Genomic DNA, 113,330 nt, shown 5'->3' on the forward strand with positions numbered 1-113,330 from the left:
GGTCAGGCCGCGCTCCTTGATGAAATGCTTGATGCGACCGCGCAGCACGGCGCGCAGCTGCGGTTCGAGCTGCCCCATCGGCTCGTCCAGGAGATGCAGGTCGGCCTCGCGGATCAGCGCCCGGCCAAGGCTGGCGCGTTGCTGCTGGCCGCCGGAGATGGAGCTCGGATAACGCTCCAGTATGTCCTCGATCTCGAGCAGCTTGGCGATGCTGGCGACCTTGGCGTCGACCTCGCTCTTGGGCAGCCTTGCCGCCTTCAGCGCGAAGGCCATGTTCTCGCGCACGGTGAGCGGCGGGTAGAGCGAGTAGCCTTCGAAGGCCATCGCCACATTGCGCTTGACCGGCGACAAGGTGTGCACCTGACGACCGCCGACAGAGATGGTGCCGCGTGATACTTCCTCGAAGCCGGCGATCATGCGCAGCGTCGAAGTCTTGCCGCAGCCGGAAGAGCCAAGCAGCGCCACGATCTCGCCCTTGGCGATTTCCATGGTCAGGCTCTTGACGGCGTGCACGCCGCGGTCGATCGGGCCATAGAACTTGTCGACGCCTGAAATGGTGAGTGCGCTCTGGCTCATGCCGCTTCTCCATTGCGCAAACTGACGACGTTTTTCGAACCGATGCGGTCGCCGCTGGCATGATCGAACAACAAGGCGCTCTTGCCATCGACGGCGATATGGGCCTTGCCCTCGCTGCGGCCCGGCGTTCCGGCCGGGCGCGAGACCAGGATCTCGCGGCCGCGCACGGTGCGCACCAGCGTGACGATCTTTTCGTTGAGTGGCGTCTCGGCCTCGACCGTCACCGGAATGGCGCCCGGGATGCCCTCCTCGACGAAGCTCAGCGCTTCGGGCCGCAGGCCGATCACACAGTCGCGGCCGACCGCCGTGTCGTAGGCACCGGCGAGATGGACCTGGACATTGGACAGGCCGACATAGATGCCCTTGGCGTCACGCGAAGGCTTGACGTCTAGCAGGTTGATGGTCGGGTCGCCGAACAGCCGCGCGATCTCGATGTTGGCCGGCTCGCGATAGATTTGCTCGGGCGTGCCGAGCTGCCGGATGACGCCTTGCGACATCACCGCGATGCGGTCACCAAGCGCCATGGCTTCCTTGTAGTCCTGGGTGACGTAGACGACGGTGGCGCCGCGATCGGCAAGCAGGCGCGGCAGTTCGAGCCGCATCTCGAAACGCAGCTTGGCATCGACATTGCGCAAGGGATCGTCGAGCAGCAGAAGCGGCGGCGAGCCGACCAGCGCACGGGCGAGTGCCGTGCGCTGTTTCTGGCCATTGGAGAGCGCGCGCGGCTTGTGGGAGAGCACATGGGCGATCTTCAACAGCTTGGCGACGCTCTCGACGCCGGCCTTGATCGCGCCCTGCGAGGACCGCTTGGCCTCCAGCGGCGTGGCGATGTTGTCGAACGCGGTCATATGCGGAAACAGCGCGAAATTCTGGAACGCCATGCCAATGCCGCGGAACTCCGCATCGACATCGGTCATGTCGTCGCCGCCAATGAATATCTTGCCCTCATCCGGGTCGATGACGCCGGCAACAAGCCGCAGCAGCACCGTCTTGCCGGCGCCGGACGGTCCGAACAGCACAAGGGTTTCGCCATCGGCCACGGTCAACGACAGATTGTCGAGGACGGTCTGGCTCTTGTAGCGCTTGACGATGTTTCTGAGTTCGAGACTGGCCATGTCTATCCTTTCACCGCGCCGAGCGAGAGGCCTTCGACCAGATAGCGCTGTGCATAGAGGGCGAGCGCCAGTGTCGGCGTGATCGAGAGCACGATGGCTGCCGAAATCTGGCCGTACTGTATGCCCGAGGAGGTGATGAAGGCGAGCGCGCCGACCGTCACCGGCTGCTTGTCGGCCGAGGCCAGCACCAGCGCGAAGACGAAATTGTTCCAGGCGAAGATGAAGGCGAGCAGGCCGGCGGCGGCGATGCCGGGGCCGGCGAGCGGCAGCGCGATCTTACGGAAGGTGGCGAACCAGGAATGGCCGCCGATGCGGTAGGCGTATTCGATGTCGGCGGGGATATCTTCGAAATAGCCGCGCACGATCCACAGGATCAGCGGCAGGCAGATCAGCTGGTAGACCCAGATCAGGCCGATATAGGTGTTGGCGAGCCCGAGCTTCTGGAAATAGAGGGTGAGCGGCAACAGCACCAGGAGCGCCGGCGCGAACTTGAACGACAGCAGCGTGAAGGCGATGTCCTCCGAGCCGCGGAACTTGTGCCGCGCGAAGGCGTATGCCGCCGGGACGCCGAGCAGCAGCGAGACCGCCACCGAGGTCACCGACAGGAACACCGAATTCCAGAGGTTGCGCATGAAGGCGATGTCGAGCGTGCCGGCGGCGGTCATCAGCTTGCCGGTGATCAGCGCCGTGTAGTTGGCGAGCGTCGGCTCGAAGATCAGCTGCGGGGGAATGCGCAGGATCGTCTCGTTGGTCTGGAACGACATCATGAATATCCAGACGATCGGGAACATGAAGAAGATCACCACCAGCGTCAGTGCCACGCCGCGCAGGATGCGTTCGAGCAAGGAGGTGTGTTCCATGTCAGCCTCCTATGCCTGACCACGGGCGCGTTCGCGCAGCCGCAGCCAGTTCTTGATGAAGATGTTGGAGAGGAAATAGGTGATCGCCCACAGGATGATCATCAGCGCCGCCGAGCGGCCGACATTGGTCGACTGGAAGAAGTTGAGGTAGGCCTCGACCTGGAAGACGGTCAGCGTGTCGCCAGGCCCTCCTTGCGTCATGGCGTAGATGATATCGAACTGCTGGATGGAATCGAGCAGGCGAAACAGCGTCGCGGTCAGGATATAGGGCGTCAGCATCGGCAGCGTAATGCGGAAGAAGACGAAACTCCTCGGCACGCCGTCGAGTGCCGCCGCTTCGAAGGGCTGCGTCGGCAGGCTGCGCAGGCCGGCGAGTAGCAGGATCATGATGAAGGGTGTGTAGACCCAGATGTCGACGAGCACGACGGTAAACAGCGCCGTCGACGGCGACGAGGCCCAGCGGAAATCCTGCAGCCCGATCAGGCTGGCGAGATAGCTCAGCACACCGAAGCCGGGATTGGTCATCAGCTTCCACATCAGCGCGGCAAGTGCGGGCGCCGTCATCAGCGGCATCAACAGCATGATCGAGATGAAATTGTTCAGCGTCGAGCGCTTCTGCAGCAGCAGGGCGATGGCGAGACCGAGAAGCAGTTCCAGCACGACGGTGGTGCCGGCATAGAGCAGCGACACCTTGAGCGTGTTCCAGAATTTTGGATCGGTGAAGAAGGAGATGTAGTTGTCGCCCCAGTTGAACTGCCGCGCCCAGGGCTGGCTCAACCGATAGCGCTGGAAGGAATAGACGACCGAGGTCAGGAATGGGATGAGAATGCCGATGCAGACGAGCAGAGCCGGCAGGCTGAGCACATAGGGCAGCACCCGCTTGCTGATCCTGAAGCCGGATGGCTTGGGCCTTTGCGATACCACCGCAGTCATCGAGCTGCTCCGTTGTTGCTGTCGCTTTGCCCTGCCGGCCGCCCAAGGGAGCAAGGCGACCGGTCGGGCGAAATAGCGGTCACCTTCCGGCACCGCATCGCAAACGTGAAAAGGTATGACGAGGGCCGGCCCGTCAAGCAGGCCGGCCCTCGTTGCGACTTAACCGAGGCCGGCTTCCTTGAGCTGGCCGTTGATGCTCTCGGCGAGCTTGTCGAGACCCTCGTCGACCGGCACTTCCTTGGCCACCATCTTCTGCAGCGTCGCCGCCCATTCGGTGGTGAGGTCGAAGAACAGCGGTTGCGCCGTGAACTTGATCGAGGCGCCCGGCGCCGAGGCGTCGAACATCTCGACATAACCGGGATAGCTCTTGTTCAACTTGTCACGGAACCCCTGGTCCTTCCAGACCGACTGGCGGACAGGATTGACGAAGTCCATCTTGGTGGCGCCGAACAACCCATGCTCCGGGCCCGAGGCCCATTGCATGAAGTACCAGGTGGCGTCCTTGTCTTTGGAGAAATTGGACATTGCCAGCGACCAGATCCAGATGTTGGGTGTCGCCGCCTTGGCTGCCGGATTGGCCTTGAAGTTCGCGAAAGCGAGCTTGCCGGCCATCTTGTTGTCGCCGCCATTCATGAAGTAGCCGAGGATGTCGGCGTCGAAGATCATCGCCGAGGCGCCGGCGCCGAGATCGGTACCGACCTGATACCAGGTGTAGGTCGACCAGTCCTTTGGACCGCTCTCCTGGATCATCTGCACCCACTGCTTGTGGAAAGCCTTGGATCCGGCGGTGTTCATCGCGGCCGACAGTTTGCCGTCGGCCGAGACGTTGAGGTCCTTCTGGTCGAAATTGGCATAGGCCGAGAGGAAGCCCGGATGGATCGTCGCCCAGGAGCGCGAGCCACGCACGCCGATGCCGTAGACACCGCCACCGACATCCTTGGTGAGCTTGGCCGCCGCGGCAACCATCTCGTCCATGCTGCCGGGAATGGTGACACCGGCCTTGTCGAACATCGCCTTGTTGTAGGTGATGTTGTTCTGTTCAAAGCCCCACGGAATGCACCACTGCTTGGCGTCGTCCGAACCCAGCGCGCCGCCCGGCTTGCCGTTCCAGGCACAGGAGTTCTTGACGCCGGGCAGGAAGTCGTCCCAGGCGTATTTCGGGTTGGTCTTGGCCGGATCCTTGATCCATTCGTTGAGGTCGGTGATCCAGCCGGCCGGGCCGTAAGTCCAGGTCATGTAGGCGCCGGTCATGAAGGCATCGTATTCGGACGAGCTTGCCGAAAGTGCTGCCGTGACCTTGTCGAAATAGACGTCTTCAGGAAACACGTCATAGACGACTTCCATGCCGGTCAGTTTCTTGAAGTTCTCGAGGTCGGCAATCATGGCATCGGCATAGGGATGCTTGTTGAGCAGGAGCTTGATGGTCTTGCCCTTGTGCGCCTGCCAGTCGAAATCCGCGGCAAGCGCGCGGGTCTGCCCCAGATTGAGCAGTGTACCGGCGGTGCCGGCGGCAAGGCCCATGGCACCCAGGCCCTTGATCAGCCCGCGACGGTCGACTTGTCCGCGCAGGAAGGCGTCAATGAGGTCTTTCTCTTTCTCATGCATTTCGTCTTCTCCTCCACAGGGTAGTTTCAACTAAAACTGATACCGGCTACCCGACCGGCGTCTCTTCCACGAGCGATCGCGCCGTCCGCTCGTCGGTTATCAGGCCCTTGAGATAGCGCCCCTCCAGCACCGACTTGATGGCGCGAACCTTGATCTTGCCGCCGGCGACGGCGACAATCCGGCGGCTGGCAATGTCCTCGCGCGTCAAGGCCAGCGCCCGGTCGGAAACGGTCGTCGCCACCGCCTTGCCGGCCTCGTCGAAGAAATGGCCGAGCAATTCGCCGACGCCGCCATTGTGGCGGATCTCCTCCATCTCGCCCTTCTCGATCATGCCGGTGGCAACCAGCGACGCCTCGCGTTCGGCGGTGCCGATGCCGGCGAACAAAAGGTCAGCGGATCGCGCCAGATCGAAAACCTCGCTGATGCCTTTTTGCCCAAGCAGGACGGTGCGGTCCTCCGCCGTGTTGGCGAACATCGGCACCGGCATGACATAGGCTTCGGCGCCGGTGCGTTCGGCGAGGCGATGAATGACATCATGCGGGTTGGCCGAGAATTTCCGCGTCAGGCCGCCAAGCAGCGAGACGAAGCGGATCTTGTCGGTCGAGGTGCGCGGCAGATACTCCACGCAGGCGGCAAGCGTGCGGCCATGGCCGACGCCGATCAGCGCCTCTTCGCCGCGCTCGATCTCGCGCTTGAGGAATTGCGCGCCGGCAATGCCGAGCGCCTTGAGCGGCAGATCCTCGGAATCGAAGTCCGGAACCACCTCGCAATAGTCGAGGCCGTAGCGGCGGGACAGTTCGTCTTCAAGCTCGACGCATTCCGACACTTCGCCGTCGATATAGACCTTCACCAGCCCTTCCTGGTTGGCCTTGGTGATGAGGCGGTGGGCCTTGAGGCTGGTCAGGCCCAGCCGCTTGGCGACCTCGGACTGGGTCAGGCCGCCGGCATAGTGAAGCCACGCGGCACGCGTCGCCATGCTGGTTTCATCGTCGCGCAGGAGACCGTTGCCGAACCCTACCATTTCCACCCTTTGATATTTTTATCAGTTGATGCAAAATTTTTCACAAGCCTCGACTAGAGTCAAGCGACCGATGGCGCAAATCACGACATGACGGCCGAAGCGGGCTTTGGCCGGCCGTCTGGCAATGTTCAGTGAGTGGGATACCAACAAGCCCCTCCGGGGTGCGTTTCAGCACTGCGGGCTTTTCAAGCTTGCCTTTGGGTTGCCGCTTTTGATCACGCCAGGCGCGTGGGTGAACGCGCCTTACGCGTCGGCCGCCAGACTGTCGGCCTCGGCGCGAACCAGCTTGATGTCGGCGCCTGCCGCCCATGCGCCGACATCTTCCCGTCGCAGGGCCGCCGCCATCATGTCGGGAAACAGACCCGGCGTGCAGGCGAAGACCGGAATGCCGAGCGCTGCCACCGACCCCGCCATCTTCGGGTCATAGCCCGGCCTGCCCTGGTCGGTCAGCGCCAGAAGCACCACGACATTGACGCCGGAGCGGACAAGTGCTGCCAGCCGCTGCAGCGATTCCTGGCCGTTGCCGCCTTCATAAAGGTCGGTGATCAGCACCATATGCGACTTGGTCGGCCGCTCGATGCGGTCGGCGCAATAGGCGACAGCCTGGTTGATGTCAGTGCCGCCGCCGAGTTGCACGCCGAACAGGACCTCGACCGGATCGCTGAGCTCCTCGGTCAGGTCGACGATCGCCGTATCGAAACAGACAAGCTTGGTCCGCACCACCGGCAAGGAAGTCATCACCGCGGCGAAGATCGAGGCGTAGATCACCGAACTTGCCATCGAGCCCGACTGGTCGACGCACAGCACCACCTCATCCAGATCGACCAGCCTTCGCTGCTTGCGCATGAAGCCGACCAGCTTCTCCGGCACGATCGTTTTGTGCTCGGCCTGGTAATGGCGAAGGTTGGCCGAGATGGTGCGCGGCCAGTCGATGTCGCGCTGGCGCGGGCGATTGGTGCGTTGCGACCGGTCGAGCGCGCCACGGATCGCCTCGGCGGTCTTCTGCTCCAGCCGCTGCATCAGCTTGGCGACGATATCGGCGATGATGCTGCGGGCAATATCCTTGGTCTTGGCCGGCATGACCGAGCGCAACGAGATCAGGTCGGCGACGAGATTGACGTCGGCCTCGATCGCGTTGAGGAATTCCGGCTCCATCAGCATCTGCTTCAGATTGAGCCGCTCGAAGGCATCCTTCTGGACGATTTGGACGACCTGCGCGGGAAAGAACGACCTGATGTCGCCCATCCATTGCGCCACTTTCGGCGCCGAGCGGCCGAGCCCGCCGCGCCGTTTGCGCGGGTCGGCTGCCGCATCGCCTGCGCCATCGCCGTAAAGCGCATCGAGCGCCGCCGACAGCCGCTTGTCGGTGTCGGACAGCGCCGACGAGGTTTCGTCATCGGCACCGATCGCCAGGCGCCAGCGGCGCTCCCGTCCGTCGCCGGCCGGCTCGGTTTCGCTGATGTCGGCCTCGTCATCCATTACCGTCCCCACTCATCAGCAGAGGTCCAAGCCGTTCCAGATGCCGGCGCCAGGCCTCGTCACCGTTGGGCGTCGGCGTCAGCCCGGCCGGCAGGCGCCTGGCGCGGCCAAGGACCGCTTCGATCAGCCGCCGCCGCTCCATCGAGTCGAGATGCGAAAAGACCCGGCGCAGCAGCGGCAAGTGCGCGATGAAGGCGTCTTCGTCGAGCGATTTGAGCCAGGCATCGACCGCTCCGCGCAGGCCTTCGTCATAGATCAGCCGCTGACCGGCTGTACTGAAGAAGCCCTCGAAAAACCCTGCGGCCTCGGCGACCGGCGTTCCCGGCGACAGGCGCCGCGCGATCAGGCCCGCTGCGGCTTCAGCGGACAAATCGCCGGCTTCGTAAAGCAAATGCGCGGCACAGCCCGCGACCAGCGCCGTCGATCGCGATCCGTCGAGCACGGCCGCCAGTCCATTGCGCCAGGCGTCCAGAACGTCCTGTTCCGGCTCGACCAGCTTGATCGCCTCATCCGCCTTGCGCATCGCGCCGACCAGCGCCGAGGAAGCCTGGGCATCGAGGTCGCGGGCGGCATAGGCAAGGGCAATGCCGCCTTCGACGATCAGCCGTTCCAGCAAACCGGACAAGCGGGCCGTTTCGGTCTTGCGGGCTTCGCCGTAGCGGATGATGTCGGCGAGCGGCGGCACCGATGCCAGGATTTCCAGGCATTCGCTGCTGCGCGCCGCGCGTTCCTCCAGTGCCGCCAAACCGGCGGACGAGGCCTCCGACAAATTGGCCGTGATGGCGCCCTGAACCAGCGCCGCCAGTGCGTCGAGCGATGTCGTGGCACCGATCATCTGGATCAGCCGGCCATTTGCGGCCTTTTCGATGGTCGGCCCATGGACCAGGTTATCGACCAGACGAACGGCGTATTCTGGCTCCCATGACAGCGTCCAGCGCTCGCGAAACGTGCCGCGGCTGCGGCCGCTGTCGGTCAGCTTGCCCCAATGCACGCCAAGCACGTTCAGCCGGTGCAGCAAGGTCGAGCGGAACAGCCCGCTTTCGCTGCGCAGGTCGACCGACAATTCGCGCGCCAGCGCCTCGGGCTTCAACCGCGCCGCCTTCTGGTTGCGCTGCAGATCCTCGATCAGCGGCGCCAGCGGGGTATCGGGTGGAATTTCACCGACATCGGCGCCCAGAAGCAGTTCGGCTTCGACCAGCGCCCACAGCACCGCTTCGCCGTTGAACAAAGCGGCGATCGCGGCATCGCGCAATTCCTCGAATCCGGGCTTTGGCCGCTCGCGAATCGCAGCCAGCGCGCGGGCCAGCCTCTCGGCTTCGATCAGCGAGGCGGTCGAGACCATGTGCCCCTTCCCCCGCAGCACCGCCGCGATCATGGCGAGCCACAGGGTGGCGGCGTCGTGCCGGCCCCGCGTGCGCCACAGATGCTTGCACCAGCCGGGCGCGACGACACCGGCGCCGTAACCGAAGCCGAGCGCCAGGCGCGGGCCCGTCCATGGCGCCCAGGTCATCGTGCTCTTGCGCCGGGCAAGCCCCTTGAGGAGCGCCTGATCCTCCTTCTGCGGACGCGTCGCCTGCAGCGCCGGCACATGGAAGGCGCCGCAGACGACAGCGATCGGCCCGTCAAATTCCTTGCGCGCGGCGGCGATTTCAAGCCGCATATGGGCTTCGCGTTTCGCCTCGAATTCGGCAAGCGGACCTTCGCCTTCGCGCAGCGTCGTCATCGCGTCGGCTATGGCGGCAAAGATCGGACCGGGCTCAGGGTTCTGCTCGATAATATCAGCCCACCAGCTCTCGCCATCCTCATAGCCGGCGGCCTGTGCCAGCGTGCCGATCGGGTCGCGCAGATGCGGTGCCATCTCGGTCTCGACCTTGGCTTCCGTTCCATCGGCGTCGGCTTTTTCCGCAGCCTCAACCGGTGCGACCCGCGCCGAAGACGGCAGATCGATGAACCGGACAGTCGCTTTGTTGGCGACGGCCCACAGCGTCGCCTGATACTCCGGCGAGAACTCGGCAAAGGGCCAGAAGCTCGTCGAGGCCGGATCGTCTTCGGGATAGCACAGCAGCGCCACCGGCGGCTGCATTTCGGGGCGGGCGAGCAATGGCAGCAGGGCCGAAGCGTCAGCCGGCCCTTCGATCAGCACGGCGACCGGTTTCAGTTCCAGCAACGCCTGCACCAGGCTGTCGGCGGAGCCGGGCCCGTGATGGCGTATGCCGAAATAGGAAGCGTCGCCCAGCGCCATGGCGTCAGATCGCTGCGTTCAAGGCCGCGTAATAGCCGGCATAATCGGGCCGCTTCTTGAGCACGGTCTCCAGATATTCTTCCAGCACCAGCTTGTCCTGCACGGGATCTTTCACGATCGCGCCAACGAGGCTGGCGGCAAGGCCTTCTGCGCCGAGCTTGCCGCTGTCGAACCAGGCCGCCTGGCTGAGGCCGCCGACCATGGTGGCGATCGCCTCGGCCGTAGACAGCGACCCGGACGGGGTCTTCAACGTTACCTTGCCATCCGCCGTCGCGCCGGAGCGCAACTCGCGGAAAATGGTCAGCACCCGGGCGATCTCCTCGCCGACATTCTTCGGCACCGGCAGGTCGAGACCGCCAGCCATCTCGCCGACGCGCTTGGAGACGATCGCTACTTCCTCCGCCATGTCTTCGGGCAGAGGCAGCACGACGACGTTGAAGCGGCGCTTCAGCGCCGACGACAATTCGTTGACGCCCTTGTCGCGGTTGTTGGCGGTGGCGATGATGTTGAAGCCGCGCCGCGCGTAGATCGAGGTGTTGAGTTCGGGGATCGGCATCATCTTTTCGGAGAGTACGGTGATCAGCGTGTCCTGCACGTCCGAGCCCATGCGCGTCAGTTCCTCGAGGCGGCAGAGCTTGCCGTCCTGCATGGCGCGGTAGAGCGGTGTCGGCACCAATGCTTCCTGGCTCGGGCCTTTGGCCAGAAGCTGCGCGTAGTTCCAGCCATAGCGGATCTGGTTCTCGTCGGTGCCGGCCGTGCATTGCACGATCAGCGTCGAGTCGCCCATGATGGCGGCGGCGAGATGTTCTGATACCCAGGATTTGGCGGTGCCGGGAACGCCGAGCAGCAACAACGCGCGGTCTGTGGCGAGCGTCGCCACGGCGGTTTCCATCAACCGGCGGCGGCCGACATATTTGGGCGTTATCAGCGTGCCGTCGTCAGCCTTTCCGCCGAGGAGATAGGTCAGCACCGCCTTTGGCGAAAGGCTCCAGCCGGCGGGCCTTTGCCGGTCGTCATTGCGCGCGAGCGCCTGCAACTCGGCGGCGTAGGCCTGCTCGACCGGAAGACGGATGGCTGCGTTCATTTGCTGTTCTCCGGATTGATCATGTGTTGGTTCAAGGGCCGGCCAGGGATGCGTTGAGGCGCAGAAGACCAAGCGACGGCGCTGCCGGCGCCATGCCGGCCGCGCCGACATCGCCGATCAATTTTTCCGCCGCCGCGGCGGTGGCGAGAAAGCCTAGCGTTTCCAGAAGCTGGTCGACGCCGCGTTTCACGGCGTCATCGTTACCCGCGACAGCGGCGCGCAGCGCCGGCAGCGTTTTGCCGTTTGTCAGATCGGCCCAGTCCAGCCAGCCTGCCTCGACGCCCTCGGCGAGGCTGAGCGCGCCAAGATACTGCTTGTCCTTCAGGATCAGCCTGATCAGGACACGCTGCCGGCGACTGTCCAGACGCGGCATCAAATGGAGGACGAAAAGCGCCGGCTTGCCGCCTTCAGCGACAAGCGTGTCGGCCATGTGCGTGACCGCGGCGTCACTGCCCGACGCGGCGACCATGCGGGCGACAAGGATATCGACATTGTTGTCGGCGCCGAACTGCCACGCGCCGATGAAATCAGACTCAGACACACCAAAACGCGCAGCAAGGTCGACCAGGTTGCAGGTTTCGAACAGTTCGGAGCGGCGTCGTTCCTGTGCCGGGGATTTCAGCTTTGCCGGCGCGTAGGTGGTGCGCCGGCGGATGAAGCCGGATTTGCCTTCGGTGATGAAGGCGGCGAGCTCGGCTATCGGGTCTTCCGGCCCGCTGTCACCTGGCTGGCCATGCTGCCCCAACCTTGCCAGCAGTCGACCGGCGAGTTCACGCACCTTGCCGGAGCGATCGGCGGACAGGCTTTTCAGGAAGGGCACGTCATCGGCGCCCAGGCCGAAGTGCATGAGTGCGATGAGCGTAAGCCTGATCTCCGCCGGTTCGTTTGATCCCTTGGTCTCGATCAGTTGGCGGGCCACAGCCGGCGCGGTACGGCGCATATCGGCCAGTGCCGTGCGGCGCGCTGCGGGGTAGAAATCGTCCCAGTTCTGCGCCGTCAGATGCTCACGTCTCGTGTGTTTTTCGCCATCCACGCCAGCCCGCCAATCGATCCAGGGTGCATAGACATCCGGGCTGGTCTGATCCGACGCTGCCGGCATCCAGTCCATCGGGTGCAGCACGAAACCACGGCTGGCGACGAGGCCCACCACACGCGACTTGGCTCTTGCGTCGGCGGCGTGTTTCAGCGCTGCTCGCAAAAGCGGCCGCAGCCGCTCAGGCAGCATGGGCAAGGCAAGCTCGGGCAGCGGCGGGCGACGCTTCAGCGTCTTTGGTGCTGCCGGCCGCAAGGCAATTTCGAGGGCTTGCGCGGCGATCGCCAGCAGCCGGCGCTCACGCTCTTCGGGGTTGGCACCGGCGGCGATGTCCTTCCAGGCGGCCGGGGCAAGGTCAAAGCTGGTTCCGCCGGTGATCCAACAATCGCGCATGGTCGCCAGACCCGTCTGCTCGATCTCGTTCACGACAGATCAAGCCTCCCGAAGCCGCTCTGCGCCGCCAGCAGATGAAGCCGGCTGCCGCTCCAGAGCGCTACCGTCGCCGCGAGGTCGAGACCAAGCAGCGTTGGGCTGACGGTATCGGCGATCGGCAAGGCGATGCCGTGCGGATCACCGGCGGACTGCCACCAGGCGTCGCCGCTATCATCCAGCAGGATCGCGCCGGGCGGCAGCATGACCGGACTATCGGTGAGCCAGGGAGCCGTGTCCTGGTGGGCGACATGGGCCGCGAGCGGATCGGCTGCGTCAAAGCCGAAATCCGGCCATTGCCCTGACGAGACATCGCCCTTGCGCTCCACCACCAGCGCCCGCAGCGGCTGGCGTGCCGGATAAAAGACCAGCCTTGCATCGAAGCGATCGCCCGGCGTGAACGCGTTGGACCGGCGGCCGGCAGAGGCCGGAAAATAGTCGAGAAGCAGGGCGAATCGCGGACTGGCGCTCTTCAGATCGAGCAGCCAGGTCGAATGGCTGACAAGACCGTCGCGGCGCGTCTCGATCTTCTCGCCAAGCACTTCCCAGACGCTTTCGACATGGAGTGCGTCGGGATTGCCGAGCACCTGCTCGCGGCCTTCAGAGGTCGATACAAGCCGCTTCAGTTCGGCGTCGTCAGGTGTCGATCGCCAGGCCTTGGCCAGCAGCACGAGCTTGCCGAGTTCGCGGATCGCGGCATCCGGGCGCTCTTCGCTGCGCAGCCCCATCAGCCGCGACGGAATCTCGTCGATGCGACCGGCAAGTGCCGTCGCCTTCATGTCGACCAGCCGTGCGGCAATGCGGCGGCAACGGTCGCTGCTGTTGTCGACAAAGCCGGCAAGGCCGAGCCGCAACTGATCCGATATCCATTGATCGAGCTCGTCCAGTGCCGCCGAAACCGAGGATCGCGTATCCTGGGCGCGCTTGCGCTGCGCGGCCTCGCGGCGCTCGACCGTGGCGGCGTCCTCGACAGCAACGCTTTCGTCGTCAAGCGAGACCTCGCCAATGCTCTTGCCAGCCGCGCCCGGCGCCGGTGCGGCCGGCTGTGAGGCGGTCTTCCGGCGACGCCCGAGCCAATCATTCACCCATTCCGGCGTCGAGGCGGTGGCGGTGAAACTCGCTGGTGTGGTGGCGGCGATCCACATCAGCGCCAATGTGTGCTTGCAGGGAAATTTTCGTGACGGACAGGTGCATTTGTAGCCGTGGTCGCCGGTGTCGACGACGACGCGATAGGGATTGGAGCCGGAGCCCTGGCATTCTCCCCAGATGAGCGCCAGCTGTTCGTTCTTTTCGAGCCGGGGCCAGTTCGATTGCTTGGTCAACTTGGAAGCGGAGCTCAACGACGCCTGATCAGGCGCGAGCGCTTCGATGGTTTTCAAGTCAAATTCCAAGCCGCGCCTCTCGTCGCTCGAACGAACGCCCACTGCCAGTATAGATGGCCTGATGTGACGGATTCTTGTAGCAGCAGAGGGATAGAGGTCGATACAGCGGGCCGCATTAATTTACGCCAACCAGTCCGATCCCGAGGCAATTCATGCTGCTGCTTAACGATCTATCACGGCGGAAGCATATCTTGGCAAGAATGCGCGGGCAGGTCCTATTGGAGCGTCCGCAATGGCGACTGGGCGGCGCGGTCGTGCGCGACGCCGACACCGGCATCCTCCGCGCCGATCGCACGGTCGAGACCGGTCGCCACCACCGAGACCCTGAAGCGGCCTTCCATGCTCTTGTCGAAGATCGCGCCGACGATGATGTCGGCGTCCTCATAGACCTCCTCGCGGATGCGGGTGGCGGCCTCGTCGACCTCGAACAGGGTCATGTCCCTGCCGCCCGATATCGAGACCAGCACGCCCTTGGCGCCTTTCATCGACACTTCGTCGAGCAGCGGATTGGCGATCGCGGCTTCCGCCGCCTTCATCGCCCGGCTTTCGCCAGACGCCTCGCCGGTTCCCATCATGGCGCGGCCCATGCCGCGCATGACCGATTTGACGTCGGCGAAGTCGAGATTGATCAGGCCTTCCTTGACGATCAGGTCGGTGATGCAGCTGACGCCGGAATAGAGCACCCGGTCGGCGATGACGAAGGCGTCGGCGAAGGTGGTCTTGGCGTCGGCGATGCGGAACAGATTCTGGTTCGGAATGACGATGACCGTGTCGGCGGCTTCGCGCAGCCGATCGATGCCCTCTTCGGCCATCTGCATGCGGCGCCTGCCCTCGAAGGTGAAAGGCTTGGTGACGACACCCACCGTCAGGATGCCGGCTTTGCGCGCGGCCTGGGCGATGATCGGCGCAGCGCCGGTGCCGGTGCCGCCGCCCATGCCGGCGGTGACGAAGCACATATGCGTGCCGGCCAGATGATCCATGATCTCGTCGAGCGATTCCTCGGCGGCAGCCCGGCCGATCTCGGGCAGCGAGCCGGCGCCCAGCCCTTCGGTGACGTGCGCGCCGAGCTGGATCAGCCGCGTCGCCTTCGACATGGTCAGCGCCTGGGCATCGGTGTTGGCGGCAATGAATTCGGTTCCCTGAAGCTGCTCCGTGATCATGTTGTTGATGGCGTTGCCGCCACCGCCGCCGACGCCGATAACGGTGATCTTGGGTCTCATCTCGGAGATTTCCGGCTTCTTGAACTCGGCCATGCCTGCTTCTCCTTCGCCAATTGCGCGCGCTTCACGACCCATAAGCAAACTGCCTGCTGGACATTGCAATCGAGCGGCATGACGCGAATCAGTCCGTTCGGATGGGTGCCCCAAAAAGCCAGAGAGCGGCCGGACGTGCAAGTGCGCGAAAGGTCAAGATTTGTGATGAAGAGGTAGAGCTCGTGCGACCGGCTGTCCGGTCCCGGGCGATCGCGCGCGATCCGGCGGCTTTCAGGACGCCTTGCGCTCGGGAACCTGACTGGTCGCCCGCTCCAGGATCGGCATCATCAGCGCGAACAGCTCCGCCTGCGATGACAGGCTGCATTTGTTGTAAAGCTGCTTGCGAAAGACCTTCACCGTCTGCGGGCTGACCCCGAGGTTCAAGCCGATCGAAGGCGAGGAGTGGCCCTGCAGGATGAGCAGCGCCACTTCGGCCTGGCGCTTGCTCAACAGCACATTGTGATGCGTGCACATCGCCGCGATCAGGCTGTCGGTGATCGACATCGAGCGCGGGGCGACCGCGGGCGGCGCTTCGGACGCGACCCAGTGGGCGCGCAGCAGCGACATGATCGCCGGCTCATGCGCGCGCAGGCATTGCTCGGCCTTGGCCGCGAAGGTCTGGCCGGATGAACCATCCTTGCCCATCGAGATGGTGATGGTGGCGTTCTCGCCGATCGGCAGCACCACCGAGATCTCGTCGGTGATGCCGATCCGGCCGTAATACCATTTGAAATAGCGGCTGCGGCGAAACTGATCCGGCGCCACGTCGAGAAGACGATAGAGCCCAGGCGCGCCGCGCCGCAGATGGAAATGATAGATCGGATCAAGCAGATAGGCCGCCGGCAGATATTGCTCGGCGAGATAGCGAAACACGTCCGGGCCGTAGATCTTCTTGTAGAGCACGTTGGGCACTGCGGTGCCCGAGAAAACAATGACGATGACGTTGTCGTAGCTGAGGCAGCGCCGCAGATACTCGGTAACAGCCGGATAGAACTCGCGCTTGCCGATCGCGTCGATGGTCAGCGCGAGGCCTTCAAAAACGGACTTTGTCACCAATCATACCCCGATGGGGGTATATACCCCCAAGAAACGATGCTCGTAGTGTAAATCAAAAAAGAAAGGGGTACGAGAGATTTGTCCAGTTTGCCATCAAAGAGAGCGTACAGGCCGGGATCGCGGCGCGGACTTTTGCCGCGATGAAACGTCCCGTCGATCATGGCGCCATGGCCGTTTCGGGCTACACGGTGCCCTGGCACACAGCGACTGGTACGCCCGTCGCGCTTCATGTCTCGTCGTCGCGGCCGGTGCGCACTGTGCGGATCGTGCGCCTCGACACGCCCACGGCCGAATTCATGGACTGGCATGTCGAACCGACCGGGACTGCCGCATCGCATCGCGACTTCGATCATGGGTCCTTCCCTAGGTTCGCGGCGACGGAACTGGCCAAGGCTACCGAAATCAGAGGCGTTTCCTTCGAAGTGTATTTGACCCGCAATGACGGCGCTCGCGTGCTCTTCGAGTGTGGAAATTTGCGCCTTGGGTTGCAGGACGGACGGCTGACGTCAGGCCATGACGGCAAGCCGCAGGAAATCGGCGAGACCTTGCCGGCGAACACCTGGCTCACGGTCGAGATTTCGTTCGATGGCGGCGGGACAGTCCTGAAGATCGGCTCCGACGACCTGTTGTCGCCGTTTCGCCTGCAGCGCCAATTCGATCGGCCCTGGTCCCTGTCCGGCGACATGGTCTTCGGTGCCAGCGCGGCAAACGATGTCAGATCGCTGAACGCCAAGTTTGCGGCGATCGCACTGCAAACCGCAGCGGGACGCATCGCCTGGACTTTCCCCACCTTGCTGCCGAGCGGTCCGATCGCCTCGACAGGCGGAGATGGCGTCCTCTTGCTGGACATCATCAACCAGCCGGCGTTCTGCATGACCTCGCGCCGCTGGGACGGGTCGAGCTTCGACCCCCGTTTGGTGCCGTCGCATTACGACGCGGTGCATTGCCATGACGACGACATGGGCGCGTTGCAGTGGCCCGCTTCCTACCATTTGCAGGTCCCCGCCGAAGCCTCTGCCGGCATCTATGCCTTCGAAATCGGTCATGACGAAGGATCGGAGCGCATCGTCTTCTTTGTCACCTCGACGGCACGCCGGGCGCCGTTGCTGTTCCTGGTGCCGACGGCCACCTATCTCGCCTATGCGGATGAATTCCTGCCGGCGCATCTCTATGAATGGATGTGCGAAGATCGTGGCCATCGCTTCGCCATCGATAACAATCTGAAGTCGCTCTACGACTATCACAGCGACCTCAGCGGCGTGTCCATCTCTTCCACCAGGAAGCCGAAGGCGACGCTGCGCGACGACTACAATTATCCCCTGTGCGGCTGCCCGCACAATCTGCCCGTCGACCTGCATTTTCTGCGCTTCTGCCACAATAACGGCATCGCCTTCGATCTCATCACCGACCGCGACCTGCATGAGCGCGGCGTAGCCGGCTTGCAGGGCTACCAGGCGGTCATTACCGGCAGCCATCCAGAATACATGTCGGTCGAGATGGAGCATGCGCTGCGCCAGTTCGCGGCGACGGGCGGCAGCATCGCCTATCTCGGCGGCAATGGCTTTGCCGGCAAGGTGGCGTTCCAGGATGATCTGATGGAACTGCGCCGTTCGCCACTCGAGGCCGGCCGCACCTGGGACGGACCGATCGCCGAACAATCGCTGTCGATCACCAACCAGCCGGGCGGCCATCTGCGCGCCAGCGGGCGCGGCGAATTCTCGCTGACCGGCGTCGCCATCTCGCTGATGGGTTTTGACGGTGCGCGACCTTTTACGCGCACGCCGGAAAGCCACGAGGTTTCCGCAGCTTGGCTGTTCGACGGCGTCGCCAACGAAACCTTCGGCGGCGAGGGCATCGTGCTTGGCGGTGCGGCCGGCTACGAAGTCGATGCCACCGACCCGCATCTCGGCACCTCTCCCGATACTACAGTCATTGCCCGCGCAACCGGCTTTCCGGACAGCTTCGTCCACGACGCGACGCGCTGGTATGAGGGCGGCGCGGAGGAACGCGCATCGCGGCGTTGCGCGGAGATGACGCTGCGCCATCTGCCATCAGGCGGCTTGATCTTCTCGGCAAGTTCGGTCGCCTGGTGCGGCGCCTTGCCGACCGGCGACGCCATGAACGACGTCGGCAGGATCACCAAGAATTTGCTGACGCATCTGGCGTCGGCAAAGAGCCGGCCGGCCCGGGATCGACAGCAACAGAGCGGGAGCCAACCCGCCGCCGGACCGGCTTAGACGCATAAAGACAGTTCAACATCACGCTTCGGGAACAAGGACCAGGATCATGGGATTGAGAAAACATTTCGTCGGGGCGGTCGCCCTGTTGGCACTCGCCACCGCACTGCCGTTCGCGGCACAGCCGGCAAAAGCACAGGACCTGCCGGTCGAGCCCGGCGTGTTCAAGCTCGCAATATCGCCCTGGCTCGGCTACGGCATGTGGTATATCGCGCAGGAAAAGGGCTTCTTCAAAGCCAACGGGCTGGAAGGCGTCGAGCTGACCAATTTCGTTGAAGACAAGGACATGGGCGCTGCGGTTGCCGCCGGCCAGGTCGACGGCGACAACGAATCCATCCAGCAGCTGCTGGCCAAGGTGCAGGCCGGCATTCCGGTCAAGGGCGTGCTGCTGCTCGATGCCAGCACCAAGGCCGATGCCATCCTCGTCAACAGCGACATCAAGACGGTGGCCGACCTCAAGGGCAAGCAGGTTGCCTTCGAACGCGGCTCGACCAGCGACCTGCTGCTGAACTATGTGCTGCAGAAGAACGGCATGACCATCGACGACGTCAACGTCCTGCCGATGCCGGCGGCAAGCGCCGGTACCGCGATCATTTCCGGCACCGTGCCGGCGGCCGTCACCTATGAGCCCTATATTTCGGCGGCCATCGGCGCCGACAAGAACATCAAGGTGCTGGCCGAGGCCGGCGAGGCGCCGGGCCTGATCAGCGACGTGCTTTCCGTGCCGGAAGAGACGCTGAAGAAGAAGCCGGGCCAGGTGCAGGCCATGCTGAAGAGCTGGGACCAGGCGCTGGAATATTATCGCGCCCACACCGAGGAAGGCCGCGCCATCATCGCCAAGGGCGTCGGCGCCGAGCCGGCGGACCTCGCCACGGCCTTCGACGGCGTGTCGTACTATTCGGTCAGCGAAAGCCAGAAGGCACTGAACGGCGTGTTCAAGTCCGACACTTATCCCGGCATCGTCAAGGCGGCGATCGCGGCCAAGCTGATCGACAAGGACATCGCCTACGACGCGGCCATCGACTCGAGCGTGGCGCATTCCAAGTAGTCGCCCGCGAACCGGGAGGCAGGCCATCGCGGCTCTGCCTCCCCGTCGCAATGGCGGGAAGAAACCCAGACATGACCAGTACCGACGTTCAAGTCGCCTTGACGTTCGATTTCGATGGCTATTCGACATGGATCGGCAGCCATCGGGCGACGTCGCCAAGCATGCTTTCGCGCGGCGAGTTCGATCCGATCGGCGCGCGCCGCATTCTCAAGGTGCTGGAGCAGGCCGGCATCCCGGCAACCTTCTTCGTGCCCGGCCATTCGGCGCTCGCCTTCCCGCCGGTCGTGCGCGCCTTTCGCGATGGCGGCCACGAGATCGGCCATCATGGCTGGGTTCATGAGAACCCGGTGATGCTGACGCGCGCGGAGGAGCGCACCGTCCTGCAGAGGGGCCTGGAGGCGCTGGACAAGGTCGCGGGCGTCAGGCCATCCGGTTACCGCTCGCCGGCCTGGGACAACAGCCCGTCCACCGTCGAACTGCTGCTCGAATTCGGCTTCGAATATGAAAGCTCGATGATGGGCAACGACCACGAGCCCTATTGGTGCCGGATCGGCGACGCGTGGTCGACGTCGGAAGAATTCCGCTTCGGCCTGCCGGTCGATCTCGTCGAAATGCCCGTCGCCTGGCATCTCGACGACTTTCCGCAATTCGAATTCCTGGCGACCGACAAGGGCTACCTGCCCGGCGGCCGCGCCCCCTCGACAGTGCTGGAGATCTGGAAGGCCGAGTTCGACTTCCTCTATCAGCGGATCGGCAACGGCGTGATGGTGGTGACCATGCATCCGCAGATCATGGGCCGCGGCCACCGCCTGCTGATGCTCGAGGAATTCATCCGCCACGTCGCCGCGCATGAACGCGCCGGCTTCACGACATGCCAGGACTATGTGCGGCAGTGGCGGAAGGGCCGTTCGCCGTCTCTGCCCGCTGATGCCGGTGACAACAGGCTGAGCAGATGAAAACGGCAATCGTCACCGGTGCCGCCGGCGGGATCGGCGGAGCAATCGCGACGCTGTTCGCGTCGACAGGTGCGACCGTGATCGCACTCGACCGGTCGTTCACCGGCGTGAGCGAACAGGCCACCGGCGCCGGCCAGATCCTGTCGGCCTCCTTCGATGTCGCAAGCGAGGCCGACTGGGCAAGGATTTCGGACATGGTTGCCCAGCGGTTCGGCCCTATCGATGCGCTGGTCAACAACGCCGCCATCTTCAATCCGGTGCCGTTCCTGGAAGAAAGTGTCGCCGGTTTCCAGGCCGTCACCGACGTCAACCAGCTTGGCACATTCCTTGGCATGCGCACTGCTGCGGCGCTGATGCCGGCGCAGGGCGGCTCGATCGTCAATGTCTGCTCGACCGGCGGCTTGAGAGGCTTCAGCGGCGCTTTCGCCTATTCGACCTCGAAATGGGCGATCCGTGGCATGACCAAGGTCGCGGCGCGCGAACTTGCCGGCCGCAACATCCGTGTCAACGCAGTGCATCCGGGTCTGGTCGATACGCCGATGCTTGGCGAGAACACGGCCGAGAACCTGGCTGCGATGACCGCCTCTGTGCCGCTCAACCGGTTGGCCAGGCCGCAGGAGATCGCGCATCTGGTGGCGTTCCTGGTGTCGCCCGGCAGCGATTACATCACCGGGTCCGAATTCACGATCGACGGCGGGCAGACGATCTAGATACCGCCCAGAAAGGGGCTGGCGATGGAAAAGCGATTTCAAGGGAGGACGGCCGTGGTGACGGGTGCCGGTAACGGTATCGGCCTGGCCACGGCCAGGAGACTGCAGGCTGAAGGCGCCGAGGTGCTTTCGGTCGACTGGAACGCGGACTATCTGGCGGACTGCACGGAACCGAAACTGACGATCGATCTCGCCGAGGACGATGCCCCGGCCCGGATCGTCGCGGTCGCCAAGGCGCAATTCGGGACCGTCGATGTCCTGATCAACAATGCCGGCGTCGCCGGGCCGAAGGCGCTTGCCGACAGCAGCGACGAATTGATCGACCATGTCATGGGGATCAACGTACGCGTGGCGATGCGGCTGACCCGCGACATGCTTCCGCATCTGGCGAGGCCGGGCGGCTGTATCGTCAATGTCTGTTCGGTGTTTGGCGAAGTCGGCTTTCCCAACACCGCCCCCTATGCTGCGTCCAAGGGAGCACTGTCGCAGCTGACGCGCCAGTTGGCCGCCGACCTGTCGGCCGACGGGATCCGCGTCAACGCCGTGGCGCCCGGCGTCATCAACACGCCGATCGTTGCCGAACGCATCGCGTCGGACGCCTGGTACCGGCGCGCCATGATCGAAACCACGCCGATCCGGCGTGTCGGCACGGCAGAGGATGTCGCCGGCGGCATCCTGTTCCTGTGCGGCCCCGACGCCCAGTTCATCACCGGCCATATCCTGAACATCGACGGCGGCTGGCTGGCCGCGCGCGTCGCCCCATGAGGGGCAGCCGAGAGCACGAAGGAAAGAGAATGTCACCTGTTGCAATCCACGACCTGGCCACGATGTCGTCCGAGGCGCGCACGCGCCTGCTGGAGCGGACCGAGGCCGATCTCACCGACACGATCCGCAAGGTCGAGCCGATCATCGCCGCTGTCCGAACCAGAGGTGACAATGCTCTGGTCGAGCTTGCCGCCCGGTTTGACGGCGTGACGCTGGAGCGTACGGCGCTGAAAGTATCCGCAAGCCAGATCGCAAGTGCCGAGAAGGAACTCGATGCCGAAATCGTCGCGGCGATCCGGCTCTCGGTGGCGCAGGTCAGGCGTTTCCATGAGGCGCAAATGCCCGACAATCTCTGGCTGAGCGAGGCAACTGAAGGCGCGCTGATCGGCGACCGCTGGACGTCGATCGATTCCGTCGCCTGCTACGTGCCACGCGGCAAGGGGTTCTTCCCGTCGAGCGCGATCATGACCGCGGTGCCCGCCAAGGTGGCCGGCGTGGCAAGGGTGGTGATCGTGACACCGCCGGGACCGGACGGCTCGGCCGACGCCGCCACGCGCTTCATCGCTTCGCTGATCGGCATCGAGGACATCTATCTCTGCGGCGGCGCCCAGGCGGTGGCGGCGGTCGCCTATGGCACCGAGACCGTGCCGAAATGCGCAAAGATCGTCGGCCCCGGCAGCCCTTGGGTCAGCGCGGCGCGCCAGCTTCTGTCGAATCGGATCGATCCGGGCAGCCCCGCCGGCCCGAGCGAATTGCTGGTCTATGCCGACAACTCGGTCCCTGCCGCACTCGCCGCACTGGAGCTGACGGTTGAATCGGAACACGGCCCCGACTCCTCCGCTTTTGTCGTCACCACAGACCGGGCGCTCGCGGAAGCCATCGCCGCCGCGGTACCGGAATTCTGGGAAGCGATGGAAGACTATCGCGCGGATTTTTCCCGCACCGTGCTCAACGGCAGGAATGGCGGCATCGTGCTGGCGCCTTCGATCGATGCAGCGTTCGACTTCATCAACGACTATGCCGCCGAGCATCTCGCCGTGCTGTCGACATCCGCTTTCGAATTGCTGCCGAGGATCAGGAACGCCGGCGAAATCCTGCTCGGTCCGCATTCGGCAATCCCGATCGCAAACTTCGTGCTGGGGCCGAGCCACGTCCTGCCGACGGGTGGGCGGGCCAACACGGCCTCGCCGCTGTCCGTCTTCGATTTCATGAAGCGCTCTTCGATCGCCTACCTGTCCCAGGCGGCCTATCAGCGGCTGGCGCACGCGGCTCGCACCTTCGCCCTCTATGAAGGGTTCATGGCGCACGCGAATTCGGTTTCGGAAATCCGCGATCGCATCCTGTCGAACAGCAGACCTTTCACCGGCTCTAACTCTTTGTTTTGACGCAATTCCGGACGGAAAACCGTTTCACACTTTTCCTGGAATTGCTCTAGCGAGATGACGATGACCATACAGACCGACACAGCGGCCCCGAAGCAGACCACGCAACGTCCCCAACGCAAGCCGTTGCTGAGCATGGCGGCGGAGATTTCCGGCTCGATCTATCTGTTCATCGCCGTCTGCGCCTTCCTGCTCTTCATCGCGGCGTGGTTCCTGGCGACCGGGCTTGGCGTGGCGAAGCCGATCTTCCTGCCCTCGCCCCTTGCCGTCGTCGCCAAGCTTACAAAGCTGGCAATGGATGGAACGCTGGCCAGCGATGTCGGCAACAGCGTCTATCGCATCATGATCGGCTTCCTCATCGCCTCGGTGATGGCGCTGGCAACGGCAATCCTGATCGGCGCCTATCGCTTCTGGGAAGCGGCGATCGAGCCGTTTCTCGATTTCGTCCGCTACATGCCGGTCGTCGCCTTCGTGCCGCTGACCATCCTGTGGAGCGGCACTGGCGACATCCAGAAATTCCTGATCATCTGGATCGGCACCTATTTCCAGCAGGCGCTGATGTTCAAGGACAACATCAAGCGCGTTCCCACAGACTTCATCGGCTTCGGACGAACATTGGGGATGAGCGATTTGCGCGTGCTGATGCGCATTGTCGTGCCCTCGGCGATGCCGCAGATCTGGGACACGCTGCGCATCTCGCTGGGCTGGGCCTGGACCTGGGTGACGCTGGCCGAACTGGTCGCCGCCAATTCAGGACTTGGCTACCGGATCACGGTCGCCCAACGCTACCTGCAAACCGACATGGCGATCGGATACATACTGGTGCTCGGCATACTGGGCCTGGCGACGGACCAGATCATGCGTTTCCTCGGTCGGCATTTCTTCAAATATGAGAGGAAGTCCTGACATGCAGGCGCATCCCAAGCTGAAGATCTCGCATCTGCAGAAATCGTTCACGAATGGACGTTCGACGATCAAGGTGCTCGACGACATCAACCTCGAAGTCGGTGACAACGAGTTCGTTTCGCTGGTCGGCGCGTCGGGCTGCGGCAAGAGCACGCTGCTGTCGATCATCGCCGGCTTGCAGGACTACGAGCAAGGCGAGATGCTGGTCGACGGCAGCCCGATCAACGGGCCGGGCCGCGACCGTGGCGTCGTCTTCCAGTCCTACACCTTGCTGCCATGGCTGACGGCGCTGCAGAATGTCGAGTTCGCGCTGCGCGAGACCGGACATGACGCCAAGGACATCCCCGAGGTGGCGCGCCAGCATCTCGACCTGGTCAAGCTTTCGCGCTTTGCCGACAGCTTTCCAAGCCAGCTTTCCGGCGGCATGAAGCAGCGCGTCGCCATTGCGCGCGCCCTCTCCTACCGGCCGAAGATGCTGTTGATGGACGAGCCCTTCGGTGCGCTGGATGCGCTCACCCGTGGCCAGATGCAGGAGCTCTTGATGCAGATCTGGCAGGAGCATCGCCTGACCGTGATCTTCGTCACCCACGATGTCGAGGAGGCGGTCTATCTGTCCGACCGCATCTTCGTCATGGGCCTCAATCCGGGGCGCATCAAGGAGTGCATTGCGGTGCCTGCCGTCAGGCCGAGACCGACCGGCATTCAGCATGACCGCGACGTCCTGGAACTTCAGGCGCAAGTGCTGAAATCCATCCGCGAAGAAACCCGCCGAGCCGAGTTCGACTGAGCGTCGGGCCAGGAGCGGCTCATCGTTTCACCCAGAACGAAGTGGCGAATTCCGGCGTCTGACAAAATGCACTAAGGTCGATCTCGCCAGCCAATTCGAGGTCTCTTTCCATGACGGCAGTCGCGCCCTTTCCGCTCATCGACGTGAGCGGAACACCAACCGAGCGCGGCAAGGCCTATGGCGAACAGGCACGCGGCCGCATCCATGCGTCCGTGGCCTTGTATGCCGCGCAGCTCGACCGGTTCGGCTTCGGGCCGGGCGATGTCGATCGTTTCGGTGGCATGTTCCTGCCCCGTCTTCGGCAATGGGCGCCCGACCTTGTCGAGGAGATGGAAGGCATTGCCGCCGGCGCCAATCTCGACCTGTCCTCGATCCTGCTGGTCAACGCCCGCACCGAAATCCTGCAACTGGCCAAGCGCGAGAAAGGCATCACCGATGACGAGCCCGACGGCTGCACGGGCGCGGTGATCCTACCGGAGGCGACCAAGGCCGGCCGGCTGATCCACGGTCAGAACTGGGACTGGCGCGCCGAATGCGCGGAAACCTCGATCGTGCTGCGCGTGCGGCGCGAAGACGGCCCGGATCTGCTTACCTTCACCGAGGCCGGCGGGCTCGCCCGCAGCGGCTTCAACTCGGCCGGCATCGGCATCACCGCGAACTATCTGGAATCCGATCGCGACTATCGCGACATCGGCATCCCCCTGCCCTTCATCCGCCGCCGCGTGCTGGAGGCAAGGCATTTCGCCCATGCCATCAAGGTGGTGGCGACGACGCCGAAGTCCTGTTCCAACAACATGATGCTGAGCACCGCCGAGGGTTTTGCCGTCGACATCGAATGCGCGCCGGACGAAGCCTTTCCGATCTATCCCGAGAACGACCTGATCGTGCATGCCAATCATTGGCAAAGCCCTGTTGCTTTGTCGAAGCTGCGCGAGACGGGGCTCAGCGACGTGCCTGACAGTCTCTACCGCGACTACCGCGTGCGCCGGCATCTTGACACCCGGCACGGCGACATCACCGTCGACGACCTCAAGCAGGCACTGTTCGACGATTTTGCAGCACCCTTCAGCGTCTGCCGCCCGGCGATCCGCGAGGGAGGCGGTAATCTGTCGGCGACGGTGGCGATGATCATCTTCGAGCCGGCCAGCGGGTTCATGGAAATCGCACCGCTGCCGGGCGAGAATCGCATCTTCACACGCTATGAACTGGCAATGGACGAGGCGGTTCTGGAGAAAGCGGAAAAGCGGTAGCAACGCGTAGAGGCCTTCAACGTCGAACCTGCCTTTGGCCGCATTGCTACACGGCTTGCCGCGCAACGATTGAGGCGTCTATTATGTGCCGATAAATCGCTGGCTTCGGCGTCCCGCCATGCTCGGCCCGATCGGATTGTCCGCGGCTGTTGTCGTCAGGGTAGATTTCAGAACGAATGAAGTAGCGCCCCCGCCAATGGCCGACAGAACACAATTCGGGTTGACCGCCGTCGACACCGTGCCCCTGCATGAGAAGGTCTATCTGGAGCTTGTGCGGGCCCTGATGTCCGGTCAGTTCACGCCTGGGCAGAAGCTGACCTCACGCAAGCTCGCCAAGGAACTTGGCACGAGCGACATGCCGGTGCGCAGCGCCTTCATGCGACTGCAGGCGCTGCGGGCGCTGAGCCCGATGCCGAACGGCAGCGTCGAGGTGCCGGTGATCTCCGCCGACCGGTTCTCGCAATTGACCGCCGTGCGAACGATCCTCGAAGGCTCGGCGACGGAGTTGGCGACAAAACGCATCAACGGCAACAATCTGCGGACGATCCGCCGCCACAGCACCGAATTGACCCTGGCGGCGCGCCAGGGCGATATCGACGACTACCTCAGGAAGAACTACGCCTTCAAATTCTCGATCTACCGCCATTGCGGCAACGAGCAGATGATCTTCCTGATCGAGACCGTGTGGATGCAGGTCGGCCCCTTCCTCAGGAATCTCGCCATGGGCTTCGAGGACGATCTCTCCTCCATCCTCGACATCGACTATCACGAGGAAGTCGTCGCGGCGATCGAGGCCCAGGATGGCGCGCGAGCCCGCGCAGCCATCGTCCGCGACATCGACGAGGGTGCGGCACACATCCTGCGGCAGGCCAGATTTCCGAAAGCAAGGAGCTAGGATTGGAGGCCCCGAAAGGTGCCTATGGTTCTTTTCACCTTGGAATTGGCTGAAGCCTCCCAACTTCGTCATCCTATGGCGGAGCAAGGAGCGAAGCGACGCGGCGCAGACCATAGGATGACGAAGTGATTGATGTTTCAGCCAATCGCCAAGGCATGCGGTCCATCAACCAAGCGACCCGTCAGGACTTCCTCGCCGACGGACCAGGGCATCGGCCCAAGAGCTCAGGGCCGATATCGCAGCTCAAATGCCCCTTGGCTTTCTGTCCTCTTGTCTCTATGTTGCGATCGCAGATCGCGCAATTGGTTTTGAAAATGCCTCCCGACATCCCGGTTAGTGACTTGAAAAAATAAGGAAAAATATCCGGTAGTAACCGGATAGGCTTCCCGAAAACTCACAAGCATTTTTTACCAGGGACAGTGCAGCCGATCAGGCTGAGGCACCTTCGAAGACCAGAGGTTTTAAATTGAGCGATGCAATTGCGGACGTTTTGAGCTGGCTTGAAAGCAGAAACGACATCCAGAGCCTGAGGGCGGCGGTGTGCGACCTCAACGGCGTCATGCGGGGAAAGCGCATCCCCGTCGAGCAGGCCCGCAAGGCGCTGGAAGGCAAGCTGCGCATGCCCTATTCGCTGATCGGGCTCGACATCTGGGGCGAGGATATCGAAGGCAACACGCTGGTTTTCTCGACCGGCGATGCCGATGGCCTCTGCCAATGGACGGGACGCGGCATCCTGCCGGTGGACTGGACGGCGCATCCGACGGCACTCGTCCCGCTCTGGCTCGCCGACGAAAACGGCGCGCCCTATCTCGGCGATCCCCGGCGGGCGCTGGCCCGTATCCTCGACCGCTACAAGGCGCTCGGCCTGACCCCGGTCGCGGCGACGGAACTGGAATTCTATCTGGTCGATCCGCAATCGCAGCGGCCGGTGGGGCCTGTCTCGCCGGTCACGGGGCGGCGCCTCGATTCCGACGCGGCGCTGTCGATCGACGAGATCGACGATTTCGAATCCTTCATTCATGACGTCTACGAGGCCTGCCGGGCGCAAGGCATTCCCGTCGACACGGCGATTGCCGAAAATGGCGTCGGCCAGTTCGAGATCAATCTGAACCATGTCGCCGACGCCTTGCGGGCGGCCGACGATGCCGTGCTGTTCAAGCGCACGGTGAAGGGCATTGCCCGCAAGCACGGCTTTGCCGCCTGCTTCATGGCAAAACCCTATGGCGATCGGGCGGGCAACGGCTTTCACGTCCATTTCAGCCTGGTCGACGCCGAGGGGCGCAACGTGTTCGACGACGGCACCGATCAGGGCTCGGAAATCATGCGCCACGCGGTCGGCGGCCTGCTGGCGGCGATGGCCGAGAGCACGCTGGTGTTCGCCCCGCACTTCAATTCCTACCGCAGGCTTCGCCCGCGCTCCTATGCACCGACCGCGGTCGCCTGGGGTTACGAGAACCGCATGGTCGCGATCCGCATTCCCGGCGGCCCGACCGGGGCGCGCCGCATCGAGCATCGCGTGTCGGGAGCGGACGCCAATCCCTATCTGGTGCTTGCGGCCATACTGGGCGCGGCATTGATCGGCATTGAAAGGCAGATGTCGCCGGGCGACCCGACAGGCAGCGACGGACAAGGCGTCGCGCCGGCCAAGCTGCCGCCGGACTGGGCCTCCGCGATCGCGACCTTCGAGAGCGGGACGCATGTGGCGGAGATTTTCCCAGCGATCCTGCGTGACTCCTTCGTTGCCTGCAAACGCCAGGAGTTGAACACGTTTGCCCTCAATGTCAGTGACTTCGAGATCGAGACCTACCTCGAGAGCGTTTAGGCTCCACGGATCATCGGCTTTGGCGCGGGCGACCTTGGGGGCTTGCGGTCAGGTCGCCAACCGGGCATAAACATGATGATTTTTGTCATGTATTATGCTCGGAGACAAACAGAAGTTGACCTTCGTTGCGCGCATGGAAAGCCGGATAGAGGGCTTTTCCGTCATCGGCGACCTGAAATGGCACCTGTGGGACGGCGTGGTTGCCGACCTCTGGGATGTCTCATGCGGCGACAGGGCCGAGGGTTACTATGTCTCTCCCGATCCCCGGCTGTTTGTCGCGCTCGACGTGGACGGCGACGGCGCCTTCTTCGTCGAAGGCGCCAAGGGTGAACTATCGCGCCACGACAGGGCCCTCTCCATCGCTTACATTCCGGCCGGGGTGCCGATCCGTGGCCGGGTCGAGGGCTTGCGCCGGATCCGGCATCTCGACCTGCATTTCGATGTGGCGACGCTGACGCGCCGCTTCGGCCGCTGCCTTGACCGCGAAGCCCTGCAGATGTCGCGCCTCCAATTCTGTGACGACCGCATCGCCATGCTGGCCGGCCTGATCGCCGCCGAATGCGGCAGCGACCAGCCTCTGCACGATCTTTATGGCGAGGGCCTGCTCAACGCTATGTTCGCAAGCCTCTTCCAGATCGATCCGCCTGGTGCCACCAGGCGTCGGTCACCGCTGTCGCGCCGCAAGCTGCGTCTGGTCACCGACTATATCGACGCGCACTGCCTGGACCGGATCCGGCTTGCCGATCTCGCCGCGCTGACCGGCCTCTCCGAAACCGCGATGAGCCATGCCTTCAAGGCGGCGACGGGCGTGCCGCCGCATCGCTGGCAGATGCAGGCGCGGATCGACAGGGCAAAGGCGATGATGGCGCATGACGCCGCCGCGCTTGCCGACATCGCCGAGGCGACCGGCTTCTTCGACCAGGCGCATCTGACGCGCATGTTCAAGTCGGTGGTCGGTGTGACGCCCGGCGCCTGGATGAAGAGCGCCGGCAGCCCGTGACATTTCCGCAACATGACGCCGCGATGTCCCTCGTTTGGACAAGAATGGACAAGCCGCCCAAATCCATCCAATGACCCGCAGATAAGTTGAGGTAAACGATCAAGTATCTCAATGACGACAGGCGGGGACTTTCCTGATGAGCAGACTTTACCGGATCAAGGCGCTTCTGGCGGGCGGCGTCGCCGCTGTCGCGATGATCCCGCCGATGGCCGCCTTCGCGCAAACAGCGCCTGCGAGCACCCAGCTTGAACCAGTGGTGGTCGAGGGCGAGGCCGGAGGCAGCGCGACCGGACCGGTCAAAGGTGTCGTCGCCAAGAAGACCACGACCGGCTCCAAGACGGCAACCGACATCAAGGACATCCCGCAATCCGTCTCGGTGGTCGGCCGCCAGGAGATCGACGATCAGGGCGCGCAGAAGGTGGATGAGGCCTTGCGTTACACCGCCGGCGTCTTCGCCCAGCCTTTCGGCCCGGACAGCGACACCAACTGGCTGTATATCCGCGGCTTCGATGCGACGGCCACCGGCACCTACATGGATGGGCTGCAGCTGTTCAGCTATGCCTTCGGCGGCTTCTATGTCGACAGTTTCGGGCTCGAGCGCATCGAGGTGCTGAAGGGGCCGGCCTCGGTGCTCTATGGCGGCAGCAACCCCGGCGGCACGGTCAACTATGTCAGCAGGCGGCCCGAGTTCGAACGCAAGCGCTATGTCGAAACCGGCGTCAACGATGCCGGCAATGTCTATCTCGGCTTCGACATTGGCGACGTGGCCAACAACGGCACGGTCAGCTACCGCATCAATGGCAAGGTCGCCGGCGGCGACACCTACAGCGACCTGCAGAACGGCTGGCGCGGCTTCATCTCGCCCAGCATCACCTGGAAGCCGGACGAAGCGACCACGCTGACCATCCTGGCCAATTACAGCCACATCGACGACAACCACAATGGCGGCAGCTTCCTGCCCTATATCGGCACGGTTGCAGACCGGATTATTGGCGGCGTGAACTACGGCCGTATCGACCCCGACGCCAATTTTACCGAGCCATCCGTCGACCTCTACAAGCGTGAACAGGGTTCGATCGGCTACGAATTCGAACACACGTTCGACAATGACTGGACCGTGCGCTCCAACACGCGCTTCACCGCCGCTGATATCAACGAGGTTAGCGTCTACCCCAATGGCTGGGTCAGCCCCACATCAACGCAACTGAACCGCATCAATTTCGGTCACGACACGGACGCCATGACATTCCTGTCTGACCTGCAGATTGAGGGCAAGGTGCAGACCGGCCCAGTCGAACACACACTGCTGGCCGGCATCGCCTACAAATATTACAACATCGATCAGGTGCAATCGTCGGCGCTCTTTGGGACGACTCCACCGATCGACGCTTTCGATCCCATCTACGGTGCGCCACTGACGCCACGCGTCAGCTATCTCAATCAAGATCTGACGCAAAAGCAGCTCGGCTTCTATACGCAGGACCAGCTGCGTTTCGGCGATGGCTGGCTGGTGACGCTGAACGGCCGCTATGACCGTGGCTGGCTCGAAGCCGACAATCGCCCGACCTTTTACTCAGCGAACTCCAGCACGGAGAGCCAAACCGTCGGTGACTTCTCCGGCCGCGCCGGGCTGGCGTACGAGTTTGCCAACGGCGTGACACCCTATGCCAGCTTCGCCACCTTCTTCAATCCGATCATCGGCACCACTGTAACCGGCGACCTGTTCAAACCGGAGACAGGCCAGCAGTGCGAAGTTGGCGTCAAATATGTGCCGACCTTTTTTGATGGCCTGTTCACAGCGTCGCTCTTCGACCTCACCCGTCAGAACGTGGCTTCGAACGTCAGCGCTTTCGCGCAAATCCAGACCGGCGAAGTGCGGTCGAGAGGCATCGAACTCGAAGGCAAGGTGAACATCACCGACGACTTCCGAGTGACCGGCGCCTTCACCGCCTATGACATCAAGATCACCAAGGACGATGACTACAACCATAGGGAAAATGGCGGGATTTCGGTAATCGGCAAGACGCCCTTCATCGTACCGGAAGTGATGGCCTCCGCTTCCGCCGATTATACATTCCGCGGCGATTGGTATGACGGCATCTCGATTGGTGGCGGCCTGCGCTATATCGGCTCCTCATGGGCCGACAACGAGAACACGGCGAAGGTGCCGGCCGTGACACTGGCCGACCTGAAACTCGGCTACGAGAAGGAGAATTGGGGCGTCGATCTCAACGTCACCAATCTGTTCAACAAGACCTATGTCGCCAGCTGCCAGACGACGCTGACCTGCTCCTACGGCGAAGGCCGCTCGTTCAAGCTGAAAGTACACACGACGTGGTAGCCACCCACTTAGTTACAGCTTGCCAAACAATCCAGTGATGCTCCATCCGCCCAACAGGCGGCAGGTGCTTGCGTTTACGAGGATCGTTCGGCTTTCAGCACCGAGACCGCCGCTTCGCTGTTGTGGACATAGTCATTGGCGTCCGGCTGCCTCTGCACCAAAAGGATGAACAACAGGTCGGTCAGCGTGAGCTGCGCGTCGCGCGCGGTGATGGAGGAGGAGCGCGCACGCTCCTCGTCGGCAATGGTGTAGAGGCGGATGTCGGCGACACGGCTCAGCGGATTGTCGTGCAGGCCGGTGACGGCGATCACCGTCGTGCCGCGCTTGCGGGCAAGCTCGGCGATGCGCAAGGTTTCGATGCTGGCGCCGGAATAGGAAAGCGCGAACAGCACGTCGCCAGGCCCAAGCGTCGAGACATTGGCCATCTGGATGTGGCTGTCGCTGTCATGCAGCACGTTGCGGCCGAGTTTCATCAGCTTGTAGGAGAAATCGCGCGCCACCAGCGAGGAGGCGCCGACTCCGACCAGATGGATGCGGCGCGCGCCATCCAGCAACTCCAGCGTCCGGGAGATGATGCGCTCGCTGTTGGCGGCGACGGTCTGCTGCATCGACAGAAGCTTGCTGCCGATCAGCTTCTTCAGGATGACCGGAAACCCATCGCCGACCTCGATCGAACCGTGGATGACGCCGGCCGGCACTTGCCAGTCCTGCGCCTTGGCCTCGCTGACGGCGAGCTTGAGCTCCTGGTAGCTGGCATAGCCGAGTTTTTGGCTGAACTTGACGACACTCGACTGGCTGCGGCCGATCTCGGCCGCAAGGGCCGCTGTCGACAGCCGCAGCATCTGGTCGGGATTGTCGACGATATACTGACCGATCTCGCGATCACCGGGCGCCATGCCGTCGAGCTTCGCATTGATCCTGTTAAGGACGGACACCGGATTCCCTCACGCTTCTCAGCCCATAAGCCGCGACCAGCGGCGCACCTGATCGAGGAATAAATTATTCCAATTTCGATTGACAGCCAAGAACGCAGAATTAATTCTCAAACTGGATAGCCGATAGCCTGGGATTCGAGACGGATCTTCCTGAGAGAAACCGGACCACCATCCGTTTCGCCATACAAGGGTTCAGCCATGGACAGATTGCGGATCGTCGGCGGACGAAGACTAGAAGGCGCGGTCACCATATCCGGCGCCAAGAACGCCGCTCTGCCACAGATCGCGGCCGCCCTGCTCAGCCCCTACCCGCTCGAACTGACCAATCTGCCAGATGTGACCGACGTCGAGAACATGCTCGGCGTGGTGCGGCTTCACGGCGCCGAGGTGACACGGTCGGCGCATGCCGCGACGATCGACACCAGTGCCGCCGTTTCCAAGGAGACGTCCTACGACACGGTGCGAAAAATGCGCGCAACGGTGCTGGTCCTGGCGCCGCTGCTTGCCCGGTTCGGCCATGCCCGGGTGTCGCTGCCCGGTGGCTGCGCGATCGGTGCGCGGCCGGTCGACATGCATGTAGCGGCACTCGCCGCACTCGGCGCCCGGATTGCCATCGAGAACGGCCTGATCGTCGCCTCGGCGCCGAACGGGCTCACAGGCACGCGCATCGTCTTGAGCTCACCGTCGGTCGGGGCAACCGAGACCGCCATGATGGCGGCGACGGCGGCCAAGGGCGAAACCGAAATCCTCAACGCGGCGCGCGAGCCGGAAGTGGCAGATCTCGCCGCTTGCCTCAACGCGATGGGCGCGCGCATCGAAGGCGCCGGCACGCATCGCATCCTGATTGCCGGCGACACCGGCTGGCATGCGGCCCGGCACGACATCATCCCGGACCGCATCGAAGCCGGCACCTATGCCATTGCCGCGGCGATCACCGGCGGCCAGCTCGAACTGACCCATGCCAGGCTCGAACACATGGCCTCGGTGGTGCAATTGCTGGAGGCCACCGGCGTCAGCGTCTGGCCGGGCGATCGCGGGCTGATCGTGTCACGCGACCGGCCGCTCAAGGCGGTCGATCTCACGACAGAACCCTATCCGGGTTTTCCGACCGATCTGCAGGCGCAGTTCATGGCGCTGATGTGTTGCGCCGAGGGCGCGTCGCTGCTGCGCGAAACCATCTTCGAGAACCGCTTCATGCATGTGCCCGAGCTGATGCGGCTTGGCGCCAACATCAAGCTGCAAGGCACCATGGCGCTGGTGCGCGGCGGCGAGAAGCTGCATGGCGCGCAGGTGATGGCCACCGACCTGCGCGCTTCGGTGTCGCTGGTGCTGGCGGCATTGGTCAGCGAAGGCGAGACCATCATCAACCGCGTCTACCACCTCGACCGCGGCTATGAGCAACTCGATCGCAAGCTGCGTCTTTGCGGCGCCGACATCGAGCGGCTGAGCGCATGAGCGGCGCGGATTATTTTCTCGGCGTCGACGGCGGCGGCACCGGCTGCCGGGCTCGCATCGAGGATGCCGAGGGAAGCGTGCTGGGACAAGGCCTGTCCGGCCCGGCGACAACCCGACTCGGCATCGACGCGGCCTGGGCCTCCATTGCCAAAGCCTTTGGCGCGGCGATCGAAGAGACAGGGTTCGGACCGACCGAGATCGCTGGGATTCGCGCCGGCATCGGCCTTGCCGGGATCGGCCGCAAGGGCGCGCTCGATGCGTTGCGGGCGATCGCGCATCCCTTTGCCAGCATCGATTTTGTCAGCGACGGCGTCGGCGCCTGCCTGGGCGCGCATTCCGGCCAGGACGGCGCCATCGTCATCGCCGGTACCGGCTCGATCGGCCTCGGCTTTGTCGAGGGGCGCGACCTGCGCGTCGGCGGCTACGGCTTTCCGATCTCGGACGAAGGCAGCGGCGCCGATCTTGGCCTGAAAGCCGTGCAACTGGCGCTGCGCGCCCATGACGGGCGGCACGAGCGGACGGCGCTGCTGGCTGAGGTGATGCAGCGCTTCGAAGGCGACCCGATGGAAGCCGTCGCCTGGATGGACCGCGCCAGCGCCACCGACTATGCGGCGCTGGCGCCAATGGTGATGCGCCATGCCGACCAGGGCGACCCGGCCGGACGGCGTATCGTGCAAAGTGCCGCCGAGCAGATCGATACGCTGGTGCGGGTGCTGTTCGAAAAAGGCGCGCCGCGCGTGACCTTGCTGGGCGGCCTCGCCAGCCCGCTCGAACCCTGGCTTTCGCCAGATGTGCGGCGCCGGCTGAAGCCCGCCGACGGTGACGCCGTGTCCGGCGCGATCATCCTTGCCAAGCGGTCGCTCTGCACACGGTAGGCGCTGCAGGATAGGAATAAAATATTCCAAATTTCTGTTGACGATGTGAATATCCAATTCTAAAAAGTTAACAAAGAAAAACTGCGATGACGGACCCAAGGTCCGTTTGCACTGGTGCCCGTTGAGCCATGCCGGGCAGCATGATTTTGAAAGCACTGGAATGACCGAACAAGGGTTGATGTCCGAGCTGGACCGGCTGGTTTCCGAAGGCCGGAACCCGAGGACTGTCGACATCGACCTGCTGCCGACCATCGATGTGCTGCGCAAGATCAATGACGAGGACAGGCTTGTTCCGGCGGCTGTCGAAAAGGTGCTGCCGGAAATCGCCGCCGCGGTCGACCGGATCGTGCTTGCCTTCCAGAAAGGCGCGCGGCTGATCTACATCGGCGCCGGCACCAGCGGCCGGCTCGGGGTCCTCGACGCCTCGGAATGCCCGCCCACTTTCGGCGTGCCTGAAGACATGGTGATCGGCCTCATCGCCGGCGGACCGGACGCCCTGGTGCGATCGACGGAAGGCGCCGAGGACGATCCGAAAATGGGCGCACGGGCGCTGCGGGAGATCGGGCTCACACCCGACGACGTCGTCGTCGGCATCGCGGTCAGCGGGCGCACGCCCTATGTCATCGGTGGGCTGAACTATGCGAAACAGGTGGGTGCCACCACTGTCGCCCTGTCCTGCAATCCGGCCTCGACCATTGCCGGCATCGCCGACATCGCCATCTCGCCGGTCGTCGGGCCTGAAGTGCTCACCGGCTCGACTAGGCTGAAGTCGGGAACCGCGCAGAAGCTGGTGCTCAACATGCTGACCACGGCCTCGATGATCCGTATCGGCAAGAGCTATGAGAACCTGATGGTCGACCTTAACCCGTCCAACAAGAAGCTGGTGGCAAGGGCGATCAGGATCGTCATGCAGACCACCGGCTGCACGGCGCAGCAGGCCAAACAGGCACTCCACCAGACAAGCAATGATGTGAAGCTGGCGATCCTGGTGACAATCACTGGCCTCGATGTCGAGGCGGCGCGAGCCGCCCTCGGCAAGGCCGGAGGCTTCCTGCGAAAGGCAATCAGCGACAAGACGGCGTGAGGCCGCATAGACTGGGCCGATACTCCGAAGCATGTGTGTCTTGGAAGCGGTCGGCAGAAACTGCAAGGCATCAAGTCAAATCATAATGGGAGACGAAAATGATAGGGCATCTCACAAGAACACTGCTGTCGGGCATCACGGTTGCCGCGATGCTCGGCGTGGCTGTGGTTTCAACACAGGCGGCAACGCTGCACATGGCCTGGTCGCAGGACGCCACCGGGCTTGACCCGCACAAGCAGACGGCGTTTTCGTCGCTGCGGCTGCTGGAACTGATTTATGAGCCGCTGGTGCGGGTCGACGCCAGCCTGCAGATCATCCCTGCCATCGCCACGTCCTGGGAGTTTTCCAAGGACGGCAAGGAACTGACCTTCAAGCTCGATCCCAAGGCGAAATTCCAGGACGGCACGGCCGTGACCTCGGCCGACGTCAAGGCCTCGTTCGAGCGCATCCTCGACGAGAAGACCGGCGCGGCCGCCCGCGCCAACTTCCTGTCGATCGCCAGCATCGACACGCCGGATGCGGCGACCGTCGTGTTCCATCTGTCGCAGCCCGATGTGCCGATCCTGACGGCGATGAGCGACGTCAATGCGGCCATCGTTCCGGCCAGCGAAATCAAGGCCGGCTCGATCGGCACCAAGGCGGTCGGCTCGGGCCCGTTCAAGCTCGACAAATGGGACCCCAACGCCAAGGAAGTCTTGAGCGCCAACAAGGACTGGGCCGGCGGCGCGACCGGTGTCGACGGCATCGAGATCAGCGTGCTGCCGGACGAAGCGGCGATCCTCGCCGCCATGCGCACCAAGCAGATCGATTTCGCGCTGCTCAACGACCCGCTGGTCGCGACACTGGTGCCGAAGGAGGCCAGCCTGCAGCTGAACCGCGTGCCGGTGCTCGCCTACCACGTGCTGCAGCTCAACCCGTCGCGCAAGCCGATGACCGAGCTCAAGGTGCGCCAGGCAATCTCCTGCGCGATCGACCGGCAAGAGGTGCTGGACACCGCTTCGCTCGGCGAAGGCAAGGTCACCGGACCGCTGACCATCCCGGCGCTGGCGACCGATCCCAGCCAGCTGTTCTGCTACAAGCGCGACGTCGAAAAGGCCAAGAAGCTGATGGCCGAGGCCGGCTTTGCCGACGGCTTTTCGGCGACCGTGATCGGCGCCACCGGCGAGCCGCCGACGGCGGCGGCGGAAGCCCAGGTCATCCAGTCGCAGCTCGCTGAAATCGGCGTCAAGCTCGACATCAAGATGATGGAGCTCAACGTCTATGTCGACGCCTGGCTGAAGGGCGATTTCGACATGGCGATCGCGCTCAACGGCGGCCGGGCCGACCCCTACACCATGTACAACCGCTACTGGACCAAGGCCGGCAATCTGCAGAAAGTGGCGAACTATATCGACGACACGCTGGACAGCCAGATGCAGCAGGGCCGCGCCGAGACCGACCCGGCGAAGCGCAAGGCGATCTTCGCCGAATTCGAGAAACACCTCGCCGAGGTGTCGCCGTGGATCTGGCTCTACACGTCCTACAGCTACACGGCCCAGCAGAAGAACATCGCCGGCTTCGTGCCGACGCCGACGGGCACGCTGTTCAGCCTGAGCAAGGTTACCATCCAGCAGTAGCCGCGCAGGCATTGGACGAGAGGACTTCTTCGCGTGAACTATCTGATGCGACGACTGGCGACGTTTCCTCTCGTCCTGCTTGGCGTGTCCGTCCTGGTCTTCGTTGCGATCCGGATGGTGCCGGGCGATTCAATCACGGCGATGCTGGGTACCGAAGCCGGCCTGCTGACGCCGGCGCAGCGGGATTCGCTCGCCGCCTATTTCGGCATCGACCAGCCCTGGTTCATCCAGTACTGGCGCTGGATCGGCGGCATCATGCACGGCAATCTCGGCATCTCCGTCACCTATGGCAGGCCGGTGCTCGACGTCATCCTCGAACGTTTCCCGCTGACGCTAGAGTTGGCCGTCCTGTCGATGATCATCGCGCTCATCGTCGGCTTGCCGGCGGGCATCTTTGCCGCCACGCACAATGAGAAACTGTCGGACCTCGGGGTGCGCATCGCCGCCATGATCGGCCAGTCAACGCCGAGCTTCGTGCTTGGCCTCTTGATCATCTACACGCTGTCGGCCGGCTTCGGCGTGCTGCCGGCGATGGGCGAATTCGCGCCGCTCTGGCAGGATCCCTTGCGCAATCTCAGCCAGCTGATCCTGCCCGCCATCACGCTCGGCTTCGCTTTCGCCGCGTCGGTCACCCGCATATCGCGCTCGGCCATGCTCGACGTTTTGAGCGACGATTATGTGCGCACCGCCCGCAGCAAGGGCGCGTCGGCGCGCAGCGTCATCTGGCGGCATGCCTTGCCCAATGCGCTGATCCCGGTGGTGACGCTCAGCGGCATCGAGTTCGGCTATCTGCTGGGCGGCGCCGTCATCGTCGAGCAGATTTATGCCTTGCCCGGCCTCGGGCGCATGGTGCTCGACGCCATCCTGCAGCGCGACTACGCGCTGGTGCAGGGAGCCGTGCTGTTCATCGCCTTCAACTTCATGATCGTCAATCTCCTGGTCGACCTCGCCTATGTCGCGCTCGATCCGCGCATCCGGCTGGGAGAGCAGTGATGCGCATCCTGCGCGCCATTTTCGGTCATGGCAGCGGCCGCATTGGCGGCGTCATCGTCGGCGTCTATTTGCTGATCGCCATCCTCGGCCTGTTCGGGCTGACGCCGCACAACCCGATCACGCAGTTCCGCGTCGACCGGCTGCACGCACCCAATGGCGCCTACTGGATGGGCACCGATTTGTTCGGCCGCGACGTCGCCAGCCGGCTGATGGCGGGCGTCGGCCAGTCCTTCACGGTCGCCTTCTTTTCGGTGGCTTTCGCCACCCTCGCCGGCACCGTACTCGGGCTGGCTGCCGCCTGGCTCGGACGCCGCTGGGATGGCGTGGTAATGCGCATCATGGATGTGCTGCTGGCCTTCCCGGCGATCCTTTTGGCCCTGCTCATCGTCACGGTTGCGGGGCCTGGCACATGGACAAGCGTCGTCGCCATCGGCATCGTCTACACGCCGATCTTCACCCGCGTGGTGCGCGGCCCTGCTTTGTCGCTCAAGGCCCGCGAATTCGTCGACGCCGCGCGCACCTTTGGCAGCAGTTCGTTCTACATCGTCACGCGGCATTTGCTGCTCAATCTGGTGGCGCCGCTGACCGTGCAGGTGACGCTGGCGCTGGCCTGGGCGCTGCTCACCGAAGCTGGCCTGAGTTTCCTCGGGCTCGGCACGCAGCCGCCCGCGGCATCACTTGGCCTGATGCTGAGCGACAGCCGCAATCTGATGGAGACCGCGCCCTGGCTGATGATTTTTCCGGGCCTGACCATCATGATCAGCATCCTCGGCTTCAACCTGCTGGGTGACGCCTTGCGCGACATCCTCGACCCCAGGATGCGGAGGGCGCCGGCATGACGCCGCTTCTGTCCATCCGCGATCTTCGCGTCGGCTTCGGCCGCAATCCACAGGCCAATGAAGTGGTGCACGGCGTCAGTTTCGACCTCGCTGATGGCGAGACACTGGCCATTGTCGGCGAAAGCGGCTCGGGCAAATCCGTCACCGCGCTGTCGATCAACCGGCTGATCGATTTCGGCGGCGGTCGCATCACCGGCGGTTCGATGACACTGAAGCGCGCCGGTGGCAGCCTCTTCGACCTGATGACTGCCACCGAACCGCAGCTGACCGGCATTCGCGGCGCCGAGATCGGCATGATCTTCCAGGAACCGATGACCTCGCTAAATCCGGTGCTGACCATCGGCACGCAGATCGAGGAATCGTTTCGCCTGCACCGCGGCCTGACCGGCCGGCAAGCCACGGCGGCGGCCAAGGATGCGCTCGACCGCGTCCGCATTCCCGATGCCGCAAGGCGGCTGAAATACACGCCCAACCAGCTGTCGGGCGGCATGCTGCAACGGGTGATGATCGCCATTGCGCTCGCCTGCAATCCCCGCCTGCTGATCGCCGACGAGCCGACGACGGCGCTCGACGTCACCGTGCAGGCGCAGATCATGGCGCTGCTGGCCGAACTGAAGCGGGAAACCGGCATGTCGATGATCTTCATCACCCATGATATCGGCCTGGTTGCCGGCATCGCCGACAAGGTGATGGTGATGCAGAACGGGCAGGCCGTCGAGCAAGGCGAGTTGAACCAGATCCTCGACCGGCCACGGCATCCCTACACGCAGCACCTGCTGCAGGACGTGCCGCATTTCGCCAAGGGAAGCGCGACCCGCGCGGACGGACAACGCGACAAGGACACAAGCTCAGAGCCCGCCTTGAAGGTCGACGGCCTCGTCGTGCGGTTCCCCCTCAAGAGCAATTTCTTCAGCCGCGCCACCGGCGCGGTGCATGCCGTCGACGGCGTCGACTTCGACCTGATGCCGGGCGAAACGCTGGCGATTGTCGGCGAAAGCGGTTCCGGCAAATCGACCACCGCGAAGGCGGTGCTCGGGCTGGTCCGCTCAACGCGCGGCAGTTTCTCTGTCGGCGCCCGGGCGGCCTCGGCCGAGCACAGCGCCAGGCCCGTGCAGATGGTGTTCCAGAACCCCTATGCCTCGCTCAATCCGAGGCTGACCATCGAAAGCATCCTGGCCGAACCAGTCATCGCCACCGGCGGCCCTGTGAATGCGGGAACCCGGGCCAGGATGGCGAGCCTGCTCGAACGCGTCGGCCTGCCTGGGAATAGCCTGGAGCGCTATCCGCATGAATTCTCCGGCGGCCAGCGGCAGAGACTGTGCATTGCGCGTGCGCTGATGCTCAACCCGTCCGTGGTTGTGCTCGATGAAGCAGTGTCGGCGCTCGACGTCTCGGTGCAGGCCAAGGTGATGGAGCTGCTGGTCGACCTGCAGCGCGAGTTTGGGCTGGCCTATCTCTTCATCTCGCACGACATGGCGGTCGTCGAGCGGATCGCGCATCGCATCGCCGTCATCTATGCCGGCCAGATCGTCGAGATCGGCGACGCCGCCTCGGTGCTGTCGAAGCCGAAGCATTCCTATACGAAGAAGCTCATCGCTGCTGTTCCGACCATCGACCGGCGGCGTGAGCATTTCGAGATCGACACGCGTCAGGTGCCGTCGCTGGTGCGTCCGCAGGGGTTTGAGCCGGCGCCGGCGCGGTGGGAGCAGTTTGGCGGGGATCATATGGCGAGGGTGGAAGGGTGATTGACGGTGCCCTGGGATATCCGAGGTTGGCGGGACAGCACCCCCCTCTGCCCTACCGGGCATCTCCCCCGCAAGGGGGGAGATCGGATGTCGCCTCGGCTTTCGCCAATCTCCAATGTTGGAAGGTTGGCGGAACATCAACGCTGCCGATCTCCCCCCTTGCGGGGGAGATGTCCGGCAGGACAGAGGGGGGTGTGACGGATCGCAGCCTCTCCGATGGAGTCAGCCAGTGAGCGACTTCGCCCCACTCTTCGACCGCGCGTTCCAGCCGCTGGAAACTGCGGTTTCCAGCAAGCGCATTCCCGGCGGCGTGCTCGGCATTGTCGACAAAAATGGCAACCGCATCACCAGGGCAATCGGCTCGGCGCAACTCGTGCCCAAGCAGCGCCCCATGCAGGTCGAAACCTGGTTCGACCTGGCGTCCCTGACCAAAATCATCTTCACCACGCCGCGCATCCTGGCGTTGGCGGGGGACGGCGTCATCGATCTCGATGCGCCGCTGATCTCGGTGCTGCCCGACTTGCGCCAATATGATGCCGAGGCCTGGGAACGGAAGGTGACGTTTCGCCAGTGTCTCGGACACCAGACGCCGTTTCCCGCCGTCGAGCCGATCTACACTTACGGGCGGGACCCTGACCTGCTGCGCGCCTTCATCCTGCAGCGCGAATGGCGACCCCGTGATCCCGTTTATTCCGACATCAATTTCATCCTGCTCGGCTTTGCGCTCGAGCGGCTGTCGGGCAAGACCATCCGCGACATGGATCCCGGCCCTGGATTTGCCTGGTCCACCGAGCCGGATGTCGCCGCGGCGACCGAGGACTGCACCTGGCGCCACCGAGTTCTGTCCGGCGAGGTGCATGACGACAATTGCTCGGCGCTGCAAGGCGCCGGGCATGCCGGTCTGTTCGGAACAGCCGCTTCGGTGCTGGATTTCGCGCAACGGCTGCTGACCGGCGCTTCCGAACAATCGATCGCGCTGATGCGCACGCCCTTGTCTGCCACCCGCACCCATGGCTGGGAGCGTCCTTACGACGGCTGGTCCGGCGGGACCTTGTGCAGCCCGGGAACCATCGGCCATACCGGCTTCACCGGCACCGGACTGTGGATCGACTTCGACAGAGGCAAGGCCTGGACCTTGCTCACCAACCGGATCCATCCGACACGTCATTTCGACAGTGGAATCGTTTCGCTGCGGCAGACGGTCGGCGATCTCGTCAACGGACTTTAGGAGCTAGATGATGGAACCAATCTGGGCCGTCGGCCTGATGACCGGCACCGTGCTTGACGGCAATATCGACGTCGCGCTGATCAAGACCGACGGCGAGCGCATCGATGATTTCGGCACCTACCGGCTGATGCCCTACCCCCAATCGATCCGCACCCTGCTGGAAGAGACGCTGACAGCGGCCAGAGCCTGGAATTTTGTCGGACCCGAACCGGCGATCTTTCGCAAGGCCGAGGAAGCATTGACGCGCGCCCAGTCGGCGGCGGTGAAGGAATTGGTCGAAGGCTATGGGATGACGATGGCCGATATCGGCGTCGTCGGCTTTCACGGCCAGACGGTGCTGCATCGCGCGCCGCAGGTCGGACGGCTCGGCCAGACCCGGCAGCTCGGTGACGGCGAACTGATGCACGCCATATTGGGCACCAAGGTTGCCTATGATTTCCGCTCGGCCGACATGCGCGCCGGCGGGCAAGGCGCGCCCTTGGCCGCCGCCTATCACACCGCGCTGATGCGCAGCGCCGGCGCCAGTGGCGAGGTGGCCGTGCTCAATCTCGGCGGCGTCGCCAACATCACCTGGTGGGACGGCGCCGACAATGTCGTCGCCTTCGACACCGGCCCCGCCAATGCGCCGCTCAACGATTTCATCAAGTCGAAGGGGCTCGGCGAAATGGACCGCGACGGCGCACTCGGCCGTGCGGGAACGGTCGACGAGGCAAGGCTCGGCAAGCTGTTGCAGCACCCTTATCTCAGTAAGCCCTATCCCAAGTCGCTGGACCGTTTCGATTTCGGCGCAGCCATGGCCGACGGCCTCAACGCCGAGGATGGTGCCGCCCTGCTCGCCGCCTTCACCGCCGGCGCCGTCGGCAAGGCGCTCGACCTCTTGCCAAGCCGGCCAAAAAAGCTGGTGGTCAGCGGCGGAGGTCGCCACAACCCGACGATGATGGCAATGCTCGCCAGCCGCGCCGGTGTCGAGGTGGTGGAAGCCGAAAGTCTCGGCTGGAGCGGCGACGCAGTGGAGGCCGAGTGTTTTGCCTTCCTGGCGGTGCGCGTGCTGCGCGGCCTGCCAATCAGTTTTCCAAGCACCACCGGCGCGCCGCAGCCAATGCGCGGTGGAAAGCTCGCCGGCTAAGCCAATTTCTTCTGCAGGAAGATGCGGCTGCGGCCGACGGGGAAATCGGTCAGCGAACCGAAGGGCTGATAGCCTTGGCGCTGGTAGACTTTTGCCGCGTTCGGATTGAAGGTGTCGATCCAGGCGTTTTGGCAGCCGCGCGCCACGGCCTCCTTCTCGGCCGCGTCCAGCATCTGGCCGGCCATGTGCTGGCCGCGCAGCCTTTCATCGACCCACAGCCATTGCACGTAGAGCCAGCCCCAGGCGGTGTAACCCGACATGCCGGCGACGACGGTGCTGTCCTCGTCACGCACGAACACCGCCAGGGCCTTTCTTTGAGACGCGCCGACATCGCCATCGTTGAATGCCGTCAAGCGTTCGCCGAGAAAGGCGAGTTCTTCCGGCAAGGGGTTTGCGGTCGTTTCGAGTGTCGTCTTCATGACTCTTTCCGGAAGGCTCGGCTGGATGGGAATGGAGCGTTACGAAGGGCAAGGCCCTTCCGCAATTTCTATGTCTGCTCTCGAACAGGGTGCGGATCGCCGCCATTGCGGAATTCGGACGCGGCAATGCCGTAGCGCTTGAGCTTGTCGTAAAACGTCTTGCGCGGCACGCCGAGCGCGTCGATGGCGCCGCGCACATCACCGCCATGATCGCGCAGCGCATCGCGGATAAGCTGCGCCTCGTAATGGCCCACGCGCTCGGGCAGCGAGGCGGTCGCTGGCTCCGATGATTGCGAGGGAACCGCCCTCGTCTCGTCGTCAGGCCCAAGGCCAAGTGCGACGCGATCGGCAAAATGCGCGAGCTCGCGCACATTGCCCGGCCAGGCATGCGACTGGAGATGGTCGCTGACCGCGGCATTCACCTTGGCGACCGGCCGGCTGAAGCGTTGCGCCGCCTTGCCGAGGAAATGGCCGAACAGCATCGGGATGTCGCCGCGCCGCTCACGCAGCGGCGGGATGCGCAGCGTCACCACGTTGAGGCGGAAATAAAGATCCTCGCGAAAATCGCCGCGCTGGTCCGGCCGGCTGAGATCGACCTTCGTCGCCGCCACGACCCTCAAATCGAGGCGCCGGATCTCGTTCGAGCCAAGCGGCGTGAGGCTGCGCGTCTCCAGCACCCGCAGCAGCTTGACCTGCAGGGCCGGCGGCATGGATTCGATTTCGTCGAGGAACAGCGTGCCGCCACTGGAATGCTCGACGCGGCCGATCCGCCGCCGCTGCGCGCCGGTGAAGGCGCCGGCTTCGTGGCCGAACAGCTCGCTTTCGATGACGGTCTCCGGCAGCGCGCCGCAATTCAGCGCCACGAAGGGTTTGGCGCGGCGCCGACCCCATCTGTGCAGCAGGTCCGCCACCACTTCCTTGCCGGTTCCGGTCTCCCCTTCCACCAGCACGTCGACATCCATGTCGGCGATCTGGCGCAAGGTTTCGCGCAGGCGCCTTATGGCAGGCGCTTCGCCGATCAGCGGCAGGCCGTCGGCGGCCAGAGCCGCGGCTTCGCGCAGCCGCCGGTTCTCCATCACCAGCCGCCGCTTCTCGCTCGCCCGTTTCAGCGCCTCGACGAGGCGATCGCCGGCATAGGGTTTCGGGATGAAATCGTAGACGCCGTCCTTGAGTGCCGCCACCGCAAGATCGACATCGCCATGTCCGGTGACCAGGATCACCGGTATATCGGGATCGATCGCCTTGATGCGATCGAACAGCTGTAGGCCGTTCATGCCCGGCATGCGGATGTCGCTGACGACCACGCCGTCAAAGTCCCTGTCGACGACGGCAAGTGCGGCTTCGGCGGCATCGCGCGCGACCACCGTGAAGCCGGCAAGCTCGAGCAATTGCGTGGTGGCGTGCAGCAGGTCGGCATCATCGTCGACGAGCGCCACCCGTCCTGATCCCTGCGTCATTCAATTCGCCTCAAATCGATGGTGAAGGACGCGCCTGTGGCGCTGTCGGGATCGAGCTGCAAGGTGCCGCCCAATTCCTGGGCAATCTCCTGCGAGATCACCAGTCCGAGGCCGAGCCCCTTCTCCTTGGTGGTCTGGAACGGCATGAACAGATTGCCGGCCGCTTCCGGCCCGAGGCCGGGGCCGTTGTCGCGCACCGAAATCAGCACCCTGTCGTCGCGCTCGGCAATGTCGATCTCGATGCGAGGATCGGGCTGGTCCTTCATGGCGTCCAGCGCGTTCTGCAACAGGTTGACCAGGATCTGCTCCAGCCGGATGCGGCTGGCCATCACCATCGGTGAGGCGCTGCCGCGCGGCTTGACGATGGTGACGCCGGAATCGCGGATGCGGCCGGACAAAAGCGACAGCGCGCCGTCGATCGCCTCGCGCACCGGCAAGGGCGAGGCCGCAGTGCCGGGCCGGCGGGCGAACGTGCGCAAGGTGCTGGTGATGGCGCCGATGCGTTCGGTCATCGAGACGATCGAGGTCAGATTGCCGCTTGCCGGTTCGGTCTTGCCGGTTTCGAGGAAGCGTCCGGCATTCTCGGCATAGGTGCGGATGGCGGCGACCGGCTGGTTGATCTCATGCGCCACGCCGGCGGCGATCTGGCCGAGGATGGAAAGCCGGTTGGCCTGGGCGAGATCGTCGCGCAGCCGGCGCACTTTGGCTTCGGCGCTCTCACGCTCGGCGATTTCGCCGGCAAGCGCTGTGTTGGAGCGCGTCAGCTCGGCCGTTCGCGTGGACACCCGGCTTTCGAGTTCCGCATTCATGCGCGCCAGCGCCTCCTGCCGCAGCCGGCGGGTGCGGCGGCGCCTTGTGAATACGTAGGCAAGCAGGCCGGTCAGCAGCAGCCCGAGCAGCGTCGTCAGGCGCGCCGTGTTGGCGGCGGACGAGAGGGCGGCGTCGGCGGGCGTCAAGAGCCAGAGGCGCCAGCCAGGGACCGCACCCGGCAGGTCCTGCACCACCTCGACGAACTGGCGTGGCTTTCCCGAACTGTCGATCGTCATCAGGCCATCGCCGGCGCCGCGTCGTATCGGCAAGGGTTCGAAGGCGGCATCCGTCAATTGCAGCTGCTCATGGGCAGCGGCGGCGTCTTCGGCGGAGAGCGGCGCCAGCGCGTGAAACCGCCATTCGGGCTGGCTGGTGGCCAGCACCACGCCGCGTTCGTCGGTGACGAAAACGAGGAACCCGCTGGAGCGCCAATTGGCTTCGACGCCGTCGAGTTCGACCTTCAGCACCGCGACACCCAGCGGCTTGCCGTTGTCGTCGACGCGGCTCGAAAGATAGAGACCCGGCCGGCCGCTGATCGTGCCGAGGCCGTACTGGCTGGCAGAGCCCTTCGCCATGGCCTCGTTGAAATAGTGGCGAAAATTATAGTCGATGCCGACAAAGCTCGTCGGCTCGCCGGCGTTGCTGGCGGCGATTGCGATGCCCGCCGTATCGATGACATAGATGGCGGATGCCGAGGCATCGCCGGCAATCGCCTTGAGCTTGTCGTTGAGGGCCGCTTCCTGCATCTTCCCGGCCCGGCGCAGCGCCCCGCGCACAGCATCGTCGCGGGCCAGCACCAAGGGAACCAAGCGCTGCTTTTCGATTTCGCCGGTCAGCGTTCCCGCTGCCAGCGGCAAAGCGGCAAGCGCTGTGTCGCGGAGGTCATTGGTCGCCTGGCCAGAGGCGACGCGCCCGGCAATGGCGATCGCGCCGGCCAGGATCGCAAGCGCGATGACGACGACAAGCCAGCGGCCATCGCGCAGCCGGGCCATCGCCTCGCGCAGCAGTTCGCGACCAGCAAACCCTGTGGGACCGCTATCGGTGCCTGCTTGCGGCGTCTGCCCTCTCCCTGTTCTCGCTTTGACGCAATTCCCAAGGGAAAGCGCTACGCGCTTTTCCCGGGAAAACCGCTCACACTTTTCCTGGAATTGCTCTAGCGGCCTCGCTGCCACTCTAATGCGAAATTCCGCCCAGGCAAACGCCTCCTGTGCGGAAATCCGCACACGCATCCACCGAAGGCCACTCAAGAACGCCCGGAATCCCGGGATTCCGGGCTTTCCCCGATCTGGCACAGCGCTTGCAAAACTCCTTCCAGCGGCGGGCGACCGGAACGCCGCGATGGGAGAAGTCACGCAGGGCGGGTTCCGTCCATCCGGCCAGGGAGAGATCGATGCACATCGCAGACCAATCGGGCGCGCCTGCCGCGCAGCGCAAGCCCCTCTATGCCCAACTCTACGTGCAGGTGCTGGTGGCGATCACCGTCGGCATCCTGCTCGGCCACTACTATCCGTCTGTTGGCGAGAGCATGAAGCCGCTCGGCGACGCCTTCATCAAGCTGGTCAAGATGATCATCGCCCCGGTCATCTTCCTGACCGTCGCGACCGGCATTGCCGGCATGAGCGACCTGCAGAAGGTCGGCCGCGTCGCCGGCAAGGCGATGCTCTACTTCCTCACCTTCTCGACGCTGGCGCTGATCATCGGCCTTATCGTCGCAAATGTCGTGCAGCCGGGCGCCGGCTTCAACATCGACCCGGCGACGCTCGATGCCTCGACCGTCAACACCTATGCCGCCAAGGCGCATGACCAGTCGGTCACCGGCTTCCTGATGAACATCATCCCCGGCACGATCGTCGGCGCCTTCGCCGATGGCGACATATTGCAGGTGCTGTTCTTCTCGGTGCTGTTCGGCATCGCGCTGGCGCTGGTCGGCGACAGGGGTGCACCGGTGCTCAACTTCCTGCAGGCGCTGATGGCGCCGATGTTCAAGCTGGTCAGCGTGCTGATGAAGGCAGCCCCCATCGGCGCTTTCGGCGCCATGGCCTTCACCATCGGCAAATACGGCATCGGCTCGGTCATCAACCTCGCCATGCTGGTCGGCACCTTCTACGCGACGTCGCTGCTGTTCGTGTTCGTCGTGCTGGGCGCCGTCTGCCGCTACAACGGCTTTTCCATCCTGTCGCTGCTGCGCTACATCAAGGAAGAGCTGCTTTTGGTGCTGGGCACCTCCTCGTCGGAAGCCGCCCTGCCCTCGCTGATGGAAAAGATGGAAAAGGCCGGCGCCAAGCGCTCGGTGGTCGGCCTGGTCATTCCGACCGGCTATTCCTTCAACCTCGACGGCACCAACATCTATATGACACTTGCCGCGCTGTTCATCGCCCAGGCGACGAACATCCATCTGTCGATCGGCGACCAGATCCTGCTGCTGCTGGTGGCGATGCTCTCGTCCAAGGGTGCTGCCGGCATCACCGGCGCCGGCTTCATCACCCTTGCCGCGACGCTTTCGGTGGTTCCCTCGGTGCCGGTCGCCGGCATGGCACTGATCCTCGGCGTCGACCGCTTCATGTCGGAGTGCCGGGCGCTGACCAACTTCGTCGGCAATGCCGTCGCCACACTGGTTGTCGCCCGTTGGGAAGGCGAGCTCGACGAGGCCAAGCTGGCCAGGGCTCTGGCCGGAACGGTCGACGACAGCCTGCCGGCGGATGTCGTTCCCGCCGAGTAATACGCGCAACCGTATGGCAATACCAAATGGCCGGAGGCAGCGATGCCTCCGGCCACTTTTTTACCTTGACGTGTCAGCCATTGAAATCCCTCCGCGCTTCCGGGAACGTGCTTGGACCGACAGGCATGCGGGCCGCCAGGCTGCCATCGTCGAACAGGACAAGGCTGGCGGCGCCGACCAGCCCGGCATGGCGGCCGAGCTGGGCCTGCACCACCGGCACGTCACGATAGGCGCGCATGGCGCGTTGCCGGATGGTCACCTCGATGACGGGATGCATCAGGTCGAGGCCATTGGCGATGCCGCCGCCGACGACCAGCACGTCGGGCGAATAGAGATGCAGCAAATTGGTGAAGCCGACGCCCAGCCAGCGCGCCTCCTCCTCGAGCAGGGCCGCAGCGAGGTCGTCCTGCAGCCGCGCGGCCTCGACCACGTGACGGCCCGTGACCTCGCCGTTGGCCGAGAGGCGGCGCAGCGTCGAGCCATCGAAGGCTGACGTCGCGGCGTTGGCGCGGCGGCCAAGTGCGGTGCCCGAGGCGATGGCCTCGAAGCAGCCGACGACGCCGCAGACGCAGCGCTCGCCCTCGTTGGTGATGGTCATATGGCCGATCTCGGCGGCCAGGCCGCGGCGGCCATGCAGTATGCGCCCGTCGGCAACGACACCGCCGCCAATGCCGGTCGAGACCGTGACGAAGACCAGTGAGCGCGCGCCATGGCCGGCACCGAAGCGCCATTCGCCAAGTGCTGCCGCGTTGGCGTCGTTCTCCAGCCGCACCGGCAGGCCGAGCCGGCGCTCGAGGATATCGGCCAGCGGCACATCCTGCCAGCCGGCGAGCGTCGGCGGCCCGACGGCGATGCCGGCCAGCGGATCGAGCGGTCCCGGCGCACCGACGCCAACGCCGACAATGGCGAGGCCCGGCGCCTCGGCATGTACGGTCGCGGCCAGCGCCTCGATCTGGCCGATCACCACGTCAGGGCCGGCCTGCGCCTGCGTTGGCACCGCGGCGAAGGCCAGGATCTTGCCGTCGCGGTCGACCAGCGCGGCACGAAGCTCGGTGCCGCCAAGATCGATCGCGAGGGCGGCTTCAGTGGTCATGCCGCAACCTTCAGCCCATGCAGCCAGCCGATGCGGCCGGCGAGATCCTTGTCACCAAAGGCGAGCGAACCCAGAACCACGGTTTCGGCGCCGGCGGCACGCAGCAACGGCACGGTCTCGTGGCGGATACCGCCGTCGGCGGCAAGCACGACCGCAGCCTCGCGGCCGGCCTTTCTCAGGATCGCACGGGCGGCGCCCAGCCTGTCGCAGGCTTTCTCCGACAGGCTCTGGCCCTTGACGCCGATCGCAGTGCCAAGAAGCGTGACGAAGGCGACCTCGGAGACGAAAGGCGTCACCGCCTCGACCGGCGTCTCCAGCCTGAGCACGACACCGGCTTCGGCGCCGAGCTCGCGCGCCAGCCGTACTGTGCGCAGTCCCGCCTCGCCGTTCTCGGCATGGACGCTGATCATGTCGGCGCCGGCCTCGATGAACTGGCGCGTCTGCGCCTCGACGATCGAGGCATCGACCATCAGATGGACATGGATGGGCTTGGCCGTCAGCCCGGCGATGCGGGCGACGAGATCGGGGAAGAACAGGAAGGACGGCGCGAAATGGCCGTCCGCCACATCGATGTGATGCAGATCGACATGGGGCTCGATACGCCTGAGGTCGCTCTCGAAATTGGCAAGATTGGCCGACCAGAGCGAGAATTCGGCGATCAGACGATCGTGCGGCAATGCGGCGATGGCGGCCGGGCCTGACAGGGGTTTGGAAGTCATGATTGGTCCTGATTGTTGAAATTTCTGTCGAGAAAGCCGCCGATGGCGGCGCGGATTTCGGCGAAGTGGCGATCCTTATCTGTGGCTTTCGGCGTCACCTCTGCGAAAGCGGCATTGGGGATGGTCTCGGCAAGCTTGCGGGCGGTCGCCAAGGGATGGACGAGATCGATGCCGCTGCCGATGACCAACGTGGGTATTGCGAGACCAACGGCTTCCGCCCGCGTCACGCCGGGCCCATCATTTGCGATCGCCTGCATGACCTCGGCAAAGACAGCAGCGTTTTCGCGCCCGAAGAAGCCGAGCAGCGAGGCGAGATTGTCCGGCGCCTCTGTGCGAAAGCGGGCTGATGTCGCGGAGGAAGCGAAGGCGTCGCGGGCTTCAGCCAGCGGAAGCCGGCGGATGAGTTCCGCCACTTCGACATAGGGGCGCATGTTTTGTGGCGCCGCGTCGAAGGCCCAGGCTGGGCGCACCAGCACCAAGCCGAGGACACGGTCCGGGTGGCGAGAAGCAAGGTGCAGCGCGATCGCCGCGCCCATCGAAATGCCGCCGGCAACGAAGCGGTCGAGCCCAGCCGCATCGGCGGCGGCCAGCACGTCATCGGCGAACATCGCGATCGAAAACGGACGCTTGCTGCCGGCGCTGGAAGCGCCTTGCGCGCGGCATTCGACGGTGAGCCGGCGGCGCGACGGGCCGTCGGGAAAATTCTGCGCCACCTGGGCGGCATCGCCGCCGAGACCATGCTGGAAGATAACGGGAAGCCCGCCCTGCCCGGTGTCGAAGACACGAAGGGCGGCATCGTCGCGCAGCAGGATCGTCGGCGCGGTGGCCATCAAAGCAGCCCCCGCAGGAAGGCGGCCACATCGGGCGCCTCATCGGCGGACAGCCCGTGCGTGACGAGCGCGCCGTCGAAACGCACGGCCTTCAGCCGCGCGACGAAATCCGGGAAATCGACGATGCCTTGTCCTGTCGTGGCGAAGCGGCCGTCACCATGCCGATCCTTGGCGTGCGCCAGGGCGATGTGACCGGCGGCCTCGCCGATCGCGGCGGCAACGATGGCGCGCGCCTCGTCCGGCGTCGCGTGCTCGAACAGGTTCGCCGGATCGAGCACGATCTTCAGATGCCTGGAGCCCATGTCGGCGATCAGGCGCGTCGCGTCCCTGGCCGAGGTGACGATGTTGGCCTGCTCGGGCTCGATGCCGAGATCGACACCGGCATCCTCGGCCAGTGCCAGCGCCTTCGCCATCTCGGCAGCCATGTCGAACCAGGCAGAAGGTGTGGCATTTTCGGGATGATAGGCCCATTGATCAGCGATATTGCGCGAGCCGGTGCAGAGCGTGACCAGCGGGATGCCGAGGGATGCTGCCGTCTTGATGACGACGCCAAGACGGCGAAGACCATCGTCGCGTACCGCTCTGTCGGGATGCGCCATGTTGTAGGTGCCCGACAGTGCGGCGAGTGAAACACCGGTCGACTGCGCGGCGGCACGGATGCCTTCGACAGTCTGCTCTGGGACAACATCCGGCATCGACGGCAGCCCGGCGCAAGCGAGGTTGAACTGCGTCGTCTCATATCCGGCCTGCTTCACCGCAGCCAGCACGGCGGCCGGCTCGATGCCCGAAAAAGTCTTGGCGAAGATGCCGAGACGCATCAGACCGCACCCGAAACCGAGGTGAGTTCGACCCGCTCGCCGGTCTCAACTGAACGGGCAATCGCCACCATGGCGCGGATCGAGGCGATGCCGTCTTCGACATTGGCGCCGCGCATCGGCGTGCCGTTCAGCACCGTATCGGCGAGGCCTTCCAACTGGCGGCGGAAGAAATGGCCGTCGGCGCCGAGCGGTTTGCGCGAGGTCGCGTCCTTCTCATGGAAGATATCGACCTCGCTGGCGCGGAAGTACCAGGGGTTGAAGGTTTTCGCGATGACCGACCCGTTCTCACCATAGAGCTGGAATCCTTCGTGCCAGTCCATGCGCACGGCGACGGTCAGATCGAGATGGCCGAGCGCGCCGCTGGCGAATTCGGTCTCGACGAACCAGCAATAGGCGCCGAAGCGTTCGTTGAGGCGCGCGCGCACGGCAGTGATCTCGCCGCAGAGGAAGCGCGCCGTGTCGACAAGATGCGAGCCGTGCGCCAGCATGAAATATTGCCTGAGATCGGCCTTCGGATTGCCGGCCGGTTTCCTCGCCAGCTTGCTGGTGACGGGCAGCGGCTGCACGGCATCGGTGTTGGTGTAGCGGTGGGTGGAATCGCAATACCAGGCCTTCAGCGCCAGCACCTCGCCCATCTCGTCGCGGACGAAGTCGCGGGCCGCCTCCAGCGCCGGGTCGAAGCGCTTCATATGTCCGACCTGGAGCACCTTGCCCGAACGCTTCACGGCCGCGGCCAGTGCCTCGCCTTCCTCGACGGAGGTACCGATCGGCTTTTCGCAGAGAACATGCTTGCCGGCGTCGAGCGCCTTGATCGACATCGGCACGTGATAGGCATCCGAGGTGGCGACGATCACCGCCTCCAGCTCGGGATCGGCGAGCATGGCGTCGTAGTCGGCATACATCTTCTGCGGCTCGTAGGTGGCGCCCATGCGGGCGAGCAAATCGGGGGCCGCGTCGCAGATGGCGTAGAGATCGGCATTGCCGGCTTTGGCGCAGGATTGCAGATGCGCGAATTGCGCGATGGGGCCGCAGCCGAGCACGCCGACCCTGAGGCGTCTGTCTTGTTTCTTGATCATCGTCTCGTTCTTCAGGCGCCGTAGCTGCGCATTGTCTGGCGGTTGGTCTTGACCGCGCCGGCGGGATCGGCGGCGGCCGTGTCGGATTCCTCTTCGAGCACCAGCCAGCCATTGAAGTTCGGCGCGGTGTTCGCGATCTCGATGACCGCTGGCGTGTCGCAGACGCCTTCACCAAGCATCGCCCATGTGCCGTTGGCGTCGACGTCCTTGAGGTGGATGTAGCGGATGCGGTCGCGATAGGAGCGCAGCGTGTCGGCCATATCCTTATGGCCGCGCAATATGTGGCCGGTGTCCGGCACCCAGCCGACCAGATCGCGGTCGAGCAAGGCAAAGATCCTGTCATAGTCGGCGCGGTCGAACAGCAGCGTGTTGTGGTGCGAGCTCGGATGCACCGCCACCTGGACGCCGGCCTTGCGGCCGAGCTCACCGGCCTTGTTGTAAACCTCGGCGGCGATGGCGAACTTGTCGTCGCGCGGCCCGTCGGACACCACGGTTGCCGAACCCATCGACACCAGCGCACCGGGAAAGGCGGAGGCGAAATCGATCCAGCGCTTGGCGGTGTCGAGGTCGGCGCCGATCTGGTCCGAGAGCGTGAAACCGCTGTTCGAGCCGAAGGCGAAGGAGACGAGCGTCAGGCCGGACGATTTCAGCGCGGCGGCGAACTCCGACGGCCGGTCGGCGTAGCGGCCGATCATGGTGTCGGTGATCTCGATGCCGGAGTAACCGCCATCGGCGATCGCCTTCAGCAGATCGTCGGGGCCGCCGGTGAACCGGTCTCCCAGCATTTCCCAGGTGAAGGTCTGGCAGCCGACTTTGAGGTCTTTCACGTTCATCCTTTCAATCCTTGATACCGCTTATTACTTGATGCCACTCTGCGTCGCCGTGGGAGGGACATCCTATTTGACCGAGCCCGCGGTCATGCCGGCGAGGAAGTACCTCTGGGCAACGAGGTAGATGAGCAAGAGCGGTAGCGAGCCGAGCACGCTCATCGCCATCATCTGGTTCCATTCGAAGGCGTGCTGCCCCATCAACAGCTGGATGCCGATCGGGACGGTGCGCATGGACGTTGACTTCGTCAGCGTCAGCGCAAAGAGAAATTCGTTCCAGCACAACAGGAATGTGTAGACCGACGTCGCCACGATACCGGGCAGTGAAATTGGGACGACCACCCGCCAAAGCGCTGTCCAACTGGTGCCGCCATCGACAGCCACGGCTTCATCGAGATCGCGGGGCAAGGTGTTCAGATATCCCGTCATCAGCAGGATCGCGTACGGCAGCGTAAACACCAGGTAAGTCAGGATCAGTGCGACGTAGGTATCGAAGATACCGTATGAGACGACAAGCCCGAAGAAGGGGATCAAAAGTGTGATCGGCGGAATCGTCTGCGTGCTGATGATGAGTGTGTTCAGGCTGCCCTTGCCGCGGAAGTTGAAGCGGCTGAACCCGTAGGCCGCCAGCAAGGCGATCAGCACTGTCAGCACGGTCACCGTTCCCGCCACGAAATAGCTGTTGAAGAAGAAGCGCAGCTTTACCGGATCGCCAAGGATGGCTGCATACGCTTCCAGCGTGAAGGCCTTTGGCAGGATGGTTGGTGGCAGGGCAAAGATTTCGGTATTCGATTTGAACGAACTGCTCAGCATCCAGTAGATCGGGAATGCCGCGAAAAAGAGCCCCGCTGCAAGCGCTACATGGAGCGCGACGGTGATCAGCCTGTCTTTCGGCGTATGCCTTTTCCTCATGGTGACTACCGAGCCTTTTGATAGCGAATATAGAACAGCGTCAGGCCGAGAGAGATCAACAAGATGACCACAGCGCTCGCCGAAGCCTGCGACAGGTTGTAGCTCGAAAACGCCAGCTTGTACGTGTAGGTGCTGAGGACCTCGGTCGAGTAGATCGGGCCACCGCCCGTCGTTATCCAGATTAACGGGAAGACCTGCATGGTCCAGATGAAGTCGAGCAGCGAGATGCTGATGATGATCGGCATCAGCTGCGGGATGGTGATGAAGATCAGCTTCTGGTAGGCCTTCGCCCCGTCGATATCGGCGGCCTCGTAGAAATCCTTGGGAATGCCCTGCAAGCCTGCGAGCAGGCTGACCATGAAGAGCGGATAGCCCGCCCAGATATTGGCGAAGGTGACGGCGTGCAGCGCGGTCTCAGGCGAGGAAAACCACTCGACCTTGGAACCGATGATGCCCAATTGCATGAGAATGCTGTTCACGACACCGTTCGGCTCAAGCAGGAGGCGCCAGATCACCGCGATGATCACTGCGGTGAACAGCCAGGGCAGTATGTAGAGCACGCGCAGAATATTGCGCAGCGTCGGATTGATGCGGTCGCTGTTCAGCATGAGCGCGAAGGCCATGCCGATGGTCATGTGGAAAATGACACTCATGCATGTGAAGTAGAGCGTGTGCCACAGCGAAGCCCAGAACACGGGGTCGTCGAAGATCGCCTGGTAGTGTTTCAGTCCGGCAAAGGACGGGTCGCGACGCAGCACCGCGCTGTTCTGGAACGAGTAGGCAATCACCGTCACCATCGGCAGCAGCATCAGAAGCCCGATTATGAGCAGCGAGGGCGACAGATAGAGGTAGGGTGCGACCGCTCGTTTCAGCTTGTGGTGGGAGCGCTTTTGCCGGGTCATGTGCCAACCTTGGGATACGCCTTCAAGAGAAGGTAAGCTTCTAAAACAGGTCCATCTCAAATTGCCGATCCGTTGGTGCCGGGTGGCCTGCCCGAAGTCAGGCCACCCGGTCGAAGAAACGGGAACAGGCCGATCAGAATTTCGCCATCCAGCCCTTCTGAGCGGCGGCTGCGGCTTGTTCCGGAGACTGCTCGCCGGCGAGCATCTTCTGGGCTTGCACGTCGAACTGGGTCATCAGGTCTTCAGCCACCGGCAGGCCCGTGAACTCGTTGGCGAGATAACCGGTCTTGAAGATCTCGAAAGCCTTGGCGAAAGCCTTGTCCGAGGTCACGAAATCGGGCTTGGCGTTAACGTTGCCCGGGAAGGCGTTTGCAAGCGACACGAGCTTGGCGTTCACCTTTTCACTCATCAGGTATTGGACGAGTTTCCAGGCCTCTTCCTGATGTTTCGAGGCAGCAGAGATACCGATGCCCCAGGAGGCATAGGGAAGGCCGCGCTTGCCCGTATAGCCCTCCACGACCGGGACCGGGATGAGGTCGAAGTTCAGCTTGGGATTGCGCTTGCGGATGAGGTTCACATGCGCGAGCGAGTCGATCATCATCCCGACGCGGTCGTTGACGAATTCCTCGACCTTTTCCTGTTCGGTCTTGGTGGCGATGCCGGGCGAGATGGTGCCCGCGTCATTGAGCGATTTGACGAAGGTGAGCATGTCCACCACGGGCTTGCCCTCGAGAGCGGGCTTGCCGTCCGCCATCATCGACTGACCCGATGCCCAAACCCACGACATCATGTCGTTCTGGACGCCGGATGGCGTTTGCAGCGACAGGGGCAGCACCCAGCCATACTGGTTCTTGTCGGCGTGCGTCATCTTCTTGGCGGCTTCGAGAAATTCCGCACGGGTCGACGGCAGCTTGGTCACGCCTGCCTGGGCGGCGAGGTCCAAATTCACGAAGACAGGATAGACGAAGGAAGCGACGGGAAACATCACCGCCTTGCCGTCCACCTTGATGATGTCCGCGACTTGGGCTTTGTCGAACTTGCTCGCATCCATCATCGGGTTCATGTCGGCCAGCGCACCCTGCGCGTTCAGATTGTTCACCCAGGCGCCGTCGAGACCGACGACGTCGCTGAGCGTTCCGGTTGCAGCACCAACCGAGATCTGGTCTCGCGTGGTCGCGTAGGGGCCGCTGACCAGCGTCACCTTGATGCCGGGATTCGCGGCCTCGAAATCGTCCATGATTTTCCGCAAGGAGCCTGCGGGCAGCTCAGGCTCCCACCATTGGGTGAATTCCAGCGTGGTGTCCGCCATTGCCGCGGTTGCGCCAAGCAACCATGCTGCCGCGGCTATTTTCAGCATCGCGGGCTTTATCCGAAACGTCATTTTTTTCTCCTCCTTCTCTAGGATCGACCGCACAATGCAGCCGATCGTCTGCTTCATTCAGAAGTCTTCTTACGCGTACTTTCGCAGGCGCCTCGCTCTCGCCTGCGGGCTCTGCCACAATTCTTCAGATCGCCAGATGCGTCTCGGGATCGAAGAAATGGAGCTTGGTATCATCCAGGGCCAACCGGATTTCCGAACCGGAGCGGACTGTGCTGTCCGGTTCGAATCTCGCCACCGCATTCGACGTCAGGCCGAAATCCTGCACCGCGTCGGGGTCGCCGGAGTCCACCCGGACCGCGTCGATGTTCAGATGGACGATATGTTCCGACCCGAGTTCTTCGATCGAGGTCACCTTTGCCGGTATCGTCTGATACTTGCGGCCGGATTCGAGGCTGCTGTCATAGAGATCCTCCGGTCGTATCCCGAACACGACCTTGCGCCCCGCATACGACTTCAAACCCGGCCTGCGCACGAAGGCTGCATCCTGCAGCCGAATGGCAAAGGCGCCGGACATCAGTTCGCCGCCCGTCATGGTCGCCTCGAAAAGGTTCATCGAAGGAGAACCGATAAAGCCGGCAACGAAGGCGTTCACCGGCGATTCGTAGAGCCTCTTCGGTGTGTCGACCTGCTGCAGCACGCCGCCCTTCAGCACGGCGACCCTATCACCCCATCGTCATCGCTTCGGTCTGGTCGTGCGTCACGTAAATGGTCGTCACGCCGAGTTGCTTCTGCAGGCTGGTGATTTCGGCACGCATTTGCACGCGCAGTTTCGCGTCCAGATTGGAAAGGGGTTCGTCCATGAGAAAGGCGGCCGGCTCGCGCACCATGGCGCGGCCCATGGCAACCCTTTGACGCTGTCCGCCGGAAAGGTTGGCGGGTTTGCTGTCCAGCAAAGACGTCAGCTGAAGGGTCTTGGCGATCTCGTCCACGCGCTTCTTGCGTTCGGCCTTCGGCTTGCCTGCCAGCCGCATCGAAAAGGCGATGTTTTCGAACACAGTCATATGCGGGTAGAGCGCGTAGCTCTGGAAGACCATCGCAATGTCGCGGTCCTTGGGCGGCATGTCGACGACGTCGGTACCGCCGATCCGAAGGCTGCCGCTGGTGATGTCCTCCAATCCCGCGATCATTCGCAACGCGGTGGATTTGCCGCAGCCGGACGGCCCGACGAGAATCAAGAACTCGCCGTCCTCGACCGACAGGTTCAATTGGTCGATTGCGCGAAAATTGTTCCCGTAGGTTTTGCAGATATTCTCAAGAATGACTTCTGCCATCTTCCTCCCTCCACAAGTCTAAGCCGCTGATTTTGTTATTCTCCTTGGCTTATATTTTCACCTGTGAAAATGTTTCCTCGGATAGTTTCAGGCTATGTTCCGGTATCGAGTTGCGCATATTTCAGTTCGAATGCCGACGGCGCGTTCGTCGATGCCAGGAGTTCCGTGACCTGGTCGTCGGTCGGAAGCGCCTCGCGCCCGCCACGCCCCGTTATCGAAAGGGCGGCCGCCGCGGCAGCGAATGCCACCCGGCCTGCGGTGTCGGCGCCGCGCGTCAATGCATGGGCGTAGGCGCCGTGAAAGCAGTCACCGGCGCCGGTCGAGTCGACGACGGCAACCCGGTGCGGCGGCAGGTGCCAGAGCCGTGTGTCTTCACGCCCGCGATAGTACACGCCCCTGCCGCCATCGGTCAGAACCACGGCGGATCGCGACGGCGACCACAATGCATCGAGCATCTCGGCGGGCGATCGGCACCCCGTGGCAGTCCGCGCAAAGCCGAGCGGAAGAATGAGATGGTCGCAGAGAGCGATCAGCCGCTCCGTGGCTGGGCCGCTGCTCCATTCGATATCGCCGAGGATCGCAAGGCCGAGATCGCGAGCCCGAGCCACGACATCCATCGACCGGATCGCGTAACTGTCGACGATCAGGACGGTCGCGCGGCTGAGGACCTCGTCTGAGAAATCCGGCGTGGTGCCCAGCATCGCGTCGTCGTCATATGCGATGAACCGCTCTCCGTCCGAGCCGACCGTGATGCGTGAGCGTACCGGGCGCGCGTCTGCGTGGCGCGGCGCGAACGCGGTTTCAACACCGCTCTCAATGAGATCGCACAGCACGGCGTCGTCCGCGGCATTGCCCAGCCATCCGACGAACCCGGCGCTTCCGCCGAGCCGCGCGACGGCGGCAAGGGCCGTCGCGACATTTCCCCCGAACGCCCGGGCACTTTGCAGAACCTTCCCCTTGCCCGCCGACAACGGCTGATCGACATAGACGATGTCGTCGATCGCAATAGCGCCGAAGCCGAGGATTGAAGGGACGGTGGGCATCGTTCAGGCACCCGCCTTCGCCAGGGCGTCTTGCGCCGACAGGCCGTCATGGATGACGCCCCGAAAGGCAATCGCTGCCTTTTCCGGATCGCCATGCCCCCAGAGATTGCGGCCCACCACGGCACCGCGCGCGCCGGCACGGATGGCGTCCGCCGTCTGCTGAAGGGCGCCGAGCAGCGTGTCGGTCTTCGGACCACCGGCGATCACAACCGGCACCGGGCAGGTCCGAACGGTCTCTCGAAACGACTCGAAATCGCCCGTGTAACCGATCTTGATCACGTCGACGCCGGACTCGTAGCCGATGCGTGCCGCATAGGCGATCTCGTCGGGGGTGAAGACGATTTTTGCTCCGTCGGTGAAATCGCGAGGGTAGATATGCGCCACCACCGGCATGCCGTAGCGGGCCGCCGCGTTGACCGAGTCTGTCAGCCAGCGAATGTATTTGCCCTCGGTCGCGCCGCGCACCGGAATGGCCACGGCCAACGCATCTGCGCCCGCGCGCACCGCATCCTCGGGCGTTGCAATCAGTTCACTGATGCGATCGTCCGGGGTGAAGCAGCCGGCCTGAATCACCAGGGAAGCCTTGCCCGCGTATTGCGGCCACAGATGGCGCGCGGTGCCAGGCTGGATGCTGACGTAGTCGGGTTTGCCCACCATGACGCGTGCAAGCGCGCCCGGCAGGTCGGCAAGACCTCCTTTGCGCACGTCGCCATAGCCGACAAAGTGGTCGACCGCGCCGCCAAAAAGATTCCCCGATGGATGTGAGAAGAGGCGCGCCAGGCGCACCTTGGTTCCGAGGCTCATGAGTCCAAAACTCTCCAATCGATTGACTTCAAAATCCTGGACCCAGTGTTTGCGAAAGAAAGAATAAATGCAATCTTTCGAAAGCTTTCGAATTCGCCTATTTTTGGTGGAGTGAACCGAGGCCAGGGCGATCGCTTGGCGCATGGAGGCAAGGACAGGGCAATGTTGTCAGAGCAGAGACGCCAATCGATCCTGGGTGAAGTGCAACGCAGCGGACAGGTTCGCATCAAGGACCTGTCAGACGATTTTGGCGTGTCGGAAGTCACGGTGCGCTCCGACCTCGAGATACTGGACCGCAAGGGACTGCTGACCAAGACCCGTGGAGGGGCGGTGACCCGGACCACAGATTCGACCACGGCCGCGTTCGCCCGGCGGATGCAAACGAACCTCGATGCAAAGAAACGCATCGCCCGGGCAGCAGTAGAACTGTTCGAGGACAACCAATCGGTCATCTTCGACGGCGGCTCGACATTGATGCAGGTTGCCATGCTGTTACCGCCGCTCAGCAATGTCGTGGTCGCGGCCACGGCGATGAATATCGTGCAGCATCTGATGCATCGGCCCGGGCTCGACGTTCACATGATCGGTGGCCGGGTCTATCCTGACACGGTGAGCACGCTGATCACCGATGCCGACACGGCTCTCGGCGGCTTGGTGGCGCATCAGGTCTTTGTTGGAGCGCATGCGATTGACTCGTCACTGGATGTGGTCGACGTGAACGAAGATATGGCGCGAACGAAACGAAACCTCGTGCGCATGGCCCGGCGCGTTGTCCTCCTTGCGGATTCGAGCAAATGGGGCGTCAGCGGAACCTCCAAGGCATTTTCGCTGTCGAGCGTCGATGTCGTGATCACAGACGATGGCCTGTCCGACCCGATACGCAGCCAGCTTGATAGGATCGGGGCCAAGGTGATCTATGCCTGACCCCGTCGCGGTCCCTGGCCGCGACGGAAATATCCAATGCGCGCATGACCCACGGGATTTGCATCGGCGCCCGGCCGTTTTTCAGGTCTGTCATCTTCTCCTCCCAATGCCGGCAGCCTCCCGAATGTCGCGCCAGCATTTTCGCATGGTCTATAAAAATTTTACGCGCGTCAAGATTTAAAATGTTGTATAGCGCTTTCCCAGAATGATCCGTTGCCGGCGCGGCGGATCCGGCAGAGCATGAGCAAGTTGGGAGGTACGGCCAGAAATGCAGGGAAAATCAAAGACGAAGCTCGGAATCGGCGTCATCGGATGCGGCAACATCTCGATGACCTACCTGCGCAATGCAGCCCTCTTTGGTGGCATAGAGCTGCGCGCCTGCGCCGATATCTCCGCCGACATGGCGGCGTTGCGGGCGAAGGAATATGGCATCCGGGCGCTCGGCGTCGATGCGCTGCTGGCCGACCCCGAGATCGATCTTGTTCTCAACCTGACCATTCCGGCGGCGCATTTCGACATTTCGTTCTCCGCCCTTTCGGCCGGAAAACACGTCTTCACCGAAAAGCCGCTGGCGACTTCGGCCAGCGACGGGCGTCGCCTGGTAGCCGAGGCGGCAAAGCGCGGCCTGCTGCTCGGCTCGGCCCCCGATACGTTCCTCGGTGCCGCCGGCCGGCGGGCGCGGCGGCTGATGGATGAGGGCGCCATTGGCCGCCCGGCCACCGGCACCGCCTTCATGATGGGGCGCGGCATGGAGCACTGGCACCCGAACCCGCAATTCTACTACCAGCCGGGCGGCGGCCCGGTGTTCGACATGGGCCCCTACTACCTGACCATGCTGGTCAATCTGCTTGGTCCCGTCGCGCGCGTCATGGCGATGGCGACGCGTGGCCAGGAGGAGCGGCTGATCACCGCCGAGGGACCGTTCAAGAACACCATGTTCAAGGTCGGCACGCCGACCAACGTGCTGTCGCTGCTCGAATTCCGCTCCGGCGCCACCGTCACCTTCGGCGCTTCCTGGGACGTCTTCAAGCATTCCAACCATCCGATCGAACTGCATGGCACGGAAGGCTCGCTGCGCCTGCCCGATCCCGACACGTTCGGCGGCACCGTCTCGCTGTCCGAACGCGGCACGGACTGGAAGGATTTTGCCAGCGAAGGCGAGCTCTACGGCGCCCGCAACTGGCCTTATGCCGCGCCCGACCGTGCCAATTACCGCATGCTCGGCGTCGCCGATCTGGTGCGCTCGCTGAAGACAGGCTCGACGCCCCGCGCGTCCGGCACTCTGGCGCTGCATGTGCTGGAGATCATGGAAGCGATCCTGCGTTCCGGCGAAACCAAGAGCTCGGTTGCCATTGCCGGTGACGTCGTCCAGCCGGCACTGCTGACCGAGGACGAGGCAAGCAGCTTGCTCGCCTAGGCGTCGTGACGGAGATGGTGATGACGCTCGATCCGGATGCGCTGCGCGTCCTCGAAATCGGCCGCGCGGCCGGCGGTGAGCCGTTCGAGAACGGCAGCGTGGCGGCGGCGCGGGCCGCCTATAACGCTTCGTTTCCGACACAGCAGGGCGAGCACGAGCCAGTGGCAGTGACCTCGCAACAAGAGATCGACGGGCCGAACGGCCCGGTCACGATCCGCATCCATCGCGGCATCGGCGCGCCGCGGACCGGGGCGCGCGCCGTGCTCTATCTGCATGGCGGCGGCTGGGTCGTCGGCAATCTCCACTCGCATGACGAGATCTGCCGCTGGCTGGCCAATCTGGGTGATGCCGTCGTCGTCTGCCCCGATTATCGACTGGCGCCTGAACACAAATTCCCCGCCGGGCTCGAGGACTGCGCAGCAGCGCTCCGCTTCATGGTGGAGAATGCCAGGGAACTGGGCATCGACCCGGCCCGCATCAGCGTTGCCGGCGACAGCGCCGGTGGCAACCTTGCCGCCGTCCTGGCCTTGCTTTCCCGCGACCGGCTGGCACCGCCGCTTGCCGCTCAGATCCTGATCTATCCCAACACCGAAGCCCGCCAGACGGCGGACAGCTATCGGCGCTTCGGTGACGGCTTTGGGCTGACCGCCGCCACCATGGCCTGGTTCCGCGACCATTATGTGCGAACGCCCGCCGACATCACGGACTGGCGCGTCTCGCCGCTGCTTGCATCAAGCCTTGCCGGCGCCGCACCCGCATTTGTCGTGATCGCCGGCCATGACATCCTTGCCGACGAAGGTACGGCTTATGCCGAGCGCCTGCGCGCCGAAGGCGTGCCGTTGGTCCTGCGGCACTGGCCGGGCCAAATCCACGGCTTCGTCTCGATGGGCCGCCACATATTGGCCGCGCGGCAGGCGGTGAGCGAGGCGGCGGCCTGGCTCAAACTGCAGACACGCGCTCAGGCCGACTGACGCATCACCAGCGTTGCGCCGAGCTTGACGTTGCGTGCCAGACCCTGGCCGGGCGGATCGGCCTCATCGAGCAAGGCCAGCAGGATCTCGACGCTGCGGCCGGCCATGGCAGCAAAATCCTGCGCCATGGTGGTGAGCGCCGGACAGGTGTAGCGGCTCAGCGGATGATCGTCATGGGCGGCGACACGGAAATCGCAATCGGCCCGGCGGCCGATCTTCAGCCCGCGTGAAAAAGCGGCCGCCATGACGCCAAAGGCGAGACGGTCATTGGCGCATAGCAGCGTGCGTGCCGGCAGGCCGCCTTTCTCGAGCGTCCGCTCCATCCATTCATGGCCGATGCGCTCAAAATCCCAGCTGTAGTCGCCCGCCGCCTCGAGGACGACGGGTTCCTGGTCGGCGGCCCGCATCGTCTCGATATAGCTCTGCAGGCGTTCGCCCGAATTGTGATTGACGTGCGGAATGTCGACATAGACCGGCGGCTCGCCGGACCGGCAGAGGTAATCGACGATGGTCGACGTGCTCTGATGGTTGTCGTTGCCGACGAACGGCGTATCGCCCTCGATGTAGGTGTCGAAATAGACGATCGGAATGTCCTCGCTCATCCGCTCGAAGACACCGGGTTCGGAGACCAACCCCAGCGGGGCGACGATAGCGCCGGCGACCTTCAGCGACATCAGCGTCCTGACCGATTCCGCCTCCAGCTTCGGCGAACCGTGCGAGGAGATGACGATCGGCCAGAAACCCTCGTCGCGGCAGCGCAGTTCGATGCGGCTGACCATTTCGGCATAGAACGGATCGGTGAGCGCCGGCACGACGATGCCGACATTGCGGGTGCGCTTGCGGTTGAGATTGCGCGCGAAAACGTTCGGCTGGTAGTCCGAGGATCGCAGTGCCGCCTCGATGCGCGCCCGCGTCGCCGGCTTCACGCTGGCCGGATCGTCGAAATACTTCGACAGGGTCGGCCGCGATACGCCGGACGCCCTGGCGAAATCATCCATCGTGCGGTGGGTCTTCTCCGCCATCGATATTTCAGGCCCCTTTGCCCTCGCTGCCAGCCTTCCGGCCAGAATCAGTCTTGCGACCGTTGCCGTGAGGCAGCATTGCTTGACCGAATTTGTTCAGTCAAATTTCAGCGTTTCCAGTACAACGCAAAAGAGTTGCGCGCGTCAAATTATTTATTGACGCTCCAAAAATGGAAACTCGGACTTTGAGCCTCGGTTACGGCTTCGGCAGCAGGACCAGCGCTCCCGTCGTGCGGCGGGATTCCAGGTCGCGATGCGCGTCGGCGGCGTTGGCGAGGGTGTAACGCGTCGGCGCCTCGACCCTGACCACGCCCTGGCGCAGCGCCTGGAAGAACCTGGCGACGTGCGGCGCGAGTTTTTCCGGCGTGTCGGTGTAGTGCGCGTAGTTGGGTCGCGAAATGGTGAGCGATTTGGAGGCGAAGCGGCCGATATCCCAATTGCCGACCGGCCCGGAAGCCTGGCCGAAACTGACGAGATGGCCGCGCACGGCAAGGGCCGCCAGCGAGCCGCCGAATGTGTCGTTGCCGACCGCGTCATAGGCGACATCGGCGCCCCTGCCCCCCGTCAGCCGCATGACCGCATCGGCGAAATTTTCGCGCGAATAGACAATGACATGGTGGGCGCCGAGACGCTCGACGATGCGTGCCTTGTCGTCACTCGACACGGTGGCGATGACCGTCGCGCCGAGATGACGCGCCCATTGCACCAGCAACTGGCCGATGCCGCCGGCCGCCGCATGGATGAGGACGATATCGCCCGGTTTGACGGCATGGACATCATGCAGCAGGAAACTGACGCTGACGCCCTTGAGCAGGCTGGCGGCGGCGATCTCATCGGCGATGTCGTCCGAGAGGTGAACCAGCAGTTCGGGCGCCATGTTGCGCCGCTCGCTGTAAGCGCCGACCGGCGGACAGGCATAGGCAACGCGGTCGCCGACCGAAAAGCCCGACACCGCCGATCCAACCGCCTCGACGATGCCTGCCGCCTCCATGCCCGGCACGCCAGGCGGCTGCAGGAGGTCGAAGTAGCCGGTGCGGCAATAGACGTCGATGAAATTGACGCCGATCACCGTGTGACGAAGCCGTACCTCGTTCGGTGCCGGCGGCGGCAGCCCGATCTCTCGGAGTTGCAACTCTTCCGGTCCGCCATAGCGCTCGACAACGATCGCACGGGTCGTCGCGGTCTTGCCAGGGACGATCATTGATGCGGCACGCGGCATGTCCAACGCCGGGGTCGGCGCGACAATCGCCTGAGGCGGTCTCGTCGCGACCGGTGAGCCTACGTCTCTTCGTCGCAGCAGATTGCGCACCGCCGCGAAGCCGGCCTGATAGATGCCTTCGCTGACCAGCCTGACCAGTTCGTCGCGGCGATGCGCCGGCGGCTGGAACTCGGAGCGCCATTCCCAGAAGGTCGCGTTGCCGTCGGTTACCGGCTTCAGCCGCAGCGAGGCGACATAGCCCATCAGCGGCAGCGGCGCTTCGAGCAGGCAGTAGCTCAGCCGCCGGTCCTTGTCCGATAGCGCCAGCAATTGCTCGCGCAGCTCGCTACCGTCGTTCAGCCGGAAGTGGCGCACCGCGCCGACGGCGTCGACCGGCTCGCCGCCCTCGATCTCGCTGAAGGCGATCGCCGGATGCCAGCGGTCGTGGCCGTTGAAATCGCGCAGGATCGCCCAGGCCTCGTCGATCGGCGCATCGATGATCGTGCTCTGGCAAACCCTGACCATCGGCCGGCGTCAGCGCCCGAACCGGTGTTTCAGCGCGGTCAGGGCGGTCTGGAACACGCCATGGCCGATCTGATGCATCAGGGCGGCCTCGCGATCCGGCGCGCAGTCGAACTCCGCCTGCCATTCGGCGAGCGTCAGATTGCCGTCGGTGATCGGCGTCAGCGACAGGGTGGCGACATAATTCTCCACCGCCATCGGGCTTTCGAGGATCGCATAGCTGCAGGACAGGTCGTAGTCCGACAACGCCAGCAATCTCTCACGAATCCGCCCGCCGTCCTTCAGCGTGAAACTTCTGATGCAGCCGATCTGGTCGGCCTGGGCGTTCTGCTCGATGCGGCTCTCGGCGACAAACGGCGCCCAGCTTGGCAGTGCGTTGAAGTTGCGGACGAGCTTCCACACCTCCGCCGCCGGCGCAGGAATGACCGAAGAGACATAGACCTTGGTCATGCTTGCGAGCCGGCCGTGGGCATGGCAGTCCGCGCATGCATTGTCTCGCGCCGCGCCAGCTCGACCCCCACTCCGTCGAGCTTCGCTCGACACCTCTCCCCCGATCGACGGGGGAGAGGAAGGGCGCGAACCGTCCGCGGCGGGCTCCCTTCCTCTCCCTCCGGAGGGGGGAGAGGTGGCGCTGCGAAGCAGCGACGGAGTGGGGGAACCACTTGGCAATAATCGCGAACCGACGCAGCATGGCAATCAGGTGCAAGACGTCGTCTCGCACGGCCCAACGAAGCGCAAGGAAACACCGCCCTCACCTCAGTGATCGCGGTCGTCATCGTCGTCCTTGGCAGCCTTGCCTTTGCCCTTCTTGTCGCGGGTCAGGCTGGAAATGTCCTTGGCGTCGCGCAGCACGTCGGTCATGCGGCCGAGCGAGCCGCCCTCGATGCCGATCTCCTTCATCAGATTGTCGATCATCGGCGCCTGCACGCGGTAGCGCAGTGCCGAGTCGATCACCTCGTCGGTGACGTTGCGGTTGCCGCCCGTGCCGCCATTGAGGCCGTCGACATGTAGGATCTTGATGCCGTCGATCTTCTCCATCGGCTTGACGCTCTCGCGGATGATGCCTTCCATGTGGTCGAGCAGCTTGCCGCGCAGGCGCCCGGCACGTGCGCCTTCGGAAAGGATGTTCTCGGCCTCGTTGAGCTGGCGGTGGCCGGCGGCGTCGACCTCGTAGCGCTGGGCGGCGGCAAGGGCGTGGATCTTCTCCGACTCGGCCGAAGCGACGGCGGCGATCTTCTGCGCCTCGGCCAGGCTCTTCGCCGCCTTCATCTCGGCGTCCGCTGCGGATGTGATGCGCAGTGCCTCACGCTCGGCCTCGCGCTGTGCGCCGATCAGGTCGGTCAGCTTGCGGCGCTCCGCGATCTCGCGTTCGCGGGCGGTGAAGGCTTGCTCCTCGGCCTGGACCGCCTTGGCGCGCACGGCTTCGGAAGCGGCGATGGCGGAGGAACGCTCCTGCGTCTTCTTGGCGATGTCGATCGCCTTCTGGATTTCGGCGATCTCGATCTTCTGGTCACGCTCCACGCCCATCTGCCTGATATCGCGATCCTTGATCAGCCGCGCTTCCTCGATGCCGCGCTCGGTGGTGATGCGGGCGCGCTCGACCTCTTCGCCGGCCGAAATCTCGGCCTCCTCGAAGGCCTGGCGCTTGGCGATCTGCAACGCTTCGAGATGGCGCTCGCGTTCGATGCGGACCTCGTCGACGACCCGTTCCTGCGCGATGCGCGCCGTCTCTGTCGCCTGGTTCTCGACGATCTCGGCGCGGCGCTTTTCCGCTTCGGCCCGGGTCACCTCCAACGCCTTTTCAGCGAGCGCGATCTGACGTTCAAGCTCGGCGACCTCGAGCAATTTCCTGCGTTCGATCTCGAGCTGGCTCTGCGTGCCTTCGCGCTCGATGCGGGCCTTCTCCAGCGACAGTTCGAGCGCGATCTGCTCGCGTTCGGTCAGTTCGCGCATCTTCATCTCGGTCTCGTCGAGCGAACGGCGGCGCGCGATCTCACGGCGCTGCGTGTCCTCCTCGCTCTTGATGCGCTCCTCGGTGATGTTGCGCTCCTGGTTGAGTCGCGACTTTTCGACCGCTTCGCGCGACGAAAGCTGCGCCTGCTCGGATTCCTGGTCGCGCAGCGCGCGCTCGATGGCGAGCTCCGAACGTTGCGCAGCACGGCGGATCTCGACCTCGCGCTCCTGTTCGAGGCGCGCATATTCGCTGTCGCGGTCGATCTCCAGCACCTTGCGCTGGGTGTCGAGATTCTGGTTGCGGATATCGACCAGCGTGCGCTGCTCGATCTCGTTGCGCATGCGGCGCCTTGTCTCGATCGATTCCGTCAGCTGCGTCAGGCCTTCGGCGTCGAAAGCGTTGGACGGGTCGAAATATTCGAGGCTGGTCTGGTCGAGATCGACGATGGCGACGCTTTCCAGCTCAAGCCCATTAGCGGCGAGCGACTCCTCGGCGAGCCTGCGCACCTTGGCGGCGTAGTCGCCGCGCAATTCGTGCATTTCTTCCAGCGTCATCTGGGCGGCGACGGTGCGCAGGGCGCCGGCGAACTTACCTTCGAGCAATTCGCGCAGGCTGTCGGGCTGCAGCGTGCGGCGGCCGAGCGTTTGGGCGGCAGCGGCGACCAGTTCGCGGCTGGCGCCGACGCGGACGAAGAATTCGGCGATCAGGTCGACGCGCATGCGGTTGCGGGTGATCAGCGCCAGTCCATCCTCGCGGCGCACCTCGATGCGCAGCACGTTCATGTTGACCGGGGTGATCTCGTGCAGCACCGGAATGACGAAGGCGCCGCCATTGACCACCACCTTCTCGCCCAGGAAGCCGGTACGCACGAACGCCGTCTCCTTGGTCGAGCGGCGGTAGAGCCAGCGCAAGACGTAGACGGCGATCACCACGACGACCGCGGCAATGATCAGCCACAACAGGAAAGCGCCAAAGGTCTGCGCGTCCATGATCTATCCTCCCCAAGACAATACGGTCGGCGCGAGGCGACCGATTTCAAACATCCACCTGCAGGGCGGCGAAGTCCAATTCTTCATGCCCGCCTCTGCAGCTTCGGCGTGATCGCGTGGAACGCAGCGATCACCGCGTCAACGAAAGGCGCGTCGTTGATGTTGGCCCGCACCCGCTCGACATGGCGCAAAGGCGTGCGCCGAACCGTCTTCTCGATCGCCTCGAACAGAGCGTTGTCGGCTTCCGGATCGTGGAAGGGTTGACCCGGCGAATCGAGCATCGAGACGCCGCCTTCGGGCAGCAGGAAGCGCACCGGGCCGTTCATGCCGTTGAGCCGCGTCCCGATCCATTCGCCGAAGGCGCGGTTCTCGTCGCGCGTCGTGCGCATCAGCGTGACGTTGGGATTGTGGATGACGAATTTGCGGTTGCGGAATTTCTCCGGCACGCTGTCGCGTGGACCGAAATTGACCATGTCGAGCGCGCCGGTCGAGCCGACATAAGGCAGTCCGGTGCGGATCGCCGCCCCGAAGCGATCCTCCGTCGCCGGGAAGACGCCACCGACGATCATGTCGGCGACTTCGGTGGTGGTGAGGTCGAGGAAGGCCGACAGCAGCCGGGAGTCGCCGAGGTTTTCCATGGCCCGCCCGCCAATGCCGGTGGCGTGGAAGACGAGGCAATCGTAGTCGGCTTCGAGGCGTTTTGTGACCGCTTGCACCAGAGGCGTGGTAACGCCGAACATGGTGATGCCGACGGCCGGCCGCGCCAGCTTGCGTTTTGCTTCCCAGGCCTCGGCATTGGGCAATTGCGCGACCATGCCGGCCATGGCGTGCGCGGCGTTGGACAGCACCTGTTCGGTGATCGAGTTCAACCCCTGCACGTCGGCGACCGAATGGAACATCATGATGTCGGCGCCGCCGACATATTTGGCGACGTCGCCGGCCGCGACCGTCGACACCATCAGCTTGGGGATGCCGACGGGCAGCACCCGCATGCCAGAAGTCGCCAGCGTGGTGCCGCCGGAGCCGCCTGCCGAGATGATACCGCCGATGCGCGGCTCGCGCTCGATCCAGCGCGCGAAGGCTTCGGCCATGGCGCTGACCGAGCCGCCGCGATCATTGGTGAAGACGGCGGATGACCCCCGCACGTGCATGCCGGCCACCTGCATGGCAGGAACATCGGCGCTTGTCGGTTTTCCCGATGTCGAGAGATCAACCGTGCGCACGGGCAGACCCAGCGCCTTCAGCCGGTTGGCGACAAAGCGCAGTTCCTTGCCCTTGGTGTCGAAAGTGCCGACGACCAGCACGGTCCTGCCGATGCGCTCGGCAAACGGGATGGCGAAAACCTTCTTCAGGTCCTCCTGCGGCGCGGCCTTGTCGACAGCCGCCTGGCGCAGTTCGGTGACCGGCACATTCCAGCGGTTGGGCAGTTCGGTGACCGGTCTATAGATGCCGTTCTGCGGCTTCGGCTCGGCCGAACCGGCGCCGGCCCTGTCGACGCGATAGACTTCCGCCAGTTGTTCCCTGGCGTGCGCCACTTCCGCAGGCGTCACCGGGGCTTCCTCGCCATGGCGGCCGACGCCGAGCAGCCGCTGCTGCAATTCGCGGTCGGCGGCGAGCGCCTTGGCGTCCATCAGCCGGTTGATGCGGCCATTGACCATGATGGCGACCTGGTTCGACACCGCGGTCGCCACGCCGATATTCTGCTCGATGACCAGTACCGCCATCTCGCCCTCGGCGGCAAGGTCGACCAGCATCTTCTCGACCTGGTCGACGATGACAGGCGCCAAGCCTTCGGTCGGCTCGTCCATGACCAAAAGCTTCGGGTCGCTGAGCAGCGCGCGCGAAATCGCCAGCATCTGCTGTTCGCCACCCGACAGCTGCGAGCCGCCATTGCCGCGGCGCTCGGCGAGGCGCGGAAAGGTCTGGTAGACACGCTCGACCGTCCAGCTGGCGTCGCGCCTGTTGCCGGCGGCAAGGCGCAGATGCTCGTCGACCGTCAGGCTCGGCCAGACGCGGCGGCCTTGCGGCACATAGCCGACGCCGAGGCGGTGGATCTCGTGCGGCTCGAGAGAGGTGATCTCGCGACCGTCGACGCGGATCGAACCGGACTTCGCCCGCTTCAGGCCGACGATGGTGTTGCACAGCGTCGACTTGCCCATGCCGTTGCGGCCAACCACCGACAGCACGCCGCTTTCCAGTGTCAATGAAACGCCCTGCAGCGCATGGCTCTCGCCATAGAAGACCTGCAGGTCTTCGATGCGCAACATGGCCTTGGTGGTCTTCCCGGGGCGCTCAGCCATGCTTGCCCCCGAGATAAATCTCCTGAACCTCGGGATCGGCTTCGATTTCCTGTGGCGTGCCTTCCTTGAACAGGCGGCCATTGTGCATCATCGAGACATATTCCGAGACGCGCAGCGCGACATCGAGATCATGCTCGATGATGATGTAGCCGATGTGCTTGGGCAGCGCGTTGAGGATGGCGACGAGGTCGCGGCGTTCGGTCGGCGACAGGCCAGCGGCCGGCTCGTCGAACAGGATGAAACGGGGGGCGCCGGCCAATGCCAGTGCGATCTCCAGCTGACGCTGCTGGCCGTGGCTCAGGGTCGCCACCAGCGTGTCGCGATAGGCTTCGAGATGCACGGCGTTGAGGATCGATTCCGCCTGCACCATGTTGACGTCGTTTGCCGCCGGGCGCAGCAGCGAGAACCGCCGGCGTGAGACACCGCGGCAAGCGAGAAAGATGGAATCGAGGACCGTCAGGCCCTTGAACAGTTGCGAGATCTGATAGGTGCGGCGCAGGCCGCGCCGGATGCGCTCATGCGGCGGCAGGTCGGTGATGTCCTCGCCGAAGAAGCGGATGCGCCCCGCCGTCGGCAGGAAATCGCCGGTGACCGCGTTGAACAGGGTGGTCTTGCCGGCGCCGTTGGAGCCGAGGACCGCGCGCCGTTCGCCGGCGGCGATCCTCATGTTGATGCCCGAGAGCGCCACCAGCGCCCCGAAATGCCGCGCCACGCCATCGAGCTCCAGCGCATAGGCGCCGGTGCTCTGGAGACGGTTTGCTGCGAGGCTTTCGGTCACTGGCGGCTGCACTCGAAATCAGGTGTTACGGGCAGCTCGGATTGTCGCGGTTGACCGCGCCGAGCTTCATGAACTCGTCTTCGGGAATGCCGAGGGTCTGGTTGACCTGCGGCACGACCTTGACCAGCTTGTTGAGGAGATTGCCGTCGGCGCCTTCGGTGACCTCGGTCAGGAAGATGTCGGCGATGGCGTTGCGATTCTTGTCGAGCGACACCTTGCCGGTCGGCGTGTCGAAGGAGAGTTTCGACAGCGCATCGCGCAGCTTCTTGCCGCCGTCGGAGACGTCGCCGCCGACCTGATCGAGACCGAGCAGCGTCGCCTTCATGTCGACATAGTAGCCATGGGCGAAGAGCGAGGGTGACGGAAACGCGCCCGGCTGCTTCTTGTAGGCTTCGACGAAGGCTTTCCAGGCCGGCGCGTCATTGGTGTCGGCGGTCGGGCCGGCCGAGGGCGTGCCCTTCAGCACATCCTTCAACTTGCCTTTCGAGGTCAGCACAGTCTGGTCGACGGTGATCGAGCCGCCGATCAACGGCGCGGTGCCGCCGCTTTGCTGGTACTGGGTCAGGAAGTTGACGGCATCGGCGCCGCCGAGCGCGACATAGATCGCATCAACGCCTTCAGGGATGGCGGCGATCACCGAGGAGAAATCCTTGTTGCCGATCGGCACCCAGGACTTCGACGGCACATGGCCGCCGGCCTTGCAGAACTCGGCCATGAAGCCGAACACCTGTGTGTAGGGGAAGGAATAATCCTCGGCGACGGTGGCGACCTTCTTGTAGCCCTTGTCCTTGAAAGCATAGGTGCCGAGGCCGGCCATCCACTGCGCGCCATCGGTGGAGAAGCGGAAGAAATTCTCCGCCGGATTGCGCAGCGTGGTGTCCTGCGCGGCCGAAGTGCCGTTGATGAAGGTCACATTCGGCTGGGTCTTGGCGTAGTCCTTGACGGCGAGGCCTTCGTCGCCAGAGAGCGGGCCGACCAGCACCTTGACGCCGTCCTGCTCGACCAGCTTGCGCGCGGCGCGCACAGCGCTGTCGGGCGAAGCGTCGGACGAACCCTTGACGATTTCGATCTTCTTGCCGGCGACGGTGCCGTTCATCTCGGCAACCGCGGTCATGGCGCCGCGCTCGCCGTCTTCGCCGAGCACCGTGAACGGTCCCTCGAAAGTGGCGAGCAGGCCGATCTTGATGGTGTCATCGGCAGCCAGCGCCATCGAAGGCGCGGTCAGTCCGGTGAACACCGCGAGCGCCAGTAAAGTACGTCTATGCATCCTCATGATTTTCCTCCCGTTGATTTCGTTCTGCAGTGGTTCATTCCATCCCGGTTGCTAAGGGCCGGGACGCAAGGACTCCTGGGCAAGATGTGGCTTGATCCTCCCCCACAACCCAAGAATTCCATCCGGTGAGACGAAGACGATCACCAGGAACACCATGCCGATCAGCGTGTTGAAGCGCTCGGCGCCAACGATGTCGATGGCGAAGGTCTGCATCAGGATAACGACGACCGCGCCGAGAAATGGCCCGATCGGATGGCGCAGGCCGCCGATGACGGCAATGATCAGCACGTCGATCGCGGCATCGACGCCGATGGTGCCGGGCGAGACGCGGCCGTTGAACCAGACCAGCAGCACGCCGGCCAACCCCGCGATGACGCCGGCCAGCAGCCAGGCGAAGACCTTGTGCGCGGTGACGTGATAGCCCAGCGCGCGCATGCGGCGCGGATTGTCGCGGATCGCCTGCAAGGTCATGCCGAAGGTCGAGCGCGAGCCATAGAGCACGGCGGCATAGGACAGCGCCGCCAGGCCAAGACAGAGGTAATAGAAAGGTTTGGGATCACGCCAGTTGACGCCCCAGAAGACCGGGGCGCGGATGCCGGCATAACCGGAATGGCCGTTGAAGATGGCGTAGTTCTGCTGCGCGAAATAGTAGGTCGCGGTGGCGATCGCCAGCGTGATCATGATGGTGTAGATGCCTTCGGTGCGCACCGAGATCCAGCCGATCAGCGCCGACGCCAATGCCGCCGCGAGAACCGCGAACGGCACCGCGAGCCACCACGGCCAGCCGAAGCCGAGAATGTTGGAATTGTTGTTGCCGAGGATGGCGATGGCATAAGCCGCTATGCCCGCGACCGTGATCTGCGCCAGGCTGACCATGCCGCCATAGCCGGCGAGCAGCATCAGCGACAGGCCGAGCATGCCGAAGATCAAGGAATAGCCACCGATCTGCGTTAGGAAGAAATCCGATGCCACCAGGGGATAGAGCACCAGTGCGAAGCCAAGGATGATGTGGCCGGCGCCGAGCTTCTCCAGCCAGGTCTGCTGCGGCGTTGCGCCGGTGGTGGCGATGGCCAGGCTCATCTTGCCTTCCCCATGATGCCTTGCGGCCGGACCGCCAGCGTCACCACCATGATGACGAAGGTCAGCACGATGCCATAGGTCGGGAAGTAGACGAGGCCGATCTGCTCGGCGAGGCCGATCAGCAACGCACCGATAGCGGCGCCAGTGATCGAGCCCATGCCGCCGACGATGACGACGACCAGCGAGGCCAGGAGGTAGCGGACATCCTCGCCGGGCGCGACGGACAGCGCCGAACCACCGACGACACCGGCAAAGCCGGCAAGGCCGGCGCCGACGGCAAAGACGATGGCGAACACCGCATGCACATTGACACCCGAGGCCTGCAGCATGGCGCGGTCGTCGACGCCGGCGCGGATCATCATGCCGACGCGGGTCTTGTGCAGCATCAGCCACAGGCCGACACCGATGACGATCGCCGCCGCCAGCACGACGACGCGGTAGAGCGGATAGGTGAGGAAGACCGAGGCGCCGTTGGAGCGCACTGCAGTGATGATCGGCAGCGTCAAGGCACCGTCAAGCCATTCCGGCGTTGATATCTGGTAGGTGCCGCCGGCCCACACCGCCAGCATCAAATCGGCGGCGACGATCGAGATGCCGATCGAGACCAGGGTCTGGCGCAGATCATCGCCTTCCAGGCGACGGAAGACGAAGACCTGCATGATCACGCCGACGATGGCGAGCACCGCGAAACCGGCGGCAACGCCGAGCAGCCAGTAGCCGGTGCGGTTGGTGACCTCGTAGCCGATATAGGCGCCGAGCAGATAGAGCGAGCCATGCGCCAGATTGACGTTGCGCATCAGGCCGAAGATCAGCGTGAAGCCGCTGGCGACGAGAAAATAGAGGCCGGCCAGCGTGATGCCGTTGAGGATGGCGCTGACGAAGGCCTTTTTCGAGATCAGGATCGCGTTCAGCCAATCCGGCCAGACAGCGAAGACCAGCCATGCAATCACGGCAGCGGCAAGCAGGCCGACGAGGCCCCAGGCCTGCCGACGTGTCATGCCGCCGCTTGTGAGCGACTGAGATGGCTGGTCGAGCAGGCTCATGCCGTCAGCCGCCGGCGCTGCTCATTCATGCGCGGCGCCTTGTGGAACTTGCCGTCCTTCATAATGGCGAGGATGCGGTTCTTGTCCTGCAGGATGCGCACATCGGCGATCGGGTCGCCGTCGATCAAAAGGATATCGGCGAGGTAACCTTCCTTGATCAGGCCAAGCTCGTCGCCCATGCCCATGATCTGGCCGCCATATTTGGTGCCGGCCTGGATCGCTTCCATCGGCGAGAAGCCGAGCATCTCGACGAAGGTCTGGATGTCCTTGGCGTTGGTGCCTTGCGGCGTCCAGGCAAAGCCATAGTCGCCGCCGATCAGGACGCGGATGCCACGCCGGTGCATCTTCTTCATCGTGTCGATGCACATTTCGAGTTCGCGCTCATATTCGAGCGACAGCGGCGAGCCCGGCTTGATGCCCCATTGCTCGGCATGGCGTGCGGTGTTGATCAGCCAGGCGATGCCGGGCGCGACAAAATGCTTGTCCTTGACCGCCTCGAGCATGTCGAGCGCTTCCTCGTCGGCGAAGGAGGCATGGTAGATGTTCTGGATGCCGTGACGCACGCACTGCTTGACCGAGCCGGACGAGCGCGCATGCGCCGACAGCACCTTGTTGCGGCAGCGCGCCTCGGAGGCGGCCATGGCGACCTCTTCCTCAGACATCGGCGTCTCCTCCGCGCCCATACCGGTGATGCTTTCGCCGGACAAATTGAGTTTGATGGAATCGACACCGTATTTGATCAGCTGGCGTACGGTGCGGCGGATTTCCTCCGGACCGGAGACGACGATGCCGAGGTTGAGGCCTTCATGCGGAATGTGCGACGGCGAGGAGTCGCCGAGGCCGCCGACCGTGGTGATTTCCGGACCGGCCGCGAGATAGCGAGGTCCGGGAAAGCGGCCCTGGTTGATGAATTTCTTGGCGACGACATCGAGGCGCGGCTTGGCGGCGGCCGCACCCCGTCCGGCGGTGAAGCCGGCATCGAGCACCAGCTTGGCCATCTCCATGGTGACCAGCATATGCTCCTCGATTTCCATCATCTGGATGGGATCGATGCCGGGTGCGTTGTTCCAGGACAGATGCAGATGCGCGTCGATCATGCCGGGCATCAGCGTCGCGCCCATGCCGTCGATGACGGTTGCCCCGCCACCGTAGGAAGATGACGAGGACGAGCCGAAGCGCGACGAGCCCTTGGTGATCTGCTTGATGCGGTTGCCCTGCACCAGCACCTCGCCGGTGTAGGGATATTCACCTGATGCGTCGAGCACGCGCACATTGGTGAAGAGCGTGCTGCTCGAACTGTTGCCGTTCCAGCTGTCGTCTGCCATCACAAGCCTCCCAACTTGCCGAGCGCGTAGTTCTACGCCCGATCTGAAATCCTCACCTATCAACCCGTCTCAAAAAATCGGCGAGCTTCTGGCTGCTTTCGCGCGGGCTTTCCACCGTGGCCCAGTGCCCGCACCGATCCAGCGACGAGAATACGGCGCCCTTGATCTTGTCGGCAAGCGCCTGGGCGACCCCTTGCGGGTTGACCGTGTCGGCATCGCCGGTGACCAGCAGCGTCGGCGCCGAGATACGCCGCGGGTCGACCGCGGTCGCCTTGGCCAACGCCTCGCAGGTGCGGGCATAGGATTCCGGATCCTGCCGGGTGATCGATTCCCGCACGAAGGCGACGGCAGCAGGCGAGGTTTCCCTCGTATGCGCCGAAATCGCATTGGCGACGATCTGGTCGGCGATATCGGCCATGCCGCCCGAGCGCGCCAGCCGCGCCCGGTTGGCGAGCCCTTGCCGTGTCGCTTCGGCCGGTTCCGCCAGCGCGCCAAACAGGATCAGCGATTTAATCAACGAGGGCTGCGTCGCCGCGATCTGCTGGCAGACGATGGTGCCCATCGAATGGCCGACGAAATGTGCAGACGTGACCCCCATGCCGGCCATGGCACGAATGACAGCTTCGCTCATGCCTTCGATGGTCAGCGGCTCGATCGGACGCGGCGAACGGCCGGAGCCAGGCAGATCGAGCCGGATGACGCGATAGCCGGAAAGCGCCGCCATCTGCGACTGGAACATGTTCGACGTGCCGCCGAGGCCATGGATCATCACCACGGCAGCGCCCTCGCCGACAACTTCGGCAACCACCTGGCCAACCGTTACCGTGGTCATTGTGCATGCTCCGCAAAGCGGTTTTCCAGCGTGCCGATGCCGTCGATCTCGATGCGCACGACGTCGCCGGCCTTGAGGTATTTCGGTGGATCGAAGCCGATGCCGACGCCGACCGGCGTGCCTGTGGCGATGATATCGCCGGGCTTCAGCGTGATGCCTTGCGACAGCGTGGCGATGATGGTCGGGATGTCGAAGATCAGCAGCGAGATGCGGGAATCCTGGCGCAGATCCTCGTTGACGAAACAACGGATGCCGGCGGTCGCCAGGTCGACCTCGTCCCGGGTCACTGCCCATGGCCCCATCGGGCAGAACGTGTCCTGCGACTTGCCGATCAGCCACTGGCTGTATTTGCCCTGCAGGTCGCGGGCGGTGACGTCGTTGACGATGGTGTAGCCCCAGACATGATCGAGCGCGTTTTCCCTGGAGATGCCGCGCCCGCCCTTGCCGATGATGACGGCCAGTTCCGCCTCGTAGTCGATGGCCGTCGAGACCGACGGGTCGATCAGCACGCTGGCGTGGTTGGCGACGACCGATTCGGGCACTTTGGAAAAGATGATCGGGTGTTTCGGGATCGCGCCGGCGCCAGCGCTGGAATCGAAGCCGCTGCGGGCAAACTCATGCGCGTGTTCGTGATAGTTCTTGCCGACGCAGAAGATGTTGCGGCGCGGCTGCGGGATCGGCGCTTCGATCTCGACCTGCGCCAGTGGGATCGCCGACAGCGTGCGCGGCAGGCCGGCGCCATTGCGCTCGATCAAAGCCAGAATGCCGGATTTGGCCTGGTCGACGGAGAAATCGAAGGGGGCAATGGTCTGGGCATCAAGATCGACGAGACCCACGCGACGTTCACCGGCGATCGAAAAAGTCGCGACCCGCATCCTCATCCTCCCTGAACCAATATTGAGCCAATTCTTCGCTCTTTTGTTACACGCTATCGCCGATTGGTTTAGCCCGCAAGAGGAATCTAAGCTGGTCATACCAAAAAGGATTCGGCCGCCATCCCCACAGCCTCATGGGATGTCGATGGGGGCGCCGTACGGTGGACGACGATGGCTGAAGCTGCTATCAATGGTTCAGTATCGGATCAGATAAAAGTTGCCAGACATGCCAAAGCTCGTCGCCAACGATATCGCCACCGCCTTGAAGAAACGCATTTCTTCCGGCGAATGGATCGAGAATGGCCGCATGCCGCCGGAGCGCGATCTGGCGAGCGAATTCGGCGTCGCGCGCAACACGATGCGGCGTGCCGTCTCCTTCCTCGAGGACGACGGCACCGTGGTGCGGCATGTCGGGCGCGGCACGTTCCTGACCACTACCAACCCCGCTTCGATGGCGGCGGTTGTCGGCCGGATGGAAGGCACCAGCCCGGCCGACATGATGGAGATCCGGCAATTGCTGGAGCCGGCGGCGGCGGCCTTCGCCGCCACCAATGCTAGCGCCATGGAGCTCAACGCGGTGCGCGAGGCGCACAAGATCGCCTCGGAGTCGCAGGACATGCCGACCTTCGAGCACTGGGATGCGGAGTTCCACCACCGCATCTTCGCCTGCTCGCGCAACGACTTCCTCAAGGAGATCCACAATCTGATGCGCATCCTGCGCAATCAGGCGCCATGGTTCGAAATGAAGAAGCGCTCCTTTTCCGAGGAACGCCGCAGCATCTATTGCAGCGAACACCAGACCGTTCTCGACGCGCTGCTGCGCCGCGATCCCGAAAGCGCCAGCCAGGCCATGCTGGCGCATCTGAGGACCGTCGAACGCAATCTGCTGGGACGGTAGCAGCCGGATTGCTTGCCGCCGGTCAGTAAGGCAACCCGACATAGTTCTCGGCGAGCGCGGTCGATGCGGCCCGCGAATGCACGAGGTAGTCGAGTTCGGCTTCCTGAATGCGCTGGCCGAAGTCGCCGGTGTCGGGAAAGCGATGCAGCATGGTCGTCATCCACCAGGAAAAGCGCACTGCCTTCCACACCCGCGCCAGCGCTTTGCCGGAATAGGCATCGATGCCAACCATGGATTTGTCGCGGTAGTAGTCGCGAAAACCAGCGAAGAGGTAGCGCACGTCGCTGGCGGCGAGGTTGAGGCCCTTGGCGCCGGTCGGCGGCACGATGTGGGCGGCGTCGCCGACCAGGAACAACCGGCCGAAGCGCATCGGCTCGGCGACGAAGGAGCGCAGCGGCGCGATCGACTTTTCGAAGGATGGCCCGATGGTGACGCTTGCCGCAGTCTGTTCGGGTAAGCGGCGGCGCAACTCGTCCCAGAAACGATCGTCGGACCATGCCTCGACATGATCGTCCTGCGGACACTGCACATAGTAGCGGCTGCGATGCGTCGAGCGCATCGAGCACAGCGCAAACCCCCGCTCGTGATTGGCGTAGACCAGTTCGTGATCGGCCGGCGGCACTTCAGCCAGCACGCCGAGCCAGCCGAACGGATACCGCCGCTCGAAGGTTTTCAGCGCGCGCTCCGGCACCGATTTGCGACTGACGCCGTGATAGCCATCGCAACCGGCGATGAAGTCGCAATCGATGCGATGGCTGACGCCGTCCTTGTCGTAGGTGACGAAAGGTGCGGCGCTTTCGAAATCGTGCAGCGCGACATCAGAGGCCTCGTAGACGGTGACGAGGCTGGCCGTCTCGCGCTTGTCCATCAAATCATGCGTCACTTCGGTCTGGCCGTAGACGGTGACATGCCTGCCGCCTGTGAGCGCCGCGAGATCGATGCGGTGCAGGCGGCCGTCGAAAGCGAGCGAAATGCCGGAATGTGGCAGGCCTTCGGCATGCAGCCTTGCAGCAGCACCTGCCTCCTCCAGCAATTCGACCGTGCCTTGTTCGAGCACCCCTGCCCGCACGCGGCCCAGCACATGGTCGCGGCTCGAACGTTCCAGAATGACGGTGTCGACGCCAATGCCGGCCAGAAGCTGCCCAAGCAGCAGGCCGGAGGGGCCGGACCCGATAATGGCGACTTGCGTGCGCATCAGTGGCCGAGGCTTTCGATCTGTCCGGCCAGTTCGGCGGCGAGCCGCAGCGACGCAGCCGTGGCGACGGCCATCTGCGGCAGCAGCAGCCATTCCAGCGTCCAGGCCGCGCCCGAGCGCTCCTGCTCATGCACCAGCGCCTGATGCATGCCGGAAAGCTGCGCGGCGTTGAACCGCGCAAGCGCCACTAGCGCTTCGGCCTTCACCGGGTTCTGCTTGTGCGGCATGGCCGACGAGCCGCCACCGCCGGACAGCGCGATGTCGGTTCCACCCTGCGCCATCAGTGCGATGTCCTGGCCGAACTTGCCGAGGCTGCCCGTTACCAGCGACAGCCAGCCGGCAAAGTCGGCGAGCCCGTCGCGCTGGCTCTGCCATTGCGACGCGTCGGCAAGGCCGAGTTTGGCGGCAAGGGTCGCGCGCACCGCCGGCCCCTTGTTGCCAAGCTTTTCCAGCGTGCCGGCAGCACCGCCGAACTGCACCACCAGCAGACGAGTGGACTGTTCCGATAATCTTTCCTGATGCCTTTGCAGCGGCGCCCGCCACGCCGTGATGCGATCCGCCACATGAACAGGGATCGCTGGTTGCATGCGCGTCATCCCGGTCAGCGCCCTGCCCCCGAAGCGTTCTTCGAGGGAGGTGAGCCGTATGATGGTCTCGGTCAGCAGCAGGCCGAGATGCTCGGCGACGGATTTCAGCCGAAGCACCAGGCTCGTGTCGACGACGTCCTGGCTGGTCGCACCGAAATGCACCTTGTCGCCATGCGGTTCACCGACCACAGCACTGATCTGGCGCACCAGTTCCGGAACCACGACACCGTCCTTGGCGACGCCAGCCCTGAGCAGGGCGGTGTCCGGCCGGAACGTACCAAGCGCCGCCACGATCGCCGCCGCGGCATCCCTGGCGATGACCCCGTTTTCGGCCTCCGCTTCCGCCAGCGCGCCCTCGAACGCCAGCGCCGTCTCGATTTCCGCGTCGACGGAAAAATGCCTCGATGCTTCCTCATCGCCAATGAGGGCGGAAAGCAGTGGATGGTCGAAGGGCGATACGGTCATGTCCTGCTCCTCCTGACCATCAGCTGTCGAAGAAGACCGTTTCCTTCTCCCCCTGGAGATGGACATCGAAGATGTAGCTGTCGCCCTGGCGCTCGGCGATCAGCGTCGGCACGCGGACGCGGTGCTCGATGCGCGCCAGGATCGGATCCTGCGCATTGGCCTTTTCCTCGTCGGAAAAATAGAGGCGCGTGTGCAGGCCGAGATTGATGCCGCGCGCGACGATCCAGAGCGTGATGTGCGGCGCCATCAGCCGACCATCCCGGAACGGCACACGACCCGGCTTGATGGTCTCGAACGCACAGACGCCGGTTTCCATGTCGGTCGGGCAACGGCCCCAGCCCTGGAAATTCGGATCGGCGGCACCGCGCAATTCGGCCGGCGAATTGTAGAGCCCGTCCGCATCCGCTTGCCAGATCTCGATCAGCGCGTCCTTGAGCGGTGTGCCGGTGCCGTCCAGCACCCGGATCTTGAGACCGATGCGCACGCCCTTGGTCTTGTCATTGACCATGGTCGCGCCGAGATCGGTCGCATAGATGCCGCTGATGCCGCAGAAATTGGGCGTCAGTCCGATATGGACGTAAGGGCCCGCGGTCTGCGAGGGGCTTTCCTTGAGCCGATCGAGCGATTGGGCCATCAATTGCCCTCCAGCCGGTTTTCGAACAGCGACGAGCGGCGGCCGCGCAGCACGATGTCGAACTTGTAGGCGAGCGCATCCATCGGGATCGTCGCCTGCGTGTCGAGGATGGCCGTCAGCGCATCAATGGCCGCCTTGTCGGCGATGCCGCGCACGATCGGGCACTTCCAGATCAGCGGGTCACCCTCGAAATACATCTGCGTGATCAGGCGCTGGGCAAAGCCATGGCCGAAAACCGAGAAATGGATGTGCGCCGGGCGCCAGTCATTCGGCCCGTTCGGCCAGGGATAGGGGCCGGGCTTGACGGTGCGAAAGGCATAGAAGCCATCCTCGCCTGTGATGGTGCGCCCGCAGCCGCCGAAATTCGGATCGAGCGGCGCCAGATAGCCGTCCTTCTTGTGGCGGTAGCGGCCACCGGCATTGGCCTGCCAGAATTCGATGAGCACGCCGGGAACGCCAACGCCGCGCTCATCGAGCACACGCCCATGGACGATGATGCGCTCGCCGATGGCGCTCTCGCCCGGCCTGGCGAAATTATGGATCAGGTCGGCGTCGAGCTCACCCAGCATGGCGTGGCCGAAGACCGGTCCCGCTATTTCCGACAACGTGTTGTCGAAGGACAAAAGCGCCTTCTGCGGCGAGCGCAGCACCGAACTCTTATAGCCCGGCGTCAGCGCCGGTGGATGCCATGTCCGGTCGCGCTGGAAGAAGGCGCCGGTCTCGGGCCGCCGGTTCGAGCCGGACTCAGCTGGCATTGTCGGCTCCGTCCATTTCCGAAAACACGTCCTTGGCTATTCTGAAGGCACGGTTGGCGGCCGGCACGCCGGCATAGATGGCGACATGCAGGAACGCCTCACAAATATCGTCGCGCGTCGCACCGGTGTTGGCGGTGGCGCGCACATGCAGGGCGACCTCCTCATCATGGCCGAGTGCGGCAAGCAGCGCCAGCGTGACGATCGAGCGCTCGCGCTTGCTGAGACCTGGCCGTGCCCACACCGTTCCCCAGGCGGCCTCGGTGATCAGTTCCTGGAAGGGCTGGTCGAAATCGGTGGCGGTGACCTCCGCCCGATCGACATGCTGATCGCCAAGCACGGCGCGCCGCACGCCGAGGCCGGTGCGATATCTGGCTGCGTTGCCGGGGACTTCATCCATGGGTTTGTGCTCCAGGGGCAAGCGATGCGATAAAATCGCGGATCAGGGCGACAAGCGCTACGGGCTGTTCGACACAAGGAATGTGGCCGGCGTCGCGGATGATCTCGAAGCGCGAACCGGGGATCAGAGCGGCCAGCGAGCGGACCAGATCGGGCGGCGTCGAGCCATCCTGGTCGCCGGCAATGCAAAGCGTCGGCACCGCGATGCGACGCGCTGCGTCGGTGAAATCGGCGTCGCGGACAGCCTTGCATGTCCCAATATAGCCTGGCAGCGCCTGCCTGGTCAGCATGTTGCGGCAGCCTGCAAGGTCGGCGGGCCGCGTTGCATGGAAATGCGGGGTGAACCACACTTTCATCACACCATCTGCGATCGCCTCGATACCGTAGCGCTCCACGACCGCAATGCGGCTGTTCCAGCTCTCCGTCGTGCCGATCTTGTGGGCCGTGTCGCACAGGATCATAGCCTCGATGATCTCCGGGCGCCTGGCATAGAGCCCTTGCGCGATCATGCCGCCGACCGACAGGCCGCACAGCACGACCTTCTCCAACCCGAAATGGTCGATCAGCCCCGAGAGATCGTCGACATGATCGTCGATCGACCTGATGTCGCCGATGTCGGACAGCCCGTGGCCGCGCTTGTCATAGACCAGCAAGGACAATTCGCCATCAAGTGCGGCGACAATATCGTCCCAGATCCGGAAGTCGGTGCCCAGCGAATTGATGAATATGATCGCGCGCGCATTGCCGGTCGCCTTGATGCGGCGATGGTGCAGCGTGATGCCGCCGATGGTGACGAATGGCACGATTTCGATCCTCCATCTCCACATTGCACAAGGCATTTGGTTCGGTAAAATGATATTTTGCGCCGCTTCATTAACTCCGGGGTTATCAAATTATGGCCGAAAGCCGCATCCGGTTCCGTCACCTGCAAGCCTTCCTGGAAGTTGCGCGGCAGGGCAGCGTGGCCCGCGCCGCCGATTTCCTGCATGTCAGCGCACCGGCGGTGACCAAAACCCTGCGTGAGCTGGAAGAGGCGCTCGGTGTCGCCGTCGTCGAGCGTGACGGGCGCGGCATCCGCGTCACAAGGCTTGGCGAGATCTTCCTCGGCCACGCCGGCTCGGCGATTACGGCCTTGAAGCGCGGCGTCGATTCCGTGCGCCAGGACGGCGCCATCAATCGCCATCCGATCCGCATCGGCGCGCTGCCGACCGTGTCGGCGAAGGTCATGCCGCAGGCCATGAGCCTGTTCCTCAGGGAAAACACGGGGGCGGCGATCAAGATCGTCACCGGCGAGAATGCCGTACTGCTCGAACAATTGCGCATCGGCGCGCTCGATCTCGTCGTCGGCCGACTGGCGGCGCCAGAAAACATGACCGGCTTCTTCTTCGAGCACCTCTATTCCGAACAGGTGCTGTTCGTGGTGCGGGCCGGACATCCGTTGCTGGAACCGGGGGCGGACATCTTCGCAAGGCTCGACGAATTCCCGGTGCTGATGCCGACCCGGGAATCCGTCATCCGCCCCTTTGTCGATCGCCTGTTCATCACCAACGGCATGACCGCGCCGGCAACCGAGATCGAGACAGTCTCGGATTCGTTCGGGCGTTCCTTCATGCGGCAGAGCAATGCGGTGTGGATCATTTCGGCCGGCGTCGTCGCCAACGAGATAGCCAGCGGCGCCTTCGTCGCGCTGCCGGTCGACACCGAGGAAACCAAGGGACCGGTCGGCCTGACGATGCGCACCGACACTGCCCCCTCGCCGGCTTTCACCATCCTGCTGCAAACCATTCGCGAGGCGGCCAGACCGGCCAGATGAGCGTTGGACCGTTCAAACCGGCTCGGTTCCTGATCGGAAATCTCCTAACCCTGGGGTTAATGAAACACCGCAAAATATCATTTTACCGAACCAAACCACTGGTGCACTGTACCGATGGAGGACCACAGAGGGAGGAATGCATGACCTACGCTAGCGGTAGCAGATCCAGTATTCGTGGCGTGTCTCGGCGCCAGTTCATTGCCACCTCGATTGCCGGCGGTGCGGCGTTCGCGCTGGGCGGCAAAAGCGCCTTCGCGCAGGCAGGCGACACGCTCAAGGTCGGCTTCGTCAGTCCGCGCACCGGACCGCTGGCCGGCTTCGGCCAGACCGACGGCTACGTGCTCGACCTGGCCCGCAAGGCGCTGGCCGGCGGCCTTGAGATCGGCGGCAAGAAATACAGCGTGGAAATCCTGGATCAGGACACGCAATCGGATCCCTCCCGCGCGGGCCAGCTCGCCAAGGACCTGATCAACAACCAGGCCATCGACCTGATGCTGGCGGTGTCGACGCCCGAGGTAATCAATCCGGTGGCCGATGCCTGCGAGGCCGCAGGAGTTCCCTGCCTGTCAACCGTCATGCCGTGGGAGGCCTGGTATTTCGGCCGCGGCGCCAAGCCGGGCGCGCCCTCGCCGTTCAAATGGACCTATCATTTCGGCTTTGGCGTCGGCGAATTCTTCAAGACCTACATCTCGCAATGGAACCTGATCGAGACCAACAAGAAGGTCGGCGTCATGTATCCGAACGACGCCGACGGCAACGCCATCCGCGCCAATCTGGCGCCGCTTCTTGCCAAGCAAGGTTTTACGATTGTCGATCCCGGCGCCTACGAGACCGGCACCACCGACTATTCCTCGCAGATCGCGCTGTTCAAGCAGGAAGGCGTCGAGATCTTCAACTCCTTCCCGATCCCGCCTGACTTTGCCGCCTTCTGGCGTCAGGCGGCGCAGCAGGGGCTGATCAAGCAGATCAAGATCTGCCAGGTCGCCAAGACCGGCCTGTTCCCGTCCGACATCGAGGCCCTCGGTGATCTCGGCATGAAGATTTCCAGCGCCGCCTACTGGCACAAGGCCTTCCCCTACAAGTCGCCGCTGACCGGCGTTTCGGGCACCGAACTGGCCGACGGCTATGAGGCGGCGAGCGGCAAGCAGTGGACGCAGCAGCTTGGCGCCTCGATGTCGCTGCTCGACGCGGGTTTCGAAGCGCTGAAGGCCAGCACCGACGCCAAGGACAAGGCGGCGGTGGCCAAGGCACTGAGCACGCTCAAGACCGAGACCATGATCGGCAAGGTCGACTTCACCAGCGGACCCGTGGCCAATGTCTCGCCCGGCCCGATCATCGGCACGCAATGGGTGGCGGCCAAGGACGGCAGCAAATTCCCGCTCGACTATGTGGTGACCGAGAACGCCACCGATCCGAAGGTGCCCGTCGAAGCCAAGCTTCTGCCTTACAACGGTTGATGGACCGCTGACGAGGATCGCCTGGTGACCCATCCGCAACAACAGGCTGTTCTCACCGCCGCCGGCATCCACAAGCGCTTCGGCGCGCTTGTGGTGCTGGATGCGGTCGATTTCACCATGGGTGCCGACGAGGCGGTTGGCATTGTCGGCCCGAACGGCGCCGGCAAGACGACGCTGCTCAGCGTGCTTTCGGGCGCCTTTCCGCCTAGTGCGGGCACGGTCAGCTTCAAAGGCGATGACGTGACGTCCTTGCCGGCGACGCAGCGCTGCCGGCTCGGGCTGGTGCGCACGCACCAGGTGCCGAAACCGTTCAGCGGCATGACCACTTTCGAGAATGTCTTTGTCGCCGCCTCGCACGGCGCCGGCCTTGGCCGCGACGAGGCCTATGAGGAGGCGCTCGGTTCGCTGAAACTGTGCGGCATGCTGGGCGTTGCCAACCGGCGCGCCGAGACGCTCGGCCTGCTCGACCGCAAGCGGCTGGAGCTGGCGCGGGCGCTGGCCGCAAGACCGACGCTGCTGCTGCTGGACGAGATCGGCGGCGGGCTGACCGACGGCGAAGCCAGTGAACTCGTCGACACGATCAAGGAGTTGCGCCGGCGCAAGATCGGCATCGTCTGGATCGAGCACATCGTCCACATCCTGCTGCAGGTGGCCGAGCGGCTGATCTGCATGGATGCGGGAAAAATCATCGCCGACGGCGAGCCGCAGGCCGTGATGGCCGACCCCGAAGTCGTGCGCGCCTATCTCGGCGGAGGCCCGAAATGAGCCTGCTGTCGGTCGAGAACCTGGTTGTCCGGCACGGCCTGTTGCAGGCGGTACGCGGCGTGAGTTTCAGCATCGAACGCGGCGAGACGCTGGCGCTGGTCGGCGCCAACGGCGCCGGCAAGACGACACTGCTCAGGGCAATTGCCGGGGCGCATCCGCCGGCGGCCGGCCGCGTGCTGCTGGACGGCGCCGACCTCACCAACGTGCCGTCGCACCGACGCGTCGGCATGGGCATCGCGCTGGTGCCGGAAGGTCGAAAACTGTTCGTGCAGATGACGGTCGAAGAAAACCTTCTGCTCGGCAAGACCGCCGGCCGGCCGGGCGACTGGAGTGTCGACAGAGTGCTGGAGATGTTCCCCAATCTGAAGCCGCGCCGCCACGCAAAGACAGGTCACCTGTCGGGCGGTGAACAGCAGGCGACGGCGATCGGCCGGGCGCTGATGAGCAATCCGGACGTGCTGCTGCTCGACGAGGTTTCGCTCGGCCTGTCACCGCTGATCGTCGATCGCGTCTATGCAGCCCTTCAGGGACTGATTGCTTCCGGTACAACCATCATCCTCGTCGAACAGGACCTCAACCGCGCGCTTTCGGTATCCAACAGGGTCATCTGCATGCTCGAAGGGCGGGTCGCGCTTGAAGGCCCAAGCAAGCAGGTTTCGCGCGACGACGTGACCAAGGCCTATTTCGGCCTGCACCGGAAAAGCCCCGGGAGCGTTCCGGCATGAGCAACCAGATCATCCAGGGCATTCTTCTCGGCGGCTATTACGCGCTGATCGCCTGCGGCCTGTCCTTCATGTTTTCGGTGATGCGTATCATCAACCTCGCCCATGGCAGTCTTGCCGTGTTCGCCGCCTACGCGCTGTGGCTGCTCGCCTCGCGATATCACGTCTCGCCATTCCTCGGCCTGCTCATCGTGCTGCCGCTGATGGCGGCGATCGGCTGGGCGCTGCAGCGCTTCCTGCTCGAACGCAGCGCGCGCGGCGGGGCGCTGCTGCCGATCCTGACCACGTTCGGTCTGGCCATCGTCATCGACAACATGCTGTTCGAGCAGTTCGGCGCCGACACGCGCTCGCTGGCGCCCTATATCGGCAGCCTGTCCTATGATTCCTGGGAATGGCCAGGCAGCATCTATGTCGGCAAGCTCGCCGTGATCATGTTCGCCACCGCCGTCATCCTGCTTGGCGGGCTGCAGCTTTTCCTCACCCGCACCAGGCTTGGGCGTTCAATCCGCGCCACCTCGGAAGACCCTGATACAGCCGGGCTGGTCGGCGTCGATGCGCGCCGCGCCAACGCCATTGCCGCGGCCATCGCCATGGTCACGGTCGGCCTTGCCGGCGCCTTCCTCGGCATGCGGGCCACCTTCGATCCCTATGCGGGCGCGCCGCAATTGCTGTTCGCCTTCGAGGCGGCGGTGATCGGCGGCGCCGGGTCGCTGTGGGGAACGCTGATCGGCGGCATCGTGCTGGCGCTCGCGCAGACGCTTGGCGCGCAAGTGCATCCGCAGGGCTTTCTGATCGGCGGCCATGCCGTGTTCCTCGTCGTGCTGTTCGTGCGGCTTTCGGCATCAGGCCTTGGCCTGCGCGGCCTGTTGCGGCTGCCGTCCCGGAGCGCGTCATGAGTGCCGTCTCAACCTCACCGGTCATCGAGCGCGGTACGGCGACGTCGCGGATCGCCGCGATTACGGTCGCCGTCATCATCGCGCTGCTTGCGATTGCACCGCAGGTCCTGTCGGCCGGCGCAGTCGACCGCATGACGGCGCTGTTCATCTATGTGATCCTGGCGGCGATGTGGAACGCTCTCGCCGGCTTCGGCGGCCTGGTCTCGGTCGGCCAGCAGGTGTTCTTCGGGCTCGGCGCCTATTTCGCCATCCGGCTGGCCGATGCCGGGCTCAACCCTTTCGCCTCGCTTTTCGTTTCGGCGGTCGTTGTCGGCGCCGTCTCCTGGCCGCTCTCGCTGTTCATGCTGCGGCTGCGGAACGGCGAGTTCGCCATCGGCATGTGGGTGATCGCGGCACTGACGCATCTCCTGGTCAATCTCGACCGGCTGGTGCAAGGCGAAACCGGCACATCGCTGATCTCGCTCAACGTCTATGATGCCGGCACCAGACGGGCTGTTATCTACTGGCTGGCGCTGGCCTCGATGACAGCCCTGCTCGCCATCCTGTTCGGCCTGCTGCGCGGCAGCACCGGTGCCGCCATCCGCGCGATAAGGGACAATGAAGATGCCGCCGCGTCGGTCGGCGTGCGCGTCACCGGCACCAAGCGGCTGCTGTTCGTGCTTGCCGCCTTCGGCATCGGCATTGCCGGCGCGCTGTGGCTGGCGACCTCCATCACCTTCCAGCCAAAGACCTACTTCAACGTGCAGTGGACCGCCTACATGATCTTCATGGTGCTGGTCGGTGGCATCGGTACCTTCGAGGGCGCCATTTTGGGCGCGCTGGTGTTCTTCCTCATCGAGACCTGGTTCGGCGGCACCGGCGTCTGGTACCTGGTCGGCCTTGGCGCCACCGCCGTGCTGTTCTCGCTTTTCCTGCCACGCGGCCTATGGGGAACCATCGAAGAGCGCTTCGGCCTGCGCCTGCTGCCGGTCGGCTACCGCGTCAGGCTTCCGGGAAATGCTCTGGCCGATGACGGCACCGCGCCCTCGCCGGAGCGAACCACACTTGATCAGGAGAAGGCATGACCATGCTTTTCGGCAAGACCATCCTCATCACCGGTGTCGCCTCCGGCATTGTCGCCCGCACCGCGGAGCTCGCCGGCCAGCTCGGTGCCGACGTGATCGGCGTCGATGTGCGCGAACCAGCTGCATTGGCCGGTAGTTTCGTCAAGGCTGACATCTCGTCGAAAGCTGGCGTCGATGACCTCATCGCGCGCCTGCCGCAGCGCATCGACGCGCTCTGCAACGTCGCCGGGCTTTCCGGCAATACCGGCGCGGCAGCGACGCTGGCCGTCAATTTCTTCGGGCTCAGGGCGCTTTCGGAAGGCCTCGCGCCGAGACTTCGTGAAGGCGGCGCCATCGTCAACGTCGCCTCGATCGCCGGCTATGGCTGGCGCGCCAATCTCAACCGCGCCGCCTCGATGGTCGGCATCGAGGGTTTCCCGGATGTCGCCAAGGTGGTCGCCGACCACTCGGTCAAGAACGAGGAAGGCTATCCCGTCTCGAAGGAACTGCTCTTGCTGTGGACCTTCCGGGCGGCGCATCAGGATCTGTTCAAACGCCGTGGCATCCGTGTCAATGCGGTCAGCCCCGGCCCGGTCGAGACGCCGATCCTGAAACAGTTCCGCACCGTGCTGGGTGACGCCTGCGTCGACAGCGACATTGCAAGGGTCGGCCGCGCCGGCACGTCGGGCGATATCGCGCCGGTCGTGCTGTTCCTATGCTCGGACGGCGCGCGCTGGGTCAACGGCGCCAACGTTCCGGTTGACGGTGGCCTCGAAGCATCGATCAACGCCGAAATGTTCGGCTTCTAATTCAATGAGTACGCTCCTGACGGAGCGAAGGAGACCATCATGGATATCGGACTTCTGATCGACGGCGACAAAAGGGATGCGTCCGGTTCGGCCTCTTACGAGCGGATGGACCCCTTCACCGGCAAACTGGCGACGCGCGCCGCAGCAGCCAGCGTCGCCGATGCCAACGCTGCTGTGGAAGCCGCTGCCGCCGCTTTCCCCGCCTGGTCGAAGACCGGGCCTGGCGAGCGCCGCGCTCTGCTATCGAAGGCGGCTGACGTGATGGCCTCGAAGGTCGGTGAATTCACCAAACTGATGATGGAAGAGACCGGTGCCACCGGCCCCTGGGCCGGCTTCAACGTCATGCTCGCCGCCAACATGCTGCGCGAGGCGGCGGCGATGACGACGCAGATTTCGGGCGAGATCATCCCCTCGGACAAGCCGGGAACGCTGGCGATGGCGATCCGCCAGCCGGCCGGCGTCTGCCTCGGCATCGCGCCGTGGAATGCGCCGGTCATTCTCGGCACTCGCGCCATCGCCATGCCGATCGCCTGCGGCAACACAGTGGTGCTGAAGGCTTCGGAAATGTGCCCGGGCACGCACCGGCTGATCGGCCAGGTGCTGGTCGAGGCCGGCCTGCCCAAGGGCGTCATCAATGTCGTCACCAACGACCCCAGGGATGCCGCTGGAATCGTCGAGGCGCTGGTCGCGCATCCCTCGGTCAAGCGCGTCAACTTCACTGGCTCGACCAAGGTCGGCAGGATCATCGCCGAGCTTGCCGGCCGGCACCTGAAGCCGGCGCTGCTCGAACTCGGCGGCAAGGCGCCGCTGCTGGTGCTGGATGACGCCGACATCGATGCGGCGGTCAATGCGGCCACCTTCGGCGCCTTCATGCATCAGGGCCAGATCTGCATGTCGACCGAGCGGCTGATCGTCGACGAAAAGGTCGCCGACGAATTCGTTTCCAAGCTGGCGGCCCGCGCCTCGCAGCTGCCGGCGGGTGACCCGCGCGGTCATGTCGTGCTGGGCTCGCTGATCAGCAGCCAGGCGGCCGACAAGATGGAAGAGCTCATCGCCGACGCTGTCGGCAAGGGCGCCAGGCTGGTGGCCGGCGGCAAGCGCACCGGCACCGTTGTCGAGGCGACGCTGCTGGACCACGTCACGCCGGCCATGCGCATCTATGCGGAAGAATCCTTCGGGCCGGTCAAGCCGGTGATCCGCGTGAAGGGTGAGGACGAAGCGGTGCGTGTCGCCAACGACACCGAATATGGCCTGTCGTCAGCCGTGTTCAGCCGCGACATCAAGCGTGCGATGGCCGTCGCCGCCCGTATCGAAGCCGGCATCTGCCATATCAATGGTCCGACCGTTGGCGACGAGGCACAGATGCCGTTCGGCGGCGTCAAGGGCTCGGGCTATGGCCGCTTCGGCGGCAAGGCCTCGATCGCCGAATTCACCGATCTGCGCTGGGTGACGATCGAGGATCCGGGCCAGCACTATCCGTTCTGATCCGGCCCTCGCTTCGGGCAATCGATAGCGCAGGTCAAACAGCCAGTGACGGCGTGAAGCGAACACTGGCGGATCGCATCAGACCGGGCGCCAGCACGATGCAGCCGGTGTCGATGCGGCCGTCCGTGTGATTGAAGGCATCCGTGATGTTGCTGACCGGCTCGGCGCAGAAGAACGGCTCGCCTGGCGGCATGTAGAGGACGAGGAAATCGAGCGGTGCCTCGGCCTCGATATCCAGCTGCCGTCCGTGTTCGGGCCAGGAGATCCGGGCGCGGCGTTCCCATCCGGTGAAAACCGTATCGAAGTCCACTTCCGATACGTCAAAACCGATGGATGGATCGGCTCCTACAGGCGGCAGGACATGCCGGATGGGCAGAACCTCCGTATCCGTCTCCCACATGCCGGACACCGGCGCCTGGACATGTGTCCACGGCGTCGACGGAAAATAGGGATGGAGGCCGAAGCCAACCGGCATCGGTGCGCCCGACAGGTTGCGCACCTTAATGGTCACGCAAAGCGTGCCGTCAGCCAAGGAAATCTCTTGCTCGGCTTCATAGCTCCATGGCCAGGAATCGGCGGCGTGGCGATAGCGCAGGACGATCGTGCTGGCTTCATGCCTCACGACCGTCCAAGGCCGACGCCAGCCATGGCCGTGCTCATGATGTGGATCGTCGGCAGTCGTCGGCAACTTGATGGTACGGCCGGCGAATTCGAAGCAGCCGCCTCTTATGCGATTGGAATAGGGAACGAGCGGGAAGCAGGCCATGGCGCCTGCATCGCTACGGCTGACCGCCGCCGGATCCGCCGGGCGCAGCCAATCCACGGCAGAGCCATTGTGCCACCAGCGATAGGAGGCCAGTGCGCCCCCGGCGGCCGGCGCAATGTCGACAGTCGCAATGCCGTCGCTGATCGAAATCAACTGTGTGTGCTGCGCGACAATGGCAGCAAAATTCTTTGTCATCGGCGCTCCCCCGTCCCTTGACTCCAATCGCCACGGCTATAAGACATATCATATGAATAGTATGAAGAATAAGAAATCTTTCAGCACGGCGCGCACGTCAAGGGTTGCCGTGGCGGTTTCCAGTGGCTCCACCGCGCTGCACGCGACTGTTGTCGAGCAGATCGGCCTGCGCATCGTGCAAGGCGACTTCCTGCCCGGCGAGGCCCTGCCCAATGCCGACGATTCCAGCGAGATGCTGGGGGTCAGCCGGACGGTGCTGCGCGAGGCGATCAAGGTGCTGGCCGGCAAGGGGCTGGTCGAATCGCGGCCGAAGACCGGCACACGCGTGCGTCCGCGCTCGGACTGGAATTTCCTCGATCCGGACGTGCTGTCGTGGCGTTACGCCAGCGGTGTCAGTACCGACGATGTCCGGGCGCTGTTCGAATTGCGGCGCGCCATCGAGCCGATGTCGGCAGCACTTGCCGCTCAGCGCGCTACGCCAACGCAGATCGCGGAGATCAACACTGCACTGGCCGAGATGGAAGCGGTGGTCGATGATGGCGACCGCTTCGCCAAGCCCGATCTTTTGTTCCACCAGACGATCCTGCGCATGACCGGCAATGAGTTGATCGGCTCGCTGGCGGCACTGGTCGAAACTGCGTTGGTGATGAGTTTTCGCCTCTCCAACGACAATCCGGAGGGGCAGCGCCATTCCTTGCCGCTGCATCGCGAGGTGGCCGAGAAGATTGCCGCCGGCGACGCACTCGGTGCGCAAAAGGCGCTGCTGGTGCTCATCGACAATGCCGAGGATGACGTGCGCCGCAGCGTCGAGAACCGCAACAAACGCCGCCAGGATCGGGAACAGACATCGTGACCGAGACCAGACGCAAACTGCGGTCCGAAGCCTGGTTCGGCGGTGAAGGCAAGAACGCCTTCATGCACCGCAGCTGGATGAAGAACCAGGGCATCCCGGCCGATGCTTTCGACGGCCGCCCGGTGATCGGCATCTGCAACACCTGGTCGGAACTGACGCCATGCAATGCCCATCTGCGGGCGCTCGCCGATCACGTCAAGCGCGGCGTCTACGAGGCCGGCGGCCTGCCGCTGGAATTTCCGGTGATGTCGCTGGGCGAAAGCAATATGCGCCCGACCGCCATGCTGTTTCGCAATTTGGTCAGTATGGATGTCGAGGAATCCATCCGCGGCAATCCGATCGACGGCGTCATCCTGCTGGTCGGCTGCGACAAGACCACGCCGGCGCTGCTGATGGGGGCAGCGTCTTGCAACCTGCCGACCATCACCGTCTCCGGCGGGCCGATGCTGAACGGCAAGTTCCGCGGGCAGGATATCGGCTCGGGCACGCACGTCTGGAAATTCGCCGAAGAGGTGAAGGCCGGCCGCATGCCGGTCGCCGACTTCCTCGCCGCCGAGCAGGGCCAGAGCCGCTCGGCCGGCAGCTGCATGACGATGGGGACGGCTTCGACCATGGCCAGCATGGTGGAAGCGCTCGGCATCGGCATGCCCGACAATGCCGCGATCCCGGCGGTGGATTCGCGCCGTGGCGTGCTTGCCCAGATGGCCGGACGCCAGATCGTCGAGCTCGTCCGCCGCGACGTGACGATCGCGCAAATCCTCACCAGGGAGGCGTTCGAGAATGCCATTCGCGTCAATGGCGCGATCGGCGGCTCGACCAATGCGGTGCTGCATCTGATCGCCATCGCCAATCGGATCGGCGTCGACCTCAGCCTCGAGGACTGGGACCGCCTTGGCCGCGACGTGCCGACCATTGTCGACCTGATGCCATCGGGCCGGTTCCTGATGGAAGATTTCTACTATGCCGGGGGGCTAGCTGCGGTCATGGCGTCGCTTGATGAAGTGGGGCTTCTTCATCGCGACGTCATGACCGTCAGCGACAAGACCATCGGGGAACTGATCGATGGGGCGCCCAACTACAACCGCGAAGTCATCCGGCCGCTGAGCGAGCCGCTGACCGAGCAAGGCGGCATCTCGATCTTGCGCGGCAACCTGGCGCCCAATGGGGCGGTCATCAAGCCGTCGGCGGCAACGCCCGAGCTGATGCAGCATCGTGGCAAGGCCGTCGTCTTCGAGAACATCGAGCACTACTATGCCCGCATCGACGATCCGGAACTAAACATCGACGCCTCCTCGGTGATGGTGCTGAAGAACTGCGGGCCGCGCGGCTATCCCGGCATGGCCGAGGTCGGCAACATGCCGCTGCCGGCGAAGCTGCTCAAGCAAGGCGTCTCCGACATGGTGCGCATCTCGGACGCGCGCATGAGCGGCACCGCCTACGGCACCGTGGTGCTGCATGTGGCACCTGAGGCCGCGGCAGGGGGCGCACTGGCGCTGGTGCGCGACGGCGATCTCATCGAGCTCGATGTCGCCGGCAGGCGACTGGAGTTGCTGGTGTCGGACGAGGAACTGGCGATCCGCCGCCGCGACTGGAAGCCGCCGGCGCCGCCCGAAGGCGGCTATCAGAGCCTCTATGTCGAGCGCGTGCTGCAGGCGGACCAAGGCTGCGATTTCGACTTTCTCGTCGGCCGGCGCGATGCCGGCATTCCCCGGCATTCCCATTAGAGAGGCGCGCAATGACGGATCAGATCGGCAGCTACGCGACCTACCCGAGCCTCAAGGGCCGCAGCGTCTTCATCACCGGTGGCGGCAGCGGCATCGGCGAAAGCCTGGTGCGCCATTTCTGCGCGCAGGGCAGCCGCGTCGCCTTTGTCGATGTGGCCGAGGAGCCTTCACGGCGCCTGGTCGATGCGATCACGGCCGAAGGGCATAACGCGCCGCTGTTCATTCCCTGCGACCTGCGCGATGTCGAGGCGCTGCAGGCAGCAACTGTCCAGGCCATGCTGCACAACGGGCCGATCCAGGTTCTGTGCAACAATGCCGGCAATGACGACCGCCATCAGACCAAGGACGTGACACCAGCCTACTGGGATGACCGCATGGCGGTCAATTTGCGCCACCAGTTCTTCGCCGCACAGGCGGTGCGTCCGCAGATGAGCACGCTGGGCGGCGGCTCGATCATCAATTTCGGCTCCATCACCTGGATGGTCGGCGATCCCGATTGCCCGGCCTACGTCACCGCGAAAGCCGCGGTCTACGGCATGACGCGGGCGCTGGCCCGCGAACTCGGCCCCGAGCGCATCCGCGTCAACTGCATGGTGCCTGGCTGGGTGATGACCGAGCGCCAGATGCGGCTGTGGCTGAACCCGGCTGGGGAGCGCCAGATCGCGGAAAGGCAGTGCCTGCCCGACCGGCTGCAGCCCTCCGATATCGCACGCATGGCGCTGTTCCTCGCCGCCGACGACAGCCTGATGTGCACGAGCCAACAGTTCATCGTCGATGCGGGCTGGGTGTGACCCATACGGACACGGCCCCCCAAGGGAAGAAGGGTATTTCATGCGTCTTGTTCAGTTCAGAATGCCGGATGGCAGCAGGCGGGTCGGCCGCGTCTCCGATGACGGCAATCACTTGCACCCACTCGATAAGACCAGCTCCATGCTGGAACTCGCCGAAGCAGCGATCGCTGAGGGCACATCCATCGCAGCGCTGGTCGAGAAGCGGACCGGCACGACTACGGTCGACTATGACGAGCTGCTGCGCGATGGCCGCGTTCTGGCCCCCGTCGACCACCCGGAACCGTCGCGCTTCCTGGTCACCGGTACCGGCCTGACCCACACCGGAAGTGCCGCCGCGCGCAACCAGATGCATGTTCTGACCCATGGCGAAGGTGCCAACGAATCCGATTCCCTGAAAATCTTCCGCATGGGCCTGGAGGGCGGCAAGCCTGGCGCTGGCAAGATCGGGATGCAGCCTGAATGGTTCTTCAAGGGCGTCGGCACTTGTGTCGTGCCTCCCGGTGCCGACCTGCCGATGCCGGCATTCGCGAAGGCCGGGGCAGAGGAAGCCGAAATCGTCGGACTTTATCTCAATGGGCCGGACGGCCATCCCTATCGCATCGGCTATGCGCTCGGAAACGAATATTCCGACCACGTGACGGAGGGCGAGAACTACCTCTACCTCGCCCATTCCAAGCTTCGCTCCTGCTCGATCGGCCCCGAACTGCTGATCGGCGATTTGCCCGAAGAAGTGCGCGGCCATTCCCGCATCCTGCGCGACGGCGCTGTTATCTGGGAGCAGGAATTCCTGTCGGGCGAAGCGCACATGTCGCACTCGATCGCCAATCTCGAACATTTCCATTTCCGCTACCCGATGCACCGCCGGGCGGGCGACCTGCACGCCTATTTCTTCGGCGCGGCGGTGATGAGCTACGCCTCCGGCATCAAGACGGCTTCCGGCGACGAGTATGAAATCCAGGCACAGACATTCGGCAAGCCGCTGCGCAACCGGATGGTGTCGGTGCCGGACGAGGGACTGGTCACCGTCACCCCGCTGTGACGGCAAAGGTCCGGAAATTACGGTCCACCAGAACGACAATGGGAGATTAAAAATGGGACTGAAGAAAGCGTTTCTAAGACTAGCGACAATCGGCCTCGGCATCGGCCTGATGACCTCGGCGGCGTTGGCCGCGAACCTGCGCGTGCTGGCCTGGGACGGCTATGCCGACCCGGACTGGGTGAAGGACTTCACCGCCGCCACCGGCATCGGCGTCGATGTCGTCTTCATCGGCAGCGATGACGAGATCTGGGCCAAGATCAAGGGCAGCGAAGGCCAGGATTTCGACGTCTTCGCCGTCAACACCGCTCAATTGCAGCGCTACATCAAGGCCGATCTGGTGTCGCCGATCGACATCACGAAACTGCCCAACCAGAAGGACGTGCTGCCGCGCTTCCGCGATCTGTCCCAGGTCAGCGGCGACACCAAGGACGGCAAGGTCTACGGCATTCCGTTCTGCTTCGATTCCATCGGGCTGATCTACGACACCGACAAGGTCAAGCCGGCGCCGACATCGATGTCGGTGCTGTGGGACCCGGCGTACAAGGGCAAGATCCTGGCCTACGACAATGGCGAGCACAATTTCTCGTTCACCGCGCTGACGCTCGGCTACAAGGATCCGTTCAACCTCGACGCAGAGCAGATGGCGGCGGTCAAGGCCAAGCTGGTCGAACTCAAGCGCAATGTGCTGAGCTTCTACACCACCGCCGACGAGGCGCAGCAGATCTACCAGAACAATGACGTTGCCTTGATCTGGGCCAATTACGGCCAGCAGCAAGTCAAGGCGCTGCAGAAGATCGGTGCCCATGTCGCCTACGTCAATCCGAGCGAAGGTGCGCTGGCCTGGCTCGACAATTGGGTGATCTCCAAGGGCGTCCGCGACAATGCAGCGGCCGAGAAATGGATCGACTTCATGCTGACCAAGAAGGTCAGCGGCGCGCTTTCCGAGCGCACCGGCTTCGGCAACACCGTGGTCGAATCCAGCAGCGCCGGCGGCAACGACAAGCTGGTCTGGCTCAACAATGTCGAGGATCCGCTCAAGCGCTCGGATCTGTGGAACGAGATCAAGGCGACACCCTGATCCTTTCCGAACCTGACTTCGAAGGACCCGGCGGTCCGGACATTCCGGACCGCCGCAGCGTATGCGAGAATAGTCTATGAACCAGAACGCCGACCTGCTGACGCTGCGGTCCGTCTCGAAATCCTACGGCACGGTTCCCGTGCTGCACGACATCGACCTGTCGATCAAGGACGGCGAGTTCCTGACCGTGCTTGGACCGTCGGGCTCGGGCAAGACCACGGTGCTGCGGCTGATCGGCGGGCTCGAGCCATTGACTGCAGGCGAGATCCGCCTAGACGGCCAGGACATCAGCCGCATGCCGATCAACAAGCGGCCGTTCAACACCGTGTTCCAGGACTATGCGCTGTTCCCGCATATGACCGTTTCCGGCAATGTCGGCTATGGGCTTTCGGTGCGCCATGTCAAGCGCAAGGAGATCGCACGCCGTGTCGCGGAGGCGCTGGAGCTGGTGCAGCTCGGGCGTTTCGCCGACCGTTTTCCGGCGCAGCTTTCCGGCGGCCAGCGCCAGCGCGTCGCGCTCGCCCGGGCGCTGATCTGCCAGCCGCGCCTGATCCTGCTCGACGAGCCGCTCGCCGCGCTCGATCTCGAACTGCGCCGGCAGATGCAGGAGTTCCTGAAATCCATCCAGCGCGAGATCAAGACCACCTTCCTGTTCGTCACCCATGACCAGGAAGAAGCCATCGGCATGGCCGACCGGATCTGCGTCATGCAGGCCGGCCATATCCGTCAGCTCGGCACGCCGCACGACCTCTATTACAAGCCGAATTGCGAGTTCGTAGCGCGTTTCTTCGGCGAGAACAATCTGGTGGCCGGAAAGCTCGGCCCCGTTCAGGGCGACCAGCGGCCGATTGAGACCGCACTTGGGCGCCTCGTCTGTTCGATCAGCGACCAGCCGCATCTGAAGGCTGCGGTCGATGGCGCCAGCGCCTTCGCGGCGTTCCGTCCAGAGGCCTTGCGTCTTGCGGATGCAGCCGACAGCGGCAACCGCTTTTCCGGCACCATCGCGGATCTTGCCTTTGCCGGCTCGTCCACCGTTGCCACCATTTCGGCCGGTACGGACACTGCCGCGCAACGCCTGCGGCTGCGCATGCCGAGCCGGATCGACGGCAGCGCGCTCAAATCAGGCGAGACGGTCGCGCTCTCCTTTGCGCCGCATGAAGGCCATCTGGTGTTGGTATGAGCAAGACCGGCTCGACATTTTCAGCGGAACGGCGATTGTCGCGGCTGGTGACGGTGCTGGCTTTCGCGCTGCCGGTGATCTTCGTCCTGGTGCCGCTGGCGATCTTCCTGGTCTACAGTTTCTTCAGCGTCGACCAGGGCACGATCGTCTACGCGCCGACGCTCGGCAACTATGTCAGGTTCTTCACCGACCCGATCTTCCTGCCGGTGTTCTGGAACACCATCGTGCTGTGTGTGTCGGTCGCCATCATCTGCATCCTGCTCGCCTATCCCGCCGCCTATTTCCTGACGACGCTGAAAGGGCGGTGGCGCTATGCCTTGCTGATGCTGCTCCTGGTGCCGCTGCTGATGAGCTACGTCATCAAGATCTATGCAATCCGCAGCATCCTCGGCCTCAACGGCTTCCTCAACAAGGCGCTGGTAGCGCTCGGCATCCTGGATCAGCCGTCGACGCTTTTCGTGTTCAACATGAACGCCATCCTGTTGACGTTGAGCCTGCTTTTGATCCCCTTCGCCATCCTGCCGATCTTCCTGTCGCTGGAGCGCATCCCCCAGACCTTGCTGCGCGCTTCGGATGACCTTGGCGCCAGCGGCTTGCAGACCTTCCTGCGCATCACCTTGCCGCTCAGCCTGCCCGGCGTCGCCTCGGCGGCGAGCTTCGTCTTCGTGCTGGCGATCGGCGACTTCCTGACGCCGCAGATGGTCGGCGGCATCAGCGGCTTCACCTTCGGCCGCATCCTCTACAGCCAGTTCGGCACGGCCTACAACTGGCCGTTCGGCGCAGCACTGTCGGTGGCGCTGGCGATCGTGGTGATCTGCGCCATCCTCATCGGTGAACGGTTCGGGCGCAGCCGGGGGACGTCGATATGAACGCCCTGCCCCGGCCCTCCACCATCTTCCTGGCAGCGATCACCACGCTGGTCGCGGTGCTGCTCTACAGCCCGCTGTTCGTGCCGATCGTGTCGTCGTTCTTCACCATTTCGCATGGCAATGTCGACTGGTCGTCACCCACCCTTTCGACCTATGTCGCGCTGGCCGAAAACCACGATATCCTGGCCGCCTTGCGCACGACGCTGATCGTCGGCGTCTGCACCGTCATCCTGTCGGTGGTCAGCGGAACGCTGCTGGCGCTCTACTATCACGGCCGCCGCTCCGGACGCTCAGTGTTGCAGTTCATCATCTTCCTGCCGTTCCTGATGCCGCCGATCATCAGCGGCCTGGCGCTGCTGATCTTCTTCCGCGAGATCGGTCTCGAGCGCTCGCTGCTGACGGTCGTCATCGGCCATACCGTTTTCGTGCTGGCGATCGTCTACCGCACGGTGCTGATGCGGTTGCAGTCGATGAGCCGCATGCTGGTCGAAGCCTCCTACGATCTCGGCGCGACGGGCTGGCAGACCTTCTGGCGCATCATCCTGCCGAACCTGTCGAGCGCCATGGTCGGCGGCGCCATCCTGGCCTTCGCGCTGTCGTTCGACGAAACGATGATTACCATCCTGGTCACCGGCACGCAGAGCACGCTGCCGGTCCGCTTGTGGGCAATGATGCGGCTTGGCTTCTCGCCCGACATCAATGCGCTGGTGGCACTGATCCTGATGTTCACCGTGCTGCTCTGCGTGCTCGCGGCCCGTTTCCTGATCCCGAGGCAAATGGCGACGGAACAGACCTGAATTATCGAACACCCGTCATCGTGCGAAGGCCCTTGGATCGAGATCGAAGACACGCCCCGGATTGAGGATATTTTTCGGATCGAGCGCCGTCTTCAGCCGCCGCATCGCGGCGATCTCGGCGTCGCTGCGAACCAGATGCAACCACTGCTTCTTGTCGAGACCGATGCCATGCTCGGCCGAAACGCCGCCGCCCGCCACCGCCACGCCGCTATAGACGATGCCGTAAGCCGCCGCCGGATCGACAGTGCGCACCTGGTAGTGCAGATTGCCATCGCCGAGATGGCCGAAGACATAGATGTCGGCGTCGGGGTCAAAGGCGCGGATCGCGGTCTCCGCTTCTTGCAGGAACGCCCCCATCCGTGCCAGCGGGATGCTGATGTCGACGCCGATCAGGCCTTTCATCGAAAACAGGACGCGATTGGCGTCTTCCCGCACATCCCAGAGCGCCCGGAATTCACGCGGCGATTGCGAGACGACGACATCGTCGACCACGCCGTCCTCGACCGCCTGCATCAGAACTTCGGCGAAGCGCTCGCTGTCGCGCTCAGGCTCGCTGCCCTGGATTTCGGCCAGCACATAGACGGGCGAGCCAGCCGGCAACGGCGATGGCATGGCCATACTGGCAGCCATGACGTCATAGAGCGGCGCGAAGTTGACCTCGTAGGCGGACAATAGCGGGCCGAGCTTTTGCCGTAACAGCCCGAGCAAGGCGATCGCCGCGTCGAGCGAAGCGAGCGCGCAGAAAGCATTCACCTCGGATGCCGGCTTTGGATGCAGCCTGAGCGCGGCGCGGGTGACGACGCCGAGCGTCCCTTCCGCACCGATGAAGAGCTGGCCGAGGTCGTAGCCGGAATTGTCCTTGGGCAGGCCTTTCAGCGAGGTCAGCACGCTGCCGTCGGCAAGCACCGCCTCCAGCCCCAGCACCTGCGCCCGGTACATGCCGTAGCGCAGCACGCGGATGCCGCCGGCATTGGTGGCGATGTTGCCGCCGACCGTGGCCGAACCGCGCGCGCCGATATCGACGCCGAACATCAGTCCGGCGCCATCGGCTGCCTCCTGCACCGCCTGCAGCGTTGCGCCGGCTTCGGCGACGATGCTGGCAGCTTGACTATCCGGCGCGGCAAGGCCGGTCATGCGCTCCAGCGACAGCACGATCTCGCCCGGCTGGACGCGTGTGCCGCCGGCCAGTCCGGTGCGCCCGCCCTGGACGACGACCGGCTGGCCGAGAGCGTTGCACCCGGCGAGGGCTGCCGCGACACCGACGGTATCGCGCGGACGCAGCACCACTTCGGGGAGCGCGCCAAGCTTGCCGTCGGGATCGTCGCGATAGCGCTGGTCGACATCGGAGCCGGCAAGCACGCCGCCCGCGCCCAGCCGATCGCCAAGAGCGGACAGAAGTCGTTGCGTTTCAGGCGACATCGGAGCTCACACGCCTGCGTGGCGAAGCGCGTCGTCTGCGTCCAGCGACCGGATGGCCCGATGAGTATTCCTGTCCGACACGCTCGCCATCCTTCAATTGCAGCCGGCCGATCCTATTCGGGATCGCCTGCCGTGCAAGCGATATCGGTCTGCCTTGAACGATGCCGGCATCAATTGCGATGCGACGCGATTGATGCCGGCAGAATTGCGCGGCCTTACTGAAGCTTGGCTTGCAGCGCGTTGACGTCGTCGGTGGTCATTTCACCGTCGGTGGTCACCTTGCCGTCGACGATCTTCCACAGCCGGAACGGGCCGGTGATGTCGCCATATTTGTCGAAAGCGACCGGGCCGATGACGCCTTCGTAGCGGATCGGCTTGCCGTCCTTGATCAGGCCGAGCGCCTTGGCGAATTCATCCTTGCCGGCGAAGATCGGCGTGCCGGCCGGATCGACGGCCTTGTACATAGCATCCTTGATCTTGGCCGGATCCTCGGAGCCGGCAATAGCGATGGCCAGCCCAACGATGGCGCCGGCGTCGTAGGAACGGTCGGCTGCCGGGTTCGATGGCTCGATGCCGGAGAACTCCTTGTAGTTCTTCATGAAGTAGTCGGTGGAAGCCGTCGGGCTGGTACCGGACGAGGTGCCATAGGCTTCCTTCAGATAGTCGGCGCCGACGGATTCGATGAAGTCCGGGCTGTTCATACCGTCATTGAGCAGGAATTTCTGCACGCCGCCTTGCGAAATCCAGGTGCGGGCAACGGTTGCGCCGTCGACCGGCGTGCTGACCAGATAGAGCCCGTCCGGCTCGCCGGCCATCGCCGCCGTCACTTCGGAGGCATAGCTCGACTGCTTCTCGTTGTAGGGGGTGTCGGAGACGATGGTGCCGCCAAGCGCTTTGTAGGCGCGCGAGAATTCGGCCACCATGTTGACGCCGAAGTCGTTGTTGACGTGAATGATCGACAGCTTCTTGAAGCCCTTGTCGATGGCGTATTTGGCGGCGGCGACGCCCTGCAGTGCATCGGAGGTGATGGTGCGGAAGAAGATGCCGTTGGTCTTGCCGTCGCGGCCAAGCGCGGTCAGCGTCGGCGACGACGACGCCGGCGAGACCTGGACGATCTTGGCCGGGGCGGTGACCGAGGTCAGGATCGGGATCGACACCGAGGAGATGATGCCGCCGATGATGACCGGCACTTTCTTGACCTGAACCAGCTGGGTCGCGGCATCGACCGCAATGTTGCCCTGGCTCTGGCTGTCGCGCGTGTCGGTGGCGAGATCACAGCCGCGCACGCCGCCGGCGGCGTTGATGTCGCGGAAGGCCATCTCGACCGACTTGGCGCCGGCCTGGCCGTATTCGCCGGCCGGGCCGGTCAGTTCCATGACGAGGCCGACGGTGATCTTGCAATCGGCGGCCTGCGCCGCACCGGCCATCGTCACGAGGGCAAGTGCCGTGGTGAGTTGGAGTATCGTCTTTGTCATTGTTGTTCCCCTTTCGTTACTCGACTCTAATTCAATCTCTGGAGCCTGTTCAACGTTCCGGCACCTGCAGCCAGGTTTCATGCAGATGTCGCCATTCGACGCCGTTGGGCGCCGATGAACTGGTGGTGAAGACAGCGCTCGACTGGCGGCGGCTGTGCTTGCCCGCGCGCAACTGCGCCTCGACGTAGAAGACAACGATCGTATCGGCGCTTTGCCAGCCGGGTCGGATGTCCTCGATCGAGATAGCAAAGCCGTCGTCGCATGTGGCGCGGCTGGAGCGGACATGGTCGACGACAGCAGTACGATCGAGCACCTGGCCGTCCGGCGCGACCATGCTGAGGCCATCACCCATGGCGCGCTCGAAGCGGCTGAAATCCACCGTGTCGGCGCGCGCGGCGACGAACCAGTCGACGAAGAAGCGATGCAGGCCGATGACCTCGGCGCTGGCCTTTGAAAACAGCGTCGCGTTTGTAGCGCTCATGTGCGGCCTGCATTCAGATTGTAATGCATAATCGAACCGTGGCGGCCATGGCGGTCTCGCTCCAGCGTGTAGACATCACCGAGGGGACCTTGGCTTTGCGAAATCACGGCGGCGATCTTCGCCCGGTCGTCGGCGTCGAGCGCAACGTCCATGATCTTCGCATTGGCCAGCGCATGAGCCTGGTTGCGGGCACCGACGATGACGGCTGCCACTCGCGGCTGTTCCAGAACCCAGGCACTGGCGATGGTGGCGATGTCGACACCGTGGCGGTCGCCGACCGCCTTCAATGCCCCGAGCAGCTGCTGGAACAGATCCCAACCGCCAAAATCGTCGATGATCAGCTTGTATTTGACCAGCGAGCGGTTTTCGAGCGGCGTGACGGGCTCGGCCACACCGAGCCATTTGTCGCTGAGGAAGCCGCCGGCGACGGAACCATAGCAGAGGAAGCTGACGCCGTTATTCGCGGCGAGCGCGGCGAGGCTGTTGCCCGGCCGCTGATCGAGCACGGAGTATTGCAGCTGTTGGCTGACCAGTGGGATGCCGGCGGCGAGGATTTCGGCGAGCCGCGGCGTGTCGAAATTGGTGGTACCGAGATTGCGCACCTTGCCTTCCAACCGAAGTTCGTTGAGCCAACCCATCGCCTCGACATAGCGAGGCTGATCATAGTCCCACCAATGGAACTGCACGAGATCGAGCCGTTCGGTCTTCAGCCGCCGCAGCGACTGGTCGACGATGCCCCTGATGTAATCGCGGCTGATGCCGGCGAGCCGTTCGAGGTCGGGCACCAGCTTGGTGTGCACCTTCATCCTGGCGGCGACATCGAGGCCTCGCTCGCTGGCCAGCCGCAGGCGCGCGGCGCCGATCAACTCCTCGACACCGGTGTAGATGTCGGCGCAATCATAGGTCCAGATGCCGGCATCGAAGGTGGCGATCAGATCGCTCACCGCTTGGCTGCGGTCGATGGCGCCATGCCCGCCGGCCAGCTGCCAGCCGCCGCGGATGATGCGCGAGATCGTATAGCCAGGCCCGAGTTCGAAGGTCTTGGCGGTCATGTCTGGTCGTTCTCCTTCGGCAGCGGCACGGCAGTGGTTTCGGCGTGGCTGAACCGCCGCTTGGCCAGCCTGACGATCCGCAGCCGGCTGGCGCAGTTGGGATCGGGACAGGCGATCTCGGCGTCCGAGGTCATCCAGTCATTGCGGTCGGTCGGGCGCTGCTTTGCCGCGAGAAACGGCAATACGGAGGCAAGCGAATAGATCGAAAAACTCTGCCCTGCCGGCATCGACAACATCTCGCCCTTGAGCTCGAAATAGTCACCGGGTTTGGCGCCGCAATAGATCGGCTTGCCTTCGGGAACGACCGCCTCGACGCGAAGATCGAAGAGTTCGAAACTGTCGTCAGCCATGTCAGGCCTCCACCAGGCTGAAGGTGATGTCGCAGGCGCCGTTGCGGCGGATGATGCCGCAGGCAGCGGCGAACTGGTCGCGCTGATCGGCGCGCACCTGCGCCACCACACTGCCGGCCAGCCAGCCGATCGGGAACAAAAGCCGCGCCCCTTGCCCGTAGTACAAGCCTATGTCGAAGATGGCATTGGGATTGCCGCCCCACATGCGCGGCGGCACGTAGGACAGCACGATATCTCCCGGCTGCGGCGTCAGCGTCGCGTTCTCCGCCGGTAGAGGCCGGGCATAGGACTGGCCATCGAGATCGGCAGACGGAACCGGGCAGGAAATCTCAGGTCCCGTCCACATGGCATGGATGCCGGGAACGACACGTGGCGTTGTGAGATACGCCTGGAGAAAGGCGGCGTTTTCCGGTGCCTTTTCGGGCAGCAGCAACGCCGTCACGGAAAGCTTCGAGCGCGGCTCGGTGATGCTGATGGCTGGCTTCGTCATGTCGGGTCTTTCGTGGCGGCGGATTGAAGCTTGTCGCGCAGGAAAGCAAAGGGCCGGCTGATATCGGCCACCAGCGCCTCGCGCGCCGCCTGCGCATCCTGTTTGGCAAGAGCCGCGACGATGCTGCGGTGGTAATGCGCGGTGTCGACCTCGCCGGCGTCGGAAAAGGCGTAGATGGCGACACGTATGCAGGGCCCCGATTGCAGCCACAGGCTTTCGATCATCGGGATCAGCACGGCCGAGCCGCAGCAGCGGTAGATCTCGAAATGGAAGCTCTGGTTGAGCGTCGCTTCGCGGTCGATATCCTTCTTGTGCTTCAGTGCCCGCATCTCGTCCCATTCGCCGAGCATAGCTTCGATCGAAGCGATCTGGCGCGGGCTCATGCGCGTGGCGGCGAGTGCTATCGCCTCGCCTTCGATAAGTGAGCGGGCACGCAGAAGGTCGTCGATACGCTCCAGCGTGATCGGCGGCACGCGCACCGAGCGGTTGGGCAGCGCCTCCAGCGCCTTTTCCGTGATCAGCCGGCCCAGCGCTTCGCGCACCGGCATGGTCGAGGTAACCAACGCATCGGCGAGACCACGGATGGTCAGCACCTGGTTCGGCTCGAACAGGCCGCCGATCAGGGCCCGGCGCAGCTCGGAATAGACGCGATCCTGTACGGTTTCGCGACCGACCGGCGTAAGCTGGGCTGCGATCGTCTCGTTGTTCTTTTCGATGGCAGCCTTCTGCATTCCCGGCTTTTGCCCCGTTTTCGGCTTGCGGATGAAATTAAAGCCGAATAGCGTGATCAAAGCAAGTGTGATCACAAATCAAAAATCAGGAGGCGACAACGATCGTCTTCGGCCAAAGGGTGTGATGAGCGAGGCAGCGGAGCGCCAAGGGCAGGAGACCCGAGCGCCGGTTCTGACGGCAAGGAACGTCGTCAGGCGGTTCGGCGGCCTTGTCGCTGTCAACGATGTCTCGTTTGACGTCAAAGCGGGCGAAATCCTTGGCCTGATCGGACCGAATGGTGCTGGCAAGACGACGATGTTCGATCTGCTTGCCGGCAGCATATTGCCGACCAGCGGCAATATCCTGCTCAACGGTACGCGCGTTTCTGGCGAAGCCGCGCATCTGCGCATCGGCCGAGGTCTTGGCCGCACCTTCCAGATCCCGCGCCCGCTGCCCAATCTGACGCTGATCGAAAACATCATGCTGGCAGCACAGGGCCAGGCCGGTGAAAAGCTGCTCGCCAATTTCGTCACGCCGTGGCGGGTGGCGGCACAGGAAAAAGCGGCCAGGGCGAAGGCGCTCGACCTTTTGGAACTCGTCACCCTCACCCACCTTGCGCATGAACCGGCGCGCGTGCTGTCCGGCGGCCAGCGCAAATTGCTCGAGCTTGCCCGCGTGATGATGGCCGACCCGGCGATCATCCTGCTCGACGAGCCGGCTGCCGGCGTCAACGCAACGCTGCTTGAAGTCATCATCGACCGCATCCGCGACATCAACGCACGCGGCATCACCTTCCTGCTGATCGAGCACAACATCGACATGGTGACGCGGCTCTGCCATCGCGTGCTGGTCATGGCGAGCGGCCAGTTGCTCAGCGAAGGCACGGCGGAACAAGTCGCCCGCGACCCGCGCGTCATCGAGGCCTATCTCGGGGGCACTGCATGAGCGAGATCGTGCTCGACGTGCGCGACCTCGAAGCCGGCTACGAGCCCGGCGTACCGATCGTGCGCGGCGCCTCGATCACCGTCAGCAAGGGTGAGATCGTGGTCGTGCTCGGCCCCAACGGCGCTGGCAAGTCGAGCTTCATCAAGGCGATCGCTGGCCTCGTCCCGATCACCGGCGGTTCGGTGTTCCTGGACGGCAAGGACATCACCGCCGCCCCGGCCCACACCATGGTGCGCCTTGGCCTGGCCTTCGTGCCGCAGACCGAAAACATCTTTCCGCTGATGTCGGTCGAGGACAATCTCAGAGTTGCCTGCGGTATTCTCGAACGACGCGACATCCCTGGCCGCATCGAGGAAATGTATGCGGCCTTCCCCGACCTTGTCCGCCAGCGCCGCACCGCCGCCGGCAACCTGTCGGGCGGACAGCGGCAGATGCTCGCCGTCGCGCGGGCGCTGATCGTCCACCCCAAGGTGCTGGTGCTCGACGAACCGTCGGCCGGCCTGTCGCCGAAATTCGTGTCGATGGTGTTCGAGATGCTGGCCGGCATCCGCAAGTCCGGCGTCACCATCCTGCTGGTCGAGCAGAACGCCAAGGCGGCACTGGCGATCGGCGACCGCGCCTATGTGCTGGTCGAGGGCAAGGACCGGCACGAGGGTGTCGCGTCCGAATTGTGGAACGATCCTGTCGTCGCCGAACTCTATCTCGGCCAACGCCCTTCTCACGCCAGCAAGGGGGATGCGGCATGAGCCTGCAATTTGTCGTCGATGGATTGCTGACCGGCTCGATGATCGGCCTCGGCGCTATCGGCGTGACGCTCACCTATTCGATCCTGCGCTTCTCCAATTTTGCCCATGGCGACTTCATGGCCTGGGGCACCTATGCGACTTTGGCTGTCGTCAGTGCCATCGGGGCGACCTTCGGCAAGGTGGCACCGATCGCGCCGCTGTCCTTCGGCTGGCCGCTGCTTGTCGCCCTGGTCGTCGGCATGGCTTTCACCGCCTTGCTGGCGCTGCTGCTCGACAGAGTGCTGTTTTCGCGGCTGCGCTCGCAAGGGCAAGCCATCATCGTGGTGATGGCGAGTTTTGGTGCCTCGATGGCGCTGCGGAGCCTGCTGGAATTCACCTTCACCTCGCGGCCGACCTATTTCAGCCGGGCGATCCAGATCGCCATGCCGGTCGGCTTCGGCATCCGCATCACCCCCGACCAGATCGCGCTTTTGCTGCTGACCGCCGTGCTGGTGCTCGGTGTGCATCTTTTGATGACGCGCACGCAGACCGGCCGCTCCATGCAGGCGCTGAGCCAGAATGCGGCGCTGGCCCGCATCGTCGGCATCGACGTCGCCTCCGTGGTGCGCGTCACCTGGGTCATCGGCGGAGCGCTCGCCTGCGTCGCCGGTGTCATGATCGGCATTCTGGTGCAGATCCGCCCGTTCATGGGCTTCGACATGCTGCTGCCGATGTTTGCCGCCGCCATCCTCGGCGGCATCGGCAGCATTCCGGGCGCTGTGCTCGGCGGCCTGATCATCGGGCTCGCCGAAGCCGGCGCGGTGCAGCTGATCGGTGCCGAATGGCGCGCCGCCGTCTCCTTCATCATCCTGATGGCGGTTCTGTTCGTGCGGCCGATCGGCCTTTTTGGTGTGAGGGAACGCTGATGGACCTGCTCGGCTACGGCGCCTTCTTCCTGACCACAGCGCTGATCTTTTCGCTGGTCACGCTGGGGCTCAATTTGCAGTGGGGGCTGACCGGCCTGTTCAATGTCGGTCTCGCCGGCTTCGTCGCCATCGGCGCCTACACCTCGGCCTTGCTGACGACGCCAGATGATGCCGCTCGGCTCGGTGGCTTCGGCCTGCCGATCCTTGTCGGCTGGCTGGGTGCCATGGTCGTCGGCGGCATTGCCGCGGCGCTGACCGGCATGGCGACGCTGCGGCTCAGGTCCGACTATCTGGCGATCACCACCTTCGGCGTCGCCGTGGTCGTGCAGCTCGTCGCGCTCAACGCGCAGAAACTGACCGGCGGCCCGTTCGGCATCGGCTTCATCCCGCGTCCGTTCGGCGGCCTTGCCGAGACGCCGCTGCTGTTCAACCTGTCGAACCTCGCCGTGGTCGCGGCGGTGACCTTGATTGCCTATCTAGCTTTGGAACACCTGTCGCGCAGCCCGTGGGGACGCGTGCTGAAGGCCTTGCGGGAGGATGAGCGGGCAGCGATTTCGCTGGGGAAGAGCGCGCGTTTCTACCGCGTTCAGGCCTTTGCCGTCGGTGGCGCCATCATGGCGCTGGCCGGCGCATTGCAGGCGCATTTCACCGGCTTCATCGCGCCGGACAATTATCTGCCGATCCTGACCTTCCAGGTCTGGGTGATGCTGATCGTCGGCGGCTCCGGCAGCAATCTCGGTGCCGTCATCGGCAGCGTCCTGGTCTGGGGGATATGGGCCGGATCGGGCACACTGACCAGCGTGCTGTTTGCACCGGAGCAGCAGGCCCGCGCGGCCTCGCTGCAGATCGTCGCCATCGGCGTCATGCTCTGTGTCATCCTGCTGATCAGGCCGACCGGGCTGTTCGGCGATAGGCCGCGTCGCCCACGCCTGGATAAGCGGGCGAAGGTGGCTACGGCCAAGAGCAGTTCCGACTCATGACCGCTGCGATCCGACAAGACGCGCATGGCGCTTCGCTCTGGCACGCCGTCAGCCGCAATCGTCGCGACCGGCCGGCGCTGCAAGGCGGGCTGGATGTCGATTTGGCCATCGTCGGCGGCGGTTTTTCCGGCCTGTCGACCGCGCTGCACGCCGCAGAGAAAGGACTTTCCGTTGCCGTCCTCGAAGCGAAAGTCATCGCCTGGGGCGCGACCGGCAGGAATGCCGGTTTCGTCGTGCCCAACTTTGCCAAGATGGACCCGGACAGCATCCTTGCGCATCTCGGCCCAGAGCGCGGCGAGAGACTGATCGATTTTGCCGCCGGCAGCGCCGACCTCGTCTTCGGCCTGATCCGGCGGCACGGCATCGACTGCGACGCCGTGCAGAACGGATGGATCCAGCCGGCGCATTCGGCTGCCGCTTTCGAGAAGGTCAAATCGCGGGCCGGACAATGGGCGCGGCACGGCCGGCCGGCTGTCACGCTGGATCGGCAGGACGTCGAAGCGCTGACGGGCGTTCGCGGCTATGCCGGCGGCTGGATGGACCGCTCGGGCGGCGTGCTCAATCCCGTCGCCTACGCGAACGGGCTGGCCGACGCGGCGGAAAAGGCTGGCTCGAAGATCTTCGAGCGCACGCCGGTCGCCTCGGTCGATCGCACGACCGATGGCTGGACGCTGAAAACACCGTCGGGCTCGGTGCGTGCCGGCAAGGTGCTGATTGCCACCAACGCCTATGGCGGGTCGCTCAATCCGCTGCTGCAGCGAACCTATTTTCCGCTGAAGATTTTCCAGATCGCGACCGAGCCTTTGCCGCGCGACGTGCGGACGCGGCTGCTTCCCGGCGGGCAAGGCGCCGGTGACACCAGGCGCAATCTCTTCACCTTCCGCTTCGATGCCGACAACCGGCTGATCAGCGGCGGC

102 protein-coding genes and 1 pseudogene (2 of these 103 cut by a window edge) are annotated in these 113,330 nt (G+C 64.1%); 48 read left to right on the forward strand and 55 right to left on the reverse strand.

The features are described from left to right. The 13 genes from DBIPINDM_RS07370 to DBIPINDM_RS07430 all read right to left on the reverse strand — a co-directional run. A protein-coding gene (locus DBIPINDM_RS07370; RefSeq protein ID WP_258585116.1) for an ABC transporter ATP-binding protein crosses the window boundary here: on the reverse strand, positions 1-576 show its 5' portion. The gene continues 549 nt to the left of window position 1, outside the view; 576 of the gene's 1,125 nt are visible here — the first part of the coding sequence; it begins with the start codon at positions 574-576; the stop codon falls past the left edge of the window. Next, the gene (locus tag DBIPINDM_RS07375; protein ID WP_258585117.1) at positions 573-1,691 is read right to left on the reverse strand and encodes an ABC transporter ATP-binding protein; all 1,119 of its coding nucleotides are present in this window, start codon (positions 1,689-1,691) and stop codon (positions 573-575) included. The genes DBIPINDM_RS07370 and DBIPINDM_RS07375 overlap by 4 nt, the downstream gene beginning before the upstream one ends. A 2-nt stretch (positions 1,692-1,693) precedes the next feature. Then, complete coding sequence (locus tag DBIPINDM_RS07380) at positions 1,694-2,551, reverse strand: carbohydrate ABC transporter permease (protein ID WP_013896836.1); 858 nt, start codon at positions 2,549-2,551, stop codon at positions 1,694-1,696. Positions 2,552-2,560: 9 nt separating this feature from the next. Beyond that, positions 2,561-3,484, reverse strand: a complete 924-nt coding sequence (locus tag DBIPINDM_RS07385) for a carbohydrate ABC transporter permease (RefSeq protein WP_023777019.1) — start codon at positions 3,482-3,484, stop codon at positions 2,561-2,563. A gap of 159 nt (positions 3,485-3,643) precedes the next feature. Continuing rightward, complete coding sequence (locus tag DBIPINDM_RS07390; RefSeq protein WP_258585118.1) at positions 3,644-5,089, reverse strand: ABC transporter substrate-binding protein; 1,446 nt, start codon at positions 5,087-5,089, stop codon at positions 3,644-3,646. 46 nt (positions 5,090-5,135) lie between these two features. Further along, complete coding sequence (locus DBIPINDM_RS07395; protein WP_258585119.1) at positions 5,136-6,110, reverse strand: sugar-binding transcriptional regulator; 975 nt, start codon at positions 6,108-6,110, stop codon at positions 5,136-5,138. Positions 6,111-6,353: 243 nt separating this feature from the next. After that, the gene (locus tag DBIPINDM_RS07400) at positions 6,354-7,589 is read right to left on the reverse strand and encodes a VWA domain-containing protein (RefSeq protein ID WP_258585120.1); all 1,236 of its coding nucleotides are present in this window, start codon (positions 7,587-7,589) and stop codon (positions 6,354-6,356) included. Continuing rightward, on the reverse strand, positions 7,582-9,831 hold the full coding sequence (locus DBIPINDM_RS07405; protein ID WP_258585121.1) for a DUF5682 family protein: 2,250 nt from the start codon (positions 9,829-9,831) through the stop codon (positions 7,582-7,584). Before DBIPINDM_RS07405 ends, DBIPINDM_RS07400 begins: the two co-directional genes overlap by 8 nt. Positions 9,832-9,835: 4 nt before the next feature. Then, entirely contained in the window at positions 9,836-10,915 is a 1,080-nt protein-coding gene (locus DBIPINDM_RS07410; RefSeq protein WP_258585122.1) for an ATP-binding protein, read from the reverse strand. Between the two features lie 31 nt (positions 10,916-10,946). After that, positions 10,947-12,374 (reverse strand): DUF5691 domain-containing protein, encoded by a 1,428-nt coding sequence (locus DBIPINDM_RS07415; RefSeq protein WP_258585123.1) that lies wholly within the window; start codon positions 12,372-12,374, stop codon positions 10,947-10,949. After that, complete coding sequence (locus tag DBIPINDM_RS07420; RefSeq protein ID WP_258585124.1) at positions 12,371-13,756, reverse strand: SWIM zinc finger family protein; 1,386 nt, start codon at positions 13,754-13,756, stop codon at positions 12,371-12,373. Before DBIPINDM_RS07420 ends, DBIPINDM_RS07415 begins: the two co-directional genes overlap by 4 nt. 218 nt (positions 13,757-13,974) lie before the next feature. Continuing rightward, the gene (gene ftsZ, locus DBIPINDM_RS07425) at positions 13,975-15,012 is read right to left on the reverse strand and encodes a cell division protein FtsZ (RefSeq protein ID WP_258585125.1); all 1,038 of its coding nucleotides are present in this window, start codon (positions 15,010-15,012) and stop codon (positions 13,975-13,977) included. A gap of 231 nt (positions 15,013-15,243) precedes the next feature. Then, on the reverse strand, positions 15,244-16,065 hold the full coding sequence (locus DBIPINDM_RS07430; protein WP_258585126.1) for a LuxR C-terminal-related transcriptional regulator: 822 nt from the start codon (positions 16,063-16,065) through the stop codon (positions 15,244-15,246). Positions 16,066-16,208: 143 nt separating this feature from the next. Between DBIPINDM_RS07430 and DBIPINDM_RS07435 the strand changes: the two genes are divergently transcribed. The 13 genes from DBIPINDM_RS07435 to DBIPINDM_RS07495 all read left to right on the forward strand — a co-directional run bounded on the left by DBIPINDM_RS07435 (position 16,209) and on the right by DBIPINDM_RS07495 (position 32,167). Then, entirely contained in the window at positions 16,209-18,305 is a 2,097-nt protein-coding gene (locus DBIPINDM_RS07435) for a N,N-dimethylformamidase beta subunit family domain-containing protein (protein WP_258585127.1), read from the forward strand. A gap of 49 nt (positions 18,306-18,354) precedes the next feature. Then, positions 18,355-19,353: an ABC transporter substrate-binding protein gene (locus DBIPINDM_RS07440; protein WP_258585128.1), complete on the forward strand. Its 999-nt coding sequence runs from the start codon at positions 18,355-18,357 to the stop codon at positions 19,351-19,353. Positions 19,354-19,424: 71 nt separating this feature from the next. Beyond that, on the forward strand, positions 19,425-20,309 hold the full coding sequence (locus DBIPINDM_RS07445) for a polysaccharide deacetylase family protein (protein WP_258585129.1): 885 nt from the start codon (positions 19,425-19,427) through the stop codon (positions 20,307-20,309). Further along, positions 20,306-21,019 carry an SDR family NAD(P)-dependent oxidoreductase gene (locus tag DBIPINDM_RS07450; RefSeq protein WP_258585130.1) on the forward strand — a complete coding sequence of 238 codons (714 nt, stop codon included), beginning with the start codon at positions 20,306-20,308 and terminating at the stop codon, positions 21,017-21,019. The genes DBIPINDM_RS07445 and DBIPINDM_RS07450 overlap by 4 nt, the downstream gene beginning before the upstream one ends. Before the next feature lie 24 nt (positions 21,020-21,043). Next, entirely contained in the window at positions 21,044-21,784 is a 741-nt protein-coding gene (locus DBIPINDM_RS07455; protein WP_258585131.1) for an SDR family NAD(P)-dependent oxidoreductase, read from the forward strand. Positions 21,785-21,813: 29 nt separating this feature from the next. Then, positions 21,814-23,169 carry a histidinol dehydrogenase gene (gene hisD, locus DBIPINDM_RS07460; protein WP_258585132.1) on the forward strand — a complete coding sequence of 452 codons (1,356 nt, stop codon included), beginning with the start codon at positions 21,814-21,816 and terminating at the stop codon, positions 23,167-23,169. A 132-nt stretch (positions 23,170-23,301) separates the two neighbouring features. Next, positions 23,302-24,072, forward strand: coding sequence for an ABC transporter permease (locus tag DBIPINDM_RS07465; protein ID WP_258589213.1), 771 nt, complete (start codon positions 23,302-23,304; stop codon positions 24,070-24,072). Between the two features lies 1 nt (position 24,073). After that, positions 24,074-24,859 carry an ABC transporter ATP-binding protein gene (locus DBIPINDM_RS07470; RefSeq protein ID WP_258585133.1) on the forward strand — a complete coding sequence of 262 codons (786 nt, stop codon included), beginning with the start codon at positions 24,074-24,076 and terminating at the stop codon, positions 24,857-24,859. Between the two features lie 110 nt (positions 24,860-24,969). Beyond that, positions 24,970-26,109, forward strand: a complete 1,140-nt coding sequence (locus DBIPINDM_RS07475; RefSeq protein ID WP_258585134.1) for a C45 family autoproteolytic acyltransferase/hydolase — start codon at positions 24,970-24,972, stop codon at positions 26,107-26,109. A 196-nt stretch (positions 26,110-26,305) separates the two neighbouring features. Further along, positions 26,306-27,004 (forward strand): GntR family transcriptional regulator, encoded by a 699-nt coding sequence (locus DBIPINDM_RS07480; protein ID WP_258585135.1) that lies wholly within the window; start codon positions 26,306-26,308, stop codon positions 27,002-27,004. 466 nt (positions 27,005-27,470) lie between these two features. After that, the gene (locus DBIPINDM_RS07485) at positions 27,471-28,826 is read left to right on the forward strand and encodes a glutamine synthetase family protein (RefSeq protein ID WP_258585136.1); all 1,356 of its coding nucleotides are present in this window, start codon (positions 27,471-27,473) and stop codon (positions 28,824-28,826) included. Between the two features lie 115 nt (positions 28,827-28,941). Beyond that, positions 28,942-29,826: a helix-turn-helix domain-containing protein gene (locus tag DBIPINDM_RS07490; RefSeq protein ID WP_258585137.1), complete on the forward strand. Its 885-nt coding sequence runs from the start codon at positions 28,942-28,944 to the stop codon at positions 29,824-29,826. 136 nt (positions 29,827-29,962) lie between these two features. Beyond that, positions 29,963-32,167, forward strand: coding sequence for a TonB-dependent siderophore receptor (locus tag DBIPINDM_RS07495; RefSeq protein WP_258585138.1), 2,205 nt, complete (start codon positions 29,963-29,965; stop codon positions 32,165-32,167). A gap of 74 nt (positions 32,168-32,241) precedes the next feature. Here DBIPINDM_RS07495 and DBIPINDM_RS07500 read toward each other — a convergent pair whose 3' ends face one another. After that, positions 32,242-33,102, reverse strand: a complete 861-nt coding sequence (locus tag DBIPINDM_RS07500) for a MurR/RpiR family transcriptional regulator (protein WP_258585139.1) — start codon at positions 33,100-33,102, stop codon at positions 32,242-32,244. Between the two features lie 198 nt (positions 33,103-33,300). Between DBIPINDM_RS07500 and murA the strand changes: the two genes are divergently transcribed. The 9 genes from murA (at position 33,301) to DBIPINDM_RS07545 (ending at position 44,063) form a co-directional block, all read left to right on the forward strand. After that, positions 33,301-34,557 (forward strand): UDP-N-acetylglucosamine 1-carboxyvinyltransferase, encoded by a 1,257-nt coding sequence (gene murA / locus DBIPINDM_RS07505; protein ID WP_258585140.1) that lies wholly within the window; start codon positions 33,301-33,303, stop codon positions 34,555-34,557. After that, positions 34,554-35,432, forward strand: coding sequence for an N-acetylglucosamine kinase (locus tag DBIPINDM_RS07510; protein WP_258585141.1), 879 nt, complete (start codon positions 34,554-34,556; stop codon positions 35,430-35,432). The genes murA and DBIPINDM_RS07510 overlap by 4 nt, the downstream gene beginning before the upstream one ends. Positions 35,433-35,592: 160 nt before the next feature. After that, positions 35,593-36,516: an N-acetylmuramic acid 6-phosphate etherase gene (murQ, locus tag DBIPINDM_RS07515; protein WP_258585142.1), complete on the forward strand. Its 924-nt coding sequence runs from the start codon at positions 35,593-35,595 to the stop codon at positions 36,514-36,516. Positions 36,517-36,614: 98 nt separating this feature from the next. Continuing rightward, on the forward strand, positions 36,615-38,132 hold the full coding sequence (locus DBIPINDM_RS07520) for an ABC transporter substrate-binding protein (protein WP_258585143.1): 1,518 nt from the start codon (positions 36,615-36,617) through the stop codon (positions 38,130-38,132). A gap of 33 nt (positions 38,133-38,165) precedes the next feature. Further along, complete coding sequence (locus tag DBIPINDM_RS07525; protein WP_258585144.1) at positions 38,166-39,125, forward strand: ABC transporter permease; 960 nt, start codon at positions 38,166-38,168, stop codon at positions 39,123-39,125. Beyond that, the gene (locus DBIPINDM_RS07530; RefSeq protein ID WP_258585145.1) at positions 39,125-39,964 is read left to right on the forward strand and encodes an ABC transporter permease; all 840 of its coding nucleotides are present in this window, start codon (positions 39,125-39,127) and stop codon (positions 39,962-39,964) included. The genes DBIPINDM_RS07525 and DBIPINDM_RS07530 overlap by 1 nt, the downstream gene beginning before the upstream one ends. Then, positions 39,961-41,709 (forward strand): ABC transporter ATP-binding protein, encoded by a 1,749-nt coding sequence (locus tag DBIPINDM_RS07535; RefSeq protein ID WP_258585146.1) that lies wholly within the window; start codon positions 39,961-39,963, stop codon positions 41,707-41,709. Before DBIPINDM_RS07530 ends, DBIPINDM_RS07535 begins: the two co-directional genes overlap by 4 nt. Before the next feature lie 229 nt (positions 41,710-41,938). After that, complete coding sequence (locus DBIPINDM_RS07540; RefSeq protein WP_258585147.1) at positions 41,939-42,937, forward strand: serine hydrolase domain-containing protein; 999 nt, start codon at positions 41,939-41,941, stop codon at positions 42,935-42,937. Between the two features lie 10 nt (positions 42,938-42,947). Then, positions 42,948-44,063, forward strand: a complete 1,116-nt coding sequence (locus DBIPINDM_RS07545; protein ID WP_258585148.1) for an anhydro-N-acetylmuramic acid kinase — start codon at positions 42,948-42,950, stop codon at positions 44,061-44,063. On the opposite strand, the gene DBIPINDM_RS07550 is transcribed toward DBIPINDM_RS07545, so the two are convergent. The 3 genes from DBIPINDM_RS07550 to DBIPINDM_RS07560 form a co-directional block, all read right to left on the reverse strand. Beyond that, positions 44,060-44,482, reverse strand: coding sequence for a GNAT family N-acetyltransferase (locus DBIPINDM_RS07550; protein ID WP_258585149.1), 423 nt, complete (start codon positions 44,480-44,482; stop codon positions 44,060-44,062). The genes DBIPINDM_RS07545 and DBIPINDM_RS07550 overlap by 4 nt on opposite strands. Before the next feature lie 68 nt (positions 44,483-44,550). Continuing rightward, a complete protein-coding gene (locus tag DBIPINDM_RS07555; RefSeq protein ID WP_258585150.1) occupies positions 44,551-45,939 on the reverse strand; it encodes a sigma-54-dependent transcriptional regulator in 1,389 nt (462 codons plus the stop codon). Then, a complete protein-coding gene (locus DBIPINDM_RS07560) occupies positions 45,936-47,741 on the reverse strand; it encodes a sensor histidine kinase (protein WP_258585151.1) in 1,806 nt (601 codons plus the stop codon). Before DBIPINDM_RS07560 ends, DBIPINDM_RS07555 begins: the two co-directional genes overlap by 4 nt. A gap of 398 nt (positions 47,742-48,139) precedes the next feature. Between DBIPINDM_RS07560 and DBIPINDM_RS07565 the strand changes: the two genes are divergently transcribed. Beyond that, complete coding sequence (locus DBIPINDM_RS07565; RefSeq protein WP_258585152.1) at positions 48,140-49,468, forward strand: dicarboxylate/amino acid:cation symporter; 1,329 nt, start codon at positions 48,140-48,142, stop codon at positions 49,466-49,468. Positions 49,469-49,541: 73 nt separating this feature from the next. On the opposite strand, the gene DBIPINDM_RS07570 is transcribed toward DBIPINDM_RS07565, so the two are convergent. From DBIPINDM_RS07570 to DBIPINDM_RS07625, 12 genes and pseudogenes are all read right to left on the reverse strand, one after another. Further along, positions 49,542-50,561: an ROK family protein gene (locus tag DBIPINDM_RS07570; protein WP_258585153.1), complete on the reverse strand. Its 1,020-nt coding sequence runs from the start codon at positions 50,559-50,561 to the stop codon at positions 49,542-49,544. Further along, the gene (locus tag DBIPINDM_RS07575; RefSeq protein WP_258585154.1) at positions 50,558-51,280 is read right to left on the reverse strand and encodes a ribulose-phosphate 3-epimerase; all 723 of its coding nucleotides are present in this window, start codon (positions 51,278-51,280) and stop codon (positions 50,558-50,560) included. The genes DBIPINDM_RS07570 and DBIPINDM_RS07575 overlap by 4 nt, the downstream gene beginning before the upstream one ends. After that, a complete protein-coding gene (locus DBIPINDM_RS07580) occupies positions 51,277-52,110 on the reverse strand; it encodes an alpha/beta fold hydrolase (protein WP_258585155.1) in 834 nt (277 codons plus the stop codon). The genes DBIPINDM_RS07575 and DBIPINDM_RS07580 overlap by 4 nt, the downstream gene beginning before the upstream one ends. Continuing rightward, entirely contained in the window at positions 52,110-52,928 is an 819-nt protein-coding gene (locus DBIPINDM_RS07585; RefSeq protein WP_258585156.1) for a sugar phosphate isomerase/epimerase family protein, read from the reverse strand. Before DBIPINDM_RS07585 ends, DBIPINDM_RS07580 begins: the two co-directional genes overlap by 1 nt. Next, positions 52,928-54,004 carry a Gfo/Idh/MocA family protein gene (locus DBIPINDM_RS07590; protein WP_258585157.1) on the reverse strand — a complete coding sequence of 359 codons (1,077 nt, stop codon included), beginning with the start codon at positions 54,002-54,004 and terminating at the stop codon, positions 52,928-52,930. Before DBIPINDM_RS07590 ends, DBIPINDM_RS07585 begins: the two co-directional genes overlap by 1 nt. Positions 54,005-54,015: 11 nt before the next feature. Continuing rightward, positions 54,016-54,837: a sugar phosphate isomerase/epimerase family protein gene (locus DBIPINDM_RS07595; RefSeq protein ID WP_258585158.1), complete on the reverse strand. Its 822-nt coding sequence runs from the start codon at positions 54,835-54,837 to the stop codon at positions 54,016-54,018. Between the two features lie 63 nt (positions 54,838-54,900). Then, a complete protein-coding gene (locus DBIPINDM_RS07600; protein ID WP_258585159.1) occupies positions 54,901-55,743 on the reverse strand; it encodes a carbohydrate ABC transporter permease in 843 nt (280 codons plus the stop codon). Positions 55,744-55,748: 5 nt separating this feature from the next. Next, complete coding sequence (locus DBIPINDM_RS07605) at positions 55,749-56,645, reverse strand: carbohydrate ABC transporter permease (RefSeq protein WP_027041242.1); 897 nt, start codon at positions 56,643-56,645, stop codon at positions 55,749-55,751. Positions 56,646-56,778: 133 nt separating this feature from the next. Next, the gene (locus tag DBIPINDM_RS07610; RefSeq protein ID WP_027058377.1) at positions 56,779-58,026 is read right to left on the reverse strand and encodes an ABC transporter substrate-binding protein; all 1,248 of its coding nucleotides are present in this window, start codon (positions 58,024-58,026) and stop codon (positions 56,779-56,781) included. Positions 58,027-58,150: 124 nt separating this feature from the next. Further along, positions 58,151-59,297, reverse strand: a pseudogene (locus tag DBIPINDM_RS07615) (ABC transporter ATP-binding protein). A 92-nt stretch (positions 59,298-59,389) separates the two neighbouring features. After that, positions 59,390-60,340, reverse strand: coding sequence for a PfkB family carbohydrate kinase (locus DBIPINDM_RS07620; RefSeq protein ID WP_258585160.1), 951 nt, complete (start codon positions 60,338-60,340; stop codon positions 59,390-59,392). Positions 60,341-60,343: 3 nt separating this feature from the next. Then, a complete protein-coding gene (locus DBIPINDM_RS07625) occupies positions 60,344-61,144 on the reverse strand; it encodes a class I fructose-bisphosphate aldolase (RefSeq protein WP_023756676.1) in 801 nt (266 codons plus the stop codon). Positions 61,145-61,306: 162 nt separating this feature from the next. Between DBIPINDM_RS07625 and DBIPINDM_RS07630 the strand changes: the two genes are divergently transcribed. The 3 genes from DBIPINDM_RS07630 to DBIPINDM_RS07640 all read left to right on the forward strand — a co-directional run bounded on the left by DBIPINDM_RS07630 (position 61,307) and on the right by DBIPINDM_RS07640 (position 64,456). Further along, positions 61,307-62,068, forward strand: coding sequence for a DeoR/GlpR family DNA-binding transcription regulator (locus DBIPINDM_RS07630; protein ID WP_258585161.1), 762 nt, complete (start codon positions 61,307-61,309; stop codon positions 62,066-62,068). A 268-nt stretch (positions 62,069-62,336) separates the two neighbouring features. Then, positions 62,337-63,485 carry a Gfo/Idh/MocA family protein gene (locus DBIPINDM_RS07635; protein ID WP_258585162.1) on the forward strand — a complete coding sequence of 383 codons (1,149 nt, stop codon included), beginning with the start codon at positions 62,337-62,339 and terminating at the stop codon, positions 63,483-63,485. Between the two features lie 20 nt (positions 63,486-63,505). Next, on the forward strand, positions 63,506-64,456 hold the full coding sequence (locus tag DBIPINDM_RS07640) for an alpha/beta hydrolase (protein WP_258585163.1): 951 nt from the start codon (positions 63,506-63,508) through the stop codon (positions 64,454-64,456). Here DBIPINDM_RS07640 and DBIPINDM_RS07645 read toward each other — a convergent pair. The 12 genes from DBIPINDM_RS07645 to DBIPINDM_RS07700 form a co-directional block, all read right to left on the reverse strand. Continuing rightward, positions 64,444-65,478, reverse strand: a complete 1,035-nt coding sequence (locus DBIPINDM_RS07645) for a LacI family DNA-binding transcriptional regulator (protein WP_258585164.1) — start codon at positions 65,476-65,478, stop codon at positions 64,444-64,446. The genes DBIPINDM_RS07640 and DBIPINDM_RS07645 overlap by 13 nt on opposite strands. 196 nt (positions 65,479-65,674) lie before the next feature. Next, positions 65,675-67,201: a zinc-binding dehydrogenase gene (locus tag DBIPINDM_RS07650; protein WP_258585165.1), complete on the reverse strand. Its 1,527-nt coding sequence runs from the start codon at positions 67,199-67,201 to the stop codon at positions 65,675-65,677. Between the two features lie 9 nt (positions 67,202-67,210). Beyond that, positions 67,211-67,648, reverse strand: a complete 438-nt coding sequence (locus DBIPINDM_RS07655; protein WP_258585166.1) for an SRPBCC family protein — start codon at positions 67,646-67,648, stop codon at positions 67,211-67,213. A 306-nt stretch (positions 67,649-67,954) separates the two neighbouring features. After that, complete coding sequence (locus DBIPINDM_RS07660) at positions 67,955-70,141, reverse strand: flotillin family protein (protein ID WP_258585167.1); 2,187 nt, start codon at positions 70,139-70,141, stop codon at positions 67,955-67,957. A gap of 83 nt (positions 70,142-70,224) precedes the next feature. After that, on the reverse strand, positions 70,225-72,441 hold the full coding sequence (locus DBIPINDM_RS07665) for an ABC transporter permease (RefSeq protein WP_258585168.1): 2,217 nt from the start codon (positions 72,439-72,441) through the stop codon (positions 70,225-70,227). Then, complete coding sequence (locus DBIPINDM_RS07670; protein WP_258585169.1) at positions 72,434-73,219, reverse strand: ABC transporter ATP-binding protein; 786 nt, start codon at positions 73,217-73,219, stop codon at positions 72,434-72,436. The genes DBIPINDM_RS07665 and DBIPINDM_RS07670 overlap by 8 nt, the downstream gene beginning before the upstream one ends. Positions 73,220-73,244: 25 nt before the next feature. Beyond that, complete coding sequence (locus tag DBIPINDM_RS07675) at positions 73,245-74,492, reverse strand: ABC transporter substrate-binding protein (RefSeq protein WP_258585170.1); 1,248 nt, start codon at positions 74,490-74,492, stop codon at positions 73,245-73,247. Between the two features lie 51 nt (positions 74,493-74,543). Next, positions 74,544-75,572, reverse strand: coding sequence for a branched-chain amino acid ABC transporter permease (locus tag DBIPINDM_RS07680; protein ID WP_258585171.1), 1,029 nt, complete (start codon positions 75,570-75,572; stop codon positions 74,544-74,546). Further along, a complete protein-coding gene (locus tag DBIPINDM_RS07685; RefSeq protein WP_258585172.1) occupies positions 75,569-76,570 on the reverse strand; it encodes a branched-chain amino acid ABC transporter permease in 1,002 nt (333 codons plus the stop codon). Before DBIPINDM_RS07685 ends, DBIPINDM_RS07680 begins: the two co-directional genes overlap by 4 nt. 41 nt (positions 76,571-76,611) lie before the next feature. Then, positions 76,612-77,940 (reverse strand): metal-dependent hydrolase family protein, encoded by a 1,329-nt coding sequence (locus DBIPINDM_RS07690; RefSeq protein WP_258585173.1) that lies wholly within the window; start codon positions 77,938-77,940, stop codon positions 76,612-76,614. Between the two features lie 52 nt (positions 77,941-77,992). Further along, on the reverse strand, positions 77,993-78,772 hold the full coding sequence (locus DBIPINDM_RS07695; protein WP_258585174.1) for an alpha/beta fold hydrolase: 780 nt from the start codon (positions 78,770-78,772) through the stop codon (positions 77,993-77,995). After that, positions 78,769-79,647 (reverse strand): fumarylacetoacetate hydrolase family protein, encoded by an 879-nt coding sequence (locus tag DBIPINDM_RS07700; RefSeq protein WP_258585175.1) that lies wholly within the window; start codon positions 79,645-79,647, stop codon positions 78,769-78,771. The genes DBIPINDM_RS07695 and DBIPINDM_RS07700 overlap by 4 nt, the downstream gene beginning before the upstream one ends. Before the next feature lie 226 nt (positions 79,648-79,873). Between DBIPINDM_RS07700 and DBIPINDM_RS07705 the strand changes: the two genes are divergently transcribed. Next, positions 79,874-80,545: a FadR/GntR family transcriptional regulator gene (locus DBIPINDM_RS07705; RefSeq protein ID WP_258585176.1), complete on the forward strand. Its 672-nt coding sequence runs from the start codon at positions 79,874-79,876 to the stop codon at positions 80,543-80,545. A 22-nt stretch (positions 80,546-80,567) separates the two neighbouring features. Here DBIPINDM_RS07705 and pobA read toward each other — a convergent pair whose 3' ends face one another. The 6 genes from pobA to pcaD are packed head-to-tail and all read right to left on the reverse strand — an operon-like array spanning position 80,568 to position 85,380. Beyond that, on the reverse strand, positions 80,568-81,740 hold the full coding sequence (pobA, locus tag DBIPINDM_RS07710) for a 4-hydroxybenzoate 3-monooxygenase (RefSeq protein WP_258585177.1): 1,173 nt from the start codon (positions 81,738-81,740) through the stop codon (positions 80,568-80,570). Further along, complete coding sequence (locus DBIPINDM_RS07715; protein ID WP_258585178.1) at positions 81,740-82,792, reverse strand: 3-carboxy-cis,cis-muconate cycloisomerase; 1,053 nt, start codon at positions 82,790-82,792, stop codon at positions 81,740-81,742. The genes pobA and DBIPINDM_RS07715 overlap by 1 nt, the downstream gene beginning before the upstream one ends. A gap of 19 nt (positions 82,793-82,811) precedes the next feature. Then, positions 82,812-83,426 (reverse strand): protocatechuate 3,4-dioxygenase subunit alpha, encoded by a 615-nt coding sequence (gene pcaG, locus DBIPINDM_RS07720; protein WP_258585179.1) that lies wholly within the window; start codon positions 83,424-83,426, stop codon positions 82,812-82,814. Continuing rightward, positions 83,426-84,181: a protocatechuate 3,4-dioxygenase subunit beta gene (pcaH, locus tag DBIPINDM_RS07725; RefSeq protein WP_258585180.1), complete on the reverse strand. Its 756-nt coding sequence runs from the start codon at positions 84,179-84,181 to the stop codon at positions 83,426-83,428. Before pcaH ends, pcaG begins: the two co-directional genes overlap by 1 nt. Beyond that, entirely contained in the window at positions 84,171-84,578 is a 408-nt protein-coding gene (gene pcaC / locus DBIPINDM_RS07730) for a 4-carboxymuconolactone decarboxylase (protein ID WP_258585181.1), read from the reverse strand. Before pcaC ends, pcaH begins: the two co-directional genes overlap by 11 nt. After that, positions 84,571-85,380, reverse strand: coding sequence for a 3-oxoadipate enol-lactonase (gene pcaD / locus DBIPINDM_RS07735; RefSeq protein WP_258585182.1), 810 nt, complete (start codon positions 85,378-85,380; stop codon positions 84,571-84,573). The genes pcaC and pcaD overlap by 8 nt, the downstream gene beginning before the upstream one ends. 92 nt (positions 85,381-85,472) lie before the next feature. On the opposite strand from pcaD, the gene pcaQ reads away from it, so the two are divergent. From pcaQ to DBIPINDM_RS07775, 8 genes are all read left to right on the forward strand, one after another. Continuing rightward, positions 85,473-86,390 (forward strand): pca operon transcription factor PcaQ, encoded by a 918-nt coding sequence (gene pcaQ / locus DBIPINDM_RS07740; RefSeq protein WP_258585183.1) that lies wholly within the window; start codon positions 85,473-85,475, stop codon positions 86,388-86,390. Positions 86,391-86,530: 140 nt separating this feature from the next. Continuing rightward, complete coding sequence (locus DBIPINDM_RS07745) at positions 86,531-87,847, forward strand: ABC transporter substrate-binding protein (RefSeq protein ID WP_258585184.1); 1,317 nt, start codon at positions 86,531-86,533, stop codon at positions 87,845-87,847. Positions 87,848-87,964: 117 nt separating this feature from the next. Next, on the forward strand, positions 87,965-88,612 hold the full coding sequence (locus tag DBIPINDM_RS07750) for an ABC transporter ATP-binding protein (protein WP_258589214.1): 648 nt from the start codon (positions 87,965-87,967) through the stop codon (positions 88,610-88,612). Then, positions 88,609-89,337 (forward strand): ABC transporter ATP-binding protein, encoded by a 729-nt coding sequence (locus DBIPINDM_RS07755; RefSeq protein ID WP_258585185.1) that lies wholly within the window; start codon positions 88,609-88,611, stop codon positions 89,335-89,337. Before DBIPINDM_RS07750 ends, DBIPINDM_RS07755 begins: the two co-directional genes overlap by 4 nt. Then, positions 89,334-90,230, forward strand: coding sequence for a branched-chain amino acid ABC transporter permease (locus DBIPINDM_RS07760; protein ID WP_258585186.1), 897 nt, complete (start codon positions 89,334-89,336; stop codon positions 90,228-90,230). The genes DBIPINDM_RS07755 and DBIPINDM_RS07760 overlap by 4 nt, the downstream gene beginning before the upstream one ends. Further along, entirely contained in the window at positions 90,227-91,294 is a 1,068-nt protein-coding gene (locus DBIPINDM_RS07765; protein WP_258585187.1) for a branched-chain amino acid ABC transporter permease, read from the forward strand. Before DBIPINDM_RS07760 ends, DBIPINDM_RS07765 begins: the two co-directional genes overlap by 4 nt. 2 nt (positions 91,295-91,296) lie before the next feature. Further along, on the forward strand, positions 91,297-92,082 hold the full coding sequence (locus DBIPINDM_RS07770) for a coniferyl-alcohol dehydrogenase (protein WP_258589215.1): 786 nt from the start codon (positions 91,297-91,299) through the stop codon (positions 92,080-92,082). Between the two features lie 39 nt (positions 92,083-92,121). Beyond that, positions 92,122-93,567 (forward strand): aldehyde dehydrogenase, encoded by a 1,446-nt coding sequence (locus tag DBIPINDM_RS07775; protein WP_258585188.1) that lies wholly within the window; start codon positions 92,122-92,124, stop codon positions 93,565-93,567. 34 nt (positions 93,568-93,601) lie between these two features. Here the strand turns inward: DBIPINDM_RS07775 and DBIPINDM_RS07780 are convergent, their stop codons facing one another. Further along, the gene (locus tag DBIPINDM_RS07780; RefSeq protein WP_258585189.1) at positions 93,602-94,528 is read right to left on the reverse strand and encodes an aldose 1-epimerase; all 927 of its coding nucleotides are present in this window, start codon (positions 94,526-94,528) and stop codon (positions 93,602-93,604) included. A 61-nt stretch (positions 94,529-94,589) separates the two neighbouring features. Here DBIPINDM_RS07780 and DBIPINDM_RS07785 point away from each other — a divergent pair, with 61 nt between their 5' ends. The 8 genes from DBIPINDM_RS07785 (at position 94,590) to DBIPINDM_RS07820 (ending at position 102,859) form a co-directional block, all read left to right on the forward strand. Then, positions 94,590-95,381 carry a FadR/GntR family transcriptional regulator gene (locus DBIPINDM_RS07785; RefSeq protein ID WP_258585190.1) on the forward strand — a complete coding sequence of 264 codons (792 nt, stop codon included), beginning with the start codon at positions 94,590-94,592 and terminating at the stop codon, positions 95,379-95,381. Further along, positions 95,378-97,105, forward strand: coding sequence for an IlvD/Edd family dehydratase (locus DBIPINDM_RS07790; RefSeq protein ID WP_258585191.1), 1,728 nt, complete (start codon positions 95,378-95,380; stop codon positions 97,103-97,105). Before DBIPINDM_RS07785 ends, DBIPINDM_RS07790 begins: the two co-directional genes overlap by 4 nt. Before the next feature lie 11 nt (positions 97,106-97,116). Then, entirely contained in the window at positions 97,117-97,896 is a 780-nt protein-coding gene (locus tag DBIPINDM_RS07795; RefSeq protein ID WP_258585192.1) for an SDR family NAD(P)-dependent oxidoreductase, read from the forward strand. 40 nt (positions 97,897-97,936) lie between these two features. Continuing rightward, positions 97,937-98,935 carry an AraD1 family protein gene (gene araD1 / locus DBIPINDM_RS07800; RefSeq protein ID WP_258585193.1) on the forward strand — a complete coding sequence of 333 codons (999 nt, stop codon included), beginning with the start codon at positions 97,937-97,939 and terminating at the stop codon, positions 98,933-98,935. Between the two features lie 52 nt (positions 98,936-98,987). Next, on the forward strand, positions 98,988-100,013 hold the full coding sequence (locus DBIPINDM_RS07805) for an ABC transporter substrate-binding protein (protein ID WP_258585194.1): 1,026 nt from the start codon (positions 98,988-98,990) through the stop codon (positions 100,011-100,013). A 76-nt stretch (positions 100,014-100,089) separates the two neighbouring features. After that, entirely contained in the window at positions 100,090-101,193 is a 1,104-nt protein-coding gene (locus DBIPINDM_RS07810) for an ABC transporter ATP-binding protein (RefSeq protein WP_258585195.1), read from the forward strand. Continuing rightward, the gene (locus DBIPINDM_RS07815) at positions 101,190-102,062 is read left to right on the forward strand and encodes an ABC transporter permease (RefSeq protein ID WP_258585196.1); all 873 of its coding nucleotides are present in this window, start codon (positions 101,190-101,192) and stop codon (positions 102,060-102,062) included. The genes DBIPINDM_RS07810 and DBIPINDM_RS07815 overlap by 4 nt, the downstream gene beginning before the upstream one ends. Next, a complete protein-coding gene (locus tag DBIPINDM_RS07820; RefSeq protein ID WP_258585197.1) occupies positions 102,059-102,859 on the forward strand; it encodes an ABC transporter permease in 801 nt (266 codons plus the stop codon). Before DBIPINDM_RS07815 ends, DBIPINDM_RS07820 begins: the two co-directional genes overlap by 4 nt. Before the next feature lie 15 nt (positions 102,860-102,874). Here DBIPINDM_RS07820 and DBIPINDM_RS07825 read toward each other — a convergent pair whose 3' ends face one another. The 7 genes from DBIPINDM_RS07825 to DBIPINDM_RS07855 form a co-directional block, all read right to left on the reverse strand. Further along, a complete protein-coding gene (locus tag DBIPINDM_RS07825) occupies positions 102,875-104,278 on the reverse strand; it encodes an FAD-binding oxidoreductase (RefSeq protein WP_258585198.1) in 1,404 nt (467 codons plus the stop codon). A 215-nt stretch (positions 104,279-104,493) separates the two neighbouring features. Beyond that, positions 104,494-105,753 carry an ABC transporter substrate-binding protein gene (locus tag DBIPINDM_RS07830; protein WP_172232010.1) on the reverse strand — a complete coding sequence of 420 codons (1,260 nt, stop codon included), beginning with the start codon at positions 105,751-105,753 and terminating at the stop codon, positions 104,494-104,496. Between the two features lie 49 nt (positions 105,754-105,802). Beyond that, positions 105,803-106,234: a hypothetical protein gene (locus DBIPINDM_RS07835; RefSeq protein ID WP_258585199.1), complete on the reverse strand. Its 432-nt coding sequence runs from the start codon at positions 106,232-106,234 to the stop codon at positions 105,803-105,805. Then, the gene (locus DBIPINDM_RS07840; RefSeq protein WP_258585200.1) at positions 106,231-107,286 is read right to left on the reverse strand and encodes an aldo/keto reductase; all 1,056 of its coding nucleotides are present in this window, start codon (positions 107,284-107,286) and stop codon (positions 106,231-106,233) included. Before DBIPINDM_RS07840 ends, DBIPINDM_RS07835 begins: the two co-directional genes overlap by 4 nt. Continuing rightward, complete coding sequence (locus DBIPINDM_RS07845; protein ID WP_258585201.1) at positions 107,283-107,636, reverse strand: TIGR04076 family protein; 354 nt, start codon at positions 107,634-107,636, stop codon at positions 107,283-107,285. The genes DBIPINDM_RS07840 and DBIPINDM_RS07845 overlap by 4 nt, the downstream gene beginning before the upstream one ends. Position 107,637: 1 nt before the next feature. After that, positions 107,638-108,126, reverse strand: a complete 489-nt coding sequence (locus DBIPINDM_RS07850) for a DUF3830 family protein (protein ID WP_258585202.1) — start codon at positions 108,124-108,126, stop codon at positions 107,638-107,640. Continuing rightward, positions 108,123-108,857, reverse strand: a complete 735-nt coding sequence (locus DBIPINDM_RS07855) for a GntR family transcriptional regulator (RefSeq protein ID WP_258585203.1) — start codon at positions 108,855-108,857, stop codon at positions 108,123-108,125. The genes DBIPINDM_RS07850 and DBIPINDM_RS07855 overlap by 4 nt, the downstream gene beginning before the upstream one ends. 124 nt (positions 108,858-108,981) lie before the next feature. On the opposite strand from DBIPINDM_RS07855, the gene DBIPINDM_RS07860 reads away from it, so the two are divergent. The 5 genes in view from DBIPINDM_RS07860 to DBIPINDM_RS07880 are tightly spaced (each overlapping or abutting the next) and all read left to right on the forward strand, a layout consistent with a single transcriptional unit that may run on beyond the window. Further along, positions 108,982-109,782, forward strand: a complete 801-nt coding sequence (locus DBIPINDM_RS07860; RefSeq protein WP_258585204.1) for an ABC transporter ATP-binding protein — start codon at positions 108,982-108,984, stop codon at positions 109,780-109,782. Further along, complete coding sequence (locus tag DBIPINDM_RS07865; protein ID WP_258585205.1) at positions 109,779-110,528, forward strand: ABC transporter ATP-binding protein; 750 nt, start codon at positions 109,779-109,781, stop codon at positions 110,526-110,528. The genes DBIPINDM_RS07860 and DBIPINDM_RS07865 overlap by 4 nt, the downstream gene beginning before the upstream one ends. Beyond that, positions 110,525-111,433: a branched-chain amino acid ABC transporter permease gene (locus DBIPINDM_RS07870; protein WP_258585206.1), complete on the forward strand. Its 909-nt coding sequence runs from the start codon at positions 110,525-110,527 to the stop codon at positions 111,431-111,433. Before DBIPINDM_RS07865 ends, DBIPINDM_RS07870 begins: the two co-directional genes overlap by 4 nt. Further along, on the forward strand, positions 111,430-112,413 hold the full coding sequence (locus DBIPINDM_RS07875) for a branched-chain amino acid ABC transporter permease (RefSeq protein ID WP_258589216.1): 984 nt from the start codon (positions 111,430-111,432) through the stop codon (positions 112,411-112,413). The genes DBIPINDM_RS07870 and DBIPINDM_RS07875 overlap by 4 nt, the downstream gene beginning before the upstream one ends. After that, positions 112,410-113,330: the 5' portion of an NAD(P)/FAD-dependent oxidoreductase gene (locus tag DBIPINDM_RS07880; RefSeq protein WP_258585207.1), read on the forward strand. It continues 384 nt past the right edge of the window; only the first 921 of its 1,305 coding nucleotides appear in the window; it begins with the start codon at positions 112,410-112,412; the stop codon falls past the right edge of the window. The genes DBIPINDM_RS07875 and DBIPINDM_RS07880 overlap by 4 nt, the downstream gene beginning before the upstream one ends.

Source organism: Mesorhizobium sp. AR02 (assembly GCF_024746835.1).
In the GTDB taxonomy this organism is placed as follows: Bacteria; Pseudomonadota; Alphaproteobacteria; order Rhizobiales; family Rhizobiaceae; genus Mesorhizobium.

Excerpts from the sequence above, each read along its gene's own strand:
- DBIPINDM_RS07375 (WP_258585117.1), bottom strand. The coding sequence starts at position 1,691 with ATGGCCAGTCTCGAACTCAGAAACATCGTCAAGCGCTACAAGAGCCAG.
- DBIPINDM_RS07380 (WP_013896836.1), bottom strand. The coding sequence starts at position 2,551 with ATGGAACACACCTCCTTGCTCGAACGCATCCTGCGCGGCGTGGCACTG.
- DBIPINDM_RS07385 (WP_023777019.1), bottom strand. The coding sequence starts at position 3,484 with ATGACTGCGGTGGTATCGCAAAGGCCCAAGCCATCCGGCTTCAGGATC.
- DBIPINDM_RS07390 (WP_258585118.1), bottom strand. The coding sequence starts at position 5,089 with ATGCATGAGAAAGAGAAAGACCTCATTGACGCCTTCCTGCGCGGACAA.
- DBIPINDM_RS07395 (WP_258585119.1), bottom strand. The coding sequence starts at position 6,110 with ATGGTAGGGTTCGGCAACGGTCTCCTGCGCGACGATGAAACCAGCATG.
- DBIPINDM_RS07400 (WP_258585120.1), bottom strand. The coding sequence starts at position 7,589 with ATGGATGACGAGGCCGACATCAGCGAAACCGAGCCGGCCGGCGACGGA.
- DBIPINDM_RS07405 (WP_258585121.1), bottom strand. The coding sequence starts at position 9,831 with ATGGCGCTGGGCGACGCTTCCTATTTCGGCATACGCCATCACGGGCCC.
- DBIPINDM_RS07410 (WP_258585122.1), bottom strand. The coding sequence starts at position 10,915 with ATGAACGCAGCCATCCGTCTTCCGGTCGAGCAGGCCTACGCCGCCGAG.
- ftsZ (WP_258585125.1), bottom strand. The coding sequence starts at position 15,012 with ATGGCCGAGTTCAAGAAGCCGGAAATCTCCGAGATGAGACCCAAGATC.
- DBIPINDM_RS07435 (WP_258585127.1), top strand. The coding sequence starts at position 16,209 with ATGAAACGTCCCGTCGATCATGGCGCCATGGCCGTTTCGGGCTACACG.
- DBIPINDM_RS07440 (WP_258585128.1), top strand. The coding sequence starts at position 18,355 with ATGGGATTGAGAAAACATTTCGTCGGGGCGGTCGCCCTGTTGGCACTC.
- DBIPINDM_RS07445 (WP_258585129.1), top strand. The coding sequence starts at position 19,425 with ATGACCAGTACCGACGTTCAAGTCGCCTTGACGTTCGATTTCGATGGC.
- DBIPINDM_RS07450 (WP_258585130.1), top strand. The coding sequence starts at position 20,306 with ATGAAAACGGCAATCGTCACCGGTGCCGCCGGCGGGATCGGCGGAGCA.
- DBIPINDM_RS07455 (WP_258585131.1), top strand. The coding sequence starts at position 21,044 with ATGGAAAAGCGATTTCAAGGGAGGACGGCCGTGGTGACGGGTGCCGGT.
- hisD (WP_258585132.1), top strand. The coding sequence starts at position 21,814 with ATGTCACCTGTTGCAATCCACGACCTGGCCACGATGTCGTCCGAGGCG.
- DBIPINDM_RS07465 (WP_258589213.1), top strand. The coding sequence starts at position 23,302 with ATGGCGGCGGAGATTTCCGGCTCGATCTATCTGTTCATCGCCGTCTGC.
- DBIPINDM_RS07470 (WP_258585133.1), top strand. The coding sequence starts at position 24,074 with ATGCAGGCGCATCCCAAGCTGAAGATCTCGCATCTGCAGAAATCGTTC.
- DBIPINDM_RS07475 (WP_258585134.1), top strand. The coding sequence starts at position 24,970 with ATGACGGCAGTCGCGCCCTTTCCGCTCATCGACGTGAGCGGAACACCA.
- DBIPINDM_RS07480 (WP_258585135.1), top strand. The coding sequence starts at position 26,306 with ATGGCCGACAGAACACAATTCGGGTTGACCGCCGTCGACACCGTGCCC.
- DBIPINDM_RS07495 (WP_258585138.1), top strand. The coding sequence starts at position 29,963 with ATGAGCAGACTTTACCGGATCAAGGCGCTTCTGGCGGGCGGCGTCGCC.
- murA (WP_258585140.1), top strand. The coding sequence starts at position 33,301 with ATGGACAGATTGCGGATCGTCGGCGGACGAAGACTAGAAGGCGCGGTC.
- DBIPINDM_RS07510 (WP_258585141.1), top strand. The coding sequence starts at position 34,554 with ATGAGCGGCGCGGATTATTTTCTCGGCGTCGACGGCGGCGGCACCGGC.
- murQ (WP_258585142.1), top strand. The coding sequence starts at position 35,593 with ATGACCGAACAAGGGTTGATGTCCGAGCTGGACCGGCTGGTTTCCGAA.
- DBIPINDM_RS07520 (WP_258585143.1), top strand. The coding sequence starts at position 36,615 with ATGATAGGGCATCTCACAAGAACACTGCTGTCGGGCATCACGGTTGCC.
- DBIPINDM_RS07530 (WP_258585145.1), top strand. The coding sequence starts at position 39,125 with ATGCGCATCCTGCGCGCCATTTTCGGTCATGGCAGCGGCCGCATTGGC.
- DBIPINDM_RS07535 (WP_258585146.1), top strand. The coding sequence starts at position 39,961 with ATGACGCCGCTTCTGTCCATCCGCGATCTTCGCGTCGGCTTCGGCCGC.
- DBIPINDM_RS07545 (WP_258585148.1), top strand. The coding sequence starts at position 42,948 with ATGGAACCAATCTGGGCCGTCGGCCTGATGACCGGCACCGTGCTTGAC.
- DBIPINDM_RS07550 (WP_258585149.1), bottom strand. The coding sequence starts at position 44,482 with ATGAAGACGACACTCGAAACGACCGCAAACCCCTTGCCGGAAGAACTC.
- DBIPINDM_RS07555 (WP_258585150.1), bottom strand. The coding sequence starts at position 45,939 with ATGACGCAGGGATCAGGACGGGTGGCGCTCGTCGACGATGATGCCGAC.
- DBIPINDM_RS07560 (WP_258585151.1), bottom strand. The coding sequence starts at position 47,741 with ATGGCCCGGCTGCGCGATGGCCGCTGGCTTGTCGTCGTCATCGCGCTT.
- DBIPINDM_RS07565 (WP_258585152.1), top strand. The coding sequence starts at position 48,140 with ATGCACATCGCAGACCAATCGGGCGCGCCTGCCGCGCAGCGCAAGCCC.
- DBIPINDM_RS07570 (WP_258585153.1), bottom strand. The coding sequence starts at position 50,561 with ATGACCACTGAAGCCGCCCTCGCGATCGATCTTGGCGGCACCGAGCTT.
- DBIPINDM_RS07575 (WP_258585154.1), bottom strand. The coding sequence starts at position 51,280 with ATGACTTCCAAACCCCTGTCAGGCCCGGCCGCCATCGCCGCATTGCCG.
- DBIPINDM_RS07580 (WP_258585155.1), bottom strand. The coding sequence starts at position 52,110 with ATGGCCACCGCGCCGACGATCCTGCTGCGCGACGATGCCGCCCTTCGT.
- DBIPINDM_RS07585 (WP_258585156.1), bottom strand. The coding sequence starts at position 52,928 with ATGCGTCTCGGCATCTTCGCCAAGACTTTTTCGGGCATCGAGCCGGCC.
- DBIPINDM_RS07590 (WP_258585157.1), bottom strand. The coding sequence starts at position 54,004 with ATGATCAAGAAACAAGACAGACGCCTCAGGGTCGGCGTGCTCGGCTGC.
- DBIPINDM_RS07595 (WP_258585158.1), bottom strand. The coding sequence starts at position 54,837 with ATGAACGTGAAAGACCTCAAAGTCGGCTGCCAGACCTTCACCTGGGAA.
- DBIPINDM_RS07600 (WP_258585159.1), bottom strand. The coding sequence starts at position 55,743 with ATGAGGAAAAGGCATACGCCGAAAGACAGGCTGATCACCGTCGCGCTC.
- DBIPINDM_RS07605 (WP_027041242.1), bottom strand. The coding sequence starts at position 56,645 with ATGACCCGGCAAAAGCGCTCCCACCACAAGCTGAAACGAGCGGTCGCA.
- DBIPINDM_RS07610 (WP_027058377.1), bottom strand. The coding sequence starts at position 58,026 with ATGACGTTTCGGATAAAGCCCGCGATGCTGAAAATAGCCGCGGCAGCA.
- DBIPINDM_RS07620 (WP_258585160.1), bottom strand. The coding sequence starts at position 60,340 with ATGCCCACCGTCCCTTCAATCCTCGGCTTCGGCGCTATTGCGATCGAC.
- DBIPINDM_RS07625 (WP_023756676.1), bottom strand. The coding sequence starts at position 61,144 with ATGAGCCTCGGAACCAAGGTGCGCCTGGCGCGCCTCTTCTCACATCCA.
- DBIPINDM_RS07630 (WP_258585161.1), top strand. The coding sequence starts at position 61,307 with ATGTTGTCAGAGCAGAGACGCCAATCGATCCTGGGTGAAGTGCAACGC.
- DBIPINDM_RS07635 (WP_258585162.1), top strand. The coding sequence starts at position 62,337 with ATGCAGGGAAAATCAAAGACGAAGCTCGGAATCGGCGTCATCGGATGC.
- DBIPINDM_RS07640 (WP_258585163.1), top strand. The coding sequence starts at position 63,506 with ATGACGCTCGATCCGGATGCGCTGCGCGTCCTCGAAATCGGCCGCGCG.
- DBIPINDM_RS07645 (WP_258585164.1), bottom strand. The coding sequence starts at position 65,478 with ATGGCGGAGAAGACCCACCGCACGATGGATGATTTCGCCAGGGCGTCC.
- DBIPINDM_RS07650 (WP_258585165.1), bottom strand. The coding sequence starts at position 67,201 with ATGGTCAGGGTTTGCCAGAGCACGATCATCGATGCGCCGATCGACGAG.
- DBIPINDM_RS07655 (WP_258585166.1), bottom strand. The coding sequence starts at position 67,648 with ATGACCAAGGTCTATGTCTCTTCGGTCATTCCTGCGCCGGCGGCGGAG.
- DBIPINDM_RS07660 (WP_258585167.1), bottom strand. The coding sequence starts at position 70,141 with ATGGACGCGCAGACCTTTGGCGCTTTCCTGTTGTGGCTGATCATTGCC.
- DBIPINDM_RS07665 (WP_258585168.1), bottom strand. The coding sequence starts at position 72,441 with ATGGCTGAGCGCCCCGGGAAGACCACCAAGGCCATGTTGCGCATCGAA.
- DBIPINDM_RS07675 (WP_258585170.1), bottom strand. The coding sequence starts at position 74,492 with ATGAGGATGCATAGACGTACTTTACTGGCGCTCGCGGTGTTCACCGGA.
- DBIPINDM_RS07680 (WP_258585171.1), bottom strand. The coding sequence starts at position 75,572 with ATGAGCCTGGCCATCGCCACCACCGGCGCAACGCCGCAGCAGACCTGG.
- DBIPINDM_RS07685 (WP_258585172.1), bottom strand. The coding sequence starts at position 76,570 with ATGACACGTCGGCAGGCCTGGGGCCTCGTCGGCCTGCTTGCCGCTGCC.
- DBIPINDM_RS07690 (WP_258585173.1), bottom strand. The coding sequence starts at position 77,940 with ATGGCAGACGACAGCTGGAACGGCAACAGTTCGAGCAGCACGCTCTTC.
- DBIPINDM_RS07695 (WP_258585174.1), bottom strand. The coding sequence starts at position 78,772 with ATGACCACGGTAACGGTTGGCCAGGTGGTTGCCGAAGTTGTCGGCGAG.
- DBIPINDM_RS07700 (WP_258585175.1), bottom strand. The coding sequence starts at position 79,647 with ATGCGGGTCGCGACTTTTTCGATCGCCGGTGAACGTCGCGTGGGTCTC.
- DBIPINDM_RS07705 (WP_258585176.1), top strand. The coding sequence starts at position 79,874 with ATGCCAAAGCTCGTCGCCAACGATATCGCCACCGCCTTGAAGAAACGC.
- pobA (WP_258585177.1), bottom strand. The coding sequence starts at position 81,740 with ATGCGCACGCAAGTCGCCATTATCGGGTCCGGCCCCTCCGGCCTGCTG.
- DBIPINDM_RS07715 (WP_258585178.1), bottom strand. The coding sequence starts at position 82,792 with ATGACCGTATCGCCCTTCGACCATCCACTGCTTTCCGCCCTCATTGGC.
- pcaG (WP_258585179.1), bottom strand. The coding sequence starts at position 83,426 with ATGGCCCAATCGCTCGATCGGCTCAAGGAAAGCCCCTCGCAGACCGCG.
- pcaH (WP_258585180.1), bottom strand. The coding sequence starts at position 84,181 with ATGCCAGCTGAGTCCGGCTCGAACCGGCGGCCCGAGACCGGCGCCTTC.
- pcaC (WP_258585181.1), bottom strand. The coding sequence starts at position 84,578 with ATGGATGAAGTCCCCGGCAACGCAGCCAGATATCGCACCGGCCTCGGC.
- pcaQ (WP_258585183.1), top strand. The coding sequence starts at position 85,473 with ATGGCCGAAAGCCGCATCCGGTTCCGTCACCTGCAAGCCTTCCTGGAA.
- DBIPINDM_RS07745 (WP_258585184.1), top strand. The coding sequence starts at position 86,531 with ATGACCTACGCTAGCGGTAGCAGATCCAGTATTCGTGGCGTGTCTCGG.
- DBIPINDM_RS07750 (WP_258589214.1), top strand. The coding sequence starts at position 87,965 with ATGGGTGCCGACGAGGCGGTTGGCATTGTCGGCCCGAACGGCGCCGGC.
- DBIPINDM_RS07755 (WP_258585185.1), top strand. The coding sequence starts at position 88,609 with ATGAGCCTGCTGTCGGTCGAGAACCTGGTTGTCCGGCACGGCCTGTTG.
- DBIPINDM_RS07760 (WP_258585186.1), top strand. The coding sequence starts at position 89,334 with ATGAGCAACCAGATCATCCAGGGCATTCTTCTCGGCGGCTATTACGCG.
- DBIPINDM_RS07765 (WP_258585187.1), top strand. The coding sequence starts at position 90,227 with ATGAGTGCCGTCTCAACCTCACCGGTCATCGAGCGCGGTACGGCGACG.
- DBIPINDM_RS07770 (WP_258589215.1), top strand. The coding sequence starts at position 91,297 with ATGCTTTTCGGCAAGACCATCCTCATCACCGGTGTCGCCTCCGGCATT.
- DBIPINDM_RS07775 (WP_258585188.1), top strand. The coding sequence starts at position 92,122 with ATGGATATCGGACTTCTGATCGACGGCGACAAAAGGGATGCGTCCGGT.
- DBIPINDM_RS07780 (WP_258585189.1), bottom strand. The coding sequence starts at position 94,528 with ATGACAAAGAATTTTGCTGCCATTGTCGCGCAGCACACACAGTTGATT.
- DBIPINDM_RS07785 (WP_258585190.1), top strand. The coding sequence starts at position 94,590 with ATGAAGAATAAGAAATCTTTCAGCACGGCGCGCACGTCAAGGGTTGCC.
- DBIPINDM_RS07795 (WP_258585192.1), top strand. The coding sequence starts at position 97,117 with ATGACGGATCAGATCGGCAGCTACGCGACCTACCCGAGCCTCAAGGGC.
- araD1 (WP_258585193.1), top strand. The coding sequence starts at position 97,937 with ATGCGTCTTGTTCAGTTCAGAATGCCGGATGGCAGCAGGCGGGTCGGC.
- DBIPINDM_RS07805 (WP_258585194.1), top strand. The coding sequence starts at position 98,988 with ATGGGACTGAAGAAAGCGTTTCTAAGACTAGCGACAATCGGCCTCGGC.
- DBIPINDM_RS07810 (WP_258585195.1), top strand. The coding sequence starts at position 100,090 with ATGAACCAGAACGCCGACCTGCTGACGCTGCGGTCCGTCTCGAAATCC.
- DBIPINDM_RS07815 (WP_258585196.1), top strand. The coding sequence starts at position 101,190 with ATGAGCAAGACCGGCTCGACATTTTCAGCGGAACGGCGATTGTCGCGG.
- DBIPINDM_RS07820 (WP_258585197.1), top strand. The coding sequence starts at position 102,059 with ATGAACGCCCTGCCCCGGCCCTCCACCATCTTCCTGGCAGCGATCACC.
- DBIPINDM_RS07825 (WP_258585198.1), bottom strand. The coding sequence starts at position 104,278 with ATGTCGCCTGAAACGCAACGACTTCTGTCCGCTCTTGGCGATCGGCTG.
- DBIPINDM_RS07830 (WP_172232010.1), bottom strand. The coding sequence starts at position 105,753 with ATGACAAAGACGATACTCCAACTCACCACGGCACTTGCCCTCGTGACG.
- DBIPINDM_RS07835 (WP_258585199.1), bottom strand. The coding sequence starts at position 106,234 with ATGAGCGCTACAAACGCGACGCTGTTTTCAAAGGCCAGCGCCGAGGTC.
- DBIPINDM_RS07840 (WP_258585200.1), bottom strand. The coding sequence starts at position 107,286 with ATGACCGCCAAGACCTTCGAACTCGGGCCTGGCTATACGATCTCGCGC.
- DBIPINDM_RS07845 (WP_258585201.1), bottom strand. The coding sequence starts at position 107,636 with ATGGCTGACGACAGTTTCGAACTCTTCGATCTTCGCGTCGAGGCGGTC.
- DBIPINDM_RS07850 (WP_258585202.1), bottom strand. The coding sequence starts at position 108,126 with ATGACGAAGCCAGCCATCAGCATCACCGAGCCGCGCTCGAAGCTTTCC.
- DBIPINDM_RS07855 (WP_258585203.1), bottom strand. The coding sequence starts at position 108,857 with ATGCAGAAGGCTGCCATCGAAAAGAACAACGAGACGATCGCAGCCCAG.
- DBIPINDM_RS07860 (WP_258585204.1), top strand. The coding sequence starts at position 108,982 with ATGAGCGAGGCAGCGGAGCGCCAAGGGCAGGAGACCCGAGCGCCGGTT.
- DBIPINDM_RS07865 (WP_258585205.1), top strand. The coding sequence starts at position 109,779 with ATGAGCGAGATCGTGCTCGACGTGCGCGACCTCGAAGCCGGCTACGAG.
- DBIPINDM_RS07870 (WP_258585206.1), top strand. The coding sequence starts at position 110,525 with ATGAGCCTGCAATTTGTCGTCGATGGATTGCTGACCGGCTCGATGATC.